Here is a 115,343-nt window from a genome sequence, read left to right on the forward strand (position 1 = left end):
GCCCGGACGGGTAGTCGTCGATGCCGCTGCCGGCGCGGAGATCCGTATCGAGGGAATGGACTGGGTGTTTTCGCCCGGCGAGGAGATTTCACTGGACCCGGGCACTTACGCTCTCACCGTAAGCGCCCCCCGCTACAAGGACCTGAACGTGCCGCTGGTCGTGGAGGGCGGCGGCGACCTGGAACCGTTCACGGCGGACCTGGAGCCCGACTGGGCGGAGATTACGGCCAGCAGCGATCCGCCAGGAGCCGAATTGCGCTCGGAAGGGCAGGTCCTGGGGACAACCCCGGCAACGGTGGAATTGCTGTCCGGCGAGCGCGTACTGTCGTTCTCCCGGCCCGGATTCGCCACGCATCGCGAACGGCTGACCGTGGTTGCGGGTTCGCCGCAGGCCCTGCCGACCATCCGCCTGCAGCCTGCCGCCGGCGTGCTTCGGGTGCAGACCGACCCGCCCGGCGCCAGCATTACCGTCGATGGGAACTTTCGCGGAGGATCGCCCGCGACCGTGGAAGTGAGCCCGGACCGGGCGCACCGGGTCGTGGTGTCGCGGGCGGGCTACGAGTCGCAGGAACGCACGGTGACGCTGGGGCGGGGCGCTGAGCAGTCCCTGAACATTCGACTTGAGCCGCGTCTGGGAACGATTCGCGTATTGAGCCGCCCGGCCGGAGCGCAGGTCAGCGTCAACGGGCAGTTCGCGGGACGGACCCCGCTGGAGCTGCAATTGCCTTCAGCCGAACAGCAGCTTGAATTCAGCCTGGAAGGCTACGTGGCGCAGTCGCGCGAGGTGGTGCCCCAGCCTGCCTATCCCCAGGAGGTGCAAGTCGAGCTCCTGACGCCGCAGCAGCAGATGCTGGCCTCCCAGCCCACCGAAATCGAAACGTCGCAGGGCGCGACCATGATCATGCTGTACCCCGGCGAGTTCGAGATGGGGTCGCAGCGCGGTTCGCAGGGATGGCGCAGCAACGAGGTGCGCCGCATGATCAGGCTCACGAAACGCTATTACCTGGGCGTAAACGAAGTCACCAATCGGGAATTTCGCGCTTTCATTCCCAATCACACCTCCGGAGCGGAGCGCTTCCGGTCGCTGGCGGCCGACGGCGGTCCCGCGGTGAACGTTGAATGGCAGGCCGCCGCGGCCTTCTGCAACTGGCTTAGCTCGCAGGAGAACCTGCCGCTTCAGTATCAGAGCCGGGCCGGCCGGCTGATTCCGGTGGACGAGCCGGGGACCGGCTACCGCCTGCCGACCGAGGCGGAGTGGGTCTGGGCGGCCCGCTACCGGGGCGGTGCCGGGAACTCGCGGTACCCCTGGGGCGAACGTATGCCTCCTCCGGAGCGCTCGGGCAACTATGCGGACCAGTCGGCCGGCAGCCTCGTTACCAACGTGCTGAGCGCCTACAACGACTTCTTTCCCTTCACGGCCCCAGTCGGTTCGTTTCCGGCCAATTCGCTGGGCTTCCATGATCTCGGCGGCAACGCGGCCGAATGGACAGGCGATTACTACGGCACCGATACGCTCTATCCCAACTTCGAGGTGGACCCGCGCGGTCCGCAGGAAGGACGCTTTCACGTGATCCGCGGCTCGGGTTGGCTGCACGGCACGTTGCGCGAACTGCGCTGGGCCTTCCGCGATTTTGGCGCCGAAGAGCGGCTCGATGTAGGATTTCGCCTGGCGCGCTACGCCGAATTGCAGGAACCGGAATGAAGAAGGTCATCGCAGTCGCCGCCGTCATCGGCCTGGCCGTGGGCCTGACCTGGGCCGCCGAACAGGTGGGCGGTTGGCTGGGCTTCGCCCAACAGGACACGGCGAGCGCCGAAAACCAACCCGCCGATAACGAGGATGTCACCCCCGGGATCGAGGGCGTCCCGCCCTCAAATGTGGCCGCCATCGAAACCGAAGCCCAGGCCGAAGGCGACGTCCCCGCTCCCCCCGTGCTGTCCGAAGAGGTCGCCTCCATCGAAGAGGACCTGGCGCGAATCGAGGAAGCCCTTCAGAGCGAAGAGATCCTGGAAGAGTTCACGCCCTCCGAACCGCTCTCCGCCGACAACCCCATCGCGATGCCCACCGACATCTGAACCTCGGGATCAGTCCGTCCTTCATTGCGATACGGAGGACGGACTTTCCGCCAGCCAAAAAAAGAGGCGCTCCGCGACTTCTGCGGAACGCCTCTTTTCTTTCGGCCGCCTGGTGTGGTACGTCAGAAGTCGTAGGTCACTTCAGCAAACCAGACCTGCCCGCGCACATCAACCCTGGACGCATCGAAAGGCCGGCCCTGGCCGTTGAGCGCAAACGGAAAATCCGAGTCGAATATATTCCTGCCGCCCAGCCGCACAAGGAGGCCGTTGTCCCACTGATAGGTGCCGGACAGGTCCACCGTGTAGCGGCTGTCCACCTGCATGTCCGGCACGCGGGGCTCGCCAAATGCGTTGGACGAATAGTGATTGTTCAGGTAGCCCGGCGTGTAATTGAAGAACATGCTCGCCGATAGCCGACCCTTGAACCAATCCAGTTGCGCCTGGATTTTGCGCTTGTCTATGCCCACGAACTCGCCCAGGAAACGGGCTTTCGGCGCGTCCGCCGTTACCTGATCGAACATGTCAATGACGTAGTGGTAGTAGAGAATGGGAGTGAAGGTACCCCAGTCTTGCGTTTCGATGTTCCATTTCAACTGAAAGTCCAGGGATGTGTGCTCGCGGCTGCTGATGTTCACGACTCTGCTGATCGATCGGATCAACGCCCCTGTGGCCGGGTCACGTTCAAAGAACTGCGGAAGATTGCCGTAAATTTCAGCCGGAAGAAGATTACGCAACTCACTACTGCTGGCGATGCGATTCTGGAAATCGATCAGAGAATAGTCCACGTTGATGGTAAGGCCTTGCGCCCAGCCTGGCTGCCAACCGAAACCGATGCTCAGGTTGTCCGACTGCTCCGGCTTCACATCGGGATTGGGGCCGAAGGCCTGGCAAGCTCCGGGCACGAAACCGTTAATAAGCGGATCATATGCGCCGAAGGCGGAGCAGAACTCGCTTTGCGTGCCGCCGAACAGATCATAGACGGTGGGCGCACGAAAAGCTTCTTCTGACCTCAGGCGGATCGCGAAGGTATCGGTAATCGTCAGTCGTGCGCCGAGGCCCAGGGAGGTGTTGGCGAAATTGGACTTGGAAAGCACCGGGTTGCCGTCGGCATCGCTTTCAAGGGAGCCTTCCACCGTATAGTCGTCTCTCCGCACGGCGACCCTGAAGGTAAGCGCCTGAATACCGGGCATGTTGTTCCCGGCGCCCAAAACGGGAATGTTTAGCTCGGCGAAATAGGCATCCAAATCGCGGTAAGGCCGCTCAAGGCCGATGTAGCCCTCCTGGAAATCGTCCAAGGACGCAAGTTCTTCCTTGCGTTGTTGCCCGCCCAGCACGAAGCGCACTTCACCGGCAGGCAGCTCGAGCACCTTGCCGTTCAGGAAGGCGTCAATCTCCGTTGTTTCGGTGCCTTCGCTCGAAGTGCTGAGAGGTCCGTACAGTTCCGCGATAGTAGCATTCTGTCCGGTTCCATCCCCGAAAAAGTTGACTGCCTCGCTGGGGTCCGGGCTGGCGATCAATTCCGCCGCCCGTCCATTGAATTGCATCTCATTGGAAAGAGGCCCGCGAGCCCGGTTGGTGAGCATGTATTGGTAGCTGTCCTTGTCTGAACCTGATCGCAGCCAGTCGATCGTGAGCCTGAAGTTGTCGAGGAAGTCGAGGTCTATGCCACCCGAGATGCGATCGCTCACATTGGTCGAAGACCGCTCCGGGGTAGGCAAAAGGCCTAGATCAACTTCGGTTTGCGGATCGTACGTCACATACACCGTAGTCCCGAAATTATTGAAGGCGTTGGAGGCCGGGACCGCAATTGAGCCGGTGCCGAAGCGCGTCAGGCGCGTATTGGTCTGAGCTTCCGTCCGATAGTACTCGCCACGCACCCGCAGCATGTCGGCAAAGTACTGCTCGAAGCTGAGCAGGACGGAATCGTCCTTGGTCGATCCGCCTGCGTCAACATCCAGGACTTCGATGCCGTCCGCCAACGTAACCCTACGAAAATCTCCCGGCTGCGCGTTCCGGCCGTCATTGCCTTCGGGCAGGGTCAGGTTCGCAGGGGCCCAGCGGGAAACGCCAACGCGGGCTGAGCGGGTGTTGAGTGGCTGCCCGCTAAAGGGGTTTACATTGAAGTTGTACGCCTGATCGCCGCCGAACATGGAGCTCCAGTCCTTCGTGTAGTACCCCGCCTTGCGGGCAGAATAGGGCTCACTGTCGGTGCGGCTCACGTTGAGGGACACGTTTCCGGTGTCCCAGCTGTGCCCGTAGTAAGCGCTGAGCTGCGACTGGTCGGCGGCGTTGCTGCTCGATTCGTGGCGCAGCGTGACCTTGCCGCCCTGGAAGTCCTTGCGCGTAATGATATTGATGACGCCCGCCACCCCGTCCGAGCCGTAAACGGATGATCCGCCGTCCAGATTGACTTCAACGCGATCGATGGCTCCAGCAGGCATATTCCGCAGATTGACGAAGAAGTCTTCCTGCCCCGCCGCGCCGGCAATGCGCTTGCCGTTCAGCAGCACCAGGGTATTGGCCGAGCCGAATCCCTTCAGGTTGGCGGTGGAAACGCCTATCGAGAGCGCACCGAGGTTTCTGTCGATGGCCTCGCTGCCGAAGTTCATGTTGGTGGTGCCGTTGATCGACGAGAAAACTTGCGGAATGGTGCGTATCACGTCTTCCACGGAACTGATGCCGCGCTTTGCAATATCCTCCGCTGTAATCGTCAGTACGCGCGCCGTTGGGTCTCCACCAGTCAGGCGCGTGCCGGTGACGGCAGTCGGCTCGAGTTCGAGCGGTACCTCTGCGGTTACAGGGGCTTGCTCCCCCTCTTGCTCGTCCGCGTCCTGCGCCAAACCCAGCATCGGTGTTGCGAAAGCCAGCAGTAAACCGGCCGCCCACGCGCTCTTGATAGTAGTTTGCATTGAAGTAGCCCCCTCAATCTGTATATAAAGTGAGGCTGCTCAATTCGGCGTTTCCCCCAACGCGTCTACTCCCAGCCCCCAATTCAGGGGAGCAAATCTAACACGTTTTAGCTTACGGAAACCTTACGCGCCGGTCGTACCAGTTCACTGCAACGTGTAACCGAGTCTTCTGGCGCGTAGCTGCCTGAAAGCAATGCCGCACCTGATCGCCAATTTCTATCGAAACACGCACCATTTTTCGCACACGCCCAACTCTTGCGTGCGCTATGCTGGCAGCCCTGTCGGTAGCGAATTGCTCTGCCTCGCTCTGCTATGACCTGGCCAATCGCCGCTCTGGTGAACCTGCCCATAAACGCGACCGAAAGGCCTCACACCCCAAACGCCTCTTCCGGATCAGCGCTTGATTCGCTGTAGTCAAATGGCTACAGTACAGATCAAGGTCGCCAGATACATTGGTACCGATGGTTCGGATAGACTCGGTTCATGGCTCAAGAGGCAGAATCCGGAAGTGCGCGCGAGGTAACAGACTCGCCTGGACCGTGTGGAGTTGGGCAACTTTGGCGACCATCGAGCGGTTGGCTCTGGCGTATTTGAGCTTCGTATACACCACGGTTCGGGATACCGTGCGTATTACGGCAGGGATGGCGACGAACTTGTGATCATGCTGGCCGGTGGAGCGAAGAAACGGCAACAGCGCGATATCGACAGGGCGACTGAAAACTGGGATGCCTACAAGCGGGAGAAACGAAATGCCGATCAAGGTCCATAAGGCTAGCGAATTCCTGCAAACGCCGGAAGATATCGCCGCCTACCTGAACGCCACCATCGAGGAGATGGACGACCCGAGACTGCTAATGAAAGCATTCCGTAATATCGCCGAAGCCCAGGGCGGTGTGTCGGAGCTTTCGCGGCGCGCGAACGTGGATCGGGTCGCACTCTCGCGAGCATTGTCAGGCCGCAGGCACCCGCGCCTCGACACCCTCGCAAAGGTGGCGGATGCCTGTGGAGTGAAGCTCCAGTTCTCCGCTTAAGCGGGAAACGAACCGAAATCGCGGTCCGGCACCCCGCCCGGTTTGTGCTCGCGGGGTGGTGCCGTGGTACGCCACCGCGGTTGTTTCCGCGGAAACATCCCGGTCGCGGTCCGCGCTGCTGGAATGCGGCGGCCACTGCAAGTGTTTCCGCGGAAACATTTCCTCAGAGTCGCTTGATCAGGAGTCACGGCTTCTTCGCGGGGGGCCACAAGTCGGCCAGACTGAATTCGATGGTGTCGAAGGGCGGGAGCGACACGGGATCATCGCCGCTGCGCTTGCCGTTCAGGGTGTAGCGCCCGCCGCGCAAGGCGAAAGCGGCCAGCGAACGGGCGCCGGGATCGACGAACCACAAATGCGCCACGCCCTCGCGGGTGTAGATGGCTTGCTTGGGGCCTTCGTCCAGCGCCCGCGTTGACGGCGAGAGCACCTCGCAGGCCCAATCCGGCGCCTGCGAGAAGTAGGCCGCATCAGGAAGCTCCGGCATGCTCTCCCGCCGCCACCCGGCCAGGTCGGGCACCACGATGTCCTCGCCCAGGTGCAGTTCCGGCTCGTCAATGAGCCACCATCCGCCGGGACCGCTGCGGCCGCCCCGTTCCGAATCGAAGGGGGCGCCCAGCCTGACGCCCAGCCTTGATGAAGCGCGCGCGTGCGGCACCGCAGGGCGGGGATGGGTGTAGAGCGCGCCGCCGAGCACCTCCGCCACCATGTTGGGAGGCGCGTCCAGCACATCCTGGTAGGTGGCGCGCTTTTCCTTTTCCGGGGCGTTCGCGCAGCTTTCCTTACGGGGCGGAGCGCCGGAACAATCGCTTGCGTCGCTGGCCATGAACATCTACTCCTTGAAATACAGGCCATTCCATGCGTCGCATCGTAACACGCGACGTGCAAGTGCACGCGGTGCACGCGGGGAAACCGCAGCATCGTTCTCAGGGGTTCAGGCGCAGTGCGTGGTCCAGGCTGAGATGGGCGGCGAGAGCGCGCAGCCTGCGCTGCACCGTGTTTCCGACCAGGATATGCGCGTCTTCCGGTCCGGTGAGCACAAGTCTCTTCTTCGTGCGTTCCAGGCGGAACTGCTCGAGAACGCTGACGGCTCCGCCGGATATCGTGTAGGCAAGGCGCATCGCCAGGCCAATTGCGGTTGCCTGTCTTCTCTCGCCCTTGCTGATCAAACCGCTCAGACCCAGGCGTTTCAGGGTCCCGCGCAAAGCCGCATGGCGCGATGCCACGGCCAGGCCGAGCATGATTCGCTCGCCGTGATCGGCGCCGGTCAGCGGCATGCGCAATATGCGCAGGAACACCTGCTCGGCACGGTAGTCGGGATGTTCGGACCAGCCGATGTCGGACAGGTGGCAGGCGGCCTGCCTGAGCTTGTCCGGCGCGAGTCCTTCCAGCGCCGGCGCGATCCAGCCGGCCAGCAAGTCGCCGCCGGAACCGCCGCGGCCCATGCGCCGGGCGGCGCTCTCGCATAAAGAAAGCAGGGGGTCTATCTGCTGTTCGAGCGGCGTCAGGGCTTCGTACAGGCAGCCTTCGCGCAGGCCGTTGGCGGAGAACACGATCTGCCCGGCGCCGCTGCGCTTAACCAGGCATTCCAGGGCGACCGCCGCAAAGGGCAGCGATTCCAGCCGGTCGGCCCGCAATCCCTTGGCCGACTCGAGGCGCGGGCGGGGCCAGCCGGCCAGCATTGCGCAGAATTCCGAAGCGTCGCGGGCCTCCAGCGCGTAATGATGGATGACGTGCAGCGGGTAACCGGATTCGTCCATGTGAATACGGGCCAATGCCCGCCAGGAGCCGCCTACCAGGTAAAGAGACTGCCCGTGCGCCTGCGGCAACCAGTCCAGTCCTTCAAGCTGGCCCTGAATCGCCTCCCGGCTTTCCCCAATGGACTCCCCGCCGTTTCCGCGCACCGTGCCCAGCGGCAGCGAAATACGCTCGGCCACGCTCCCGTCATCCAGAAGCGTCAGTTCCAGACTGGCGCCGCCGAGATCGGCCACAACGCCGCTAGCCAGGGGGATTGCGCTGAGGACTCCGCCGGCTGAAACTTCAGCTTCCCGCTCCCCCGTCAGCAAGCGGACGTCCAGGCCGCATTCGTTGCGCACAGTCTCCAGGAACTGCGGCCCATTGCTTGCCTCCCGGACGGCCGCGGTCGCCACCGCCTGTACTTCAAGGACCCCCATTTGCGGGCACAGGCGGGCGAACCGGCGCAGGCTTTCCAGGGCCATCCCGATTCCGTCTTCAGACATTCTGCCGGTGCGGTCGAGTCCACGGCCCAGCCCGCACAGGACCTTTTCGTTGAATATCGGCAAGGGCGCCCGTCCGCCGTTCTCGTAGACGACCAGTCGCACCGAGTTCGAGCCGATGTCGATCACAGCTACCGGCGCCTCGCTTGGGGTCGCGGGGCTGGTTCGCAATACGCCCGGCACTGGCTGCTAGACGGCGGCTTTGACCAGTGTCGGGCGGGGTTTGTCTTCCGCGGCAGCAGAATCCCCGGTCTCTGGAAACAGTTCGCCGGGCATGGCCGGCTGCGACTCCCGCAGGGCGCTGCCCCGGCCGGAAAGGCTGGGGTTGGTCATGAACCAGGTATGGGCGCTGAAATCGCCGGATTGATGATCCAGGCGGCGGTAAGCGCCGTCCGGTCCGAGTTGCCAGCTCTGCATCACGTCGAAGCGATTCGCCATCAGGACCTGCTCCACGAGTTGCCGCTTGACCGTCTCGTTCTCGATCGGCACCAGCGTCTCCACGCGATGGTGCAGGTTGCGGGGCATCCAGTCGGCCGACGATACGAAAACCTTGCTGTCGGTGGAGGGAAGCTGGTGGCCGGCGCCGAAACACATGACACGGGAGTGTTCCAGGAACCTGCCGACCATGCTGCGCACCTGGATATTCTCCGACATGCCGGGCACGCCCGGGCGCAGGCAGCAAATGCCCCGGACGTAGAGTTCGATCCGCACGCCGGCCTGGCTCGCCCGATAGAGGCAGTCGATGATATCCGGGTCAACGAGCGAATTGAGTTTGGCCCAGATCTCCGCCGGGCGCCCGGCGCGGGCATGGGCGACTTCATCCTCGATCAGTTCGACCAGACTGCTTTTCATTTGCGCGGGCGCGTACACCAGCTTTTCCATGTCCTCGGGCGTCGCGTAACCTGTCATGTAGTTGAACAGGCGCGCGGTATCGCGCCCCAGGGCCGCGTCGCAGGTGAAGAAGCTCAGGTCCGAATAAACGCGCGCGTTGATCGGATGGTAGTTGCCGGTGCCGAAATGGGTGTAGGTTCGCAATTCTCCCGCTTCCCTTCGCACCACCAGCGATACCTTGGCGTGGGTCTTGAGTTCCATGAAGCCGTAGACCACCTGCACGCCGGCGCGCTCCATCTCCTGCGCCCAGCGGATGTTTGCCGCTTCGTCGAAACGCGCCCGAAGCTCGACCATGGCGGTGACCAGCTTGCCGGCCTCGGCAGCGGCGATCAGCGCCTCGACGATCGGCGAGTCCTCGGACGTGCGGTACAGGGTCTGCTTGATCGCCACCACCGCCGGGTCATCGGTGGCGCGGCGCAGGAACTGCACGACCACGTCGAAACTCTCGTACGGATGCTGCACCACGAAGTCCTTGGCGCGTATGGCGGCGAGGATGTCGCCGCCATATTCGCGGACCCGTTCGGGGAAGCGCACATTGAGCGGCTCGTGCTGCAGGTCGCGGCGCTGGTCCGTGATGATCTGCTTGATGTCCGACAGCCCCAGCATGCCGTCGATGTTGAAAACATGCGCATGCGAGGCGTTGAACGCTTTGAGCACGAACCGGCGGAAGTTCTTCGGCATGCCGGCCGCCACCTCCACCCGGATGACGTTGCCTCTGCGGCGCCGCAGCAGGGCGGTCTCGAAGGTCCGCACCAGGTCCTCGGCTTCCTCGTCGATCTCAAGGTCACTGTCGCGGCTGATACGGAAGATGCCGTGGCCCAGGATCTTCATGCCGGGGAACAGCAGCCTGAAGTTGCGGGCGATGATTTCCTCGACGGCGACGAAGCGCAGGGCCTTGCCGGGCACCCGCACGAACCGCTCGATCTGGGGCGGGACCAGGACCAGGCCGTTGATCTCGTGCTTGTCCGCGGGCCGCATCAGCCGCAGCACGTACACAAGGCAACCGGTCTGTATGAAGGGGAAGGGGTGCGCCGTGTCGACCGCCTGGGGGGTCAGTACCGGAAACAACTGGTTCTCGAACCATCGCGACAGCCACTCCTGGGCCCGATTGCCCAATTCCTCGGGTTTTACCACCGCCACGCCGGCTTCGCGGCATTCGGCCAGCAACTGCGCGCTGCGCGTGGATTGGGCCTTGAGCAGCCTCTTTACCTGTTCGCGTATCGCTTCGAGCTGTTCGCCGGGGGTCAGCCCGTCATCGCTGCTCTTGGTGACGCCCGCCGCCACCTGCGCCATGAGGCCGGCCGCCCGCACCATGTAGAACTCGTCGAGGTTGCTGGCCGAGATGGACAGGAACCGCACGCGCTCCAGCAGCGGGTGGTTCTCGTTGCCGGCTTCCTCCAGTACCCGGGTATTGAATTCCAGCCACGACAGCTCGCGATTGATCAGGCGGCCGGCGACGCGCTCCGCCTCGCTCAGCGCCCGCGGCTTGCCGGACGCAGGCGTCATTCGGGTGTTCCCGGATGGCGTGGAATGTGCCCCATGATCGGAGTAGCATACAGGAGTCATGAGCAATTCCTGGAAAGGAGGGCGTGCCGCCCGTGTTCCGGCATGAAGCGCCTTTGGCTGCTTCGGCATGCCAAGGCCGGGCCGTATTCCGCCGACGATTTCGAGCGGGCGCTGGCCCCCAGAGGCCGGAAGAACGCGCCCGCGATGGGAGAGAAGCTGGCGGCCGTGGGATGCGCTCCCGAGAGAATCCTCTGTTCCGCCGGTCGCCGGGCCGTGGAGACGATGTGCGGCGTCCTGCCCAGCCTTCCCGCCGACCTCAGCATCGAGGTGATGCGGAGGCTCTACACCTTCAGCCCGGGCAACGTGCTGCAGTGCCTGCGCGAACTGCCGGAGGATGCCGGCGACGTCATGGTGGTCGGTCACAACCCGGCTTTGCAGGAATTGGCGCTGTACCTGGCCGGCAGGGGCGAAGAGGAGGCTTTCGCTGTGCTCCACGGAAAGTTTCCCACCTGCGCCGTGGCCGAGCTGGAGTTTCCCGAGTCGCCGCACACGACGGACTGGGACGAAGGCAGCGCATTTCTTCGGCGTGTCATGACGCCCCGCCCGCCGCGATACTTGCGGACACCCCTGGTCGACTAGTGAGCAATCGATGAGAAGACAGTTACCGGTCGAATTCGTTTTTCAGATTTTTTCGCTGTTGCTTTCGGTGATCATCGTGCACGCGATGTACGTCGCCTGGATCCGCCCCCAGGCGAACGCGGTCATCGAAGAGCAGCGGATCATGCTGGAGCAGGACGCCGACTACGTACCCGAACGCTCCCTGTACGTGATCGTGCGCGATTTCGAGCAGGAGGCCTGCCTGATCCTGGCGCTCTGGGCGCTTGCGATCATGGGCTACAAGGCCCGCGGGGCGCTGCGCGAGCGCTCACTGCTGCAGCGTGACCTCCTGCCACTGGCGGAAGGGGTGCGCATCCTGCCGGAGGACACGCGCGAGCACGCGCGCCAGTTGCGTGCGCTGCCCGAATCACAGCAGCGCTTGCTGTTGCCGCGGGTGCTACTTAGCGCGCTGCAGCGGTTCGGCGCCACCGGCAATGTGCAGGACGTTTCGTCCGCTACCCAGACGCTGGTCAATGCCGAAGCCGAGCGGCTGGAGTCGGAACTGTCGATGATCCGGTATATCGCCTGGGCGATACCCTCGATCGGCTTTATCGGCACCGTGCGCGGAATCGGCCAGGCGCTGACGCTGGCCTACAGGGCCGTGGAGGGCGACATCAGCGGCGTGACCGAGAGCCTCGGCGTGGCCTTCAATTCCACCTTCTTCGCCCTGCTGGTCAGCATCATCATCATGTTCCTGGTCCACCAGCTTCAATTGTTGCAGGAGCGACTGGTCTTCGAGACCTCGGATTACTGCGACGAACGGCTGATCCGCCGCCTGCAGGGCGACTGAGCCGGGGGGCGTCAACAAATGGCGCTGGTCGCGCTGGAAATCAATGGAGCGGCACTGGTAGGCGCTACCTCCGCCGGAGTGCTGTTCAACGAGCCGGGCGTGGCGCTGGTGCAAAAGCGCCGCGTGGCGTTCGGGCGCGAAGCGGTCGAAGAGGCGCGGCGCGATCCCGCAAACAGTTACCGGAATTACTGGGAATTGCTGTCGGACGAATCGCTACCCAGGCCGGCGCGGGGGTTTCGCAGTTATGCCGACCTGGCCCACGGTCAAATGCAGGGGCTTTGGAAGCGCTTTCGGGAGTCCGTGGGAGACATTAGCGGTGTGGTCCTGGTCATTCCGGCCGGCGTTGCGGAAGACCGCCTGGCGTTGCTGCTGGGGATCGCCGAGGAAGCCGGACTGCCGGTGTCCGGGCTGGTCGAAAGCGGAGTTGCCGCGGTGCGGGGCGCCGCGTCGGGCCGCGCCTGCCTCCACGTCGAAGCAACGGCCGAGCGTCTGGCGGTGTCCCGGCTCGCGGCGGGTGACGGGCGAATCCGGCGCGAGGAGATCCTGTTCGACGGGCGTCCGGGATTGCGGCATCTGCGAGCGGCCATGATTAGCTACGTTGCCGGCCGGTTCGTGGCGGGTTCCCGCTTTGATCCGCTGGACCTGCCCGTAACCGAACAGGAACTGGCGGGGCGACTGGATGCCTGGCTCCAGGCGGTCCTGTCCGGCGGCGAACTGGGAATCGAGCTTGATGCGGCTCCGGTGACCGCTACCGCGGTCCTCACTCGAGATGACTGTCTTGCTTCGATCGAGCGGCTGCTGGGAGCCGCGGGAAACCGTCTGCGATCGTGGTGCACGGGTCCCGGGGCCGCGGACGTATACCTGTCGGGGACCCTTGCGGAGGCCCCCGGCTGCGCCGAGGTGTTTGCGCGGCTGCTCGCCATGGAGGTCCAGGTCCTGCCGGCCGGCGCCGCGGCATTGGGAGCGCTGGAGCGGTTCACGCCGATGGCGGGCGCGAAGGACCGACACGTGCTGCTAAAGTCCCTGCCGGCAGCTGACTTGGCGGACGGCCCGGGCACGGCGCGCAATGCCCGGCCGGACCCTGCCGCGGCGCCGGTCGCCGGAAACAGGGAAACGGGAGAGCGGACGCCCACCCACGTCGTGTTCGGCGGCCGGGCCTGGCGCATCGGCGCCGAAGGCCTGCATCTCGGTTCGTCGCCGCAACCCGGGGGCCTGTCGATCGTGCTCTCACCGGAAGGCGGGATTTCGAGAAACCACTGCACCGTGGTGCTGGAGAACGGACAGGCGGTATTGCATGATCACAGCCGATACGGAACCAACCTGAACGGCGCCCCGGTGGCCGATTCGGCGCCGTTGCGCGGGGGCGACGTGGTGGGAGTGGGACCGCTGGAGTTCCTGATCGCGCGCGAGGTGGGCGGCGATGGCTCGTAGGCGCTTTCACGTATTCAGCATGTCGTTTCTGGACATCATTTCCTGCGGCTTCGGCGCGGTCGTGCTGTTCTTCGTGATCATCAACGCGCAGGTGCGCCTGCGGGCCGATGCCGAGCGTATCGATCTGCTCAGCGATTCCACGCAGCTTGAAGAGGAGGTCCTGGAAGGGCGCAAGGACCTGCTGCAGTTGCGCGGTGAGCGCGACACGCTCGACGAGCGACGCGCAACGGCAATCGAGGAGTTGAGAAAGCTGCGCGAGCGCCTTGCCGCACTGCTGGCGGAGCTGGCGGAATACGAACGCCTGGGGACCCAGAGCGAGGAGTCGGTCGAGAAGCTGCGGGCCGACGTGGATCGGCTCAGGGAAATGCAGGAGGAACTGGAGGCGCGTGTCGCCGAGGCGGACGAAGGAACGGGGCAGCGCGTGCGCGGCTTCGAGGGCACGGGCGAGCGGCAATACCTGACAGGCATGCAGATGGGTGGCGATCGCGTACTGATCCTGGTGGATGCGTCCGCCAGCATGCTGGGGCGCACCTACATCGACGTGTTGCGTTTTCGCCTGATGGAAGAAGAACTCAAGCCCCGCGCGCCCAAGTGGGTCCAGGTCGTGAACTCGGTCGACTGGATCACGACGCGGCTGGAGCCGCAACAGAGATTTCAGGTCTATATCTTCGGAGTCGAGCACAGGAGCATCCTTGAGGGCACGGACGGCGAGTGGCTCAGCGTGGCCGACGGCGCGCGGGTTTCCGAAGCGATCGAGGCCTTGCGCAAGTTCGCGCCGAACGGCGGAACCAGCCTGCATGCGGCGATGCGCGCCATTCGCGCCATGGAGCCGCTGCCGGACAACGTGTACCTGCTGACCGACGGACTGCCGACGCAGGGCGCCAGTCCTCCCTCGCGGGTCGGATGGGTGGATACGCGGGCGCGTGAGCGGTTCTTTGACCGCGCTCGACGCGATCTGCCCTCGGGGATTCCGGTCAATGTGCTGTTCTACCCGATGGACGGGGACCCGCGCGCGACCGGCTATTTCTGGCTGATGGCCTCGCAGACCCGGGGGTCCTTCGTCAGCGTTTCCCGCGACTGGCCCTGACAAACCCCAGGGACGTCCCAACTCTCCCCCGCCCGTTTGCACCCGCAGCAGACGAAGACAAGTCGGAGGTATTTGGAAGTGTAGTATCGGTAATGGTATCATTTGGCTGTGCAAGGAGGCACCCATGGATCTTGATAGGCTTCGCCGCAACCCACGAGGAGTTTCGTTCCGCGATCTGTGCAAAGTGTGTGATGCCTACTTCGGCAGACCCCGGCAAAGTGGCACGAGTCATCGGATTTACGCAACTCCATGGCGGGGAGATCCCAGGGTCAATATTCAAAACCATCGTGGTATGGCCAAGGCTTATCAGGTTCGGCAAGTTATCAAGGCTATTGAGAGGCTGGAGAAAGAACATGGCTGACCATTACACCTATCGCCTGACCTGGTCTCCAGAAGACCAGGAGCACGTAGCGTTGTGCGTTGAGTTTCCGTCTCTTAGCTGGCTTGCCAATTCGCCCCAGGCAGCCCTGGCGGGGATTCGCAAATTGGTGCACGAAGTGCTCAGTGATATGCAGGCTGCAGGCGAGTCACCGCCGGAGCCGCTCGCAGATCGGGCGTATAGCGGCAGATTCCTGGTTCGAATTCCGCCTGATATGCATCGAGAACTTGCAATCAAGGCAGCAGAGCAAGGGGTTAGCCTGAATCGGCTCGTTAGCTCTCGCTTGACGCGCTGAAGCGCAAACTGCGGGATAATGCGCGCGCCAGGAGAAGGGCGGTATGGACTTGCACTTGAGCGATAAGGTAGCGCTGATTACGGGGGCCACCGGTGGCCTGGGTACGGCCTGCGCGCGGCAAATGGCTGAGGAAGGAGCCGTGGTGTTCCTCACCGCCCGCACGACAACGAACCTGGAGGAACTGGCGCTCCAGCTGCGCCAGGAAACACGCGCCGAAATTGGGTGGTTGGCGGCGGATTTGACGTCCTCTGACGCTGCGGAGACAGTCGTTTCTGCGGCCAGAAAAATATTCCAACGAATCGATATTCTGGTGAACTGCGCCGGGGCGTCGGCAGGCGGACTGTTCTGGGAAATACCGGATTCGGCCTGGGAGGACAGCATGGCGCTCAAGTTCATGGCCACCATCCGGATGATTCGCGCGGTCCTGCCCGGCATGATCGAGCGGCGCTATGGGCGAATCGTGACACTGGTGGGCAATTCGGGCCGCGAACCGGACCCCCGCATGCTGCCGGGCGCCGCGGCGAACGCCGGTTTGCTCGCGGTCACCACCGGACTGGCGCGGGAAGTGGCCGAACACGGCGTGGTCATCAACGCCGTCAATCCCGGTCCCACGAGGACGGGCCGCTGGGAGGGCATGATGGAATCGTTCGCCGCCCGCAGCGGCAAGACGCCCGCGGAGGAGGAACGGAGTTTCCTGGATGCGATTCCCCAGAAGAGGTTGGGAACGACCGGAGAAATCGCCCGGCTGGTTGCGTTTCTGGCGAGCGATGCCGCTCCGCACGTTACCGGGCGTTCCATTACGGCCGACGGCGGGGCGGCCCGCGCAATTCTCTGAACTCCAGCGGTATTGAAGCTCATGGACAAGGAACAACTGGCCGAAATCCGGGAGGCGGTGCAAGCCGTGTGCGCCGACTTTCCGGGGGAGTACTGGCGCGATCTGGATCGCGAGCGGGCCTATCCCACGGAATTCACGCAGGCCATGACCGAGAGCGGTTTTCTGGGCGCGCTGATCCCCGAGGAGTACGGCGGCAGCGGCCTGGGCCTGGTGGCGGCCACGGCGATTCTGGAGGAAATACATCGCTCCGGCTGCAATGCCGGCGCCTGCCACGCGCAGATGTACACGATGGGCACGGTGCTCCGTCACGGCAGCAGCGAACAGAAGCAGCGCTGGCTGCCGGACATCGCCTCGGGCGATCTGCGCCTGCAGGCATTCGGGGTAACCGAACCGGGCAGCGGCACCGACACGCTGGCATTGCGCACGACCGCCCGGCTGGAGAACGGCGATTACGTCGTGAACGGTCAGAAAATCTGGACGTCGCGGGCGGAACACTCCGACCTGATGATCCTGCTGGCGCGGACCACCCCGCGCGAGGAGGTCCAGCGCCGAACGGAAGGCCTGTCCGTATTGATGGTGGACATGCGCGAGGCGCCCGGCCTGAGCATCACCCCGATCCGCACGATGATGAATCACGCCACCACACAGGTCTTCATGGATGACGTGCGCGTCCCGGCGGAGAACCTGATCGGCGAGGAGGGGCAGGGCTTTCGCTACATCCTGGACGGGATGAACGCCGAGCGCACGCTGATCGCGTCGGAATGCATCGGCGACGGACGCTGGTTCATCGACAGGGCCGCCGCCTACGCCGGCGAGCGGGAAGTGTTCGGCCGGCCGATCGGCCGCAACCAGGGGGTGCAGTTCCCGATCGCCCGGGCCTACGCCTCGATTGAAGCGGCCACCCTGATGGTCACTGACGCGGCGGAGAAATTCGACCGGGGGCTATCCGCCGGCAAGGAGGCCAATATGGCCAAGCTACTGGCTTCGGAAGCCGCCTGGGAAGCGGCGGAGGCCTGCGTTCAGACGTTCGGTGGATTCGGTTTCGCGGAGGAGTACGACGTGGAACGCAAGTTTCGCGAGACGCGCCTTTACCTGGTCGCGCCCGTCTCCACCAACATGATCCTGAGCTACATCGGCCAGCACGTCCTCGGCATGCCGCGCTCTTATTGACGCTTTACCGCGCCCTGTGCTCAGGGGGCGGGGCAGGCCGAATCGCCGAGGCGCTGGTCGAGCACGATGAACTGATTGGCCGCGACGTCCGCGCAAACGAGTTCGGCGCCGCCGGGCCATTCAACGCGAACGCTTTCGGCCATCGCCGCCTGCCCCAGCCCGAAATGCAGGTCCGGCGGGTTCTGGCTGTTGTAGTTGCTGTTCGCCTGGCTGAGCCTGAGCTGCGTCTGCGTGCCGAAACCCTGGCCGACGTCGGCCGTGACGGTCACCCGTGCGCCGAGGGCGTCGGTGTTCGGCGCAGCTCCTACCAGGCGGATGTTCAGGAAGGCCCGTCCCGACGCGCTGCCGGACTGGTTTTGGTAGAACTGCAGGCCGGTCGAATGATCGAGCAGCACGATGTCGATGTCGCCGTCGCGATCGTGGTCGAAGCAGGCGAGGCCGCGCCCTTCGGAGGGGGCGTCGATACGCCAGTCGTGCGCCGCCTCGGTAAACGTCCCATCGCCGTCGTTGATGAACAGCCGCGAGGGTTTGGCCTGCAAGATGTCCTTGGTCAGCGTGTCGTATTCGGTTTTCGTGTCGTCGTCAAACGGGAAGTAGCCGAAACCGTTCACATGGAAGATGTCGGCAAAACCGTCGTTATTGAAATCCGCCGCGCAGGCGCCCCAGCCCCAAAGGCCGTTCCGTACGCCGGCCGCGTCGGTGATGTCCTCGAACGCGATCCCTTCCGCCGTGCTCGCGTTGCGGTAAAGGCGATTGCCGGTCCTGCCCCAGAGCCCGCGCGGTATGGTCGCATCGTAAATCGACGTTACGAACCATTCGAGATTGCCGTCGTTATCGATATCGAGCAGCGCGCTGCCCATGCCGTTCTCGTCCGTGATTACGTCACGGTTGGTCTGGTCAACGAAGCTTGGTCCGTCGGACAACGAACCGGCGTTGTGCAGGGTCACGCTGGTCTCGAAATCCGAGGCGACCACGAGGTCGGTAAGCCCGTCGCCGGTGAAATCGGCGAAGGCCGGCGTGAAATTGAACTCCTGATTGATGTCGTTCGCGGTCGTGCCCGCCTGCGCGTCCCAAGGATAAAGCGTCGTGCCGTCGTTCTTCCACAGCGCGGGCGCCGTTCCCGCGGTCCCCAGGCCGGACCAGTGGCCAAGATAGAAATACGGGAAGCCGCTTGCGTCGAGCGGGGCGGCCGAAATGCCGTAGGTCGGGCGCGTCATGGGCAGATCGGCAATCGGTTCGTAGCGCCCCGATGCGTGCTTGGCGAACACCGGCACAGCAACGTCGAAGAGGTTGCCGAATAACAGCTCGCGGCGATAGTCGCCATTGAGATCTACGCTGGCGGCGCCCGTGTAACTCTTCTGGGTAAGGCCGTCAAGCCATTCGACGGCCTGGAACCACGAACCCTCCATGTTCCGATAGGTCCGTATGCCGGTTCGTTGGTCGCCGCCGGCAAAGACGATGTCGGCCCAGCAATCGTCGTCGAGGTAGGTTGCCGTTACGCCGCCGGCAATCATTGCAACCTCCAGATTTTGCAGATCGTCGGTCCAGGTTTCGAACAGGTAACCGTGGCCGTCGATGAGTCCGAAGCCCGTATCGCTTCTGCGCCGGAACGCCAGGTTGCCGGTGTTGCGGGCGCCCGCAAGCCCATTGCCGCAGTTCTCGACGTCAGCGAAGGTCGCGAGCGGTTGGGTCGGCGGGAACGCGAGCGGGACTTGTTCCGGATAGTCCTCCGGGCTGCTCGGGTTGAAGAAGACCGGCGCACCGGAAGAACGGTCGCGCACGAACAGATTGCCGTCCGGGTCGTCGTCCCCGGACGGCGTCCACGCATCGATGCAGTTCTCGTCGGTGACGCAGTCGTCGCTCAGTGTTTCGAGGAAAGCGACCAATTGATCGACTTCGTTGCCCGGCAAGGTCTGCGCGGGAAGAATGTCTTCGCTCGCGGCAAAGCTGGACGCGTCAATCGCAGCGCGCGTGTGCGGTTCGGCGTGATCGTATTCCATCCCGAGCCGGCTGAACTGGTCGAGCTCGAGCAGCATGAAATCGAAGCTGTTTACGCCTGCGCGTGGATCGGCATGGTAGGCGATCGCGTCGGCGAGCGTCGCGAAGCTGCCCGCGTGGCCATATGGCGCGGTTTCCGCCACGTTGAGCAGGCTCGGCGTTCGGAACGCGAAGCGGTCTGACTCCGCCAGCGTTTCAAGCCAGCGGCCAAGGTCGGACCGGTCGGCGCGCACGAATCCCCGGCCGAGCTGCGGAAAACCGACATTGTGGAACTTTTCGTCGGTAAAGCGGTCGCCCGCGTGGCATTGCGCGCATCCGTGTCCGCCGTCGTCCGGATCGCGCAGGAACAGCAGGGCGCCGCGCTTGGCGTCATCCGAAATGGCGCCGTTTTCGCCGCCCAGGAACCGGCGCCACGGCGTATCGACGAAAATCTGCGAGTTCATGTAGGCGCCCAGCGCGCGCTGCAAATTGGGCATGGTGATCACTTCGTCGGCCGCCGCCTCGGGCGTATCGAAGGCGAGCCGGAACTCCGCAAGCCAGTTGGCGGGACCGTTCGGATCCTGATTGAGCGCGGTATCGACTTCGCCGCGCAGCCGGCGGATCACGTGCCCCCGGTATTCGTCCGCCGTGCTGTATTCGGTGTAGCGGAATCCGCGCATCTCGTTGTTGTTGTTGAGCGGCAGCTTGGCCGAGAACTCAAGCAGACCCGACACCGGGCTTGAGTCGCTGCGCTGCCGGGATTCCGGAGTCTGGATGTGCTGTCCACGCCCGCCCGGCAGGGTTTCGTCGTCGAGCACGGCAATTCCGCCGTCGAAGGTCAGCACCCGGTCGAACAGTGCGGCGTTGAATGTCGTGGTCGAGTTCCGGTGCACGTTGGGGCCGCCGTCCGCTCGCGGATCAAGATCCTGCTCCGGATCGACCTGGCGTCCGGGACCCAGCGTGGCGCTGTTTGCCGCCGCCACGCCCACTGCCAGCGACAGTCCGTCGCCGCCGGCGAAGTCGGGATGGTGGCAACTGCCGCAGGACACGTCGAAGCTGGCCGAGAGCGTCTGCGTGAAGAATAGGAGTTGGCCCAGTTTCACGAGCGGATCGTCGTCGGGCCGGGTTTGCACGGCATCCCTGGGCGTCGCCGGATCGCCGTTGAGTTCCAGCTCGGTCACCGCGACGGCGCGAACGTCGTCGTTCAGGGGGTTGACCGGCGGCGGCGGTGGCGGCTGCGTGGGAGGCGGCGGGCTCGGCGGCGTACTGCCGCCACCACCGCCCCCGCAGGCCGCGAGCGTTACCGCCAGCAGCACCCCGAGCGCAGCGCCAGCCGCCTCATGCGGCCGCCTGTTCATTGACTTACTGATCGGAGGGCGAAGGAACACCGTCGATCAGTTCGGCCAGCTTTACGTCGAGTTTTTCGCCGCGCAGGTTCTTTGCCACGATGGTTCCTTCAGTGTCGATCAGAAAGTTCATCGGGATTGCGGTCACGCCGAATTGCGCGGGGACGGGGCTGTCGTAGGCAAGCAGGTCGCTGGTATTGATCCAGGGGATGGCGTCTTCCTCGCTGGCTTCGAACCAGTCATCGCGGTCGTCGTCCAGCGAAAATGCAAAAATCTCGAAACCCTCGGGCCCGTAGTGCTCGTAGCTCGCTATGAGGTTGGGGTTCTCCGCGCGGCAGGGTCCGCACCAGGAAGCCCAGAACTCCACCAGCGTGAAATTGTTCGCCGTCCGCGAGTCCTGCAGGTGATACTCAAGTTCGTCCAGGCCGATGCTCGAAAAGTCCTCGACCTGCGCGCCTTCCTGCATGGCTGCGTAGGCGGCCCGCAATTCGATCCCCTTGTTGACCCGGCTGCGCATGGCCACCAGGGCAGGGTGGGCGCCAAGCTCAGTCTCCAGCGCGTTCAGGCGCGTAAGAGCGTCCTGGCCCCCGAGGCCGCCAAGCTGCACCGCGTAAAGGCTGGCCAGTGGGTCGTCCGGCGATTCCGCAATCGCGCGCAGGGCATCGAAGCGAATCTTGTTCAGGGCCCGGTAGCGTTCCCAGGATTCGTCCTGGAGCTCTTCATAGCCCTCGTCGCCCTCTTCCAATCCCTTGCGCCGATCCATGACGTCCCGGTAGGCATTCAGGGCCTCGTCGTATTCGTCGCTGTCCTGCCAGCTGGAAACAATCTGCTGCTGATACGGCCCGCCCCGGGCCCTCAGCCCAGCCACGTCGCCAGCGTACACAATAGTGATATCCACGGGCTCGAGGATGAACTGCACCGATCCCTTCGATTCTTCGTCGACGTTCATGACCGACAGCCGGACCGCTCCGCCCTGGTCGAATTCGGCTGTCAACTCGAACTCCCCGCCATTGATTTCCGCGCGGACGATCTCGTCGGAACCCCCAAGCACCGAATTTCCGCGGCTCAGCACTGCTTCGCCTTCCTCAAGCAGTTCGATCAAATTGCCGGAAATGGTGTATTGCGGTGTGGTATCGGCGCTCGCCACAGGTTCCCGCGAATTACCGCAACCCCATGCTGTCAGCGCATAGCAGGCGACAATCACGGTCAAGGGAAAGAGCCTCTTCGAGAGGAGAAGCCCAGTGTGATTATGTTTCATACGTGTTCTCCAGCCGAAAACTTGCGCCTTGACGACGGCGCCCGTCGCCACCGGGAGGGCAGCGACGGGCGCAGCATTTTTCGACAGTTCCTTATTCTCAAACGGTCAAGCCATTCCTCACGGTCAGAACGACTTGTGTATGTTCAAGCGGTAGGAGCGTCCCTGGGTCCATTCCGTGAGCGGATTGATCTGATTCGTGGCGCGTTCGCCGGTTGACTCGGTTATCCGCGTGTACTTGGAAAAGGCATTGGTCAGGTTATTCACCGTTAGCGTCAACTCAACGCCCCTCAGCCAGTTCGGGGATGAGAATAGAGTGTTGTCGTCAAATCCGTAACCCAGTACCAGGTCGTAGAGCGTTGCCGGCTCGTCTATATAGGAGAAAAAGCTGCCGATGCGCCGGGTTTCGTCACCTCCCTCTACGTCGAGGCTGAGGAACAGGCTCCCGCGCGACCAGGTGAACTGTGCGGTGGTCTTGTGTTTGGGAACCGGTGGCAAGACGGTGTCTTCCGGCCCGGAATCGTCACGGCTTGTCACCAGGTCATGCACAATGCCGCTGGCGGGGTCCACTTGTACCCTGTGCTTGTTGGTGTAGGTGCGCCGAACGGTGATGTTGTATTCGTTAAGGCCCATCTCCCACTCGTAACGGAACTCGTAGTCAATACCCGAGCGTTCGAGCGCCGAGACGTTGATCCAGCGGTCATCCAACACGTAGATGTCATCCGCTTCGATATACATCACGTTGGACGGCAGGTCATCGAGGTAGATGATCGGCACCGGCAGCTTGTAGATCCGGTCCTTGTAATCCGTGTCGCTCCAGGCCACCTTGAAGAAAACGCCGGGCAGAAAAGCCGGAGAAAATTCGCCCGACAGGCTCAGCGTGTCGGCGGTTTCGGACTTGAGTTGATCATTTCCGCCGCTGTATCCGAATACCTTGTCGCCGGGCAGCGTAGTGATCGAGCCGCTCCCGCCTGGTCGGTAATACCACAATGACCGGGGGTTGCTCTCGTACAGGGACTTTTGCAGCAACTGATTCAGTTGCGGCGCCACAAAGGCAGTCGAAACGTTTGCCTTGAACAGCATGCTGTCGTTCGGGCGATACACCGCCCCCCCGGACCAGGTGAATTCGCTTCCCGGATCCTTGGCTTCGACCGACTCGGCTGTCGCGGATTCCGTTTGCCGGTAATCGACTTCCACGTTCGAGTAGGAGTCGTAGCGCCCGGAAAACGTAAGGTTGAGGCGCTGGATGCCTGACATGGCGTTATCGGCGCCAATCAGCGGTATAAGGCCTTCCACAAAGGCGGCGTGGTTATCGCGGCTGATCTGGGTGTTGAACGGAGAGCTGCCCGTTGCTGTGGCGCTGGCCAGATAGTTGGCCATTTCATTGAATGAATCCAGGGTGTCCTGACGGTAGTCGTAGCCCACCACCAGCGCTATCGTGCCGCCCGGAGCGCTGAACAGTTCGCCCCGCGCCAGGGCCTCGAATTGCAGTTGTTCATTCTTCGCCCCGGAGTACACGTCAGGGATGATGTACGGGGAGATATCGCCGAACGGGTTGATGGGATCAGGCGGGGCGCCGTAAACGGTGCAGTTGCCGCCGAAGAAGGAGCTGTAGCTGTAGCGGGTGCCGCCCAGCTCCGCTACCTTGTCCGCGCACGCCGGTTCCAGGATGCGGCTGAAGCGGCCAATGACGGCCTCGCTTACTCCATCTGAATTGACTCCGAGGCCATACGCCGGATCCCTGACGTTCAGGCGCTGTGTGTCCGTTTCGGAGCTCGAACTGCTGAAATCCGCTTGCCAGGACCAGGTGCCGAACGTTCCTTCCACGCCCAGGCCCACATACAACTCGTCCCTCGTCGAGTCATACGTGGTGGGCGGATAATCGGGCGTCGTGCCGGTCAGCGATACCTGGGTCCCGAAGGGATTGAAGGGGCTGTTGGCGTGCAGCGTTCCGCCAACCTGGATAAGACCGGATTCCTGTTCGGCGTCCTTTCGCGTGGCCCGGATGTTGCCGTGCAGAACCAGCGTGCCGGCCAACTCCTGGTCAACCCCGAGAAAAACCGAGTGGCGCTGGCGTTCCGGCCGCAGGCTGTAGCCCTGCTCGGCAGCCTCGCCCCAGTGCGGCTCGCCGACAATGTCGAGAGAACTCAGGCTGTCGGTGTGCTGGAAGCCGGCCGGCAGCGTGAAGTCATTGACGCAGGTGGCCATGGTTTGCTGCTCGGCATCCAGAGCGGCGTATTCATCCCGGGTGATGACCCGGCCGCCAAGCTCGTACACCACTGCGCGCCGTCGATCCCAGATGGGGGCATCGGAGTTACAGCCATCATCGAAGAAATTGGTCCAGACGCGAATCTGCGGGCCGGCCGCGGTGTTCTTTTGATTGGTGGTCAGCAGGGTGCTTCGGTTCGATACAATGATCGAATCACGGTTGGAAGCGTCCAGGCCGGTATCGCGGAAGTACTCGTAACCGGCGTTCAGGCGCCCGCTTCCCCAGGAAAAGCCGCCGCCGATATTGCCTTGCGTTTCGCTGTAGCCGCTCTTGTGCGGGCGGCCGTAGTTCAAATCCAGTTCCACTCCGGCGTAGTCGCGGCGCGTAATGATGTTCACCACGCCGCCCACTGCGTCCGAGCCGTAGATGGCGGATGCGCCGTCGAGCAGGATTTCAATGCGATCCACCATTGACAGCGGAATCGTGGAAATATCGGTCACTCCACCCAGAATACCGCTGTAACCCACTCGCCTGCCATCGATGAGAATAAGCGTGGATTCGCTGCCCAGACCGCGCAGGTTCACGGTGGACGCGCCGGTCACGTTGCGCGCGCCGTTCAGCGTGGAGCCGTATGTTTCGTTGGTGGAGTTAACGTTTTGCGGAAGTTGCCGCAGAACGCGCGCCAGCGTGAGTTCTCCCGAAGCGCGGATGTCCTCGCGATCCAGCACGACAAGGTTACCGGACAGCTCGGAGGGCGGGCGGTTCAGGCGGCTGCCGGTGACCCGCACGTCGGCCAGTTCCAGAGCTTCCTCGTATTCCGCATCGCCGGCCTCTTCCTGGGCTGTAGCGACGCCAATGCTCAGTGCCAATCCTGCAATGACTGAAAGAAGCCAGGCAAAAGCCGATCCCGATTTTCGCCAGGTAAGGTCTCTGTGTTCGTCAAGTCTGTTCATGTGTGTTGCCCCTAAGTGTGTTGGGAAGCGGAAGAGGCGCTCCCCGCCAATCGACCTACTATACACCTTCGAGACCTACATTTTGGCGGGATTCCCGAACGGCCGGGAAGCCCGCAATGGTGCCAAATTGCGTCGTCCGGCCATAGGGAAAACAGGGCATCGGTGGTAGAATTGACGGCGTAGAAACCGCTATGCGCCGCCTTTGACGCGGCGCGTTTTTTGCATGGCCGGGCCCGCCCCTGAAATCGTACCGGTAAAGCTCGAAGAGGAGATGCGCCGGTCCTATCTGGACTATGCGATGTCCGTCATCGTGGGCCGGGCCCTCCCCGACGTTCGCGACGGCCTCAAACCCGTTCATCGGCGCATCCTCCACGCCATGCGGGAGCTGGGGAACCTGCATGACCGGCCGTACAAGAAGTCGGCCCGGATTGTCGGCGACGTCATAGGCCGCTATCACCCGCATGGCGATACGGCCGTGTACGACGCGATCGTTCGCATGGCGCAGGATTTCTCGCTGCGCTACCCACTGGTGGACGGTCAGGGCAACTTCGGTTCCATGGACGGCGACGCACCCGCGGCGATGCGTTACACCGAGATCCGGATGGCGCCGATCGCCGCGCTCATGCTCACCGACATCGACCGCGAGACGGTGGACTTTGTCGACAACTACGACGGGGCGGAACAGGAGCCGACGGTGCTGCCGGCGCGGCTCCCCAACCTGCTGGTCAACGGCGCATCGGGGATTGCCGTGGGCATGGCCACCAATATTCCCCCGCATAACCTGCGCGAAGTCATCGATGCCGCGCTGGCCCTGAGCCACGAACCCGATATCGGCATTGCTGAATTGATGGAGCACGTGCCGGGACCGGATTTTCCGACCGCGGCCCAGATCGTGGGCGAGGCCGGCATGGCCGAGGCCTACCGGACCGGACGCGGAACAATTCAGCTCCGGGCGCGGGCGGAGATCGAGGAGGGGAAGACGCGCGACTCGATCGTGGTCACGGAACTTCCGTATCGGGTGAACAAGGCGCGCTGCGTGGAGAAGATCGCGCTGCTGGCCCGCAAGAAGGAGATCGCCGGCATCCAGGAAGTCCGGGACGAGTCCGACAAGGACGGCACCCGGGTGGTGGTGGAGTTGCGCCGCGACGTCAGCGCCGAAATCGTCCTCAACAATCTGTATCGACGCACGCCGCTGGAATCCAGCTTCGGCATCAACATGGTCGCGCTATGCGGAGGGCGCCCGCAGTTACTGAATCTCAAGCAGATGCTCGAGCATTTTCTCGACCATCGCCGCGACGTGGTCACGCGGCGCAGCGTCCACGATCTGCGCCGGGCGAAAGCGCGAGCGCATGTGCTGGAAGGCCTGACGGTGGCGCTGGCCAACATCGACGAGGTCGTGGCGCTGATCAGGGCTTCGAGCAACGCGCAGGAGGCGCGCGAAGCGCTCACCGCGAGAATCTGGGCGCCGGGGGCGGTGCGGGGACTGCTGGAGCGGGCCCAGGCTGCGCTAACGGAACTTCCCAACCTCAGCGACCGGGGCTACCGCCTCAGCAACCGACAGGCGCGCGCGATACTGGAACTGCGCCTGCAGCGCCTGACCGGACTCGAGCAGGAAGCGATCCTCGACGAATACGCCGAACTGTTGCGGAAGATGGAGGAGCTTACGGATATCCTGCGCGATCCGGACCGGCTGCTCGAAGTGGTGCGCAACGAACTGATTGAACTGCGCGGCGAGTACGGCGACGAACGCCGCACCGAAATTATCGCCGACTACACGCGCACGGCGGACGAAGACCTGATTCCGCGGCGCGAGGTGCTCGTGACCCTGTCGTGGCGCGGCTATGTGAAGACGCAGGAACTGGAGACCTTCCGGACCCAGGGACGGGGCGGGCGAGGCAAGCGCGGCGCCTCGGTCGGCCAGGAGGACTTCATCGACCAGTTGTTCGTGACCAATTCGCACTCGACGCTGCTGTGTTTTACCGACCGGGCCCGCGTGTTCCAGCTTCGGCCCTTCGAGATACCCACGCAGAGCCGCGCAACGCGCGGACTGCCGATCGCCAACCTGCTGCCGGGGCTCGAGGAGGGCGAGCAGGTCAATTCGGTCCTGCCCGTGGATTCCTTCGATCATGGACGCTTCGTGTTCATGGCCACCCGCAAGGGTCGGGTGAAAAAGACCCGGCTGGACGCGTTTGCGAAAATCCGCCGCACCGGAATCTATGCGCTGAGCCTGAAGAAGAAGGACCGCTTGATGGAGGCGGCGATCACCGATGGCGACAGCGACGTCATCCTGCTGGCGAGCAATGGGCGGGCCGCGCGCTTCTCCGAGTCCAATGTGCGGCCGATGGGGCGTATCGCGGCGGGCGTGATCGGCCAGAGGCTCAAGAAGAAGCACCGGGTCGTGGCGGCGCTGATCGTGGACGGCGACACCGACGATGCCTGGGTCCTGCAGGCCACGACCAAGGGTTTCGGCAAGCGAACGCCCGTGAGCGAGTTCCCGCGCAAGGGCAGGGCGGCCCAGGGCGTGATTTCTATCCGCACCGAGGGGCGCAACGGCAAGCTGATCGGCGCCGCCCTGGTCCGGGAGGGCGACGAGGCGATGTTGATGACCGCCGGCGGCACGCTGCTGCGCACGGCAGCCGGCGACGTTTCCATACAGGGGCGCTATTCGCACGGCGTGCGGCTGATGCGGCCCGACAAGGGCGACCGCGTCGCCGGGTTCTGCACCCTGGCGGGGGAAGAGGAAGAATCCGCTTCCACGCAATAGGCATGGATCGGATCTTCAACTTCAGCGCCGGTCCGGCGAACCTTCCGCTTGCCGTGCTGGAGCAGGCGCGCGAGGAACTGCTGAGCTGGCAGGGCCGCGGCCTGTCGGTCATGGAGGACAGCCACCGGGGCCGTCAGTTCATCGAGCTCGCCGAGCAGTCCGAACGGGACCTGCGCGAGCTGCTCGGGATTTCCGATGAATACGCCGTGCTGTTCATGCAGGGCGGCGCCACGCTTCAGTTTGCAACGATCCCGATGACCCTGGCCCGCGAAGGGCAGGGCGTGGATTACCTGATCACCGGGCACTGGGGCCGGAAGGCTTCGTCCGAGGCCGCCAGACTCCGGCCGCTGCGTGTCGTCGCCGATGGCGAGGCGCTGCAGTACCGCTCGGTGCCGGCGCGCGGCGAATGGGCGCTGGGTGACGACGCGGCCTATTTCCACTACACCGCGAACGAAACGCTGCACGGACTGGAGATCGACCCGCCGCCGGACGTGGACCATGCACCCCTGGTCTGCGACATGTCCTCCACGCTGCTCTCGCGGCCGATTCCGGTGGATCGCTTCGGGCTGATCTACGCCTGCGCGCAGAAGAACCTCGGACCGGCCGGCGTGACCGTGGTCATCATGCGCCGCGACCTGCTGGAGCGCGTGCCCGAGGATACGCCGCTGGCCTTCAATTACCGGAAGATCGCCGCCGCCGGGTCCATGCTCAACACGCCGGCGACGTTTTCCTGGTACGTGGCCTCGCTGGTGTTTCGCTGGGTTGCGGGGCAGGGCGGAGTGGCCGGGATGGCGGAACGCAACCGGCGCAAGGCGATGCGCTTGTACGACTGCATCGACGGCTCCGATTTCTACGCCAATCACGTCGCCCCGGAATGGCGATCGTGGATGAACGTGCCGTTTATGCTCGCCGACCCGGAGTTGAACGGGACCTTCCTCGAAGCTTCAGAGGCCCAGGGCCTGTATGGCCTGAAGGGCCACCGCGCGGTCGGAGGCATGCGGGCCTCGATTTACAACGCCATGCCGGAAGAAGGCGTCGAGGCGCTGGTCGGCTTCATGGAGGAGTTCGAAAGGAGGGCCTGAGGCGGACGCTCGGGCGGGCGCCCATGGGCGCCCCCCTATGGGTGTCGTCCCTACTGGAAACAAGCAATGTTCAATATCCGAATTTACAACAGCATCGCCAACGAGGGCCTCGCGCGCCTGCCCGCGGAGCACTTCAAGGCCCCGTCCGGGTCGGATTCGCCCGACGGAATCCTGCTGCGTTCGCATGACCTGCATTCGGAAACGATCCCCGACAGCGTCGAGGTCGTGGCGCGCGCGGGCGCCGGCGTCAACAATATCCCGGTGGACGTCCTGGCGAAGCGGGGGATCCCGGTGCTGAACGCGCCCGGCGCCAACGCCAACGCCGTCAAGGAACTGGTCGTGGCCGGCATGCTGATGGCGGCCCGCAACCTGTTGCCGGCCTGGGACCACCTGCGCACCATGGACCTGCCCGCCGATGAACTGCGCAAGACCGTGGAGGCGCACAAGAAGCGGTTCGCGGGCCGCGAACTGGCCGGCCGGGTCATGGGCGTGGTGGGCCTGGGCGCGGTAGGCGTGAAAGTGGCCAACGCCGCGATCGGGATGGGGATGAAGGTGTTCGGCTACGACCGCGCCCTTGCGCTGGACCGGGCCTGGGAGCTGTCCTCGCAGGTCGGCAAGGGACAAAGCCTGGAACACGTGTTCGCTGGCGCGGATTTCGTCAGCATCCACGTTCCTCTGATGGACGAGACCCGCGGGCTGGTGGGAAAAGAGCTGATCAGCAGCATGCGCAAGGGTGGAGTCCTGCTCAATTTCGCCCGCGGCGGCATCGTGAAGAGCGGCGCCGTTCTTGAGGCCCTGAATTCGGGCTGGCTGTCGTGCTACGTCTGCGATTTTCCCGAGCCCGAAATGATGGGCCATCCGGGCGCGATCCTGCTCCCGCATCTGGGCGCCTCCACTTCCGAAGCAGAGGTGAACTGCGCCGTGATTGCCGCGGAGAACCTGCGGGCCTACCTGGAAGACGGCAATGTGCGCGGATCGGTGAATTTCCCGGTGATCGACCAGCCGCGCGGCAGCGGTTACCGGCTGACGATCGCCAATGAAAACGTGCCGTGGATCGTGGCGAGAGTCTCCGCCGTGCTGGCGCAGGAGAATCTCAACATCGAGTCGATGATGAATATGTCGCGCGGCCGCCTTGCCTACACCATGCTGGATCTCAACGACCAGGCCCCGGACTCGGTGCTCAAGCGCCTGCGCGGCATGGAGGGTATCCTGCGCGTACGGGATCTGGGTGTGAGATCGTGAAAGGAGTACGCTTCTGAGGTCCTGGCGCGTCAGCCGCATTCCCGCCACGCCGTCGCCCGGACCGCTAACAGTACCGGGAGACAAGTCGATCTCCCACCGCGCCGTGATGCTTGCGGCGCTCGCGGAGGGCGAGAGCGAGATTGTAAATTTCCTTCCCGGACACGACTGCGTCGCCACCGCAAGGGCTCTGGAAGCGCTGGGTGTCCGGATTTCCCGGCTGGCTCAGGACCGTTTGCTGGTGCGTGGCGGGGCGACCCTGAACCCGCCTGACGGCCCACTGGATTGCGGCAACTCCGGAACTTCGATGCGGCTCCTCGCCGGCCTGCTGGCCGGTCAGGGCGTGTCTGCCGAGCTGCACGGCGACGACTCGCTCAACCGCCGGCCCATGCGCCGGATCATCGAACCCCTGGCCCGGATGGGCGCGCGCATTGACGCGCTGGGCGAGGACGGACGGCCGCCGTTGAGCATTGCGGCCAATTCCGGGATCACGGGCGTTTCGTACGAGCTCCCGGTTGCGAGTGCGCAAGTGAAGTCCGCGATATTGCTGGCCGGCCTGGGCGCCCGGGGCGAGACCTGTGTGAGTGAGCCCGTGCCGACGCGCGACCACACGGAGCGGATGCTTCCGAGCTTCGGGATGTCGATCGAGCGGACCAATGGCCGAACCTGCCTGATCGGAAGGCAACCGTTGCGGGCGACGCGGATCGACGTTCCGGGCGACTTTTCCTCGGCGGCATTCCTGATGCTGGCGGGACTGATCGGTCCGCGGGAGCTCCAGGTCGGCGCCGTGGGCGTGAACTCCACCCGCACGGGCTTTCTGCGGATGATGGACGCCATGGGAGGCATATTGCAGATCGCCGCGCGACGCACTTCGGGGGCCGAGCCGGTGGCGGACGTTATGGCGAAGCCCGGAATGCTCCAGGGCGCGCTGATTCCCGCTTCGCTGGTTCCCTCGGCGATCGACGAGATGCCGGCCGTGTTCGCGGCGGCGGCCTGCGCGATGGGGGAAACCGTGATCGAGGGCGCCGGGGAACTGCGGCTCAAGGAAAGCGATCGGATCGCGGCAATGGTGTCGGGCCTGAGGAAACTGGGAGTGGACTGCGAGGAGACTCCCGACGGCGCGCGGATACGCGGCGGCCGCATTCTGGGCGGGGAAATCGACTGCGAGGGCGACCATCGCGTGGCGATGGCCTTTGCGGTCCTGGGGCTTGTGGCGAAGGGCCCGGTGGTCATTCGCGATGTGGATTGCGTTGACACTTCGTTTCCGGGATTCGCCGACACCGCATTGCAGCTGGGCTTGAACCTTGAGCCGATCGAATAACCCTCCCGCCCAGGCGCCGGTGGTCGCCATCGATGGTCCCGCCGCGGCGGGCAAGGGGGTGATCGCGCGCTATCTTGCGGAGAGGCTGGGCTGGCGGAGACTGGACAGCGGCGCCCTGTACCGGGCCGTATCGCTGTCCCTGCTTCGCGCCGGGCTGGTGCACGCCGGGGAGGAGAGGATCGCCGCACACCTGGCGGATTCGCCTCCCGAACTGGAAGCCGCTCACGACGGCGAAATGATCTACCTGAACGGCGAAAACGTCAGCAGCGCGATCCGTGAAGAGGAAACGGGTGTGGCGGCGTCGGTCGTCGCCCCGTTGCCGGCCGTGCGGAACTTTTTGCTCAAGCGGCAGCGCGCCTTTCGCAGGGCGCCCGGACTGGTGGCCGAAGGCCGCGATATGGCGTCGGTGGTTTTTCCGGGCGCAGAGCTGCAGATTTACCTCACGGCGACCCCCGAGGAGCGTGCCAGGCGTCGCCATAAACAATTGAAGCAAAAGGGAATCAATGCTAATATGCGCGACTTGATCCGCGATCTGACCGATCGCGATCTTCGCGATTCGGCCCGTACGCTGGCGCCACTGAAGGTAGTGCCTCATGCGGTGGTGCTGGACACCACGAAGCTGGATATCCGGCAAACCAGGAAAGCGGCGTGGCGTCTGGTAACGGAAGTGTGGCCTGAGAAGGCGGACCGATAGCGGAATTGGCGCCGGCCAGGACGGCAGGCGCGTGGAATGGCAACCGCGAGCGTAGCTGGATTGCACGCCCGCACTACATTGAGGCCCTTAATGGCAGAAAGTTTCGCAGAGTTGGTGGAAGCCAATCTCGCTGACAAGAATTTCCGGCCGGGAGAGATACTCTCGGCGCAGGTGATCGATATATCACCGGAGATCGTAACCGTAAGCGCCGGACTCAAGTCCGAGGCGCTGATCCCCGCCAGCCAGTTCACCGACGAGACCGGCGAACTGGAAGTGGACATAGGAGACGAAGTCGAGGTCGCCCTGGATTCAATGGAAGACGGGTTCGGCGAGACCCGCCTGTCACGCGAGCGCGCCAAGCGAACGCGGGTCTGGGAAAGCCTGGAGTCGGCGTTCGAACAGGAAGAAATCGTACAGGGCGCCATAAGCGGGCGCGTCAAGGGCGGATTCACGGTCGATGTTTCCAATGTTCGGGCTTTCCTGCCCGGTTCCCTGGTGGACATGCATCCGATCCGCGACACCACCTACCTGGAAGGCCGCAAGCTGGACTTCAAGGTCATCAAGCTGGATCGGCGGCGCAACAACGTGGTGGTGTCGCGCCGCGCTGTGATCGAGGAACTGCACAGCGCCGAACGCGCGGCGCTGCTGGCCAGCCTGGAGGAAGGCCAGGTGGTCAAGGGCGTGGTCAAGAACCTCACCGAATACGGCGCTTTCGTCGATCTCGGAGGCATCGACGGCTTGCTGCACGTCACCGACATGGCCTGGCGGCGCGTCAAGCATCCGTCGGAAGTGGTTCGCGTGGGAGAGGAACTGGAAGTCAAGATCCTGCGCTTCGACAGCGAACGCAATCGCGTCTCGCTTGGGCTCAAGCAACTGGGCGACGATCCATGGGTGGACATCGGGCGGCGCTATCCGCCGCACACGCGGCTGTTCGGCAAGGTCACCAACGTGGCGGACTACGGCTGCTTCGTGCAGATCGAGGAAGGCGTGGAAGGCTTGGTTCACGTGTCGGAGATGGACTGGACCAGCAAGAACGTGAATCCGGGCAAGATCGTTCACGTCGGACAGGAGGTCGAAGTGATGGTGCTGGACATCAATGAAGAACGGCGCCGGGTTTCACTGGGGCTGAAGCAATGCCTGGAGAATCCGTGGCAGGACTTCGCCAACAATTACAAGAGGGACGACCGCGTGACCGGCAAGGTCCGCTCGATGACGGATTTCGGAATTTTCATCGGGCTCGAAGGCAATATCGACGGGCTCGTGCATTTGTCGGACCTCTCCTGGGACCTGCCCGGCGACGAGGCGGTGCGAAACTACGAAAAGGGCCAGGAGGTCGAAGCCGTAGTGCTTTCCGTGGACGCCGACCGCGAGCGTATTTCGCTGGGCATCAAGCAGTTGCAGGGCGACCCGCTGGCCAGCTTCCTCAAGGACCATCCAAAGGGCAGCGTCGCGACCGCCGTCGTTACCAACGTCGAGCAGCGCATGATCGAACTGGAGGTCGGCGAAGGCGTGAAGGGACGCATGCGGGTGGCCGAGTTGTCGCGCGAGCATGTCGATGACGCGCGCATGGTGGTCAAGCCCGGACAGTCCATCGAGGCGCGCATCGTCGGCGTGGACCGCAAGTCCAGGACGGTATCGCTGTCCGTGCGGGCGATGGAGGAACAGGCCGAGGCGCAGGCCCTTCGGGACTACGAGGCCGAGGTCGGAGACCGGATCAAGGGAGCGACGCTCGGTGAACTCCTGCGCAGCCAGCAGCAAGAGAACGCCGACGCCGAAGATACATGAGTGCCTCAGCCGCCCGTAATGCAATAACGCGCTCGGAACTGGTGCGGATCGTTACGCGCAGATTGCTTGAGGACGATCGCTTCAGTTATTTCTCGTCCTCCGATCTGGAAGCTTCGGTCAAGCACGTCATAGACCTCATGGGACAGACGCTGGCTTCCGGAGGGGGCATCGAGATCCGGGGCTTCGGCAGTTTCGGCCTCAGTTATCGCCGCGCGCGGATCGGACGCAATCCGCGTACCGGGGAGGCGGTGGCGCTGCCGAGCAAATACGTCCCCAAGTTCCGTCCGGGGAAGCGGCTACGCGAACGAGTCAATGCCGCGCGCCGGTAAGGCCGTGACATGAAAGCCGGGCGCTGGCTGAAACGCGGGATATACATTCTGCTGCTGGCCGGCGTCGTATCGATCGCCGGCATCCTGGCGCTGCTCAACCGGGGTACGGTGGAACTGGATCTCGCTTTTGCCGAGGTCGGTCTGTCCAAGCCGCTTGCGTTTACCGTCGCCTTCGGCCTGGGCTGGCTCTTCGGTTTGCTGTGCGCCGGCGGCGCCGTGCTCAAGCGGCGCACCTCCAATAGGAAATCGCGCCAGGACGCCAAAGGAACCGCCCCGGCCGAAACCTAGTGCACTAATCCGCCATGCCTCCCGATTTTCTAGTGTCGATGGCGGGCGGTCTGATTCTTGCAGCCGCCCTGGGCTACTGGTATGCGCGCTCGGGCGATTCCGGGCGGGGCCTGCACCGGCGGTTCAGGGAATATGCCCAGCAACTTCCGCGGCGCTCGGAAAAGGCCGTAAGCGCCTACCTGGCGCAGGCGGAAGAGGAGAGCAGCGAACCCGGCGCAGCGTTCGAACTGGCCGCCTATTTCCGGTCCGGCGGGGACTGGCGCCGGGCCCTGCAGATTCACGAATCGATCGCGGCGCGGGAGGATCTCGACGCCGCTACACGGGCCCACGCCGGACTGGAAATCGGCGACGACTACCGGGCCGCCGGAATGCTGGACCGGGCGGAGGAAGCCTACGTGCGCACGGCGGAATACCTGCCCCTGCGCCTGAATGCCCTGGAGCGGCAATTGGGTGTCTGCGAGCAATTATCCGACTGGGAGCGCGCTGTCGGCGTGGCCGAACAGGTTCGCAGCGAGGACAGCTCGCTGGGGTCGAGATTGCGTTGCCATTACCTGTGCGAACTGGCGGCGCTGGCCGCGGGAGCAGGGGAAATGCGCCGGGCCCGCAGCTATTGGCGCAAGGCGGCGCGGGGAGCCGACGAAAGCGCCAGGCTGCTGGTTGACCCGGCTGTTCTGGATCCGCGTGATCCGTCCCGAAGCCTGGCTCTCGCAGCTTCCAATCCCGAAGCCGCCGTGCTGATTCTTCTGGGCCTGGCGAGGCAGCATGGTTTTGCCGGGACGACGGTCGACGAACTGCTCGAGGGGCTTGTGGCCGACCATCCGGCGCTGGGTCCCGCCGTCGGCTGCGCCCTTCTGATGGAGCCCGAACTCCTGTGCCCGGCCTCGTCCCGCTGCCTGTTCGCCGCACTGGAGGAACGGCTGCCCGCGTTCGCACGAGCGTATGGAGCGGGCGAGCCCGCGGAGTTCTCCAAGGAGTCGCTTACAGCGCTGATCGACGAACTGGGCGCGGCCAGCGGCGGGCCGCCGCGCTGGCGCTGCACCATCTGCGGACATCAGGATGAAGCGCGTGGGTGGCGATGCAATGAGTGCGGCGCCTGGGAATCGGCCCGCCTAATCTCTGTTCTTGCGCCCTGATCGCCGAAGTAAGGTCTAATTCGCCAAACGCGGCCAATTACCTGCTTTCCCTGCGCTCCCGCGCGAAACAAACTCCTGCGCCGTCTGCGCTCCCCGATGGAGCGGAGCATGGCTTAAGAGGAGACGCAAGCATGAACAAATGGATCGTTATGATCGTCGCGGCCCTGGCGCCGGTCTGGGCATTCGGCGGACCGGTGAACGTCAACGAGGCCGACGCCGATACGATAGCCCGCGAACTGCGGGGCGTCGGGCCCGCCAAGGCCCGGGCCATCGTCACCTACCGTGAGGAAAACGGCCCCTTCGAAACGGTCGAAGACCTGTTGAAGGTTCAAGGTATCGGCCCTAAAGTATTGGAGGATAACAGAAAAGATATCCTCCTCGAAGACAAGAAAGAACCCGACTCGGGTGATTCTTCGTGATTGCCCGATGATCGCAACCTGACTGTATCCCCCCTCCCTGGTAAAGGGCTAGCGGCAGGTTGATCCTGCCGCTTTTTTTATATCTCCCCGCTCTTGATATGCAGGTCACGCTGCGGATACGGAATTTTGATCCCGTGTTCCTGGTACATCCGCCAGACCTCCAGAATGACGGCGCTCTTGATGTTCGACACACCGCTGTCGGCATCCTGGATCCAGAACCGGATCTCCAGATCGATGGCCGACTCGCCGAAGCCCTTGACCAGGCAGCGCGGCGCGGGGTCGCTGAGCACTCGCGACTGGCTCTGCGCCGCTTCGACGCCCAGGCGCGTGGCAAGTTCCAGGTCGGTTTCATAATGCACGCCGATCGGAATCCGCAGGCGCGTATTGGCATCCGAGTGTGTCCAGTTGGACACCGGCTCGGTGATCAGGGTTTCATTGGGAATCAGGTGCTCGATCCCGTCCCGCGTAATGATCGAGACATAGCGGGCGCCCAGCTTGTTGACCCATCCGTAGGTCGCTTCCACCGTAATCACGTCCCCGGGCTTGATCGACTTGTCCATCAGCAGGATGAGCCCGCTGATCAGGTTCGAGAACACCTTCTGCAGCCCGAAACCGATACCGAAGCCGACCGCGCCGCCGATCACCGCCAGCGCCGTGAGGTCGATGCCCACCTGACGGATGGTGATGAGGATGGCGAATACGTACAGTGCAATGCGCAGCGTCTTGTTGAGCAGGACCCGGCCGGCTGGCGTCACCCAGTCGGCATCCCGCAACCGCCGCTCCGTGAGCCGGGATGCGAATGCCGCAAGGCTCAGCAGCACCGCTAGAAGCAGGGCGGTGGTCAAGACCTGGTAGACGCTCAGGCTGAATTCGCCCTGGGTGAACTCGAAGGGCGGACCGTCCAGGATCTCGATCGTGGGACCGAGCAGGTCCCAGATGCTGAGCACGGCCATTCCGTAGGCGATGACCGCAGTGATGCGCGAAAGCATCGGATTGCGAATCGCCCTGGACACAAGGCGAACCACGATCCACGCCATCAGCAGACTGCTGAGAATCTCCAGCAGCCAGGTATCCTGCTGCGCCGCGACGTACAGGCCCAGCAGCAGGCTCAGGAACACCAGCCAGGTCAGTGGCCAGATCAGCGGCTCCAGTATTCGCCGCGCTCTTTCCCAGCGCGGGCGGGTTGCGCACCAATCCACGATTGCGGGGTGCATGCGCCGGCGGATCAGCCATGCGCCAAGGCATAGCAGGGCCGCAAGCGCAAGCTGCAGCAGGCTTTCCTGCAGCGTTACGTCGCTCGGGACAACCGACAGCACGGTGTCCAGTACGGTTTGCAGGAGTCCGCTGAGTTCTTCCACGTAATAGAGCGCGTGCGACCGCGAGTGCCCGCTATCCTAGCGCGAATATGGCTCCCCGGGCCGGACTCGAACCAGCGACCAATTGGTTAACAGCCAACCGCTCTACCTACTGAGCTACCGGGGAAGCGTGGCGCGATTTTAGCCGGATCGGGCGTTTCAGGCGAGCAATTTCCCGATGCGGCTTATGGCTTCCTTGAGGTCGTCCATTCCGCAGGCAAAGGAGAACCGCAGATGGCCTTCGGCGCCGAAGGCCGCGCCGGGCACCAGGGCGACTTCGGCCTCGGAAAGAATCAGTTCGGCCATCTGCGTGTCGTTGTCCAGGCCCTTGGCCCGGATCGCCTCGCGCGCATCGGCAAACACGTAGAAGGCGCCCTGGGCCGGAGGGCAGCGCATTCCCGGAAGTGCGTTGACGGCCTCGTACATGTACTCGTAGCGCTCCCGGAACGCGTCGCGCATCGTGGCGAGAATCGACTGGTCGCCTCCCAGCGCCGCGGCGGCGGCGGCTTGCGAGATACTGCAGGGATTGGACGTGCTCTGGCTGCACAGTTTGCGCATCGCGTTGACCAGGTCCACCTGGGCCGCCGCGTAGCCGATGCGCCAGCCCGTCATCGCGAAGGCCTTGGATACGCCGTTGATCGTGACGATGCGGTCCTGCATGCCGGTCCAGACCTGGGCCGGCGTCAGCCAGGGCTCGTCGCCCCAGTAGATGTGCTCGTAGATGTCGTCGGACACCGCCAGCACCTGCTCGTGCGCGGCGAGGACCTCGCCCAGCGCTTCGAGCTCGGCGCGGGTGTAGCTGACGCCGGTGGGGTTGTTCGGCGTATTGAAGAAGATCAGCCGGGTGCGTTCGGTGATCGCTTCCTCGATCTGTTCCGGCGTGACCTTGTAGCCTGCGTCCAGTCCCGCGGACACGACCACCGGCTCGCCGTCGCACAGCTTGACGATGTCGGGGTAGGACACCCAGTAGGGCGCCAGCACGATGGCCTCGTCGCCAGGGTTCAGCACCGCCGCGCATACGTTGTAGAGGACCTGCTTGGCGCCGGCTCCCACGCTGATCTGGCCGGGTTCGAAGCCGAGCCCGTTATCGCGCTCGAACTTGTTGCAGATGGCCTGCTTGAGCGCCGGCGTGCCGTCGGCCGCCGTGTAGCGCGTGTCGCCCGATTCCATGGCCCGGACCGCCGCGGCGCAAACGTGCTTCGGCGTGTCGAAATCGGGCTCGCCCGCACTCAGGCTGAGCACGTCCCGCCCCGCCGCGCGCATTTCGCGGGCAAGGGACGATACGGCAATGGTGGCTGACGGCTTGACGCGTTGAACACGCTCGGAAAGCTGGACGGTAGTCATGATCGGGCTCGCTTGTTTCTGCGGCCCGTATTTTATCGGCGCGAACCGCCGGAAATGCTACAGTGCCGGCATGAAGACGGACCGCTTCGAACTGCAGGCCGATTTCCAGTTGGCCGGCGACCAGCCGCAGGCCGTGGACGGGCTGTGCGAGGGACTCGAAGCCGGTCTGGCGCGCCAGACGCTGCTGGGCGTGACCGGTTCCGGCAAGACCTATACGCTGGCCAGCGTCGTGGCCCGGCAGCAGCGCCCGGCGCTGGTGCTGGCGCCCAACAAGACGCTGGCTGCCCAGCTCTACGGCGAGTTCCGGGATTTCTTTCCGAAAAACCGGATCGAGTACTTCGTTTCCTATTACGACTACTACCAGCCCGAAGCCTACGTGCCTTCCACCGACACCTACATCGAGAAGGACGCATCGATCAACCAGCACATCGAACAGATGCGGCTGTCGGCGACCAAGGCGCTCATGGAACGCAAGGACACGATCGTGGTGGCCACCGTTTCCGCGATCTACGGCCTAGGCGATCCGGACACCTACTTCCAGATGATCCTGCACCTCGTGCGCGGCGACCGGGTCGATCAGCGCGAGCTGCTGAGGCGCCTGGCGGATTTGCAGTACACCCGCAACGAGGCGGAATTGAGGCAGGGCACGTTCCGGGTGCGAGGCGACGTTCTCGACGTGTTTCCCGCCGAGTCCGAGCGGGAAGCGGTCCGCGTGCAGCTCTTCGACGACGAAGTCGAGGAAATCCGCTACTTCGATCCGCTGACCGGCGAAATGGGCCGCCGCGTCCCACGCGTCACCATCTATCCGAAGACGCACTATGTGACGCCGCGCGAGACTCTGGAGGGCGCGGTGGACAAGATCAGGAGGGAACTCAGGGAGCGCCTGACGCTCCTGCGCTCGGAACAGCGGCTGGTCGAGGCGCAACGGCTGGAGCAGCGCACCCTGTTCGACATCGAAATGATGCTCGAGGTCGGCTATTGCACGGGAATCGAGAACTACAGCCGTTACCTGTCCGGCCGGAACGCGGGCGAGCCGCCGCCGTGCCTGTTCGACTACGTGCCGGCCAACGCGCTGCTGTTCGTGGACGAGAGCCACGTGACGCTGCCGCAACTGGGCGGCATGTTCCGCGGTGACCGTTCACGCAAGGAAACGCTCGTGCAGTATGGCTTCCGGCTGCCGTCGGCGCTCGACAACCGCCCCCTTCGGTTCAGGGAATTCGAACGGATCTCGCCGCAGACCATCTACGTTTCGGCGACGCCCGGCCCGTTCGAGCACGAACATTCCGACGCGCTGGTGGAGCAGGTGGTGCGTCCCACCGGTCTGATCGACCCGGGGGTGGAGGTCCGGCCCGCGTCACGCCAGGTCGATGACGTACTGTCCGAGATCGCGCTGCGCGTCGAGCGCAACGAGCGGGTGCTGATCACAACTTTGACCAAGCGCATGGCGGAGGACCTGACCGAGTTCCTCGAGGAGCACGGCGTGCGGGTCCGCTACCTGCATTCCGACATCGACACGGTGGAACGGGTCGAGATCATCCGCGACCTGCGCCTGGGCGCCTTCGATGTGCTGGTGGGCATCAACCTGCTGCGGGAGGGCCTGGATATGCCCGAGGTCTCGCTGGTCGCGATCTTCGACGCCGACAAGGAGGGCTTTCTGCGCTCCGAACGCTCGCTGATCCAGACCATCGGGCGGGCCGCGCGCAATCTGAACGGCATGGCCATTCTGTACGCGGACAAGCGCACCGGGGCGATCCGGGGGGCGCTGGACGAAACCAACCGCCGGCGCGGCAAGCAGCTTGCGTTCAACGAGGAGCGGGGCATCGAGCCGCGCGGCATCCAGAAGGACGTGCCCGACATCATGGAGGGAGCGGTGGTTCGGGGCCGGAGACGCCGCGGGCCGGCGAGGAGGGTGGCCGAACGGGTGTCCGAATACCGGGCGCTGACGCCGGAGCAGGTGATGAGGAAGATCAAGCAACTCGAAAAGCGCATGTACCGGCACGCCCAGGACCTCGAGTTCGAGGAAGCGGCGTCGCTGCGCGACGAAATCATGCTGCTGCGGCGCGACGGCCTGGGCCTGCCGGACTCCGACCGGGCCCAGGCATCCTGAAACGGCTCGGTTTTGCGGCCTCCTTCAAGGCTGCGATCGCGCTTCAGGCTTCCCCGTTTACCGCCTGCTCGATCGCCTTGGCGGCTGCGTCCAGGTTGTGTCCGCGCGAAAGGATCACGCCGTCCCGGTCGATTACGACATAGGTCGGCAGGCCCTTGATATCCCAGGCCATGTCCATTTCGCTGTTGACGCCGACGTGCCAGTGGGACCAGGGCATGGACCGGTCTTCCATGAAGTCGGTCACCGTCTCCAGTTCGGCGTCGAAACTGATTCCGAGAATCTCAAACTGATCCTCGGGATATTTCCCGGCCAGTCCGCGCATTTGCGGCAGCGCCGCGATGCAGGGCCCGCACCAGGTGGCCCAGAAGTCCATCAGCACCACCTGGCCGGCGTACGCCGACAGCGTGTCCTCGGTCCCGTCCAGGCGATTGCCCGTTTCGTCTGCGACCGTCGCACCCACCACGGTGTGGCGAATCCCATGGACGAGCGCGGCTTCCGCGTCGGCCAGCGTTTGGGCCACCTCCTCACCGTCCACCATGGCCGTCTTTACGAAATCCTGATCCTCGACTCCTGCGCTCAGGCTCAATGCCATTTCCAGAGCCTGTTCGCGGCGCGATTGCCGCTCCGCCGCTTCCATCGAAGGCGTGTTCACGCTGTTGACCAGTCCCTTGGCGCCGAAGTAGCGCGCCGTGGCGCGAACAACGGGGTCCTCGGCACCGGACGCCATCTCCGCCATGAACTCGTCGAAGGGCTCGGACTCGGCGCTTGGCCGGGCGTTGTCCATATTCATCAATAACTCCGGCCATTCGTCGAAATCCGGAAAGTGTTCGGCCAGCGCTTGCGCGGCCATAAGCATCCCGAACGGATTCCGGGTGGCGGGATCGATCAGGAAATCGGCCGCGTCGCGGGCATTCTCGTGATCGGGCCCGGCCTCCAGAATGGCCTGTGCGGCCGCCGAAGCCAGCAGGGACTTCGGAGGCGGAATGAAAATGAAGGGTTTGCCCTTGTTGTCGGGCGACCGGAACGCTTCCCTGCGGGCTTCGTCCTCATCCTTCCATGCCTGGAAATCGTCCTTGTATTTCTCGACGACCGACCAGTCCGCGCCGGCGATTCTTTTCAGGGCGGCGTTGCCGAACTCGATATCGCTTGCCTCGGTGGGCGACAAGCCCCGGGTGCTCTCGATCAGGAAGGTCGCGGCGTCCACCGCGTGCTCTCCGTCACCCCAGGCCAACGCCCGGGCAGCGACCACGGCGAGCACGATGTCCGGATGTTCGCCACGCTCCTCCGTGCGACGCCGCTCCTTCTCTTCATCGGAGGCGTCCGAGCGGCTGATCTCGTTGTCCACCGCATGCCAGGCCCGGTCCAGATCGTTATACGCCTGGATCAGCTTCCAGTTTCTGCTGTCAGCCGATTCCGTCGTTTCCACCGTTTCGGCTTGAGTGCCCTGGTTGCCTTCCCCTGCCTCTTCGCAGGCGGAAAGGAACATCACCAGTGCGGCTGTCAGGCCGAGAAGAACCGCTCCCCTTGGTTGATCTGTGGCTATGCTCATCATGGTGAATTCTCCTCGGCATGTACGTCGCGATCCGATTAGAGACTAACATGCATGGTCGGGTGATTTCGCCGGCGGGAAACGCGCATGGACTACGAAATTGCTATCGACGGACTATGCCGGGAGCCGGCCTATAATTTCTTCATTCTCAATCGGGCAGTAAATAAAATGAAGTTCATGCGACGTGCTGTGCCGCTGTTGTTGTTGCTGGCGCCAGTTGTGCTGTATTCCACGGATTCGGTAGAGGCAGAGGTAGAGGCTGATATCGCCCAACTGAAAGAGAAGTACGCGAACGTGGACGAGGTGCGCCCGACCCCGGTGCCGGGCCTCTACGAGTTACGGTTCGGCTACCGGATCGCCTACGTCGATGCAAGCGGGCAGTTCGGTTTCCTGGGCTCGGGCGATCTCCAGGATGTGTCCAGCGGAGAGAACCTGACCGCATCACGCCGCGCCGAGGTGCGCCGCGAACTATTGGCGAGCCTGGACGAGTGGGACACGCTGGACTTCATGCCGGACAGGACCGAGCACGAATTGCTCGTCTTCACCGACGTGGATTGCGGCTATTGCCGCAGGCTGCACCAGCAGATGGCCGAGTATCACGAACTGGGCATCGGCGTGCGCTACGTGGCATTCCCCCGCTCGGGACCGGACACCGACAGCTGGACCACGATGCAGTCGATCTGGTGCTCCGACAATCGCCCGGCGGCCATGACCAGCGCGAAGGCCGGTGGATTCGTGCCCGAGCGGCAATGCGATTCCGTATCCGTGGAGCGGCACTTCGAACTGGGCCGGGAAATTGGACTGAGCGGCACCCCGGCGCTCCTGACGCCCGGCGGCGAACTGATCCCCGGCTACGTGCCGCCGATACGCCTGGCCGCGATCCTTAGCGAGGAAGCGGTTTCCGAGTAGCCCGGGAGAGAGGCGCTGCGCGAATCGGTCAGCGCTCGAGGTACTGGAGTTTGTCGGGGGTCTCGCGCCAGTCGTCGGCGTCGGGCGGCGGTTCGCCCGCCTCGGTGATGACCGGCCATTCCTGCGACAGTTCGGCGTTCAGTTCCAGGAACTGCTCCTGGCCGGCCGGAATCTCGTCTTCGGAAACGATGGCGTCCACCGGGCATTCCGGCTCGCACAGCGTGCAGTCGATGCATTCCTCGGGATCGATCACGAGCATGTTGGGGCCCTCGTGGAAGCAGTCCACGGGGCAGACTTCCACGCAGTCCATCAGTTTGCACTTGATGCAGCTTTCCAGTACCAGGAAGGTCATTGATCAGTTGTTCCGAGGTTTTTTCGGCGCCAATCCCTAATGATATTCAATCCGGAGCGCCGGGACGAACCGCATCCAGGACCAGACCCTTCTCCGGACCTTCCAGGTAGCGGCGCAACGCAATGACGCCGCTTCGAAACGCTATGGTGTCGAACGGAATCTCGTCAGGCGCGAAGAGGCGGACGTCGAGCGATTCGACGCCGGGTTCGAATTGGCCGTTGACGACCTCCGCCCTGAAGAAGAAGTGGACCTGGCCCGCTCGCGGCACGTCGACAATCGAAAAGAGTTCGCCCAGGCGGACCTCGGCGCAGGCCTCCTCGCGGGTTTCGCGCAGCGCGGCTTCTTCCAGGGTCTCGTCGAGTTCCATGAACCCGGCCGGGACCGTCCAGTAGCCCAAGCGGGGATCGATGGCCCGCCGGCACAACAGAATGCGCCCCTTGTATTCCGGCACGCAGCCGACGACAGGAATTGGATTGCGGTAATGGATGAAGTTGCATACCGGGCACACTTCCCGTTCCCGGTCTTCGCCTGCCGGAATACGGCGTGTCACCGGCGCGCCGCACTGGCTGCAGAACTTGCTGGGAGGCGCAGGCACGGGGATTTCCTGGAAGCTTTGGATCGAGCTGAAGAATCTGAATTCGGACGGTGCCGGGAGAGAGACTCGAACTCTCACGGGTTTCACCCCGCCGGATTTTGAGTCCGGTGCGTCTACCAATTCCGCCACCCCGGCGCCGGAACGGAAGGATACACTAGTGCGTTGCAACGCAGTGCATTGCAACCATCCGTAAGGGAATCGCATCTATCCGAGCATGTCGGGGTTTGCCAACAGGACCATCGATCCGGCATTCGTCCGTGCCGCCCAACGGGGCGACATGAAGGCGCATGAAATTATTTACCGCCAGTTCGCGGACCCGGTCTATACGCTCGCGCTGCGAATGACCGGATCGCCGACGGTGGCGGACGACATTCTGCAGGAGAGTTTCGTGGAAGTGCTGCGGGGCATTGCAAAATTCCGGGGAGAGGCTTCCCTGGCCACCTGGATCCGGCGCATCGCCGTCTCGCGCTGCTTGATGCACATGCGCCAGGCCTGGAACCGCCGGCGCCTGCTGTTTTCCGAGATCGTCGGTGACGAAGGAACGTACGAAATCCGGGCCAGGGAGGAAACGCCGGAGCTGGCCATGGACCTGGAGACGGCCCTCGACGGTCTTTCGCCTACGGCCCGCGCGGTCGTATGGCTGCACGACGTGGAGGGATACACGCACAAGGAAATCGGCGAAATGATGAATCGCACCAGCAGTTTTTCCAAATCGCAACTGGCGCGCGCCCACAAGCGCCTGCGGGAGCGCCTGGCTCCCGCCGCCGATGCATCCGCGGCGCCGGTGCGGCAGGCGATGATCGCCTGAAGGAGATCCGATGACACGCAGTCAGACTCAGAACAGTTCCATGCAGGGCGGCGGCATTGCCGCGGCCCTGAGGGCAATGCCCCCGCAGAAGGCCCCCGAGGGCGGCTGGAAGCGCGTGCTCGAACGGCATGAAGCCCAACAGCAACTCGAATCGCGCCGCCGGCGCTATTGGGGCGGCGGGATGGCCGTCGCGGCAAGTGTCGCGGTTGCCGTAGTCGGCTTGAGGCTGGGCGCAGGCTTCTTTGGGGGTCCGGGGATTGAAACCGACGCCGTCAACCCCGGTCCGGAGGCGGCTGCGTTCGGGGAGGAAGGTTTTGCGTCTTCCCGGAGCGCGGAACGCCCTCCCATCCAGGTCGCATCCGAGACGGAGGGCGGAATCACGGCGGAATTCGGGCAGCAGCTCGAGCAGATGGACATGGACGCTCTGGTCGCCTTTTCCCAGTTCCAGGAGGAGCGCCTGAGGTCGCTGCCAATGATTGACTTTTCCGGGCCGGGCCGGGTAGTGGAAGTGGGTTCCTTCGGACTCACGACCGAACTTGAAGACCAGATTGCGCTGCTGGACGAAGGACTGATACCGGCGACGCTCAATGCCGGCGACCAGGCGGTTCCCCGCCGATTGCTGCAGGAGCGGGCCCTCCTGATGGAAGACCTTTTTGACTTGCGCCGCGCCGAGGCCGCGGAAGCCGGCTTCATTTATGCCGATTTCTAGCGTATCCGATAGACAAGACTGGAGTACCGAATCATGAAAATTCTTGCACTGACGCCATTGTTGACATTGTTGCTTGCCCCTGTCGGGCTTCAGGCGCAGCCGCACGAGGGCGCTTTGCCCGAAGAGCAGTTGGCAGACATGCTCCGCCGGGGATACGTGACGTGGCAGGAACCCGCGAAGGGCGCACGCCTGGGCATAGGCCTGGGCAACTGGGCCGATGGCCCGGTCGAGGGACTGAACGTGATGTCGGTATCGCCGGGCGGACCGGCCGAGCAGGCGGGGTTGCGGGCGGAAGACCTGCTGATTTCGATCAACGGGGAATCGCTGGCCGGCCCAAGCGGCGAGCAGTCCTACGGACACCTTCGCGACATGCTCGCCGAAACCCAGCCGGGCAGTGAAGTCTCCATCGGCTACCGGCGCGACGGTGACGACCGGGAAGTCCGGGTCAAGACCGGTGCGTGGACGCAGATCGTTGCCGGCAGGGACGTCTTGGCGCCCCGTTTCGCTGAGCGTGCCGAAGGTTGGGCCCGTAGGCTGGCAAACAGTTTCAGCGGCGGCGATGTGGACGTGGAAGTTGAACTGGATGACGACGGAGGCCCGGCGCGAAGGGTTGTGCGCGTGCGCCGCGGTGGTCCCGCCGACATCCTGTCTTTCTCCGACATGGCCTGGCGGCTGGGAGGCTTGCAGGTCGCCGAACTGACGCCCGCCCTGGGCGAGTATTTCGGCGTTGAAGAGGGCCTGCTGGTGGTCCGCACACCCGAGCACGTGGACATCGGGCTGGAAGACGGCGACGTGATCCGCAAGATCGGCGGACGGACTTTCAGGGACGCCCGCCAGGCCACGCGCATACTGCGCTCGTATGAGCCCGGCGAGGAGGTGGAGCTGGAAGTGATGCGGCACAAGCGAAGCCGCACGGTCCGTTTCGAGCTCCCGGAGCGGCCCGGCAGGATCACGCGCGGCAATTTGCTTAGCCCGCCCGCAGTACCCGAAGCCCCGCCTGTGCGTTGGCCCGGATCAACATAGCCGAATCTCCCGCAGAGTAGCGCCATGTCCCGCTAGCTTCCGGCAAGGAGGCAGGACACCCGCCGGGGCTTTCCCTACAATGCGCGCGTGGCGGTCGAAGACTTTTCCTACCACGCGCCCGAGGAGCTGATTGCGCAACGGCCCCTTGAGAGCAGGGGCGCCAGCCGGCTGTTGCACCTTCCGGCCGGCGGTGGACTTCGGGACCGGCAGTTCGCGGACCTTCCAAAGCTGCTCAAACCCGGCGACCTGCTGGTGGTCAACGATACGGCCGTCGTTCCGGCGCGCCTGTTCGGGGCCAAAAATAGCGGCGGCAGGGTGGAGATGCTGCTCGAGCGGTTTCTCGGCAGGGATCGCGCGCTGGCGCAATTGCGGGCCAGCCGTTCGCCGCGCACCGGACAGGAACTGGTCTTTGAAGGCGGCGCAACGGCTCGGGTCGCGGGTCGCGAGGACGCATTCTTCGTGCTCGAGTTCGACCGCGACCTCGACGCTCACCTGCGACTCCACGGACACGTGCCGCTTCCACCGTATATCCGCAGGCCCGATCGGTCGGCGGACCGCAAGGACTACCAGACGGTGTTCGCCAGGCACGCCGGAGCGGTGGCAGCCCCCACGGCCGGCCTGCACTTCGACGATCCCATGCTGGGCGAACTGGGCCGCCGCGGAGTGGACACTGCCCGAATCACGCTGCACGTCGGCGCGGGGACCTTCAAGCCGGTCACGACCAGGCAGATGCGCGACGCAGAACTGCATCGGGAGCGCATGCAGGTGTCCGAGGAAGCTTGCCGGAGGATCCGGGCGTGCCGGCGCCGCGGCGGTCGCATCTGCGCGGTCGGCACCACCGTGACACGCGCGCTGGAGACGGCGGCTTCGGACGGAGAAATCAAGCCGTTTCACGGTGAGACCCGGCTATTCATCATGCCCGGATTCGAGTTTCGCGTAGTGGATATGCTGGTCACGAACTTTCACTTGCCGGAGTCCTCGCTGCTGATGCTGGTTTGCGCCTTTTCGGGCCGGGAGCGCGTGCTCGACGCGTACCGGCACGCCGTAGGCGAGCGCTATCGCCTGTTCAGTTACGGCGACGCCATGCTCCTGGAGAAAGCGGGGCGGAGCACATGAAGTTCTCGGTTATCGCAACTTGCGGCGGCGCCCGGCGGGGCCGGTTCGACCTTCCCCGCGGTACGGTCAGCACGCCCGCGTTCATGCCGGTAGGGACCTACGGCGCGGTGCGCGCGGTGTCGGTGGAAGATCTGCGTGAGCTGGGCGCGGACATCATCCTGGCCAACGCCTTTCACCTGATGCTGCGCCCCGGCGCCGAACTGATCGAAGAACTCGGCGGCCTGCACGAGTTCGGCCGCTGGTCGGGACCGATACTGACCGACTCCGGCGGTTTTCAGGCGTTCAGCCTGGCCGGCGGCAAGGGGATCAGCGAGGAGGGGCTGAAACTGCGTTCGCCGATCGACGGCGCGGAGGTGCATCTGGACCCCGAAACCTGCATGCGGGTCCAGGCGCAGCTCGGCAGCGATATTCAGATGGTCCTGGACGAATGCACGCCTTATCCCGCCGGCCACGCCGAGGCGCGTGCGTCCATGTTGCGGTCGATGCGGTGGGCGGCGCGAAGCATGGCTGCCTTCGACTCCGCCGGCGGCGCGGCCGTCTTCGGCATCGTACAGGGCGGCATGCACGACGATCTCCGGCAGGAATCCCTTGAACGACTCGAGGACCTGGATTTCCCCGGCCTCGCCATCGGGGGTTTGTCGGTGGGGGAAAGCGCGGATATGCGCAACGCCGTACTCGCGGAGCTGGCCCGTCACATGCCCGAAGGCAAGCCGCGTTACCTGATGGGCGTGGGCAAACCCGAAGACATCGTCGAATCCGTGCGGCTGGGCGTGGACATGTTCGATTGCGTCATGCCCACGCGCAACGCGCGCAACGGCCAGCTCTTCACCCGCAAGGGACCGATACGCATCCGCAACCGACAATACCGCAACGACACGCGGCCGATCGATCCCGGATGCGAGTGCCTTGCCTGCCGCAATTACAGCCGCGCCTATCTGCGCCACCTGGACGCCTGCGGCGAGACGCTCGGCCTGCGCCTGAATTCGCTGCACAACCTGCACTTCTACCTGGACCTCATGCGCCGCCTACGCGAAGCCATAGACGCCGGCACCCTCGACGCCTTCACCCCCTACGACTCCTGATCGGTGTGCGATAATTTGCGGTCAGGAATGAGCCACAAACGGACCCACCCGTCATGCTTCTCGACATACTGATTTCTCCCGCCTGGGCCCAGGGGGCTGGCGAAGGCCCCAGCATGCTGCCGATGATCTTCACGATGGTGCTGATCTTCGCGGTCATGTACTTCATGGTCATTCGCCCGCAGAGCAAGCGCAACAAGGCGCACCGAGCTCTGGTGGCCGCGTTGTCGGAAGGCGACGAGGTGCTGGCCTCGGGCGGCATGGTGGGCCGCATTACCGGCGTGGCGGAGCAGTTCGTGACGCTGGAAGTGGCCAGGGACGTGCAGGTCAAGGTGCAACGGCAAAGCGTGAGCGCGGTATTGCCCAAGGGCACGATCAAGGGCATTTGACAAGACACTTGGCGGCGCGCCGGCGCCGTTGCGAGCATGAATCGCTATCCCCTCTGGAAAAACCTGCTGGTACTGATCGCCATAGTCGGCGGCGGGCTGATTGCGCTTCCGAACATTTACGGCGACGACCCCGCGGTGCTGATATCGCGCGAAGGCCAGGGCGAGATCAGCGAGATGGAGGCCGATTCCGCCCGCCGGGCGCTTGCCGTGGCCGGTATTGAAATCCTCGGCGCAAGGCAGCGCGGCAACTCTCTGCTGATCCGGTTCGACTCGGTGGAATCGCAGTTGAGCGCCCGGGACCTGCTGATGGAGCAGCTCGGACCGGGTTACATCCTGGCGCTGGACCTGGTCCCCCGAACGCCCGACTGGGTGGCGGCGCTCGGATTGAGGCCGATGAGCCTGGGGCTGGACCTGCAGGGCGGCGTTCATTTCCTGTTCGAGGTCAATACCGACATGGTCGTGGCCACGCGGGTGGAGGGCTACGCCGACGACTTCAGCCGGCGGCTGCGCGAGGCAGGAATCCGCCGCACGGTGCAGCCGCTGGAAGGCGCCGTGCGGGTCGAACTTCGCCGCCGCGAGGACCTGGAGCAGGCGGAAGACCTGCTCGCCGAGATCGAGCCCGACCTTGCGTACGATTCGGGCTTTGACGGCGAAGGCGCCTGGATTACCGCGACACTGGGCGACGCGCGCCTGAGGGAATTGCGCGACAACGCCGTCAGCAAGAACATCACGATACTGCGCAACCGCGTGAACGAACTGGGCGTGGCGGAACCGCTGGTACAGCGCCAGGGCCTGGGACGTATCGTCGTGCAGTTGCCGGGAGTGCAGGACCCGGCGCAGGCCTCGCGGATTCTCGGCTCCACCGCCACCGTGGAGTTTCGGATGACGTGCTACGAGGAGGACGCCCTGCAAGCCGATCGCCTTGGGCGGGCGCCGCTCGGCTGCGAATTGCAGTATCACACGGAAGGATATCCGATCCTCTTGCGGCGCGCCGTGATCGCCGACGGCGGCCAGTTGGTGGACGCCAGGCAGGGCTTCGACGAGAACGGCCAGCCGGCAGTGCACGTCAACCTGGCGGCGCGCGGTGCGGACGCAATGCTGGAGGCCACCCAGGAAAACCTGAACCGGCCGATGGGCGTGCTGTTCATCGAGTTCAAACCCGAACTGGATGAACGCGGCGAGACCGTGCTTCGCGAAGAGAAAACGGTCATCAGCGACGCCATCATCCGCGGCGTATTCTCCAGCCGCTTCCAGATCACCGGACTGAACGTCGTGGACGCGCGCGATCTGGCGCTGCTGTTGCGTGCCGGTGCGCTGGAGGCGCCGATCTTCAAGGTCGAGGAGCGGACCGTGGGGCCGTCGCTCGGCCAGGACAATATCGACCAGGGCATGCGCGCCATTCTCGTGGGCCTCTTTCTCGTGGTGCTGTTCATCAGCGTCTATTACCGGGTGTTCGGCATGATCGCGACGATGGCGCTGGCCGCCAACATGGTGTTGATCGTGGCGCTGCTGTCGCTGCTGCAGGCGTCGCTGACGCTCCCCGGGATCGCCGGCATCGTGCTTACCGTGGGCATGGCGGTGGACGCCAACGTGCTGATCTTCGAGCGCATCCGCGAGGAACTGCGCAACGGCAATTCGCCGCAGGCGAGCATCCGGGCCGGCTACGAGAAAGCGCTGGTGACGATTGCCGACGCCAACATCACCACGCTCATCGCGGCGATCGTGCTGTTTACCTTCGGCACCGGACCGATCAAGGGTTTCGCGATCACGCTGTCGCTGGGCATCCTGATGTCCATGTTCACCGCCATCGTGGGAACCCGGGCGGTGGTCAATCTCGTTTACGGCAGGCGGCGCCTGAGCAGGCTGGCGGTGTAACGATGGAATTGCTGCGCCTCCGCCGCGAAATCGACTTTTTCGGCCAACGCCGGATCGCCACCATCCTGTCCGTGGTCCTGGTGCTCGTTTCGTTGGGTTCCCTGGCTACGCGGCAGCTCAACCTGGGCATCGATTTCACCGGCGGCGTCCTGCTGGAAGTCGGCTACCAGGCGGACGCCGATCTCGGAGACATTCGGTCCGACCTGGCGGCGGCCGGTTACGCCGACGCCCAAGTACAGAACTTCGGCGCGGCCCGCGACGTGCTGATTCGGATTCCGCCGCGCGGGAACGTCGATGAGAAGGGCGTGGGCGAGGAGTTGCTCGGCGTGCTGCGCGCCGGCGGCGAGCAGGTGGACCTGCGACGCGTCGAATTCGTTGGGCCTCAGGTTGGCCAGGAACTGACCGAGCGCGGAGGCCTGGCGGTTCTTTTCGCCCTGCTGATGATCCTGCTTTACGTGATGTTCCGCTTCCAGTGGAAATTCGCCGTCGGTTCGGTGGCGGCGCTGGCGCATGACGTAATCATCATCCTCGGCATCTTCTCCGTGTTCCAGCTGCCGTTCGATCTGACCATCCTGGCGGCGGCGCTGGCCGTGATCGGCTATTCCCTCAACGACACGATCGTGGTGTTCGACCGCATACGCGAAAACTTCCGCAGGATCCGCACGAGCGACGCGCAATCCGTGATGAACACTTCCGTCAACCAGATGCTCGGCCGCACCGTCATCACCAGCCTGACCACGCTGCTGGTTCTCATTGCGTTGTTCCTGTTCGGAGGGGAGGCCCTGAAAGGGTTCTCGTCGGCCCTGATCATCGGCGTCGTGGTGGGAACCTATTCATCCATCTACGTCGCGGGAAATACCGCGCTGGCGCTCAAGGTGAGCACGGTGGACCTGTTGCCGCCGAAGAAGGAAACCGCCAACGACGGCGCCGTGACCTAACTGTTATCCGAAGGATTTGTCGAACAGCTTTCTGAGCTCCGCATAAACCTTGGGCGTGCCCGCCAGCACATGGCCCGTCTCCATGCAGTCGGTGTCCGGTTCCAGTCCCGAAATCCAGCCTCCGGCCTCCTCGATCAGCAGGGCCCCGGCCGCGATGTCCCAGGGCTTGAGCCCGAATTCCCAGAAGCCGTCCAGGCGCCCCGCCGCAACATAGGCCAGGTCCAGCGCCGCCGCGCCGGGACGCCGCACTCCGGACGTGTGGCGCATCACCTGCCGCAGCATGCGCATATAGACGTCCACCCATTGCAGGTTGCGGCGATAGGGGAATCCGGTTCCGATCAGGCTTCCGGACAGGGTCTCCTGGCGGCTGGCCCGGATCCGCCGCTCGTTCATCCGCGCTCCTCCTCCGCGCGTGCAGGTGAACATTTCCTGCCGCATCGGATCGTAAATCACGCCGAGCTGCAGTTCGCTTCTTCGGCGCAATGCCAGGGACACGCAGAAAACCGGGAAGCGATGGATGTAGTTGGTCGTGCCGTCGAGCGGGTCGATGATCCACTCGTACTCGCTGGTACCGCTGGCGCCGCCCTCTTCGCCGAGAAAGGCGTGGTCGGGGTAGCCGGTGCGAATGTGCTCGACGATGATCCGTTCGGCGGCCTCATCGACCTCCGTCACGAGTTCGTTCGGGCTCTTGCTGCGCACCGTCAGCTGCTCGATCCGGTCGGCGTAGCGCAGGGCCATGTCGCCGGCCCGCCGGGCGGCGGCCGTCGCGGTGTTGAGCAGGGGCATCATCGTGCAGTACCGGGAACGGTCAGGAGGGATTGTCGTTCAGCGACACGAAGCCGCGCCGGGCGGAATCGGCGGGTGCGGCTGAACGGCGGTTCGGGCGTGTCAGGCGGTAGCGGCAATCGGTGGGCCGGCCAGGGGAGCGTGCAGGTCGTTCGAGGCAATAGCCGACAGTTCCTGGTAATGGTCCAGCTCCATCGGGAATTCCTCCAGCGAATGCGGATGCCACATACGCCGCGGAAGGTTGTCCAGGTCACCGCCATATACGTGCAGCGCGATGGCCGGCTCATCCGTCGCACATTCCGCCACGTGGATCGTATCCTCCTGCATCCGGAAGATAGAACCGGGCTTGAGCAGGACTTCTCCGGTCTTTTCCAGCCCATGCCGGCCGCATCGGCGGTACACAATGTTGCGCTCGCTTCCGCTGAGCATCAGTATCGCCGCCCAGGTCGAGTGATCGTGCGGCGGGGTGCGGAGGCCGGGGCAGAAACAGATGCGCATCATCAGCAGGTCGGGGGACCGGTAGAAGATCTGCCGGTCGGGTGTGTCGTCGGCTTCGCTGCAGCCGCAGAAATCCAGCGCATCGTAAACGTCGTCGAGCCGGTCACGCAGTCCCGTCAGCATGCCGTGCATGGCGGCGCCGGGATTTGGTTCGCTCGCGGCCCTGGCGCCGCGCTCTACGAGATCAAATACCTGCAAGCTGAATCTCCCCGCGTTTTCCTGTCTCCGTGGCCCTATTCTAATGCGATCCTGTTGGTATCCTACCGCCCCATTAACCGGCCGTATTGAACCGATAAGCCTGATGCCTCCCGCCGCGCCGATCTACATGGACTACGCCGCTTCCGCGCCGGTGGATCCGCGCGTGGCCGAGCGCATGAGCGCGCTGCTCCTGGCCGGGCCTCACGCCAACCCTTCCGCCCGGCACGAGGGCGGAATCGAGGCCGGAAAGCTGATCGCCGAATCGGCGGCGCAAGTGGGCGCCCTGGTGGGGCTGTCGGGCGAGGAGGTCATCTTCACCTCGGGCGCGACCGAGTCCATCGGACTGGGGGTGATCGGTGCGGCCCGCTATCGATCGCGGCAGGGGCGCCACGTCATCACCGGCCTGAGCGAGCATCCGGCAGGACTCAAATCCTGCCTGGCCTTGCGGAACGAAGGTTTCGAGGTGACTTGCCTCGAACCCGATTCGCGGGGGGTGGTGACCAGTGAGGCACTCCGTTCCGCGCTGCGGCCCGACACCGTGCTCGTGTCGCTGATGCACGTGAACAACGAAATCGGCGTCGTTCAGGACGTTGCCGAATTCGGCAGGCTTTGCGCGGAACATGGCGCCTGGCTGCACGTCGACGCGGCGCAGAGCGCCGGCAAGCTTCCCCTGAATATGCGCCGGCAGCGCATCGACCTGCTGTCGCTTACGGCGCACAAGATGTACGGACCGAAAGGCGCGGGGGCCCTGTGCATCAACCGCGATCGGATTCCGCGCATCGAGCCGCTGCTTTTCGGCGGCGGGCAGCAGCGCTCGTTGCGTCCAGGCACCCTGCCGACGCACCAGGTCGCGGGGCTGGGCGCCGCCTGCGAGATAGCCGGCAGGGACATGGAGGCGGAGGGCGTGCGGGTAAGCGCCCTGAGCGAGCGGCTATGGCAGGGCCTGAGTAAAGCCGGAGGCGTAATGCTGAACGGCGCGGGCGCGGATCTGGCGCCCGGGATCCTCAGCGTCAGCGTGGAGGACGTGGAAGGCAGCAGCCTGGTGGACGCGCTTGAGGGCATTGTTTTCTCGTTGGGTTCGGCCTGTTCCAGGGCGCAGGATGAGCCGTCCGCCGTCCTGCGCTGCCTTGGCCGATCCCCGCTTCTGGCCGGCAGCACGATCCGCTTCAGCGTGGGACGCTTCAGCACGGAACAGGAAATCGACCGGGTGAGCGGGATATTTCAAAGAGCAGTTGCCTCATTGCGCGCCCTGTCGGACGAGCAACCAGCCTTGGGAGAAGGTCCGGGATGCATCACCCGGGGTGAAGCCGGGCGGCGCAACGCCGGCGACTGGATACGCCTGGAAGCGCGCTGGAACCGTGACGAGGTGGTCGAGACCGCATTTCGCGTGTTGGGCCCTCCGATACTGGCGGCCGCCGCGCGTAACGGCGCCGCGGCGCTGAAATCGTCCGGCCGGCGATTGGCTGTGGACGAATGGACCGCGCGGCTGAACGAGGAGCTCAAGCCGCCGCCCGAGGCGCGCTCGCTGCTGCTATGCGCCCGCGACGCCTTGCAAGCCTGCCTGCGGGGCGAGGATAATTGATAGCCTGGATTGACCGTGAGGTAAACGCATGAGTTTGCGCCTTACATCCCGCGCCGAAGCCAGGGTGCTGGAATACCTGCAACGCCGCGGCAGCGGCCTGGGCCTTCGCGTGGGCGTAACGGAGACGGGCTGCTCCGGCTATTCATATGTGCTGGATTACGCCGATGAGGTGGGAAGCGACGACGTGGTGTTGCGCCAGAACGACCTGAACATCGTCGTGTCGCGCGAGAGCCTGCCGCTGCTGGAAGGGACCGAGGTGGACTTCGTGCAGAAGGACCTGAACGAGCAGTTCGTCTTTACCAACCCGAACGCGACCGGCGAATGCGGCTGCGGAGAAAGCTTCACCGTATGAGCCAGCGAACCCTTTCGATCATCAAGCCGGACGGCGTTGCGCGCGGCCTGGTCGGAGAGATATACAAGCGGTTCGCGGACGCGGGGCTCAAGATCATAGCCGCGCGAATGCTGCACCTGGACGACCAGCAGGCCCGCGATTTCTACCGCGTGCATTGCGAACGCCCGTTCTACGACGACCTGGTGGCCTACATGACCTCCGGCCCGATCATGGTCCAGGTCCTGGAAGGCGAAGATGCGATTGACCGCAACCGCGAATTGATGGGCGCCACCAATCCGGCCGATGCCGACCGGGGCACGGTGCGCGCGGACTTCGGCGAGAGCGTGGAGCGCAACGTGGTTCACGGGTCGGACGGCCCCGGGACGGCCGGCGAAGAAATCGATTTCTTCTTCCGGCGCGCCGAACTGCATCCGCACTGACGTCGGGCTACCTGGTGACCAGGGAAGCGGGCGCCGTTTCACTGCTGGGTTTGCCGCGAGGCGAACTGGAAGAGTGGTTCGTGTCGCGGGGCGAGGCGGCGTTCCGCGCCCGCCAGCTCATGCGGTGGCTCTACCACCGCGGCGAACTGGAGCCGCGCAGGATGACGGACATGACGCTGTCGCTGCGCGAATCGCTGGGGCGGACCGCCGGCCTCGTCCTTCCGGACGTGCTGCGGCATGAGCGCTCGGCTGACGGCACGCGCAAATGGCTGCTGGACGCGGGTGGCGGGCAGGTCATTGAGACGGTCTTCATTCCCGAGCGCACCCGCGGCTCGCTCTGCGTGTCCTCGCAGGTCGGCTGCGCGGTCAACTGCCCGTTCTGCGCAACCGGCCAGATGGGATTCAATCGGAACCTGAGCGCCGCCGAAATCGTTGCCCAGGTCCTGGTCGCGCGCCGGGAAATCGGTGCCGGTGAAAGGGACATCACCAATATCGTGTTCATGGGGATGGGGGAGCCGCTGGCGAATTTCCGCGAAGTGGTCCGCGCCGCGTCGGTGTTCGTCGACCACCTGGGCCTGGGACTCTCGCGACGGCGGGTGACCTTGAGCACCAGCGGCATAACGCCGCGTATCCGCAAGCTTGCACAGCTGTCCCGCGTTGCCCTGGCCCTGTCGCTGCATGCGCCGGACGATGAACTGCGCAACTTCCTGGTTCCGCTCAACAAGCGCTATCCCCTGGGGCCATTGCTCGATGCCTGCTGGAACTATGCCCGGGAGACGGAGAGCCGTGAAATCACGTTCGAGTACGTGATGCTGGACGGCGTCAATGACCAGCCCCACCAGGCCAGGGCCTTGGCGAAACTGCTTCGGGACCGGCCGGCCAAACTGAATCTCATCCCCTATAACCGGGTGGAAGGCGCCCCGTTCAAGTGCTCGCCGCGCGACGTGATCGACCGCTTCCGCCAGGTTTTACTCGACGCCGGCATCATGACCATCACGCGCAAGACCCGCGGCGACGACATCGACGCGGCCTGCGGCCAGTTGCGGGGAACGGTGCTGAACGGCAGGAGCGTTCCGGACGGAATGAGCGCGCGGGCATGAGGGCAGGGGGCTCCCGCCACGGGCTGCTGGGGGCAATGGCCGCGGCCTTGCTGACGGCCGGATGCCAGGCGGGCCTGAATGCCGGTCCGGACGCGGCGGCCTTGAACCTGGAACTGGGTGCGGCGTACCTGGCCCAGGGTCGCCTGGAACTGGCTCGCGACAAGCTGCTTCGGGCCACGCGGCAGGATTCCCGTTCGTCGGAGGCCCACCGCTTGGTGGGCATGGCCTACGAGCGCCTGGAAGACCTGGAACGGGCCGAGCGGCATTACCGGCGGGCGGTCCGGCTGGCGCCGCGCGACGTCGAGGCGCTCAACAGCCTGGGCGTTTTCCAGTGCAGGGCCGGAAAGCCGCAAGAAGGCCTCAAGCTGCTTGAACGGGCAGCCCGGGAAGCCGTCGGAATTCGCCGGGCGTCCGTCTACGCCAATTGTGGCGTGTGCGAACTGCCGCTGGACAGGAACGGCGCGGCGGAGTGGTTTCGACGCGCGCTTGCGGTCGATCCCCAAAATGTCGAGGCACAATTGCTGCTGAAGCGACTAGTAGCGCAGAATTGATCAGGAGATTTGTTGAGATGGCAGAAACGACCCAGAATCCGGCCGGTTCCTACGGCGAGCGGCTGCAATCCGCCCGCCGGGCGCAGATGATCACGGTTGAGGACGTCGCCCAGGAGCTTCGGCTGTCGACCGATGCCGTCAGTGCGCTGGAGGCGGGGCAGATCGAGATGTTCGGCGCCCATGCCCACGTCGTGGGGCATTTGCGCTGTTACTGCAAGCTGCTCAAGATCAACGCGGAAGAGCTGATCTCCGACTACCGGCGCAAGTACCCGGATTGGGACCGCCTTCCCGCAAAAGTCGGCCTGGCGCCGTCCCGGGTCCAGCGCTGGGGACGCCTGAAGCTGGTTACCTGGATCCTGGTCGCTACGGCGCTTTGCCTGATCGCCTATCAATTCTGGAGCGACATGGTGCTTGGCTGGTTCTCGGGCTGATTCCGAACCGGCGCCAGCAGGTTCCAAGCCAGGCCGGAGGCGGCGCGTGCCGGAAAAATCCATTCAATCGGTTCGAGGCGTTCGCGACCTTCTTCCGGAGGACGCCGCCGTCTGGCGCAGTGCCGAGGGGATCGTCATCGGAACGCTGGAGGAGCACGGATACCGTGAATTCCGGGTTCCGCTCCTGGAACACGCCGAACTCTACCTTCGCTCGGTGGGCGAGGACACCGACATCGTGCAGAAGGAAATGTATACGACCCAGGGGAGCAAGGGCCGGACCATCAGCCTGCGTCCGGAAGCGACAGCCGGCATCGTCCGGGCCGCGCTGGAACATGGCCTGCACCGCGGCCGCCATCGCGTCTGGTGCGCGGGGCCGATGTTCCGCCGGGAGCGGCCGCAACGCGGGCGTCTCAGGCAGTTCCACCAGTTCGACGTGGAAGCCATCGGGTTTGCGGGGCCGGACATCGACGCGGAGCTCATCGCGCTGGCCGCGCGCGTCTTCGCCAGGCTGGGTGTGGACGGCATCGCGCTGGAACTCAACAGCCTGGGCGGCCCCCGCTGCCGTGCGGCGTACCGGGAGCGCCTGAGGGAATACTTCGGGGATCACATGCAGTCGCTGGACGCGGACAGCCGCGGCCGGCTGGACCGGAATCCGCTACGCATACTCGACAGCCGCAACCCGGAGATGGCCGATCTGATTGGCGCGGCTCCGGAGGTGTCCGAATTTCTCGGGCCGGAATCCGCCGATCACTTTGCCGAACTGCAAACGCTGCTGACCGCAATCGGGCTGGATTTCCGCGTCAATCCCCGCCTGGTGAGAGGCCTGGACTACTACAGCAGGACCGTGTTCGAGTTTCTGACCGACCGGCTGGGAGCGCAGAATGCGGTGTGCGCCGGGGGGCGCTATGACGGGCTGGTCGAGCAGCTTGGGGGACCGCCGACGCCCGCAATCGGATGGGCGATGGGAGTCGAACGCGTGCTTGAACTCGCGCGCCTTCCTGAATCGGCCGAAGCCGAAGGCGCATACCTGGTCCTGCTGGGCGGCAGCGACGTGCGTGAGGCCGGTCTGAAGCTGGCCGAGAAGTTGAGGAACGAGTGCCCCGGCCTGCCCGTGCAGATGCACTGCGGCGGGGGCGGCGCCCGGGCCCAGATGCGCCACGCAAGCCGTTCCGGAGCGCGCTACGCGCTGGTCGTCGGAGAGCGGGAGCTGGGCGCGGGAACTGTTGGTCTGAAGGACCTGCGCAAGGAAAGCGAACAGAAGGACGTCCCGATCGAGGAACTTTCGCGCGTGCTGCGCGGTCCCGTCGACCGTACAATTCGGGACCATGGATGATTTTCTTACCGATCAGCAGCAAGCGGCGCGCGTGCGGGGCTGGGTGCGCGAGTACGCGCCGTCCGCGATCCTGGCCGTCGCAATAGGAATCGGCGGCTACTTCGGCTATACCCAATGGCAGGTGCGGCAGGACCGTCAGGCCGCCGAAGCTTCCGAACTCTACGAGGATTTCCGGGCCGCGATCGAGTCCGACGATCGAGATTCCGCCGGCACGCTGCTGGAAAGCCTGGTCGCGGAATACGAAGGCAGCGGCTATGCTGATCACGCCCGGCTGCTCATGGCAAAAGAGTATGTCGATACGACGCAGCCCTCCCGGGCGGAGCAGGAGTTGCAGGCCGTGATCGAAACGACTTCGAACGGCGACCTGCGGCAACTGGCGCGCCTGCGGCTGGCGCGGGTGTACCTATACATGGATCGGCCCGAAGATGGTCTGGAAACGCTGGACACGGACGTGTATTCGCCCGCCTGGCGTCAGTTGACGGAAGACATGCGCGGCGACCTGCACCAGGCGCTGGGGCAGACGGAGGCGGCGCGTGCCTCCTACCAGGCGGCGCTGGAACACAGCGGGCAGATCGATGCCGCCTGGATTCGCCTGAAGCTGGACCACCTGGCGGCGGTCGGCGCTGACGAAGCGGAGGCGCCTGCGCCGGACCCGGCGGATGAAAGTACGCCGGCCGGGGAAGGTCAGTGAAGAAGACCCTTGTCCTGCTGGTCCTTGCCGCGGGTTCGCTGGCGGTTGGTGGTTGCGGAATATTCGGCGGCGACGAGGAGAGCGAGGCGCGCGCACCCCGCGAACTCATGGAGTTCAGTGAACAGTTCCGGATTCGGCGAGTCTGGTCCGCCAGGGTCGGCGACGGCGGCGACGAGTTACGCTTGGCATTGCGGCTGGACGGCGACGGCGCCAGGATCTACGCGGCCAACGTGGACGGCGTGGTCCATGCCTTCGACGCCGCTAACGGCAGGCAGCGCTGGCGGCGCGACACGGACCTCAGCCTCTCCGCCGGCCCCGTTGTCGGAGATGGCGTAGTCGCCGTGGGTTCCTCCGGCGGATGGGTCGTCGTGCTCGATGCGGACAGCGGCATCGAGGAATGGCGCGCCTACGTAAGCGGCGAAGTGCTGGCGGCGCCGGCCATTGGCGGAGGCCGACTGTTCGTGCGTACGGTGCACGGTTTTCTGTACGCGTTCAGCCTGGCCACCGGCCAGGAACTCTGGTCGGTTTCGCAAAGCGTGCCCCGGCTCAGCCTGCGGGGAACTTCCGCGCCGATAGTGCAGGCGCAGATGGTGATCTGCGGTTTCGACAACGGACGGCTGACCGCCTATCAGCAGTCCGACGGCGCCAAGACATGGGACGTGCCGCTCGCCGCGCCGGCGGGCCGCAACGAGCTGGAACGCCTGGTGGACCTCAACGGCGACGTGCAGGTGGTGGGCAACGATGTTTACGTCGCAGGCTACAACGGTCTGCTGACCTCGGTGGCGGCGGAGTCGGGGGAATTGCTCTGGTCGCGTGAATTTTCCGGCTACAACGGCCTGGTGGTGGACGCGAACAATGTCTATTCGGTCAGCGAAGACGGGCAGATAAGCGCCCACGCGCGCACAGGCGGCACCCCGCTGTGGAGTTCCGATTCGCTCGGCTATCGGGACCTGTCCCGTCCGGCGCTGTACGCCGCCCACGTGATGGTCGGTGATCTCGAGGGGTATCTGCACGGCTTCAACGTCTTCACCGGAAGGCTGGAGGCGCGCGCCCGCGCGGGGAACAGCCGCATCGGCTCGCAACCGCTGGTGATGGGCGACAGGCTGTTCGCTCTCACCGTATCCGGCGAACTGACCGCCTGGCGCTCCGCGGTAGCGGCCGGCTCGTGATCCTGGTGGAGCAGGGCCATGTTACCGGTCGTGGCCCTCACCGGGCGGCCCAACACAGGGAAATCCACGCTCTTCAACCGGCTTGCCGGTAAACGCGAAGCCCTGGTCGCCGATTTTCCCGGGCTGACGCGCGACCGCCGCCACTGCCTGGCCAGGGTGGCCGGCCGGCGCGTAATCCTGGTCGATACGCCGGGCGTCGGCGAGGGCGGCGATTGGGACGACGCGCTTCGCGGGCAGTTCGAACGGGCGCTGGCCGAGAGCGATCTCGCCGTCCTCCTGACTGACGCCCGCCAGGGACTCTGCCCGGCCGACGAAGCGGCCGCGGGCTGGATGCGCGAGGCTGGCTGTACCGTGATCCTTGCGGTCAACAAGAGCGAAGGGCAGCCGCGGGAAATCAGCGTCGCGGAGTTTCATGCACTGGGCATCCCCGATCCTTTTGCCATATCGGCGCTTCGCGGTGACGGGGTGGCGTCGCTTGCGGACGCGGTGGCGCGCGCTCTGCCCGCCGACGCGGCAACTCCCGAGGCGGACGAGGGACGCACCCGGATCGCGATCATCGGCCGCCCGAACGTTGGCAAATCGACCCTGGTGAACCGCTACCTGGGCGAGGAGCGCATGCTGGTGCGCGACCAGGCCGGCACCACGCGCGACAGCGTGCCGCTGGACTTCGAGTACGGCGGCGAACCCTGCACGCTGGTCGATACGGCAGGCATCCGGCGGCGCACGCGTGTCGATCCGGGTCCCGAGCGGCTGTCGGTGACGCAGGCGTTGCAGGCGATAGAGCAGGCGGACGCCGTCATCGTTCTTCTCGACGCCAGGGAAGGCGCGACGGAGCAGGACCTGAGATTGATCTCCCTGGCGCTGGACCGCGGCAGGGCGCTGGTCATCGGCGCCAATCAGTGGGACCGGGTCCCGGCTTCCGGTCGGGCCCGCGTGAACGACGGTTTGGCGCGGCAACTGAACTTCCTGGACTTCGTCGATCTGCACCGGGTATCGGCATTGCGCGGATGGAGCGTGACGAAGCTGCTCGACAGCGCGTTGGCGGGCGTGGAATCGGCCAGCCGGGACCTGCCTACCGGGCAACTCAACGCGTTGCTGCGAAGGGCCGTGGAAGAACACGCGACGCCCAGGCGAGGCGGACGCAGGATTCGGCTCAATTACGCACACCAGGGGGGCAAACGGCCGCCGCTGATCGTCATTCACGGGCGACAGACGGAACACCTGCCGGCCAGTTTCCGCCGCTACCTGGCGCGCCGGGTTCGTACGAAATTCGGTCTGCGGGGCACACCGGTGCGCATCGAACTGCGTACGGGCTCCAATCCCTACGCGGATTCTTCAGTCTGAGTCTTTCTTCTTTCGCACTCTGGCATGCAGGATTCCGCGCGCGAGCCGCGCCTGGATGTCGCTCCCCGGATCCGCCTGAGAGGCATCGGTGAGCACCTGGCCTTCGGGACCGGTCACGATGGCGTAGCCCCGATTCAGCGTGTTCTGCGGGCCCAGCCCGCGCAGCGCCGAGCGGGCCACGTCCACCCGGCGGCTGGAGACGGCAAGCAGGTTTTGCGCGGCTGAACCGAGACGCGGGACCAGCCACTCAAGCCGGGTTCGATGGCGGCCGGCCACGGTCAGGGGCGAACCGGCCAGAAGGCGGGTCCGCAGCGTCGCCAACGTCTGCGCGGCGGGCCGCGGCAGCCGCACGGCCGCGCTGCGCAATCGGTCGTGCAGTTCGTCGAGACGCTGTCCGCATTGCATCAGCCGCGCGGGCGGTCCGGCGCGGGTCAGCCTGCCCGACAGTTGATTCAGCGACCCGCCCCGGCCCGACAGCAGGGATGCCGTCGCCTGCTCGATGCTGCTCCGGCCTCGCTCGACCCGCCGCAGCCAGTCGGCCGCGTCCGGCGTGGCGATTTCGGCCGCCTGCGACGGGGTGGCCGCCCGGCGGTCGGCAACGAAGTCCGCGATCGTGTAATCCGTTTCGTGCCCGACACCACTGATCAGCGCAATCGGAAAGGCTGCGATGAATCGCGCCAGGTGTTCGTCGTTGAACGTGGCCAGGTCTTCGAGATCGCCGCCCCCGCGCGCCAGTATCACCAGGTCGCAGGCCTTTTGCTCCGCCGCGGCGCGCAACGCCGCGACAACCTGTTCGGCAGCCCCCACGCCCTGCACCTGTGTGTGGTACAGCACCACGGGCAATGCCGGAAAGCGGTTGCGCAGTACCGTAACGACATCGCGCGCCGCCGCGCTCTCCCGCGAACTGACCAGCCCGATACGGTTCGGCAGCAGGGGGATCGCCCGCTTGCGCTCCTCGTCGAACAGTCCCTCTTCCCTGAGCTGGCGCTTGAGCGCCTCGAATTGTTGCAGCAGCTTGCCGACGCCGGTCTCGCGCATGTCCGAGACGATCAGCTGATAGCTGCTGCGCGGCGTATAGGCCTGGACCTGGCCGGTGGCGATGACGCGCTGGCCATCGGCCGGTTTGAACATGAGCCGCCGGTTGGCGGTAGCGAACATCGCGCATTGGATGAGCGCGTCTTCGTCCTTCAGCTTGAAGTACATGTGGCGCCCGCGGTAGTGGCTGAAATCGGCGATTTCGCCTTCCACCCTTACTGCCGCAAACTCGTCCCTGAGGCGGGCCGCAATGAGCTGGACCAATTGCCCGACTTGCAGCAATGGCGCGTCTTTGGTCCGCTCGCCTGCGCCGAGATTTACCACTTCGCCACGCATTTGTAAAATGATAGCTTGTTGCGCAATTGGTTCGGTCCATGCGAATCATCCAGGAAGCCCTGACTTTCGATGATGTCCTTCTGGCGCCCGCCTATTCGGAGGTCCTGCCCAGGGAAGTGAGCCTGGCGACAGCGGCGGCGCGGGGCATTGAACTCAATATTCCCGTGATGTCGGCGGCAATGGACACCGTCACGGAATCGGTGCTGGCGATCGCGCTGGCGCAGGAGGGCGGGCTGGGGGTCATCCACAAGAACATGACGCCCCAACGCCAGGCGGAACACGTGGCTGCGGTCAAGAAATACGCATCGGGCGTGGTGTCTCATCCAATTACCGTGAGCCCGGACAAGAGCGTGCGCGAGGTGCTGGAAATCACGCGCCGGAACAATATTTCAGGCCTCCCTGTGGAAGACAAGGGCCGCCTGGCGGGAATCGTCACGAACCGGGACCTGCGCTTTGAAACTCGCCTGGACCGCCCGGTGCGCGAAGTCATGACGCCGGAGGACCGCCTGGTCACGGTGCGGGAAAATCCCGACGAGGATGAGGTCCTGTCGCTGCTTCACAAGCACCGCATCGAGAAGGTGCTGGTAGTGGACGAGAACTTTCAGCTCAAGGGGCTGATTACCGCCAAGGACTTCCAGAAGGCCAGCGATTTCCCGAATGCCTGCAAGGACGACCGGGGCGCCTTGCGGGTGGGTGCGGCGGTGGGCGCGGGAGCCGATACGGAGGAGCGGGCGGCGCTGCTGAGCGAAGCGGGCGTTGATGTCCTGGTCGTGGATACCGCGCACGGACACAGTCGCGGGGTCATCGAACGGGTCGAATGGCTGCGGGCCAATTACCCGGACATGCGCCTGATCGCCGGCAACGTGATCAGCGGCGAAGGCGCGGAAGCGTTGATCAAGGCCGGCGTGGACGGGGTGAAGGCCGGCGTCGGTCCGGGGTCGATCTGCACGACCCGCATCGTGGCCGGGGTGGGCGTCCCGCAGATCACGGCTGTGGCCGACGTGTCGGCGGCGGCGGCGAAGCACGATGTTCCGGTGATCGCCGACGGCGGTGTGCGTTATTCCGGCGACATTGCCAAGGCGCTGGCCGCCGGCGCCCACTGCGCGATGATCGGCAGCCTGTTCGCGGGAACGGAGGAGGCTCCGGGCGAGGTTGAGCTCTACCAGGGGCGCTCCTACAAGTCCTACCGGGGCATGGGCTCGCTGGGCGCCATGTCCCAGCAGCACGGATCGTCGGACCGCTACCAGCAGGACTCGACCGAGCAACTCGAGAAGCTGGTCCCGGAAGGCATCGAGGGCAGGGTGCCGTACAAAGGCAGCCTCGTGACCATCGTCCAGCAGTTGACCGGCGGACTGCGCGCGGCCATGGGCTACACCGGCTGCGCATCGATCGACGAACTGCGTTCCAGGGCGCAATTCGTCCGGATCACCGGGGCCGGCATGAAGGAAAGCCACGTGCACGACGTCGCCATCACCAAGGAGGCCCCCAATTACCGGGGTCGCGTGTGACACAGGGACGTATCCTGATCCTTGATTTCGGGTCGCAAACGACGCAACTGATCGCCCGCCGTATCCGCGAGGCGGGCGTGTATTCCGAAATCCTGCCGTGGGACATTGGCGACGATGCCGTGCGGGAATTCGCGCCGGCGGGCGTCGTTCTGTCGGGCGGACCTCTTTCGGTTACGGGCGGGCGCACGCCGCGCGCGCCGCAAAGCGTATTCGACCTGGGCAAGCCGGTGCTGGGCATCTGCTACGGAATGCAGACCATCGCCCATCAGCTCGGCGGCATCGTGGAACTGGCCGACCGGTCCGAGTTCGGTCCGGCCGAAGTGCGCGTGACGTCCGAGAACGCCTTGCTGTCCGGACTGTCCGACGAGCCGCTGGAAGTATGGATGAGCCACGGCGACCACGTAAACGGTCTGCCGCAGGGGTTCGAGAGCATCGGCGCCAGCGACAACGCGCCGCTGGCCGCGATTGCCGACCGGGAACGCGGCCTGTTCGGCGTGCAGTTCCACCCGGAGGTGACCCACACCCGGCACGGGCAGCAGATGATCGAGCGCTTCGTGCACGAAATCTGCGGACTGGGCAGCGACTGGGCGCCGGCCGCCATTACCCACAGCGCCATAGACGAGATTCGCCGGACCGCAACCGAAGGCAATGTCCTGCTGGGCTTGTCGGGGGGCGTCGACTCCTCCGTGCTGTCGGTGCTGTTGCAGAAAGCCGTTGGCGACCGCCTGCATTGCGTATTGGTGGATCACGGCTTGCTGCGGCTGAACGAGGCCGCGCAGGTCGTGGATACGCTGGGCCGGCTGGGCGTGCGTGTGAACGTCGTGGACGCGCGCAAGCGGATGTTTGCGGCGCTTGACGGCTTGAGCGACCCGGAGGATAAGCGCAAGGCCATCGGGCGCTGCTTTATCGAGGTGTTCGAGGAGGAGGCGGCCGGGATCCCGGGCGTGGAGTGGCTGGCGCAGGGCACGATTTATCCCGACGTCATCGAGTCCGCGGCCGCCCACACCGGCAAGGCGCACCTGATCAAGTCGCACCACAACGTGGGCGGCCTTCCGGAGAGGATGAAACTCAAGCTGCTTGAACCGCTGCGCCTGCTGTTCAAGGACGAAGTGCGCAAGGTCGGGCTGGAGCTTGGCCTGCCGGCGGACTTGATCGGCCGGCATCCCTTTCCGGGTCCCGGGCTGGCCGTACGGGTGCTGGGGCAAGTGGAGGTGGAGGCGGTTGAGCTATTGCGGCGCGCCGACGACATCTTCATTTCGGAGTTGCGCAGCTCGGGCTGGTACGACCGTGTGGCACAGGCCTTCGCCGTGTTCATTCCTTCACGTAGCGTCGCGGTGAAAGGCGACGGCCGCCGCTACGAGCCGGTCATTGCCCTGCGTTGCGTCAACACGACCGATTTCATGACCGCCAGTCCGAGCCGGCTCCCGATGGAATTGCTTGAACGGGTCGCGGGACGCATCGTCAACGAGGTGTCCGGCATTTCCCGCGTGACCTACGACATTTCCTCCAAACCGCCGGCGACCATCGAGTGGGAGTGAACGCGGAGCCGCAGTTTGCGGGCGATGACAAGCGTTACATGCGGCGAGCGCTGGCGCTTGCCGAGCAGGCGGGCGAAGAGGGCGAGGTGCCGGTGGGCGCCGTGCTGGTCCTCGACGGCCGCATCGCGGGCCAGGGCAGGAACCGAATGATCGGGGCCGCGGACCCCACCGCCCATGCGGAGATGGAAGCTATTCGCGCAGCCTGCGGGACGGCCGGCAACTACCGCCTCCCGGGCGCCGAATTGTTCGTCACGCTGGAGCCCTGCGCGATGTGCGCCGGCGCAATCGTTCTGGCGCGCGTGTCACGCGTGGTTTTCTCGGCGCGCGATCCCAGGTCGGGCGCCGCCGGCAGCGTTTTCGACGTCTTGGACAGCGCCGCCCTCAACCATCGATGCGAAGTGCAGGCGGGCCTGCTGGAGCAGCAGTCGGCCGAGCTGCTGCGCGCCTTCTTCCGCGCGCGCCGCTAGGAGACCTTTCGTTATCATTGGTTTCGAAAACCATCGGTAACAAGAGTGAGCTCTGAAATGCCCCACACCGCGCTGCAAAAGGCAGCGTTCGCCGGGGTGATCGCGTGCGCCCTGCTCGCCGCAGGCTGTACGGGCGACTCGTCGCCGCTTCCCCTGGTCGGCACGCTCGAGCGCGAACGCATGGAACTGGTGGCGGAGTTCCACGAGACCATCGTGGAACTGAACGTCACCGAAGGAGAGCGGGTGCAGGCCGGGCAGCTGTTGATGCGACAGGACAGCGCCCGGGTCGACCAGGACCTCAAGGCAGCGGAAGCGGCCGTTACCCGAACACGCCAGCGCCTGGCGGAACTCGTTCGCGGCCCGCGGGAGGAGGCGATTCGCGCTGCCCGCGCGCGCCTTGACGGGGCAAGGGAAATTCTCGAGGTCAGCACCCGCGAACACCTGCGTATCACGGACCTGGCGGAACAGAACATCGCCAGCCAGACCGACGTCGATCGCGCGTTGCGGGCCGTGGAAATCGCCCGCACCGACGTGGAGGCGCTGGGCGCAGTTCTGGAGGACCTGCTGGACGGGGCCACGGTGGAAGAGCTGGGACAGGCCGAGGCCGCCGTGGACGAAGCGCAGGCCCGGCTCGAGCGCCTGCGGATCAGCGCCGAGCGCCTGGAAATCGTGGCGCCCCGAAACGGCCGGGTCGAGGCGCTGCCGTACGAGTTGGGAGAACGGCCTCCGCCGGGGGCGACGCTGGCCGTCATGCTGGCCGGCGACACCCTGCATGCGCGGATCTACGTGCCGGAACCGTTGCGGGCCCGGGTGCAGCCGGGACTGGCCGCCAGAATAAGGGTGGACGGCCTTGTAAACGAAATCGAGGGCACGGTGACCTTTGTTTCCTCGGAAGCCGCGTTTACGCCCTATTTCTCGCTGACCCAGCGCGACCGCAGCCGCCTCGCCTACCTGGCGAAGGTATCGGTCAGGGAAGACTCCTACGGCGACCTGCCGGTCGGACAGCCGGTGGAGGTCGATTTCCCGTCGCTCAGGTGAACGAAAACGACTTTGCCATATCCTGCCGCGGCCTGACGCGCCGCTTCGGTCCAGTTACCGCGGTCAGCAATCTCGATCTCGACGTTCCAAGAGGCCGCATTTTCGGATTCCTCGGGCCCAACGGTTCCGGCAAGTCCACAACGATGCGGCTTTTGTGCGGATTGCTGGTTCCGTCCGCTGGGCGGGCCACCGTTCTCGGCTGCCGCGTGCCCGAGGAAGCCGAGAAACTGCGCCTGCAGATGGGCTATATGACCCAGAAGTTTTCGCTCTACGAGGACCTGACCGTCCTGGAAAACCTGCGTTTCGTCGCCCGCGTATTCGACCTGGGCCTGCGGCGCATGCGGGAACGCATCAGGGTCAACAGCGGATTGTACGAACTGAACGACCTGCATTCACGCCTCGCCGGGACCTTGAGCGGCGGCCAGAAACAGCGGCTGGCCCTGGCGGCCGTCACGCTGCACGAGCCCCGGCTGCTGTTGCTGGACGAACCCACCAGCGCGGTGGATCCCCAGAGCCGGCGGGATTTCTGGGACCGGCTGTTCGAGCTGGCCGACCAGGGCACGACGATCCTCGTCTCCACCCACTTCATGGACGAAGCGGAACGATGTCACCGCCTCACATTTCTCGATCGGGGCGCGATGGTGCGGGAAGGCCCGCCGCAGGAACTGATGGACAAGCTCGAGGCGATCACGGTCGAAGTGGCGACCCGGATGCCCAGGCGCACCCGTGCATTGCTGGACCCGAACGATTGGGTCCTGGCCGTGACCCAGCTCGGCAACCGACTGCGCGTCATGCTCGATCCGGACACGGAGTCGCCGGTGGAACGTATCGACGCCCTGCTGAAACACGCGTCGCTGCAGGGTGCGGTGCGGCGAACGGGCGCCACGCTGGAAGACGTATTCGTGGCCGCCACGAACTTTCAAAGGCCGTCCCGGTGAACCTCCGCAGCCCGCGGGAAGCAGCCGGCGCCATCGCCGGGATCGCGAGAGGACTATGGCGAGCTTTCGCTTTCCTCGTGGTGGGCCTGTGGCGGGCCTTCGTGTTCAGTCTTTCCTGGATACCACCATTGCTGGCGCTGGTGCGGTTCTGGTTCCGGCGGACCTCGGCGATCGTCGACAAGGAAATGCGCCAGCTGTTTCGCGAGCGGCTGACGCTGGGAATGATCGTGGGACTGCCGCTCATCCAGATCATCCTGTTCGGCTACGCCATCAACACCGACGTGCGGCACATGGCCGCCGGGCTGGTGGACCACGCGGACACCTCGATGTCGCGGCAACTCACGGGCTCCCTGGAAGCAAGCCAGGTGCTGGATTTCGTCAGCCGGTCGGGCGACGTGGCGGAAATGCTGGGCGAGATGCGCCGCGGCGACCTCCGTGTCGTGCTCTACATCCCGGCGGATTTCGAGCGCCGCCTGAGCGACGGCGACCGTCCGCTGGCGCAACTCATGGTCGATGCCGGCGATCCGACCATCATCAGCGCGGTCGAGCGGCTGGTGCAGTTTCTTCCGTCGCCGCGCGCCGAAGCCGGACAGCCGGACATGCCCCTGGCTCTCCGCTTCTACTTCAACCCCGAACGGCGCTCGGCCGTGCAGATCGTGCCCGCACTGGTCGGCCTGATTCTCAACTTCACGATGATCGTGTTCACGGCGGTCGCAGTGGTGCGCGAGCGCGAGCGCGGCAACCTCGAGTTCCTGATCACTACGCCGGTGCGCAACTACGAGCTGATGCTGGGCAAGATCGCCCCCTACATCCTGATCGGCTTGATCCAGGTGTCGATCGTCTATTTCGCCGGAACCTGGCTGTTCCGCGTGCCGACCATGGGGTCATTGCTTGATCTCTATATCGCCAGCCTTGTTTTCGTTGCCGCCACGCTGGGCATCGGACTGTCCATATCCACCTTCGCCAAATCGCAGTTCCAGGCGATCCAGGGCGCGATCTTCTTCATGCTGCCCATGCTGCTGCTTTCCGGCTTCATGTTCCCCTTCGACGGAATGCCCAAAGTGGCCCAGTGGGTGGGACTGCTTTTCCCGATCACGCACTTCGTGGAAGTGGTCCGGGGAATCATCCTTCGCGGCGCGACCCTGGCCGACCTGGCGCCGCAGATGTACGCCATCTCGGGCCTGTTCCTGGTGTCGATTGCGATACCGGTGCTGCGATTCACGAAGCGCCTGGATTAGCGGGTCGCGACAGCGGATCAACGGTCCGCGCAATATAATCCGGCCCCGGAGGGATGCCGGAGAGGCCTAACGGCGCTGATTCGAAATCAGATGGGGGCGATCCGCCCCACGTGGGTTCGAATCCCACTCCCTCCGCCGCTGATTCCCGGGCAAGCGCCTCGCTTATAATCGTTTTGACTGCGGGGGGCTTGTCATGAGCACATTTCGCCCTGCGCGCGCTCGACAAAAGGGTAAAAGCACTTCATGGCACTTCAGCGAACCCCTCCGGCCCGCAGGGCGCCGCAAGACGCAGGGATCACCGCCGGCATCAGCGGCATGGCGATGGACCTGCCGCCGTACCGGGTCAGCCTTGAGGACTGGTGCGGATGGACGGGCGCCTCCTGGGACAAGATTTCCGCCGTGGTCGGCCATGCCTTTCGGGTTCCAGGTCCCGCGCAAAGCGTCTACACGATGGCCGCTAATGCGGCGCTGAAGCTGCTTCGCCAGAATGATGTGGATCCGGCCCGCATCGGGCTGCTGGCGCTGGGGACCGAATCCAGCAACGACAACTCCGCAGGGTCCATCATCATCAAGGGCATGCTCGACCAGGCACTGGACGACCATGGATTGCCGCGCCTTTCGCAGCATTGCGAAGTTCCGGAAATCAAGCACGCCTGCCTGGGCGGCGTCTACGCGCTCAAGAACGCCGTGCGTCACTGTCTGCTCGAGGATTCCGCGGCGATCGTCATCTGTTCTGATCTGGCCCTCTACGCGCGGGGCAGCTCCGGCGAGCCCACTCAGGGCGCCGGCGCCGTGGCGCTGCTGGTGGAACGCAATCCGGCCCTGGCCAGCCTGGAGCTGGGGCACGCGGGACGCGCTTCGGACTACCGGATCTCCGATTTCCGCAAGCCTCTCATGGACGCGGACCGGCGGCCCCGCTCCAACCTTCACTACCCTGTTTTCAACGGCCGATTCTCGACGTACTGTTATCTGGACCAGGTACGCAACGCGCTGTCGCACCTGTACCAGCGCCGGCGGGTGTCGCCGGCGGAGTGGCTGCAGCAACTGCGCGCCGTGTTCTTTCACCGTCCTTACCGGCGCATGCCGCAAAGCGCCTTTGCGCTGGTGCGCTTGTGCGCGGAGGCGCTCAGTCATGGCAACCGTTCCGGCCTTCTGCAACGGCTTTGCCCTGAATCCGGAAGCGCGCTCGACGAAGCTCTCGGTGAAATGCGCGGGCGGCACGACTTGCCGGAACACGATGCGGACGGACCCGGCGCCTGGAACCCGTTTACGAGGACGAACGAACTCATGAAAGGGCTGCGCGCGATGCCGGAATTCGAGGAACTGGTGTTGCATCCCCTCCGCTGGGGCGACGACAGCATGATGCAACTGGGGAACATTTATTCGGGCGCGCTGTTCGCCTGGCTGGCGGCCGGACTCGAGGAGGCCGCCCGGGCCGGAGAGAACTGGGCGGGCGATGAGATCCTGCTGATCGGTTACGGCAGCGGAGATGCCGCCGAAGCGCTGCCCATGCGCGTATGCGAGGGCTGGCGGGAAGCAGCGGGGCGTATTCATTTCAACAAGGCCCTGGAGCCGGCCTACGACCTTGACCGCAGTCAATACGAGGCGCTGCACGCCGGGCTTGCGGTGGATGATCTGCCGAAACCGCCGGGTTTCCGCGTGGAGAGCATCGGAACGAAGACCGGACAGGATTTTCAGGACGAAGGGATCGAATACTACGCGTATTCGGCCTGATCCGGCGCCACGCGGGGTCGATGCTCCGGGGGCGCGTTGACAACCATCGGGCTGCTAGAATTGCGCGAACAGGCGCGTCCTGGGAGAAGAGTTTGATGTTGCGACCTCGACCTGTCACGTTGGCCTTGCTCGTGGTTATAGCGGTGGGCTTTCGGCTGATGCCGTATCTGCTGAATACGCTCGGTGTTCCCATCGATCCGGAAAACACCGTTTACCCCTGGAATTTCTCGCCCATACTGCCGCTTTGCATATTCGGCGCCGCCTGTTTCGCGAAGCGCACCGTCGCCTACCTGGCGCCCCTGGCGATCTACCTGGCGGGCGACCTGGGCATATGGGCGATTTCGGGCCGGGCCGACTGGGCCTTTTACGCCGATCAGCCGGTAACGTATCTCTCCGTAATCCTGGTCGTCAGTTGCGGTTTCATCGCCCGCTCGCAGCGTTCCTTGGGGAGGATCGCCGTGGCCGGGCTGGGTTCGGCCGTCGTTTTCTTCGTCGTCTCGAATTTCGGCACCTGGGCGCTGGGCGCGACCTACCCGAAGACCTGGGCCGGACTGGTGGAGTGTTACGTGATGGCGATTCCGTTCTTCCGCAACACCCTGATCAGCATGGGGGTATTCCTGCCGCTGCTTTTCAGCAGGCTGGCCTTGCGCAGTCCCGCACCGGCCGCGGCCGTCCGCATCGCATAAGCAAGAGATTCGATGGGCGAACAACGGATCGTTTCGCTTATCGCCAGCGCCACGGAGATCGTGGCCGCGCTTGGGTTCGAGAAGCAGCTGGTCGGCCGCTCTCATGAGTGCGATTATCCGCCGGCCATTGCCGGCGTTCCGGTCTGCTCCGCATCGAAGATAGACGCACAGGCGTCAAGCCGGCAAATCGACGCGCAGGTCAAGGCGCTGGTGGACCAGGCGCTGTCGGTCTACCGGGTGGACGCCGAACTCCTGGACCGTCTGGCGCCCGACCTGATCATCACGCAGTCGCAGTGCGAGGTCTGCGCCGTCAGCCTGGCCGACGTGCAGCAGGCGGTGGGCGAACTGGTTTCCTCCAGGCCGGAGGTCGTGTCGCTGGAGCCGATGGACCTGGATGACGTCTGGGAGGACATCCGCCGGGTGGCCGGGGCGCTCGAAGACGACGGGAGCGGCGAACAGCTCGTGGACAGACTGACGGCGAGGCTTGGCGACGTCGCCACGCGGGCAAAGCGGCGTGCGGAGCAGCCAAGCATTGCCTGTATCGAGTGGATCGACCCGCTCATGTTCGCCGCCAACTGGGTGCCTGCTCTGGTGGAAATCGCGGGCGGCCGGATCATGAAGGGCGAGGCCGGCCGGCATTCCGGTTACTTCGACTTCGACGAACTGGCTTCCAGCGATCCCGACGTCCTGGCCGTAATGCCCTGCGGCTTCGATATCGAGCAATCGCTGAAGGAGATGCCGGCACTTACCGGCCGTTCCGGATGGTCACGGCTTTCAGCGGTGCGAAACGGGCGGGTGTTCGTGACCGACGGGAACCAGTATTTCAATCGTCCGGGGCCGCGGCTGGTCGAGTCGGCGGAAATCCTGGCGGAACTCCTGCACCCCGGAGCCTTTGATTTCGGCCACCAAGGAACCGGCTGGATGCGCTGGTCCGAGTCGGCAGCCTGACGGCGGCGCTGCCGTCCGCGCGGAGGCCTAACCCGCCGAACGAACCCCCAGGAGTTCGATTTCGAAAATCAGGGTCGCGCCGGGACCGATGAGCGGTCCCGCCCCGCGGTCGCCGTAAGCAAGCTCCGGCGGGATGTAGAGCATCCACTTGTCGCCGACCCGCATGAGCTGCAGGGCTTCCACCCAGCCCGCGATCAGGCGGTTGGCCGGGAATTCCGCCGGCTGCCCGCGCTGCACGGAACTGTCGAAGACGGTCCCGTCAATCAGCGTGCCGGTGTAATGCACCGTCACCAGGTCGGCGGGAGCGGGACTCGCTCCGTCACCGGAAACCAGCACTTCGTATTGGAGGCCGGAGTCGGTCGTGATTACTTCTTCGCGGGCGCCGTTGCGCCCCAGAAAGTCTTGTCCTGATTCGGTCATTACAACGTTCTCCTCACTCCGCGGAGCAGTTTGCGGCGTTTGCGCCTCTTCCGGCGCCTCGCGCGGCGACTCGCAGCCCCAGAAGAGGAGCATGCCGCACAGGCACAGGACTTGCGCCAATGGCGCCCGTATTCGATTCATATGGAAACTTACGTGCTGACTTGCTGGAAAAGGTACGGCATTTCCCGGCTTATCTGCCGGCGGCGCTCATCATACGTGCATTAGACTTTGAACGAAACTCGACACTGTCCGGGACTGTGGGGGAACATGAATTGTTGGATCCGAACAGCGGGATTTACCGCGACAGCCGTTTTGCATTCACTGGGCACGCAACTGTCGGCAGTGGCTCAGGAAACCGACGAAGCATCCGGAGCGATCGACGAGATCGTGGTGGTCGGCACCGCGATCCGTGGCACGCCGATCGACGCGCCGCACGCGGTAAGCGTGGTTGACCGCGAAGCCCTGGAGCAGCAGGGCGCCCCGCTGATGGTGGACCTGTTCAAGCACCTGGGCGCCAGCAACGGCGTCGTGGGGGAGCGCTCGGGCTGGTACAACACCAGTTTGCCGGCAGCGGTCCTGGAAAGCGTTTCCAACGTCAACCTGCGGGGCCTGGGCGCATCGCGGTCGCTGGTCCTGTTCAACGGGCGCCGGCAGACCTATCTGCCCGCGCGGCTGATCGGCGGGCGGTTCGTGGACCTGGGCGTTCTCCCGGCCATCGCCATCGGGCGTATCGAAGTGCTGAAGGAGGGCGCCAGCGCCATCTATGGCTCGGACGCGGTGGGCGGCATCGCCAATTTCGTTACCCGCGGCGACTTCGTGGGGCTGGAAGTCATTGCTTCCCACGACAGCTACGAGAGCGCCAGCGACCAGATGGCGGGAGTGATCTGGGGCGCCGCGGTGGGCGAAGCCAACCTCGTAATTTCCGTCGAACATGAGCGGCGGGGCGAGCTGGAAGCGGAGGACCGCGACTGGGCGCTGCGTCCACTGGTGGATCCCTGGAGGGCCGGCTGGTCCAGTGTCGGCAATCCCGGTTATTTCTGGTTTCCTGAAGGCATCGACACCGCGACCACGCCCAGGGAACAGGTCATCGACACGCTCAAGGCGGTCCAGTGGAGCGGCAGGACCGATCCCATGTGCAACGAATTGAACGGTTACCCGGAAAACCCGGCGGTCGATCCCTACTACTGCATTTTCAATTACCAGCCATTCGACAACCTGATCGAGGAAATGACGCTCACGCGAGTATTTGCTGAACTGAACGGTCCCGTGGGGACAGGTGCCAACTACCACCTCGAAGCGTTGTGGGCGGACGCGGTCATGCCGAAGTGGCAGACGCAGCCCTCCCATCCCCCGTTTCCCCTGTTGCATCGCGGCGTCATGCAAATCGCTCCCGACCATCCCAACCGGGTGGCCTTCTGTGCCAACGAGGAATTCAGCCGCGACTTTCGCGCCGAGTGCCTGGGCAGCGAAAACTGGTACTGGCGGGGCCGGCCCTTCGGCAACGGCGATCCGGCGCGAACGGACCGGCGCGATACGAGCACCTGGCGGGTGGCCGGAAGCCTGGAGGGATCGTTCGCCGGCCTTGGCGGCCGCGAAACTTTCTACGACCTGGGCCTTTCCTGGTCCGGCAGCAGGGGAAATGTCTCGATACCCGCCATTCTCACCGAGCGCCTGTTTCTGGCGTTTCGCGGCTACGGCGGCCCGGACTGCGGCGTCGGGGTCGTTCCCGACACGACGCTGGGGCCCGGAATGCGGGTGGCAGACACGGCCGAGGCGCCGGGCACGGGCGGCTGCCAGTATTACAACCCGTTCAGCAGTGCGAGTCAGTATTCCGCCTTGCCGGGAGCGCCGTTCTACGACACGCCCAACCCGCACTACGATCCCGCCCAGGCAAACTCCCCCGAACTGTTCGCATGGATGAACAGCGTTTCCGATCTGGAGAGCGAGACCACGATGCTGGTTGCCGATGCGACCGTCAGCGGTAACTGGCTGAGCGATGTGCTGGGATACGCCACGGGCTATCAGTTCCGGCGATTCAACGCGCAGGGCAATCCCAATCCGCACGGGAACCTGAGCATCAATCCCTGCGCGGCGCTGGGTGACAGGAGCTGCCTGACCAGCAATTTCGGGCCGTTCACCTTCATCAACGCCTACAACCCGTACGACGAAGACCAGACCGTGCATCGAGTCTTCGCCGAATTCGCGGTCAACTTCAGCGACCAACTGGACGTCCAGGTCGCGGCGAACTACGAGAAGTACGACGAGGCCGACAGCATCGACCCGAAGCTTGCGGTGCGCTGGCGACTGAGCGACACGGTGATGTTGCGGGGCTCGGTCCAGACCACGTTCCGGACGCCCTCGGTTGACGACCTCCTCCAGGAAGTGCCTCTTACCGTTACCAATTACATCAGTCAGGTCGGCGCCTGGATCCCGGTGGACATCTACGGCGACCCTTCTCTGGAGCCCGAGAGCGCGTTTACCTGGAACCTGGGGTTCATATTCTTGCTCGACTCCGGCATCGAGATGACCCTGGATTACTGGAACTACGACTTCAAGGACGTCATCGGCAGCCTGCCGCACGACACGATCGACGAGCTGTACGCGGACCCGGCCACCGCCCACCAGGTGCTGCACTACATCTACTGCGCCGACGGCCGGGCGGACACGCTGTCGCAACCCTGCGGCTCCAGGTCCATAACGCGCGTGGAGGTGCCACTGGTCAACTGGCCCGGCGTCAAGACTTCGGGCATCGACTGGGAGGCACGCGGCTCCTTCGATGTCGGCCCCGGAGTGCTGGATGCCGGACTTAACGGAACCTATACGCTGGATTACGACATTCGTGCGCTGTACCTGGACGAGTTCCTGATCCAGGACTTCGTCGCGGCAGCGGGCAAGCTGAACTTCGGCAATCCGCTGACGGTGCCCATTCCCGACTGGAAGGGCCAGGCGTACGCCGCCTACCACTGGAACGACTACAGCCTTTCCGCGTACCTGAACCACGTGTCTTCCTACAAGGACGACGGGGCTCACGACGGCTACGGCGGCGTGCCGGTGGAGAGTTTCACGGTGGACGGTTTCACGACCCTGGACCTGAGTTTCCAGTGGCGCCTGCCGCGCTACGGCTTGAACCTGACGCTTTCGGCCTTGAATCTCACCGACGAGGATCCACCCTTCGCCAATGTGGAGCACGCCTACGACGGCATGACCCATAACCCCAAGGGCCGGCGCCTGAAGCTGATCCTGCGATACAGCCCCGGCGGTTAGCTAGCGCCGTCGGCCGATCTCGTCCGGCGAGACGCTGGCTTCCCTGGAATTTTTTCTGCGCCGCCGGGCGCGTATCCTCCGGAATATGAAGGCGCCTGCTATCAGCGCCACGATCAACAGCGCCAGCGCTTCCTGCAGGCCCACGCTCACGCCGCCAACCGGTAGGTAAGCATGCCGGCCAACCAGGCAAAGCCGGACATGTAAATCCAGGCTCCCGCCGCCCATCGCCAGCTGTTCGTTTCCCTGCCTATGACCGCGACAGTCGAAACGCATTGCAGGGCAAAGGCGTAGAAGACCAAGAGCCCCAGTGCCATGGCCAGGGTAAACACGGGGCGTCCGTCCGGCCATCGCGACGCCCGCAATCGCTCCCTCAGGCCGACGCTGCCTTCGGCCTCGGAGCCGAGCGCATAGACGGTTCCCATCACGCCGATCACGACCTCGCGCGCCGGAAATCCCGCCACCACGGAGGCCGATACCCGCCAGTCCCATCCCAGCGGCCTGAAGACCGGTTCAATGGTCTTGCCCATGCGGCCCAGGAGGCTGTATTCCAGTTGGGCCGCGCGCTCTTCCGCGTCTAGACGGCGAAGCCGGGCTTGCAGCTCAGCCGGCTCTTGCGCCAACTCGGAAACTTCGGCGCGCCGGTCTGCGAAGTCGTTCGCAATAAGGTCCGAACGCGGGAAGTATCCGAGCGCCCAGATCATTACGCAGGCCGCCGCAATAACGGTTCCCGCCCGGGTGAGGAACACCCGCACCTTTGCCGTCAGCTTGAGTGCGAGAACCCGTGCGTTCGGCCACCGGAACGGCGGCATTTCCATGAAAAACGAAGCGCCCGCGCCACGCAATGCAATGCGCCGCGTAAGAAACGCGCTTACGGCTCCGCCGACAATTCCCAGCAGGTACAGACCCAGCAGGATCAGGCCGTGGCGATTGATCCATCCGTTCAGATAGTAGGCGGGCGGCACGAAGCCGGATATGAGCAGCGCATAGACTGGCAGGCGGGCCGAACAGGTCATCAGGGGAATCGCCACGATGGTCGCGAGCCGTGCCCGGCGATCTCCAACCACCCGCGTGGCCATGATGGCGGGCACCGCGCAGGCGAAGCCGGAGAGAAGCGGGATGAACGATTGTCCCGACAGCCCGCAGATTCTCAGCAGCCGGTCCATCAGAAACGAAGCCCGCGCCATGTAGCCGCAGTCTTCGAGGAAAAGAACCAGGGCAAACAGGAACACGATCTGCGGAACGAAGACGACTACCGCACCCACGCCGGACCACAAGCCGTCGATCAGCAGGCTGGAGAGGGCGCCTGCCGGCAGTGTCGCGAGGGCCAGGGCGCCCACCCTTTCGAAGAAATCGCTTATAGCGTCCATCAGCGGCGTAGCCCATGCGAATACGGCCTGAAATACCGCGCTCATCACCACAAGAAACACGATGGGCCCGGAAACGGGATGACTGACCGCGCGCTCCACCAAGCCGGTCGGAGCCAAACCCGCTTGGGAACTGGTCGCTCCGGCCTGTGCCAGCCACTGGTCCACCTCGCGGTAGCGGCGGCGCGCTTCGCAGCTTTGCAAGCTTGCTTCGCCGATTTGCGTGCGCAGCCGGCGGCGGGCGGTTTCGAGCAGGCGCCCGGATTGGTTCCCGCCTGCCAGGATCAGGCGCCGTTCGAACTCGCCCCCGGTGTCGATGATCGCGCGTTCCAGGCACGGAGCTTCAGGCGCCGGCGTAGCCAGTTCTGTCCGCAATTGCTCCGCCGCCTCCCGCACCTCGGGCATGACGGGAACTGCCGTGGAGTGCGTTCCGGCAATCAGGCGTTCAAGGATCGAACGAAGTCCCCGGATTCCCTTTCCACGGTTGGCCGTGATTGGCGCGACCGGGGCGGCAAGCTGTCGCGCGAGCGCCGCCGGGTCCAGCATTTCCCCCTGGCGCTCGGCCACGTCCTGCATGTTCAGCGCGAGCGCTACCGGCAGTCCGAGTTCCCGGGCCTGGGAAAAGAGATACAGGCTCCTACGCAGATTGGTGGCGTCGGCCACCAGCAGAAGGGCATCCGGCCGCGGGATTCCCTCGGCCATTCCAAGCACTACATCCAGCGTGATTCCGGATTCCGGTCCGTCCGCGGCAAGAGAGTAGGTGCCTGGCAAATCGACCAGTTCCACGTCGCGCTTTTCGAGGCGCGCGATACCCGTGATCTTCTCGACGGTTACGCCGGGGTAGTTTCCGGTCCGTTGCCTGAGACCGGTCAGGCGGTTGAAAACGGTGCTCTTGCCGGTATTGGGGCAACCCAGGACCGCGATCAGCGGGCGGCGGGGCATGGCGGAACTCAGGATTCGTCTGTGGCGGCCAAGACGCGGATCATGCGGGACTGATCCCGCCGCAGGCAGACAGGATGGCCGCCGGCGACGATTTCCAGGGGATCGCCGCCTATGCCGCGGCGAAGAACCCGTACGCGAACTCCCGGCACCAGCCCCAGCGTCAGGAGCTCGCGGGAAACCCGTCCTTCGCCCTGGACGGTGCGGATTACACTGCCGCAGCCGTTGGGCAATTCGTCAAGACCGATTTCTCTCGCCAAAGTGATTTGCTTGCGGGACAGAGCGTGTTGCGAGTCTAACATAAATGAGAATCATTATTATTCGTCTTGAATTACCATCTTCAATCGCCAGGGTTCGAACCGGTATAATTGCCTCCGATCATGGCGGCCAAGCCCCTTTATCGCATCAGTTTCCTGAACCAGGGCAAGGTCTATGAAATGTACGCGCGCGGGGTTTCCCAGGGCGGCATGTTCGGGTTTGTCGAAGTGGACGGACTGGAGTTCGGGAAGCGGACGTCGCTGGTCGTGGACCCGGGCGAGGAGAAGATCAAATCCGAATTCTCCGGAGTGCGCCGCACCTATATTCCCATGCATTGCGTTTTGCGCATCGACGAAGTGGAGAAGCGCGGGGTGAGCAAGATTTCGTCCGCCGAAGAGGGCAACGTGACCCAGTTTCCGGCGCCCGTATATGCCCCTGGCGGGGCTGGTTCCGATTAGGCACACTGGCAGGCCATAGGGGATGCTGGCGCTTCCAGGATCCGGCGCACTCTCCCCGTTCCGACGCAAGCAACTTCTCGGCCGTCTGCAGGCCCTGGACCCGCGCGTCCGGGAAGTAGGCGCCAGTTTTCTTCACCTTGTCAGCATCGATCCGCAGCCCGAAGGCGCCGAGCTCGATCGCCTGCGCGATCTGCTGAACTACGGACCGGACTGGCCGCAGCCGGAATTCGACGGCGCCGGGGAGGTGCTCCTGGTGCTGCCCCGGCGCGGCAGCATCTCGCCATGGTCCACCAAGGCCAGCGAGATCGCACGCCTGTGCGGCTTTCCGAACACGTATCGAATTGAACGCGCCGTGCGTTACCAGATCGCCGCCCCGGGACCCCTGGGACGGGCTTCCAGGGCCGAACTGTTCGACCGCATGACCCAGGACCTGGTGCCGGAGGGCGTTCCGCTGAAGGAGCTGTTTGCGCCGGAGACTCCCCGGGTGCAGGAAGCCGTGCCGCTGCTGTCGGAAGGCCGCAAGGCGCTGGAGCGGGCCAACCGGCAAATGGCCCTGGCCTTGTCGCCGGAAGAGATTGCGTACCTGGAAGCGGGTTTCGGGAAGCTGGGACGCGACCCGACCGACACCGAACTGATGATGTTCGCGCAGGTCAACTCCGAGCACTGCCGGCACAAGATTTTCAATGCCGACTGGTGGGACGGAGAGCAACGGCTCGAACATTCGCTCTTCGACCTTATCCGACAGACTTCGGTATGCAGCCCGGAGGGATTACTTTCGGCCTACGTCGACAACGCCGCGGTCATTTCGGGCGGACCGGCCAGCCGGCTCTACGTGAGCGGTCCCGGGCACGAATACACCGTGGTGGAGGAGCCCGCGCATACCTGCATCAAGGTCGAAACGCACAACCACCCCACGGCCATCTCACCCTTCCCCGGCGCCGCAACGGGGTCCGGCGGCGAAATCCGGGATGGCGCCGCCACCGGCCGCGGCGCCCGGCCCAAGGCCGGAATTACCGGGTTCACGGTTTCCGATCTCAGGGTTCCCGGCGCCGACCGGCCCTGGGAGAACAAACTTGAGCGCCCCGAACGCCTTGCCTCGCCTCTGCAGATCATGCTGGAGGCGCCCATCGGTGCGGCATCCTTCAATAACGAGTTCGGCCGCCCCGCAGTGTCCGGATACTTCCGTTGCTTCGAACAGGGGGGCGCGCGCCACTGGGGTTATCACAAGCCGATCATGATCGCCGGCGGCGTCAGCGCCGTTCGGGATCCGGACGTACACAAGCTCAAGTCGCCGCCGGGCACGCTGGTGGTGGTGCTGGGAGGACCGGCCATGCGGATCGGCGTGGGAGGTGGTTCCGCGTCATCCAGGGGCAGCGGCGCCGACCACGAAGAACTCGACTACGCCTCGGTGCAGCGCGGCAACGCCGAGATGCAGAGACGCGCGCAGGAGGTTATCGACCGCTGCTGCGAACTGGGCCTGGCCGGAGACGGCGGGAACCCGATCCTCGGCATCCACGACGTAGGCGCCGGTGGGCTGTGCAACGCGATCCCGGAGTTGCTGCACGACAGCGAAAGGGGTGCGGACCTCGCCTATGACGCCATTCCCAGCGCCGACCCGGGAATGTCGCCGCTGGAGACCTGGTGCAACGAAGCGCAGGAGCGTTACATGCTGGCGGTGGACGAGGCGAGGCTGAAGGAATTCGAGGCCGTGTGCCTGCGTGAACGCTGTCCCTGGTCGCTGCTCGGCAGGATGGACAACGACGGCCGCATAAGGCTGCTGCGCGATTCCGGGCCGCCGCCCGTGGACATGCCGCTGGACCTGCTCTTCGGCGGCGCTTCGGCCGTGACAATGCGCGTGTCCGGCCGCCGGCCTCGGACGGGCGTCCTGGGACTGCACGGCATTGAACCTGGAGAAGCCGTTGGTCGCGTTCTGTCGATGCCCGCGGTAGCCGACAAGTCCTTCCTGATTCACATCGGCGATCGAACCGTCGGAGGGCTGGTCGCGCGCGATCAACTGATCGGACCCTGGCAGGTTCCGGTCAGCGACGTGGCCGTGACGGCTCGGGATTTCTACGGCCACGCCGGGGAAGCGATGGCGGTCGGCGAACGCACGCCCGTGGCGGTCATCGATCCGGCCGCGGCCAGTCGTCTTGCCCTGGCCGAAGCATTGACGAACGTCGCAGCCGCCGACGTCGGACAGGTATCCCGCGTTCGCATTTCGGCCAACTGGATGGCGGCGCCGGCCGAGCCGGGCCAGGCGGCGGCACTGCGCACGGCCGTCGAAGCGCTTTCGGCCTGTTGCCGGGAACTGAAGGTTGCCGCGCCGGTCGGCAAGGATTCGCTTTCGATGCGGACGTCCTGGAACAACGCTGACGGCCGGGAGCACGTAGTTACCGCGCCAGTCTCGCTGGTGGTGACCGCGTTTGCCCCGGTTGGGGACGTGCGACGCACGCTGACACCGGAACCCGCGGACGTTTCCGGGACCCGTCTGCTTCTGTTCGACCTGTCGCGGGGCCGCAACCGCCTGGGCGGGAGCTGCCTGGCCCAGGCATACGGCCGGACCGGTGGCGAGCCCCCCGACCTGGATGATCCGCGACTGCTGGCCGCGCTGGTCAGGACCTTGCGTGAACTGGCCGCCGAAGGCATTGCGTTGGCGTGGCACGACCGGTCCGACGGGGGACTCTTTGTTACATTGTGCGAAATGGCCTTCGCCGGCCGTCTGGGCATGCGACTGGAAATGCCCGGGGTGGGAGGCAGCGGGCTCCTGGAGCGGCTGTTTGCCGAGGAGCCCGGTGGCGTGCTGCAGGTCCATGCGGACCAGGTGGAGAGAGTCCGGTCCCTGTGCCGGGAAAGCGGCCTGGACAAATGCCTTCAGGACCTGGGCGAGATCACGGCCTCGCAGGAAGGATCGTCCCGGCCCCGTGAAATCCGGATTCGGCACCGCGACGGCGTCCTGGAATTCGATCGCGTGGAATTGCACCGGCTCTGGTCGGAGCTGAGTTACCGACTGCAGTCGCTGCGGGACAATCCGGAGACGGCCGATGAGCAGTACCGAAGCGTGCTGGACGAGAACGATCCCGGGTTGACCGTCGTGGCCGCTTACCCTCCGCGTGTGCCGGGCAGTGCCCGCAAGGCGCCCGGCGGCGGCGCCAGACCGCGGGTGGCCATATTGCGGGAGCAGGGCGTGAACGGCCAGGCAGAAATGGCCGCGGCCTTCACGCAAGCCGGTTTTCTCGCCGTGGACGTGCACATGTCGGACATCCTCGGCGGCGCGGAGGACCTGAGCGGGTTCCAGGGCCTGGCGGCCTGCGGCGGGTTCTCCTACGGCGACGTGCTTGGCGCCGGGGGCGGCTGGGCGCGCTCGATCCTGATGAACGAACGGGCGCGCGAAGTCTTTGCGCGGTATTTCGAGACGCCGGACCGGTTCACACTGGGCGTTTGCAACGGTTGCCAGATGCTCAGCCTTATTTCGGAACTGATTCCCGGATGCGAACACTGGCCCCGCTTCACCCGCAACCGTTCCGAGCAGTTCGAGGCGCGGCTCAGCATCGTCCGGGTCGAGCCCAGTCCGTCCTTGTTGCTGGCGGGCATGGAGGGCTCTCTGCTGATGATCGCGACGTCGCATGGAGAAGGACGGGCCGAATTTGCCACGCCCCGGCAGCGCAGGGAATGCGAAGAGTCAAGTCTGGCCGCCTGTCGGTTCGTGGACGGGCGCGGGGCGTCCACCGAGACCTACCCGGCCAATCCCAACGGGTCGCCGGGTGGACTGGCCGGACTGACATCCAGGGATGGGCGTGTGACCGCCCTGATGCCGCACCCTGAACGGCTGTTCCGGTCCGTACAGCACTCCTGGCATCCGCCGGGCTGGGGGGAGCACGGTCCGTGGATGCAGATGTTCCTTAACGCGCGTTCCGCCATCGACTGAGGCGCATCGTATGCTTCCCACACTGGTCATGGGCGGCGAACAGTTGTCCGGTTATGGCTGGTCCGGCGATCATCCCTTCGGACTGGACCGGCACGGGGCCTTCGAGCAGGCCATGGCGAAACTCGATTTCGGGGAGGCGATCCGAATCGAGCCGGCGCCGCCCGCCGGCCCGGAAGAACTGGAACGCTTCCACAGCCGGGACTACCTTGAGTTCGCCAGGCGGCGTTGCGAGGAAGACCGCGGGTTCCTGGACGGGGGCGACACGCCGGCCCGAAGCGGGTTGTTCGATGCCGCCCGCTGCGTCGTGGGCGCCGCGCTCCACGCCGCCGATGCGATCATGCAGGGCAGGGTCAGCAATGCCTTTCTGCCCATAGGCGGCCTCCACCACGCCGGGAGGGAGCACGCCGCGGGCTTCTGCGTGCTCAACGACATCGGCGTGGTCATCGAGACCCTGCGATCGGTCCATGGTGTGCAGCGCATCGCCTACGTCGATATCGACGTACATCATGGCGACGGTGTCTACTATGCCTACGAAGACGATCCGCTCCTGTTCTTCGCGGACATTCACGAGGACGGACGCTTGCAGTATCCCGGTACGGGCAGCGAGAACGAGCGGGGCAGGGGGCCGGCCCTCGGCAGCAAGATCAACCTGTGCCTGCAGCCGGGAGACGGCGATTCGCAATTTCTCGCCGCGTTCGAAAAAGTCGAGGCGCATGTTCGCGAATGCGTGCCCGAGTTCATACTGCTGCAGTGCGGCGCCGACGGATTGCGGGGAGACCCGCTGGGCAGGCTGAATTACAGCGCCGGGGCGCACGCCCATGCGGCGCAAAGCCTCTGCGCGCTCGCGCGGTCCGCCTGTCGGGGGCGGATCCTGGCCATGGGCGGGGGCGGCTACTCGCGCGAAAACCTGGCTTCCGCCTGGACCGCGGTAGTCAGGAGCCTGGTGGAAGACCGATAGCGGCCCGATTCGGCGCCGTTGCCGGTACACTTGCCCTAGATGGAATCCCCCGCTTTTCATTGCGACGAAACTTCCCGAAAAACGACGTACGCGACGGAGACCTATGGCCACTGAATACCCCGAAATCGCCCGATTCGATCCGCGGCTTGCCGACGCCCTGCAGTCCGAAGTGAGGCGCCAGGAAGACTTTGTCGAGCTCATCGCTTCGGAAAACTATGCCAGCCGCCGGGTGATGGAAGCGCAGGGCTCGGTGCTTACCAACAAGTACGCCGAGGGCTATCCGGGCCGCCGCTACTACGGCGGTTGCGAGCATGTGGATGTGGCAGAGTCGCTGGCCATAGAGCGGGCGTTGCAGCTTTTCGGGGCGGACTACGCGAACGTGCAGCCGCACTCGGGAACGCAGGCCAACACGGCCGCGTACCTGGCGCTGCTGAAGCCCGGCGACGGGATTCTCGGCATGGACCTGAGTCACGGCGGTCATCTCACGCACGGATCGCCGGTGAACATCTCGGGCAAGCTGTTCAAGGTGTCGAGCTACGGACTCGATCCGAAGACGGAGTTGATCGATTACGACCAGCTGCGCGATCAGGCGCTCAAGAACCGGCCGCGCATGATCGTTGGGGGGTTTTCGGCTTATTCCCGGGTCGCCGACTGGAAGATTTTCCGCGAGGTCGCCGATGAAGTGGGCGCCTACCTCATGGTGGACATGGCGCATGTGGCGGGGCTGGTAGCGGTGGATGAATATCCCAATCCGACACCATTGGCGGACGTCGTCACCAGCACCACGCACAAGACCCTCCGCGGGCCTCGCGGCGGGCTGATTCTGGCTCGTGATAACCCGGAAATCACCAAGCGCCTGCGCTCGCTGGTATTTCCAGGCACCCAGGGCGGCCCGCTCATGCACGCCATCGCGGCCAAGGCGGTGGCCTTCGAGGAAGCTCTGCAGCCGGAATTCCGCGATTACCAGCGGCAGGTCAAGCGCAACGCCGCGGCCCTCGCCGATGGCTTGAGCGAGCGAGGATTGCGCATTGTTTCCGGCAAGACCGAAAACCACCTGTTCCTCGTGGACCTGGCCGCGGCGGGAGTGACCGGCGCCCAGGCGGAGGAAGCGCTGGACCGGGCCAACATCACGGTCAACAAGAACACCGTTCCGAACGATGCCCGCTCGCCCATGGTCACCAGCGGCCTGCGTCTCGGGACACCGGCTTGCACCACGCGCGGTTTCGGCGAACCGGAGATCGCGATGCTGGTGGATTCGATTGCCTCGGTGGTGGGCAGCCCCGATGATGAAGCCCTGATTGCGCGCGTGCGGGAGCGGGTGCTGGAGACCTGCCGGCGATTTCCGGTGTATTCGTAGTGCCGTGTCTCGCTCATGTCGTCGCAACGCGCCAAACCCGCTCAATCCGCCGATCCCCGCATCGACCGGCGCTGGATGAAGGAGGCCCTGGAGCTTGCCGCAAGGGGACTGAACACTACCGACCCCAACCCCCGCGTCGGCTGCGTCCTGATAAAGGACGGCAAGTTCGTTGGCGGCGGCTGGCATCGCCGCGCAGGCGAAGATCACGCCGAAACGCTTGCCCTGAAGGAAGCCGGCGGGGCGGCGAAGGGCGCCACCTGCTATGTAACCCTCGAGCCGTGCTCGCACACCGGACGTACCGGCCCCTGCGCGGACGCCCTGGCGGCCGCCGGCGTGACTCGCGTGCTATTCGCCGTAACGGACCCGAACACGAGCGTTCGGGGCGCCGGAGTACAGCGGCTGCGCGAAGCCGGTGTGGAGGTCGAGGGCGGATTGCTGGAAGCGCAGGCCCGCGAACTGAATCCCGGCTACCTGTCACGGTGGGAACGCGGCCGGCCGTGGGTACGCGTAAAGCTGGCCGCCAGCCTCGATGGCCGGACCGCGCTGGCGAACCGCGTGAGCCAGTGGATTACTTCTTCCGAAGCGCGCCGCGACGGACACGGCTGGCGCGCCCGCAGTTCGGCAGTGCTCACAGGTATCGGGACGCTGCTGGCGGACGACCCCCGCCTTGACGCGCGACGCGATGACCTTGGCGAGATCAAGCCGCCGGCCCGCATTGTCCTGGACTCGCAACTTCGAACGCCGCCGGGCGCACGCATGTTCGAGCGTCCCGGCGATATTCATTTGTTGCACTGCGCTGCGGATGACGAGGCCGCGAGAAACCGGGCATCGGATCTGTCGAAAGCCGGGGCGTCCGTACGCCGTCTGCCCGAGGGAAGTGACGGGCGGGTTTCGCTTCCGGCCGCGATGGGACTGCTGGCGGACATGGAATTCAACGAGATTCACGTGGAGGCCGGCGCCATTCTGTGCGGAGCGCTGCTGGCCGGGAAGCTCATCGACGAGGTGGTGCTGTATACCGCGCCGGTCCTGCTGGGCGACGGCGCCGCCGGGCTGTTCCGGCTGGCGCCGCTGGAGGACATGAGCCAGCGGCCGTCGTTTCGGGTGATCGAGGCGGGCAGGGTAGGGCCCGACGTCCGGCTGATACTGGCGCCGGTGGAGGACTGAAGTGTTCACCGGCATCGTTCAGGGCGTCGGCACGGTTGTCGGAGTGGATACCTTCGACAGCGGCGACCGGCGGCTGCGTATCGACACCCGGGGTATCGCGGCCCAGGCGCTGGAAATCGGCGCCAGCCTTTGCGTCAGCGGCGTCTGTCTGACGATCGTGGAAACCGCAAGGGACACCGTGGCCATGGACGTTTCGGCGAGAACGCTTGCCGACACGGTGCTGGGGGAATGGACTGTCGGGCAAAGCGTCAATCTCGAGCCGGCCCTGGCGGCCGGAGACGCATTGGGCGGGCATTTCGTGATGGGCCACGTGGACGGCTCCGCCGAGGTGGTTCAGGTCCGCGACGACGGGCGCTCCGTCGAGTTGATACTGTCCGTTGCCCGGGAATTGAACAGGTTCATCGCACCCAAGGGATCAATTGCCCTCGACGGCGTGAGTCTGACGGTCAACGACGTTTCGAAGGACTCGTTTTCGGTCAACCTGGTGCCCCATACACTCACCGAGACCACGTTGTCCGATTGCCGCGTCGGAAGCCGGCTGAACGTGGAAATCGATATCATTGCCCGTTACGTCGCACGATTGCCGGCGACCTTCTGAAGGGCTGAACCCACAATGTTTTCCAGTACCGAAGAAATCATCGCCGACATCGGCGCCGGCCGCATGGTCATCATCGTCGACGACGAGGACCGCGAGAACGAGGGCGACCTGGTGATGGCCGCGTCCAGTGTTACCGCCCCGGACATCAACTACATGAGCCTGCATGGCCGAGGCCTGATCTGCCTCACCCTCACGCCCGAGCACTGCCGCCGACTGCGTCTGCCACTGATGGTGGCGGACACCAATGTGCAGCGCAGCACCAATTTCACGGTTTCCATCGAGGCGGCGGAGGGCGTTACCACCGGAATATCCGCGCACGACCGGTCCCATACCATACGTGTCGCGGCGGCGCCGGACGCGCGGCCGGAGGACCTGCGCCAGCCGGGTCACGTTTTTCCGGTCATGGCCCAGCCGGGCGGCGTGCTCAGCCGCGCGGGCCACACCGAGGCGGGATGCGATCTTGCGCGCCTGGCCGGATTGCCGCCCTCCTCGGCGATCGTCGAGATCCTCAACGAGGACGGCAGCATGGCGAGGCGGCCACAGTTGCAGAAATTCGCAGAAGAACGGGGCCTGAAGATCGGCAGTATCGCCGACCTTATCCGCTATCGCCTTGAAAAGGACAAGTTTGTCGAACGCCTGGAAGAACGAAACGCCCGGACGCGCTTCGGCCCCTGCCGGCTGATTGCCTACGAAGACCAGGTTGCCCGCACGGTGCACCTGGCGCTCGTGCACGGCGATCTCCGCAAGGACGATGCGCCGCTGGTCCGGGTTCACGTGCACAATACGCTGCGCGATGCGGCAGGGGTGCAGGCCGAACTGGGCTGGCCGTTCGACGCCGCATTGAATCAGATCTATGCGTCCGAGACGGGCGTGGCCGTGCTGTTGTGCTACGAGGAATCGCCGCGAAGCATGATGGCAGCCATGTCATCGCTGAATGGCCCGCCCAGGGCCGGCGGCGATGAAGTCACCGACTTGCGCACGATCGGCGCCGGCGCGCAGATCCTTCGCGACCTCGGGGTGACGCGCATGCGCGTACTGGGCGCGCCGCGCAATATTCATGCGCTGTCGGGCTTCGGCCTGGAAGTCGTCAAGTTCGTCGATGCGGGGGACTAGTACCGTGGCTGCCGGGGCGTCGAATCCGAAGATCCTGATCGTTACGGCGGATTACTACGAGGATCTCGGCGAACTTCTGGAGAATGGCGCCCGCGAACGCTTCCTTGAAGCGGGCGTGGCGGAAGAACGGATCCTGCTGCGGCGAGTGCCGGGCTGCTGGGAGCTGCCGCTGGAGGTGCGCCGCCTGATACGCCGTCATGCGCCGGACGCCGTGGCTGCTCTCGGCGTGCTTATCCGCGGTGAAACCGACCACTATGATCACATCGCGCGCGAGTGCTGCGCCGGGCTGATGCGCGTAGGCCTTGAGGAGGACATTCACGTCGCCCTGGGCGTGCTGACCTGCCGGAACCGGACCCAGGCCGAAGACCGTTGCGGCGTGCGGAGTCCGGAGCGCAACAAGGGGCGCGAGGCCGCCAACGCAATCCTTCGCATCCTGCCCGCGGATTCGGGCTAGCCGGTGCGCTGGGAACGCCGCCGCCGGGCCCGCCGGCTGCTGGTGCAGGCTCTGTACCAGCAGCAGCTTGCCGGTTCCGATGCGGACGAAATTCTGGCTCAGTTCCGCCTGCGCGAGGACTATGGTCGTGCCGATACGGAGTTTTTCACCGACCTCCTGCGCGCCGCAATGGAGCGTCGCGACGAGCTTGACCGGCAGATCTCGGCCGCCAGCGATATCCCCGTCGAACGAATCGATCCGGTCGAACGCGCGGTTCTCTGGACTGCGCTGGCCGAAATGCAGGGCCGCGGCACGGGCCGTGCAGTAGCCATCAACGAGGCGATCGAACTGGCGCGGCAGTTCGGCGCCGACCACGGTTACCGCTTCGTCAACGCAGTGCTGGACCGCTGGTCCAGGGCCACTCCCGAAGCCCGGAGCGATCCGGTTGCCGATCATGCCGACTGAGCGGGAAGACCGGCTGATCGAGACCCTGTTTGCCCGTCATTCGGCGGATGGAGACGACGTGCTGATCGGACCGGGCGATGACGCCGCCCTGCTGCGTTGCCCTCCAGGGGAGCAGTTGCTGATCACGATCGACACGCTTAACGAGGGAATGCATTTTCCTGCGGGCACGCCCGCCCATTCCGTCGGTTACCGCGCCCTGGCGGTCAGCCTCAGCGACCTGGCCGCGATGGCCGCCCGCCCGCTATGGGCGGTCGTTACGCTTTCGGTACCGGTAGCCGACGAGGATTGGCTGGGCGGTTTCGCCGACGGGCTCTACGCGCTTGCGGATGAACATGGCTTGAGGGTGGTGGGCGGCGACTTCGTTCGGGGTCCGCTCAGCATCACGGTCACCGCGCATGGCTTTGCCCGGGAAGACGCGGTGTTGCGCCGCGGCGGCGCCGGCGCCGGCGATGGCATCTGGGTGTCCGGCTTCCTCGGCGATGCCGCCGCCGGCCTGGAGGTCCTGAAGCAAAACCTGGCAAGAAATGTGTCCTCCCCAAGGGACCACCGCGATTCTTCGGAAGAGAGGCTTGTGCGCCGCTTCTGCTATCCACAACCTCGGATCGAACTGGGCAGGCGGCTCAGCGGGATCGCGACCGCCTGCATGGACCTGTCGGACGGTCTGTTGATGGATTTGCCGCGGCTGCTTCGCATGAGCGGACTACAAGGGCGCGTAGAGACCGAAAGCCTGCCGATTTCAGGCGCGTTGCGGGACTATGCCGGCCCGGACGACTCCCGTCGGCTGGCTCTTGCGGGCGGCGACGATTACGAACTCTGTTTTGCTGTCCCAGAAGAGGAAGAAGCCCGGCTGGAGGCCCTCCCGGACGAACTGCAATTCACCCGCATCGGCAACCTGTACGAAGGGGAGGGACTGGTACTGACGCGCGACGGACAGCCCTGGGAGCCACCCGACTCCGGTTTTCGGCATTTTTCGTGAAGGCGCGGCTTGTTCGACTTGCCGGATCCGGCCTCGGCCTGGGCTATCTGCCCGTCGCGCCCGGAACCTGGGGATCGGCCGGAGGCCTGCTGGTCTGGTGGCTGACGCTGCCGATGGGCCGGGGACTGCAGGCGCTGTTGCTGATCCTGGCCGCCGTTCCGGCCGCGCTGGCCTGCGGCGCCTGTGCCCGCGAGTCCGGGCGCAAAGATCCGTCCTTCGTCGTCCTCGACGAAGTGCTGGGCATGTACCTGGCGCTGTTGTTCCTGAGTCCGTCGCTGGCGTGGGTCGCAACGGCCTTCGTGCTGTTCCGGCTGCTCGATATCCTCAAGCCCTGGCCGGTGAGCCTGATGGAGAAGCGCTTCGCCGGAGGCGCCGCGATACTGCTTGACGATCTTCTGGCAGGGGCGATAACAGGATTAATAATGATTATTATACAGATACTTATAACCGTTATTTAATGTCAGAAATGAATAAAGCGCGCACCGGAACGATTATCGTCATCGTTACGGTGATTCATGCGCTGAGCCCCCTTGCGATGCAGATCTTCGTGCCGGCGCTCCCAAGTATCCGGGAGAGTTTTTCCGCAACGGTCGCGGACACGCAGTGGGTCATATCCGGTTTTTCCGCGGCGCTTGCGTTCGCAATGCTGGCGTATGGGCCGGTTTCCGACCGCTTCGGGCGAAGGCGGGTCGTCCTGCTGGGACTAACGGTGTTCTGCATCGGTTCCGCCATCAGTTACTGGGCGGATTCCCTTGCGATGCTGGTCCTGGGACGGGTGGTGCAGGCGGTCGGTGTGGCGGCGGGTTCCACGATGGGACGCGCGGTGGCGGCCGACGTGATACCGCCGGAAAAGCTGGCCCGGGCGGTGAGCTTCATGACCATGGCGCTGGTCATGGGCCCGATGCTGGCGCCGGTAATCGCCGGCTACCTCGTAACCGCGGTCGGCTGGCGCAGCATTCCATTGCTGCTGGGCGCATGCTCGGCGCTACTGCTGCTCATGGCGATCAAGTGGATGCCGGAAACCCACAAGCCCCAAAGAGGCAAGCCGTCCGTCGCAGACGGGAACGGCGGCAGCACAGCCGGCAACTCACCCTTCCTGACCACCCGCTTTATCGGCCACCTGACGATCCTGATCGCCGTTCAGGTGGGGGTATACGGTTATCTGTCCGCCTCTCCCTATCTCGTCATAGATATGCTGGGCTATGAGCCGTTCCACTTCGGCTACGTGTTCATCTACCTGACGCTCGGATACCTGCTGGGTACCGCATTTTCCGGCTGGGGCGTGCTGGCCAGTCGCGGGCTGTTGGCTTGCGGGATCCTGTCCTATGCGATCGGCGGCAGCCTGATGCTGGGACTTGTCATGAATGGTGTGGTTAACCTCTACTCCATCGTCGGCCCGGCCGTGATGCTCAGTTTCGCCAACGGCATATCCCAGCCGCAATGCATGGCCGCCGCGCTGTCCGCTGCACCCACGAGGCGGGGCGCGGCCTCCAGCATTGTCGGCTTTTCGCAGATCATGGCGGGCGGCGTGGGGTTCCAGTTGATGGGCTGGCTGCCGAACGGCTCCCCGGCGCCGATGACCCTGCTCATTTGCGCCTGCGCCCTGACCGGCGGCATCGGCCTGCTGATGATCTACCGCCGCCCCTAAGCGCGGTAGGTGAGCTCCCTTTGGCTCATGCGACGTCCGGGAGTGTGTGAGCCAGGGATGGCGGAACCAAGCTCCATGGATGGATTTATGCGTCTCCCGGACGGCGCATGAGCCAAAGGGAGCGGAGGCTACTCACCGACGATGGGATTTACGAGGCTGCCAATGCCCTCAATGCGAACTTCGACCGTGTCGCCCGGCCCGACGTCGGACAGTCCGTGCGGGGTGCCAGTGGAGATGATCGAACCGGGCGCCAGGGTCATGAATTCGGAAAACCACTCGATCAGCGTCGGAACGTCGAAAATCAGGTCGCGCGTGTTGCCGTCCTGGCGCAACTCCCCGTTGACCCGTGTCTGAATGGACATCTCGTGCGGATTGGCGATGTCGGCCGCATCCACGATCCAGGGACCGACCGGACCGAAGGTATCGAAGCCCTTGGCCTTGATGGGCGGCCGATAGAAATTGCCGACAAAATCGCGCACCGTGAAATCATTGCAGATCGTGTAGCCGGACACGTAGTCCATCGCTTCCTGACGGCTCACGCGCCTGGCCGCGCGGCCGATCACGACGCCCAGCTCGCCTTCGTAGTGCATGTACCCGACCCCCGCCGGCCGGACGACCTCCGCCAGGTGGCCCACGACCGAGGACGGATTCTTGATGAACGGTATGGGTTCCTTGGGCAATTCCGCGAATTTCAGTTCGCGCGCATGGTCGGCGAAATTCAGCGCCAGGCCGTAGATGATCGTGTGCGCCGGCGGAAGCCAGCGCCAGGCCCGGGGCTCAAACGGTTCCCCGCCGGCCTGGCGGAAGCTCCCGTCCCCGGCCACGCTAACGTTCAGCGCTTGCCCGTCCACTTCGATGCGCGCCTTCTTCATGCCAGTTCCTTCTCCAGTCCAGCGAAAAACTCCAGGGATTCGGGGTTCGCCAGGGCCTTGCGGTTTGCGACCTTCCGGCCGTGTATGACTTCCCGTACCGCCAGTTCGCTGATTTTCCCACTGATGGTACGCGGAAGATCGGGGGCAATGATGATTTTTGAGGGCACGTGACGGGGGCTGGCGTCGAGGCGCAACGCTTCCCGCACCCGCTTCTTCAGCAATGCCCGATCGACGGCTTCATCGGCCAGCCGCAGGAACAGGACGATGCGAACATCGCCGTCGTATTCCTGGCCGACGGCCAGCGCCTCCGCGACTTCGTCCAGCGCCTCAACCACCCGATAGATTTCCGCAGTGCCGATCCGGATCCCGCGCGGATTCAGCACCGCGTCGGACCGCCCGTGTATCACCATGCCGCCGGTGCCGGTAATCTCTGCGTAATCGCCATGGGCCCACACGCCGGGAAACCTCGCGAAATAGGCCTGGTGATACTTCCTGCCGCCGGGATCGTCGAGGAAACCCAGCGGCATGGAAGGGAACGGGCGCGTGCAGACCAGTTCGCCGGTCCGTTCGCGAACCGGCCGGCCATCGGCATCGAAGACGTCTACGGCCATTCCCAGCGCCCGGCACTGCATTTCCCCCCGGTAAACGCTGAGCATGGGGTTGCCGGAGATAAAGCAGCCGAGCAGATCCGTACCGCCGGCAATGGATGCCAGCATGAGGTCGCTTTTCACTTCACGGTAAACGTAATCGAAACTACCGGGCGCGAGCGGCGAACCGGTCGAAAGAAGCGTCCGCAAGCGGGACAGATCCGAAACGGCTCCCGGCCTCACTGCCGCGTTTTCCATGGCCTTCAGGTAGGCGGCGCTGGCGCCGAACACGGTCACCTTCTCCTCCGCGGCAATCTTCCAGAGTGCGTCCGGCGACGGGTGAAGGGGCGAACCCTCGTACAGAAGCAGTGTGCATCCCGACGCCAGTCCGCTGACCAGCCAGTTCCACATCATCCAGCCGCTGTTGGTCAGGTAGAACATTCGATCATTGGGGCCGACGTCGGCGTGCAGGCGATGCTCCTTCACATGCTGAAGCAGCGCACCGCCGGCACGATGCACGATGCACTTGGGCGCTCCGGTCGTGCCGGAGGAAAACACCACGTAAAGGGGGTGGTCGAAGGGGAGCTGTTCGTAGGAAGGGGCTTCCGGGCTGCCGAGATCCTCGTAAGGAACGATCCCGGCATCCCGGGGAAGATCCCCGACGCCGCCGAGATTGGGCGCCATCACCGTCGTCCGCAGTCCCGGCAGTCCCTTGCGTATTTCCTGAAGTTCCGTCATGCGATCGACGGGCCGCCCGCGCCAGTAATAGCCGTCCGCAGCGAGCAGCACCCTGGGCGCCAGGCGCCCGAACCGCTCAAGCACCGCGGGCACGCCGAACTCCTGCGAACAGGAGCTGAATGCGGCCCCGATGCTTGCGGCGGCCAGCATGAATACGATGGTCTCCGGAACGTGCGGCATCCAGGCCGCAACGCTGTGGCCGCGCTGCACTCCCAGGCTGCGCAGACCCGCGGCGATGCGTCCCACCTCTTCGCGCAGCCGCCCGTAGTTCATTTCCCGCCGCCGGCCGGTTTCGTCACGGTAGATCAGCGCGGGCCGGCTGTCTTCCTGCCACAGAAGGTTCTCGGCGAAATTCAGTCGGGCGCCCGAAAACCATTCGGCGTCCTGAAGCCGCTCTCCCTCGCGGAGGACTTTCTCGAAATCCCGGCTGCCGCGAATCGCGCAAAATCGCCAGAGCCTTGCCCAGAACGCCTCGGGATCGTCAATCGACCAGCGATGCAGGGCAGCGTAGTCCGAGAACCCCGCTTCGCGCATGAACCGCGCCATCGCGCTGGCGCGCGCCCTTTCCGGCGGCGGGGTCCAGAGGCGTGCGCTCACGGCGCAATCATTACCGGGAGGGCAAACACGCCCTCCCGGTAACGGGCATCAGAAGCTCCAGTCCACCTGTATACCGGCGGACCGCAGGTCCTGCGGCGCCACCATGACGCCGTGAATGTTGAACCGGAAACCCGTGAATTGCGTGAAATTTGTATTTCTTACTGCAGCGACCCAGGTGTCCTGCTCCAGAACATTGTTGATGAAGAATTCCACGCGCAGGTTGTCCCGCTCGACTCCGGCCCGGATATTGGTCAGCCAATAGCCGTCCAGCCTGGCCAGGTTGCCGCCGTTGCCCGCCCAGCTCTTGCCGTAGTACATGAAGTCTCCGCGGGCGAAGAAGTCCCAGTCGGCAGTCAGCGTGTCCATGTAGGTCAGGCTGGCGTTGCCCATCAGTTCCGGATAGCGCCCCGACTGATTGCCGGCCAGATTGCGGCTGCCGGTGATGTCCTGCACGAAGGTAGCGGCGAAGGTGGTGTACTCGTTGTCCTGCCACGCGGCATTGGCGCCGATCATCCAGTTTTCGGTCAGCGCCCAGGAACTCTCCACTTCAATTCCCCAGAGGTTCGAGTCCCCCGGGAAGTTGAATTCCAGCGTACGTGGCTGCTGCTGGGGACCGGCTACGCCGTCACGATTGGCGGGGTTTTCGTCATCCTGGTAATAGACCACAAAGTTGGTAAACAACTGCGCTACCCATTCGTAGTAGTAGGCTGCCGCGCTGACCTGGCCGCGTCCGTCCATCAGGGACGCCTTGATACCGATTTCGATGGCGTCCAGTTCCTGGGTCGGGGTGGACTCTCCCGCTTCCGGGGCCTTGCGCCGGATCTGGTCGTACTCCGATTCCGTGCTGGGCATTCCGGTTTCGCGATCCACGTAGGGCTCTACGAACGGATCGCGCGAGGCATTGATCAGGTTGGTGTTCAGAACGCCGGGAAGCACTCCGCGCGAATAACTGGCATAAACATTGACGTTGTCATTGGGGTGCCAGCGAAGAATGACCCGCGGCACGATTTCGTTGTAGTCCTCGGCGAGACCGCCGGTCGTTCGCTGGTCCGCCATGTAGCGGGCCTCTACGTCAACCGCAAACTGGTCTCCCAGCGGAATGGTCGTGGCCGCAAAAATGCCGCGCGTCTTGGCGGTTTCGCCCTGGGTGGGGGGTAGCGACACGAACAGAGGCCCAAAGCAACCGATGGCTTCGGGCAGGAAGCATGCCACCACCACGTCTCCGCCGACGCCGGACAGCGCGATTTCCTGTTCGGTGTAGCTCGCTCCCACCATCCAGCTGATCCGGCTGTCCGGTGAGGAGGTCAGGCGCAACTCGGCGCCCTTGTCTTCATTCCTCTGCGGGTCGGAAGTCCAGAAGGACTCGAAGTCGGTCATGTCGAAGTCGCGAATCCAGTTCACGCCATGGTCGTTGTAGGAGGCCTTGAACGACAGGTCCATGCCATTGGCGAACCCGTAGTCCAGTTCAAGGCTGGAGCGGAAAACCTCCCGGCTCATGCCCATCGTGGTGCGGGAGGGCACGCCGTCCAGCGTCGTGTTGTTGACGAGGTTTTGCACCAGCCAGTTCGAGCAATCCTCCGGACAGCGCGTCGGGTGCGTTATCCGCGTGAAGATTTGAGGGAACAGCGTGGTGTTTACGGAAATATCGGGCGCACCCGGCTCCCCGGGTAAGGGAACGCGGCCGCATATGTACTGCGTAGGATTAAGCGTCGTGATGTTGCCGTCATTGTCCGGACGCCGGATGGTCGTGCCGGTGCAGGTGTCCCAGTCGGAACCGGGCAGGTAGGCAACCGCGGGCGGTCCATCGTCGTCCTCGTGATAGAAGAGGCGAACGCGTGCGGTGAAATTGTCGCTCGGCGCGGCAAGGAGCGTAAGGCTCATGGAATCGGAGGACTCCTTGCCCAGCTCGCCGCCGTCATTGGCCGTGTACATCGAGCCCTTGTTGTAGTCGCTGAAACCGACCTGGAAGGCCAGCCTGTCCTGGATGATCGGCCCGCCGTAACTGGCGGCGATGTTGTACTGGCTGTATTGCCCCGCGGTAGCCCGCACCTTGCCTTCAAATTCCGTCAGGCTCGGATTGCGGGTCACGTAGTTGATGGCGCCCGAAAACGTGTTGCGCCCGAAAAACGCGGACTGCGGGCCCTTGATGACTTCCACCCGCTCCACGTCCAGCATCGGAATGGACTGCGAGCCGCCCGTGACGAACACGCCGTCCACGAACAGGCCGGCAAGCTGCTGGTGGGGCGATCCCCTGGGCGGTGACATTCCGCGAAAGCGAATCACCGTGTTCTGCCGCCCGGGCCGATTGCTGGCGATGTTGTCCTGGAAGGACAGCCCGGTGGTTTGCAGGGCAATGTCTCCCAGGGTCTCCAGGCCCGCCCGGCTGAGATCCTCGGCCGAGAAAACGGTGATCGACAGCGGCGCCTCCAACAGCGACTCGTCGCGCTTACGGGCGGTAACGATGATTTCCTCAAGTTCCTGTGCTGCGGCTCCCAAAGGAATGCACAGGGCAATGGCGGGAATTGCGACGCCGAGCAGGCGCAAGCGGAGTGTGCGGGCCATAGGGTCCCCTCCAGTTCGAGCAGATGACCGCGCCGGATAATAGCACGCGGGCCGAAATCCCGCCTTCATTCGTACCGCGCGGCGTGGCGCCGTGTAAACTGCCCGCGCAATGAACGCGCGGGAAAGTATGGAGTTCGACGTCATCGTCGTCGGGGCAGGGCCCTGCGGCCTGGCGGCTTCGATCCGGCTGGCCCAGATGGCTCGGGAAACGGGGCGCGAGCTGAACATCTGCCTGCTGGAGAAGGGCGCGGAAATCGGCGCGCACATTGTCTCCGGTGCGGTGCTTGAAACTCGGGCACTGGATGAGCTGTTGCCCGGCTGGCGCGATCAGGGCGCGCCGCCTGCAACGCTGGTCGAAACCGACGATTTTCATTTCCTGCTGTCTCCCGGCCGATCCGTGCGCCTGCCGGGAGTGTTCATTCCGCATCCCATGCGCAATCACGGCAATTGCATCGTCAGCCTGGGTGCGCTGTGCCAGTGGATGGGAACGCAGGCGGAGAACCTGGGTGTCAACGTGTTTCCCGGGTATCCGGCGTCCGGCGTCGTGTACGAGAACGGGCGGGTCGCGGGCGTGACCACGGGGGAGATGGGCCGTGCGCGTGACGGGAGTGAAAAACCCGGCTACGACCCCGGGATTGAGCTGCGCGCTCCGTACACGATCTTCGCGGAAGGCTGCCGGGGACATCTCGGCAAGGAATTGATGCAGCGCTTTGATCTGCGCAGGGACAGCGATCCGCAGCATTACGGCATCGGCATCAAGGAAGTCTGGCGGGCGCCCGAGGGCCGGCGCCGCCCGGGCGCCGTCGTGCATACCCTGGGCTGGCCGCTCGGACAGACGACCGAAGGCGGCGGTTTCCTTTATCACGCGCATGACGGCCTTGTCTATCTCGGCTTCATCGTGGCGCTCAACTACCGCAATCCGTACCTCGATCCGTACGAGGAGTTTCAGCGCTGGAAGCACCACCCGCGCATTCGCGAGGTCATCAAGGACGGCGAGAGGATTTCCTGGGGAGCGCGCGCGGTCAACAAGGGCGGACTGCAGTCGCTTCCCAAGCTCTCCTTCCCCGGGGGACTCCTGGCCGGATGCGATGCCGGCTTCCTGAACGGAGCGAAGATCAAGGGCAGCCATACGGCGATGAAGACCGGCATGCTCGCCGCCGAAGCCGTATTCGACGCGCTTTCCGGCGATTCACCGCCGGCGGTACTGGACGACTACCAGGACCGGATCAGCGGCTCCTGGGTGCACGAGGAACTGTTCCGGGCGCGAAATTTCGGTCCGGCCCAGCACCGCTTCGGTCTGCTCGCCGGGTCGGCGTTCACCTGGCTGGAACTCAACGTCTTCCGGGGGCGGCTGCCGTTCACGCTGCATAACCGCACGCCGGACCACGAGGATCTGCTGCCGGCATCGAAGGCGCGCCGAATCGATTATCCGAAACCGGACGGCAAAATCAGCTTCGATCGGCTTTCTTCGGTCTACCTCTCGGCCACAAATCACGAAGAGGACCAACCCTGCCACCTGGTCCTGGAGGACGAGGACCTGCCGATACGGGACAACCTGCCGGGCTTCGCTGAGCCCGCGCAACGCTACTGTCCGGCGGCCGTTTACGAAGTGGCCTGGGAAGGCGACACGCCGCGTTTCGTCATCAACGCGCCGAACTGCATTCATTGCAAGACCTGCGACATCAAGGACCCGGCGCAGAACATCAACTGGGTTGCGCCGGAAGGGGGCGGAGGCCCCAACTACGCCGGAATGTAGGCCGGCTTCAGGGGACTTCGACGGCGACGGCGACCGCTTCGCCGCCGCCGATGCACAGGGCGGCGACGCCGCGGCCTCCGCCGCGGTCGCGCAGGGCGTGAATCAGCGTTACCAGGATGCGAGCGCCGCTGGCGCCGATCGGGTGGCCCAGCGCGCAGGCGCCGCCGCGCACGTTCACCTTCTCGTGCGGCAGGCCCAGGTCGCGCATTGCGGCCATCGTGACGCAGGCGAAGGCCTCGTTGATCTCGAACAGGTCCACGTCTCCGACGGCCCATCCCGCTCGTGCCAGGACCTTCTCGATCGCCGGGCCGGGCGCGGTCGTAAACCACTCCGGCTCGTGCGCGTGTGTGGCGTGACCGGCCACCCTCGCCAGGGGCTCGACGCCCAATTCGTCCGCACGGCTTCCGCTCAGCATGACCAGCGCCGCGGCACCGTCCGAGATCGAGGAACTGGAAGCTGCCGTGACCGTGCCGTCCCGTGCAAAGGCCGGCCGCATGGCGGGTATCTTTCCCGGATCGCACCGACCCGGCTCCTCGTCCTCGCTTACCGATAGCGTTTTGCCGCGATACATGTAATTCACTTCAATGATTTCGGCTTCGAAGGCCTCGCGAGAGGCCAGCGCGCGCGTCACCGACTCCACCGCGAACTCGTCCTGCTCCCGGCGGCTGAACTGGTAGCGGCGGGCGGTCTCCTCGGCGAAAAAGCCCATCATCTGTCCGTCATACGGGTTCTGCAAACCGTCAAGGAACATGTGATCGCGCAGTTCCTTGTGGCCCATCCTCAGGCCGTCCCGCGCCTTCTCGACCAGGTACGGAGCGTTGGACATGGATTCCATGCCACCGGCCACGATGGCCATGCCGGGATCGGCCAGAATCCGGTCGTGCGCCAGCATCACCGAGAACAGTCCGGACCCGCACACCTTGCTGATCGTCGCGCAGGGGGTGGCGCTGGCCAGGCCAGCTCCGAGGGCAGCCTGGCGCGCCGGCGCCTGACCGAGCCCGGCGGGAAGCACGCAGCCCATCAGCACTTCATCGATTTCGCCTGGCGGCAGGCCGCTGTCGCCCAGGCAGGAACGGATGGCGGTCGCCCCCAGATCCGTAGCGGAAATACGGGACAGCGCACCCAGCATGGCGCCGATGGGAGTCCGCCGCGCGGCGGCGATGACGGCTTTTTCTGTGCTCATAATCGATCAGTCGGCAATATTGTGCGTAAAACCGAAGCGGATATGTTATTTTGGCTGTCCGAAAAAGGGTAGGTAGGGGACAACAAAATGAGTTATTCCGCTTTCAGGACAGGTTACGCGCCCCGGCTCGCAGTCGTTGCATGCGGCCTTTGCCTGGTCGCCGGCACCGCTGCCGGGGACCAGCGCGTCAACGAGATGCTGGCGTTGCAGCAGAGCGCGACGGCCGACGACCGGCAGGCGCAGGCCGAGGTGGACGCCCTGGCCGACGAGACACAGGAGGCGGTCAGCGAGTACCGCGTGCGGCTGCAGGAGTTGGACCGCATTCGCCGCTACAACGACAACCTGCAGCGCACCATAGACGACCAGGAGCGTGAGAAGACCTCTCTCAACAGGCAGATCAATGAATTCGGCGATCTGGAACAGGGCATCGTTCCGCTGCTCATGGACATGATCGAGGACCTGGACCGGTTCATTTCGCTGGACGTTCCGTTCCTGCCGGAGGTGCGCAGAAGTATGCTGACGCAAATGCGCGACGTGATGGACCGCTCCGACGTCAGCATCGCCGAAAAATACCGGCGCGTGATGGGCGCCTACCAGATGGAGGCGGGAATGGGGCGCAACATGGAGTCCTACCCCGGCGAGCTGGAAATCGGAGGCGTCAACCGCCAGGTGGAATTTCTTCGAGTCGGCCGTGTGCTTTTGGCGTATCAGACGCCCGACCGCGAGGAAACCGGCTATTGGGACACGCGCACGCAGGAGTGGCGTTCGCTGGATGACAGTTATCGCAGCCCGATAACGACCGGGATACGCATGGCGCGCCGGCTGGCGCCGCCTGACATACTGACCCTTCCGATCGCCGCGCCCGAAGGAGGTGGGTCATGAACCGCTTGCTTGCATTATCGGGATTGGCGGTCATCCTGGCCGCTCCCGTCGCAGCCCAGGAAGAGCCGCAGCCGGCCGTCCCTCTGGAACAGGCCGACTCCGTACTTGAACTTCTCGAACTGGTCCGCCTGGAGGCCCGGGAGGGTTCCCGCCTCAACCGCGAGCGGGTGGAACGCTTCCGCCAGACCCGCGACGAGCGTCAGCGCATGCTGGAGGAGGTTTCGCGCGAGCTGGCCGCGGAGGAGCGCCGCAGCAACACGCTGAACCGGCGCTACGAGCAGAACGAGTCCGAACTTGCGGACCTGGAGGAACGGCTGCAGATCCGGATCGGAAATTTTGGTGAACTGTTCGGCGTCGTGCGCGACGTGGCCGGTGAAACCTACGGCCAGGTTCTGACGTCGCTGGTTTCGGCGCAGTATCCGGACCGCCTGGATCTGGTCCGCGAAATGGCCGAGGCAGAGGAGCTGCCCAGCCTGGAGGACCTGCGCGGCCTGCAGCTGATGCTGCTGGAGGAAATGGCGCAGTCCGGCCAGGTCGTTCGCTTTGACGCGGAAATTACCGACCCTTCCGGCCAGACCGGCGCAGGCAACGTGATCCGCGTCGGCGCCTTCAACCTGGTCCACGACGGCAAGTTTCTGACCCACGATGCCGGTACCGGCGCGCTGCAGATACTGCCCCGCCAGCCTGCCGGGCGCTATCTCAATATGGCCGAGGACCTGGTCGAAGCCACGTCGGGCACCGTGGAAATGGCCGTCGATCCGACCCGCGGGCAATTGCTGGGAATGCTGATTCAGGCTCCAGATCTCGGCGAGCGCCTGCAGCAGGGCGGCTACGTGGGCTACACGATTATCGGCATGGGGGCCATCGGCCTGCTGATCGCGCTTTGGCGGCTGGTCGTGCTGCAGGGCGCCGGCCGACGGATCCGCGCGCAGCTCAAGAGTTCCAGCGCAAGCAAGAACAACGCCCTGGGCCGGATCCTGGCCGTCTACGAGGAGCACCAGACCGGCAACCTGGACGCCCTGGCGCTCAAGCTCGATGAAGCGATCATGCGGGAAGCGCCGATACTCGAACGCTACCAGGGGATACTCAAGGTGTTTGCCGCGGTCGCCCCGCTGCTGGGCCTGCTGGGCACGGTGGTCGGCATGATCATCACCTTCCAGCAGTTGACGCTGTTCGGAACCGGCGATCCGAAACTGATGGCCGGAGGCATTTCGCAGGCACTGATCACGACCGTTCTGGGCCTGATCGTGGCCATCCCGCTGGTGCTGCTGCACAGCGTGGTTTCCAGCTCCAGCCAAGCGCTGGTGGAAATCCTGGAGGAGCAGAGCGCCGGTCTGATCGCACGCAGGGCCGAAGGCGATGCCGCCACGGCGGAGGCTTGAGGAGGGCCAGGCAGGAGACCGGTAGATGACTTTCCTGTTCGAAGCCTGGGTTTCCATCCGCGGCTTTTTCGAGCTGGGCGGCCCGGTGCTTTACGGCATCCTGGTGGTCACCATGCTGATGTGGACGCTGATCGTGGAGCGGCTCTGGTACTTCTTCGGCGTACTCCCCGGCGAAATGCGCGGCGCGCGGCAGTTGTGGGAAAGCGGACGCCGGGACGGCTCCTGGTTTGCAGCGAACCTTCGGCGCCTGATTCTCTCGGAGGTGGGCCTGAGCGCCCGGCGCAACCTGGGGCTGATACAGACGCTGATGCAGATACTTCCGCTGCTGGGCCTGTTGGGCACGGTTTGGGGCATGGTCCAGGTATTCGAGATCATGACGGTGTTCGGCACCGGCAATGCGCGTCTGATGGCCGGCGGCGTTTCGCAGGCCACGATCCCCACGATGTCGGGACTGGTGGCCGCGCTGTCCGGGTTGTACCTGTCGGCCTGGCTGAGGCAGCGGGCCAAGCTGAAGATGGAGGAGCTGGAGGACGTGCTGGAAATGAAATTTGAGGAATCCGGCGAGGCAACCGCATGATTCAACGCAAGCACCGCAAGCGGTCGCAGGAAGAGGCCGAGATCAACATCACGCCGATGCTCGACATCGTGTTCATCATGCTGATCTTCTTCATCGTCACTACTTCCTTCGTAAAGGAACTGGGCGTGGACCTGGACCGGCCCTCGAACGCGCCGGTCCAGGAGAAGAAGCGTTCCGAGGTGATCCCGGTGCGGATAGATTCCAACGGACAGGTGTTCGTTGAAGACCGGCTTGTGCATGAGGGCGCGATACGGGCCAACATCGTCTCGGGGCTGGCCGGAAAGCCGGACGCGACGGTGGTCGTGATCGCGGACCGGAACGCGGATTCCCGCTTCATCGTGACGGTGGTGGACCAGGCCCGGGTGGCGGGCGCCGAAAAGGTTTCCCTCGCTGCCGCAGCAAATTAGGAGCAAGGCGCAATGCCGCAGATACGAAGACGAAAACCGGAAGAAGAGGGCGAGATCAACATCACGCCCATGCTGGACATCGTGTTCATCATGCTGATCTTCTTCATCGTGACCACGTCGTTCGTGAAGGAGCCGGGCATTGATCCAATCCGTCCCTATGCGATCACGGCGGCCACCAAGGAACGGGGCAACATCATGATCGCGGTTTCGCACGAAGATCATATCTGGATGAACAAGAATCGCGTGGAATTGGCGGGAGTCCGCCAGTTGGTTGAAGCGGCTCGGGCGGAAAACCCTGAAAGCAGCGTTATCATCGTGGCAGATGAATCCGCGTCCACAGGCGTAGTGATCGACCTGATGGACCAGGTCCGGGCTGCCGGCGTGACCAGCGTTGCATTGGCCGCGGAAGGAGTGGGGTAATGATGAACCAAACAAGATGGCGTATGGTCGGCTCGATAGCCGGCGGCATATTCATTGCGCTGGTGCTATTTCTTTTCATGAACACCCTGATAACGGGCGGCCGCGGACAGCAGGGCGCGGCCACGGCCGGACAGATCGTGGACCTGATACGCGTGCAGGAGGACGAGGTCATCCAGACCAAGAAACGGGTCAGGCCCAAGAAGCCGCCTCCACCCAAGGATCCACCGCCGCCGCCCAAACTGAAGGTGTCCAACGAGGAAAAACCGCAAAAGAATCCAATGCGCCTCGATCTTCCAAAGATCGACGTTTCCGGAGCTGCCGGGGGCGGTCCCTTCATCGGCAGTTGGAGCCCGGGCGACCCGGCGGCCGAGGGAGATGCGGTACCGATCGTGCGCATCGACCCGCAGTGGCCCCGCGAGGCCCTTATGGACGGAACCGAGGGCTACGTCAGGTGCGAAGTGCTGATCGGCCCCGACGGCAGCGTGCTGGACGTCAAGGTGCTGGAAGCCGCTCCGGGCCGCCTTTTCGTGCGCAACGCGCTGCGGGCCGTGCGGCGATGGAAATTCAAGCCGCGAATAGTGGATGGCGTCGCCGTGGAACGGTGGGCCACGACGAGCATCGTTTTCCAGCTAGACGACTGAATGGGTAAACGCCTCGCTCTGTTGTCGGCCTTGCTGATGCTGGCGCCGCAGGCGCCGGCGCAGATCGATCCCGGCAATCTGCCGCAGTGGCACCCGCTGCGGCCGGATCGCGTGGCGGAAGAACGCGAGGAGCCGCCCGCATCCATGAGCGAGAGCTTCTACCGTCGGCTTTCCCGCACGCATGAACTGCTGGACGAGGACAATCTTACCGAAGCGCTGGACCTGATGGACCGAATCCGGCCCGATCGGATCAGTGACTACGAGGCGGCCCAGCTTTATCAGACCTATGGCTTCGTTTACTCGCAACTGGAAAGGGAAGACGAGGCCTTTGTAGCGTTCGAGCAGTGCCTGGAGCTGGACGCCCTGCCGACCCTGGTGCAACAGGGCATCGTGTACTCGGTCGCGGGCTACTATTCGGGCGAGGAACGCTTCGAGGATTCCAACAACACCATGCTGCGCTGGTTCCGTTACGAAGCGGAACCCCGATCCGAGGCCTACATACTGATGGGCGCCAATTTCGCCCAGCAGGAAATGATGCGGGAAGCATTGCCCTACGTGATTCGCGCCAATGAGCTGGCCGAAGAGCCCAACGAGAGTTGGCGAAACCTGCAATTGGCCATCCATGTTGAATTAAGTCAGGTTCCCGAAGCCATCGAGCTGTTGAAGGAGAACATCGGAATCTGGCCGGACAAGCTGCGCTTCTACCAGGTGCTGTCCGGTCTTTACATGGAGGTTGACAACGACGAAGGCGCACTCTCCGCACTGACCATTCCCTGGCATCGCGGCATGCTGCAAGCCGAATCGGACATTCTGAGCCTTACGCGGCTCAACCTCTTTCTGGAGAACCCGGCCCGCGCGGGTGAGATCCTGCACCTGGCGATGGAGCGGGGCCATGTCGAAGAGAATTTCGAGAACCTCCGCCTGCTGCTGAATTCATGGACCATGGCGCGCGAAATGGCCCGTGCCGTGGGCGCCATCGACAAACTCGCCGAACTCGCGGACGACGGCGAGTTCTACCATCGCAAGGCCATGCTTCTGAACGAGACGGGCGACTGGGACGGCGTGGTGGACTCCTGCCGCCGTGCGCTGGAAAAAGGCGGACTGGAGAACCCCGGCGAGGTATGGATACTGATGGGCGTTGCCCTGGCGGAATTGCGGCGCTTCGAGGAGGCCATAGAGGCTTTCGAAAGCGCAAAAACTGACGGGTCCGACAACATTCGCCGCAACGCCAACGCCTGGATCGGCTACGTCAGGGATCGGACCGGAGATACTTCCTAGCGTCGATCCTGCGCCAGCGCGGCCTGCATGGCCCTCCTGCATTCCTGCGCGAGCTGTTCGGCCTGGTGGGATCGGCGCCCGCCTCCCGTGACCCTGATCGGCTCCAGAAAGCGCACCTCGATTGTCGAAGGCGTGAACAGCCAGGAGCCCGACGGCAACAAGCGGCGGCAGCCGCGAATGGCCACGGGAACGACCGGCAATTCACCGGCGGCGGCGGCGGCAAAGGCTCCGGGCCGGAAGGGCAGCAGCCCGGGTTCCGGAAGAAAGGTTCCCTCCGGGAAAATCGCCAGCGATTGTCCGGAGCGGGCGGCCTTGAGCACGGTCCGCACATCGGCGATACGCTCCTTGCCCTGCTCGCGTTCCACAAACACGGCGCCGATACGGCTCAGCATTCGTCCGGCCAGCAGAACCGTGCGCATCTCCCGCTTGATGACCAGTCGGAAGCCGGAAGGCAGCAGGGCGCAGAGCAGGATACCGTCGGCGAAGCTCTCATGGTTGGCGGCAACCACGCAGGGCTCCGCCGGCAGGTTCTCAAGCCCGTGCACCCGAGGCCATGCGCCGCCAAGTCGGAATATGATCCGCGAGGCCTTGCGGGCCAACCTGCTGCATCGTTCCACTCCCGGAAGCACCAGGATCACCAGCGAAGTGGTCAGCGCAATCGTGCAGAACACGGTCCAACCCCAAAGCGTGTAGGGGATTTTCCGCAGCCGCGTCATAATTGGAATTTTATGGCCAGCCCCGAACTTCTTGATCGCTTTCTTGACGCGATGTGGTCGGAGCAAGGGCTTGCCCGCAACACGCTGGCCGCCTACGGTTCCGATCTACGGCTGCTGGAACGGTGGCTGGGCAGGCGCGGCAAGGAATTGACGGAAGCCGGCAAACCGGACTTGCTGGCCTTCATCGGAGAACGGACCGCGGAAGGCGTCAATGCCCGCACGCTGTCGCGGCAACTGTCCACCGCCCGGCGCTTCTACGGCTACCTGGTGCGGGAGGGCCTGATCGATCGTGATCCTTCGGCGCGGATCGCGACTCCGCGCGTTGGACGCCCGCTGCCGCACTCCCTGACGGAAGACGAAGTGGAGGACCTGCTGGCCGCGCCCTCGTTGTCGGACCCGCTGGGAGTGCGCGACCGGTGCATGCTGGAGGTGCTGTACGCTACCGGGCTGCGGGTCAGCGAGCTGATCAACCTGACCGTGGCCCAATTGAACCTGGCCAACGGGGTCCTTCGGGTCGAGGGCAAGGGGTCGAAAGAGAGACTGGTCCCGCTCGGAGACGAGGCGGCCGATTGGGTGCGGAAATTTCTGGATGGCGCCCGTCGCGACATCCTCGGAGAGCGGGTGAGCGACGCGCTGTTTCCCACTCGCAGGGGCTCGGCCATGACCCGACAGGCGTTCTGGCAGCGCTTGCGCAAGCACGGCGCCGCCGCGGGCATCACGGAAGGCCTGACGCCGCACACCTTGCGGCACGCGTTCGCCACGCATTTGCTGGATCATGGCGCCGACCTGAGGGTCGTTCAACTGCTGCTCGGTCACAGCAGCCTGTCAACGACGCAAATCTACACGCAGGTCGCACGTAAGCGCCTGCGCGACCTCCACCGCCGCCACCACCCCCGAGCGTAGCGTGGAGTGCCTGTGCCACTACCTGCCGGGATACGCCGGCAAGCACATCCCTGTGGGCTCGGCTTCGGCATCCCTGCCTCAGACGCTCCCTGCAGGTAGTGGCACAGGCACTCCACGCGGGAAAGCTAGGGGATGGTGAGGACGAGTTTGCCGCGGGTGAGGTTGGCTTCCATCAGGGTGTGTGCGGCTTCGGCCTGCTCCAGCGGAAATGAGCGTTGCACGACGGGGCGAAGTTTGCCGGATTCCAACAACGGCCAAAGGTGCTGCCGCACCGCGGCGGCGATTTCCGCCTTCTCTTCGTTCGACCGCGGCCGCAGCGTAGAGCCGGTAATCCACAAGCGCGACATCATCACCCGCCGGATATCGAGTTCCGTCTTCGGCCCGCCCAGCGCCGCAATGAGCACCAGCCGGCCGCCGGGCCTGAGGCTGCGGAGATTGTCGCGAAGATAGGGCGCGCCCACCATGCACAGAACGATATCCACGCCTTTGCCGCCGGTCGCGGTCTTAAGTGCCGCGGGCCAGTCTTCGGTCCGATAGCACGCGCCGCCCCAGGCGCCCAGGTCCCGGCAGAAGCGCACTTTCTCGTCACTGCCGGCCGTTACAAAGACACGCGCGCCGAGGGCATTGCCGATCCCGATGGCCGCGGTCCCGATTCCGCTGGCGCCCCCGTGCACGAGGACCGTGTCGCCCACCCGCAACCGGCCGCCGTCCACGAGGTTGGTCCAGACGGTGAACCAGGTTTCCGGGATGGCCGCGGCCTCCTCCATGGACACGCCATTCGGGACCGGAAGGCAGAGCGCCGCAGCCGCCACGCAATATTCGGCGTACCCTCCGCCCGCAACCAGCGCGCAGACGGGCTCGCCCACGGCCGGGCTTTCCACCCCATCGCCAACCGCGTCGACATGACCCGCCACTTCCAGCCCCGGCCATTCCGGCGCGCCCGCGGGTGGCGGATAAACGCCCTGGCGCTGCATGCAATCGGGCCGGTTTACGCCGGCGGCAGCCACCCGGATCAATACCTCCCCCGGGCCGGGTACGGGCCGAGGCCGCCGTTCGACACTCAGGACTTCGGGGCCCCCTGGCCTGGAAATGGCAACTACGCGCATGTCTTAAGATTAGCGGATGCGGAATACTTCGGCGAGCGATACGGGCATCGTTGAGTTGCGTTCGGGCGTGCGCGACACGCTGGGGCGCCCTTTGCGGGACCTGCGTATTTCGGTAATGGACCGGTGCAATTTCCGCTGCCCCTATTGCATGCCGGAAGACATCTACGATCGTAATTTCCGCTTTCTTTCCAGCCGCGAACGCCTGTCGTTCTCCGAAATCGTGCGGCTGACCCGGCTGTTCGCCCGCATAGGCGCCTGCAAGCTGCGTGTCACCGGCGGGGAGCCGCTGTTGCGCGCGGGCCTCGCCGACCTGATCGGCGATCTTTCCCGGCTCGAAGGCGTCGAGGACATCGCGCTCACCACCAACGGCGTGCTGCTCGCGCAGCAGGCGGCGGCGCTCACTGCCGCCGGACTGGACCGCGTGACGGTCAGCCTGGATGCCGTGGACGAAGAACTGTTCCGGCGTATGAGCGGGGGCCGGGGACGCCTCGAGGCCGTGCTGGACGGAATCTCCGAGGCGCGCGCGGCCGGATTGAACCCGATAAAGATCAACGCCGTAATCCAGCGCGGCGTCAACGACGGCCATGTGCCCGAGCTGGTCGACTACTTCCGGGGGACCGGAATGATCCTCCGGTTCATCGAGTACATGGACGTCGGCACGATCAACAACTGGAGCGAAACGCAGACCGTGCCGGCCGCGGAGATCGTGGAAACGATTCATCGGCGCTGGCCCCTGCGGCCACTGGGGGCCAACTACCACGGCGAAGTGGCCCGGCGCTACGAATTCGTGGACGGGCAGGGGGAGCTTGGATTCATTACTTCCGTCTCCCAGCCGTTCTGCGGCTCCTGCAACCGCGCCCGCCTGTCCTCAGACGGTCGTCTCTTTACCTGCCTGTTTGCCTCCGAGGGGCTGGATCTGCGCGGGCCGATGCGCGACGGCGCATCGGACGATGCGCTGCTGGACCTCATGAGGGGCCGCTGGTCGAGACGCGCGGACCGCTACAGTGAATTGCGCAGTTCGGGCCGCGCCGGAGCGGGGACGGACAGAAAAGTGGAAATGTATTACATCGGGGGTTAGTATGCGCGCGGGGGAACTCATTTGAGTTTGCACTATCATTCACGCTGAAGCGCTAAGGGGGGAAGGAAGACATGGCGCTAAGTAAACGAATTCTTTCGGCAGCCGTGCTGATTGCATGGCTTGGTTCCTCGGGCACGGCCGGCGCGCAGGAGGAGTCCTCGATATCGGCAAACCTGGCCGTAACGACGGACTACGTTTTCCGCGGCTATACGCAAACAGGCGAGGATCCCGCCGTGCAGGGCGGTCTGGACTGGGCGGATTCCAGCGGCTGGTACGTGGGCACCTGGGCGTCCAATATCGACTTCGGTCCGGGCGATGACGCCTCCATCGAAGTGGACATTTACGCCGGATATGGCTGGGAAGCGAACGACGTGAGTTATGACGTCGGTTTGCTGTATTACGCGTACCCGGGCGCCGACAGCAGTTCCGGCTACGACTTCGTCGAGGCATATGCCGGCCTGGGATTCGACCTGGATGCGGTTTCGCTGTCCGGGGCCGTGCATTACACGCCGGACAATTTCGGCGAAACCGGCACCGGCTGGTATGTGACCGGCGGTCTTTCGACCGGGCTGACCGACGCCCTGAGCGTGGATGCGAACGTGGGCTTCTCGCAGGTGACGGAAGATTTCGGCGAAGACTACCTGGACTGGAACCTCGGTCTGAGCTATTCGTTCTTCCGGCTTGCCCTCGATCTCAGGTATCACGATACGGACGCGCCCGACTGTGCCGGTTCCTGCGACGCGCGGGTGGTCCTCAGCCTTTCGGCGGAGTTCTGATTCATGAACACTGACTTTGTCCTGAATACCTTTGCGTTTCTCGTCTGGGGAGCGCTGATCATGTGGATGTGCGCCGGCTTCACGATGCTGGAAGCCGGCTCGGTGCGGACCAAGAACGCATCGGTCATTTGCCTCAAGAACATCGGACTCTATTCCATTGCCGGGCTGACCTTCTACCTGGTCGGCTACAACCTGATGTACCTGGACGTGGGCAGCGTCATCGGAACGCTAAGTCTGGGCTACGGGCCGTCCGCCGAAGAACTTGCGCTGCTCGAGGCGGTGGGCGCGGAGGCCCCCGCGGCGGAAATTGCGGCGGCGGCGGAAGCGGCGGCCGCAAACCAGTATTCCGTCATGTCGGACTGGTTCTTCCAGATGGTCTTCGTCGCGACTACCGCATCGATCGTTTCCGGCACACTGGCGGAACGCGTGAAACTCTGGTCCTTCTTCGTTTTCACCGCGGTGCTGACCGCAATCATCTACCCCGTGGTGGGAGCCTGGACCTGGGGCGGCGGCTGGCTGAGTCAGATGGGCTTCAGCGATTTCGCCGGCTCGACCATCGTGCACTCGACGGGAGGCTGGGCCGCGCTGGCTGGCGCCATCGTCGTGGGCCCGCGTCTCGGCAAGTTCCGCGCCGCCGGGGGCGTAAAGCCGACTCCGCCTTCCAACGTGCCCGCAGTCACGCTGGGCGTCTTCATACTCTGGCTGGGCTGGTTCGGATTCAACGGCGGCTCGCAACTGGCGCTGGGCGGCGTGGAAAACGCCGTGGCGATGAGCATCGTGCTGGTCAATACGAACCTGGCCGCAGCCGGGGGGGTGCTGGCCGCGCTGATCGTATCGCGCCCGCTCCTCAAGCGGGTGGACCTGCTGGCGGTACTGAACGGCGCCATCGCCGGCCTGGTGTCGATTACCGCCGGCCCTGACATTCTGCCGCACGGGCTGGCCATCCTGATCGGCGCCGTGGGGGGCGTGATCTGTACCGCCGGAATAATGCTGTTGGAGCGCTTGCGTATCGACGACGTGGTCGGGGCCGTTCCCGCCCACCTGTTCGCCGGCATATGGGGCACGCTCGCGGTCTGCATTGCCGGAGGCTACAGCTTCGGAGTACAATTGCTCGGCGTCGTGGCCATCGGAGTGTTCGTTTTCGGCACTTCGTGGGTCACTTGGACGCTGATTGCGAAAGCCATGGGAGCTCGGGTGTCCGAGACGGTAGAGGAACTGGGCCAGGATGTTGCCGAACTGGGCATAGAGGCCTATCCCGAATTCGTACTGATGCCCGATAGTGATTGATTGGCCTGCTTTAGGAGCAAGAATGGATATCCCAATTGAGCGCAACAACGGAACGCTGATCGCCGCGCCCTCCGGGCGCATAGACGGCTTTAACGCCCAGGATTTTCACCAGACCCTGACCGGCGCCATCAGCGGCGACGACACGGCGGTGCTGGTCGATATGAGCGGTCTGAACTACATAAGCAGTGCGGGTTTGCGGGCCGTTCTCATGATCGCCAAGGCGCTCTGGCAACGCAAGGCCAAGTTCATGTTGTGCTCACTGTCGGGCTCCATCGGCGAAGTGTTCAAGATGAGCGGCTTCGACAAGATCATCGAGATCCACGACAGCAAGGACGACGCACTGGCAAAACTGGGCTAGACCCGCGCGGCCCCTAGTCAGGAGTCTTCAACCTCCAGCGAGAGCGGGAGCCGCACTACCATCCGGGTCGATTCCCCCGGTTCGGTATCGACCGCGATTTCGCCCCCGTGCTGGCGCACGATGTCGTTCGACAGCGCCAGTCCCAGGCCGGTGCCCTGGTCGGTCGGCTTGGTCGTGAAGAACGGATTGAAAATCTTCCCGATTATGTCGTCCGGAATGCCGCCGCCGTTGTCCTGAATCGCAACCTCGACACCGTCCGAAGTCCGGCGTGTCGACAGCTTTAAAAGCGGCTCGTAGGCGCCGTTGCCGCCCGCGGCGTTTTCCCGGACCCGGCGATCGTGCGTGGCGTGGCAGGCGTTGGTCACCATGTTCAGGAAGACACGCCCCAGGTCCTGCGGCACCACGTTCAGTTCCCTCATTTCGGGACTGTATTCTTCCTCGATCGTGAGGTTGAAGTCGGTGTCGGAGGCGCGGGCGCTGTGGTAGGCAAGCCTCGCGTGCTCTTCCAGCAGGGCATTGATATCGGTTGGCTGCGAATCGCCGGAACCGCGCCCCATCTTGAGCATGTCGCGCACGATCCGGTTGGCGCGCAGGCCATGATGGGTGATCCGCTCCAGGTTGGAACCGAGATCGCCGCAGATTTCATCGACCAGGCCCCTGTCGTCCTCGCTCAGGCTCCCGTCGCCTTCGTCAAAGACTTCCTTTAGCTCCACTACCAGCTCCGACGACACTTCGGAGAAGTTCTTGACGAAATTCAGCGGGTTCTGAATCTCGTGCGCCACGCCCGCCGTCAATTCTCCGAGTTCCGCCAGCTTCTCGCGCATGACAATCTGGTCCTGGGCCCGCTTCAGGTCCTCGAGGACCTGCTCCAGCTCCTCGTTCTTGTCCCGCAATTCCTGCGCCATGCGCTCCACCAGGTCCAGTCTCTGCGCCTTGAGCGAGGCTTCGCGGAACACCTCCAGCGCCGCGGCCATGTCCGCCACCTCGTCCCGTCCGCTCACATCCACCCTGGTCTTGAGGTCGCCGGCGGCCATGCGGCGCATGCGGCTCGAGAGCCCCTCAAGCCGGCGCAACAGGCTGCCGATAAAGATCGAGCCCATGAGCAGGGCGGCGACAATCGCCACTCCGGTCACACTCAGCAACAGGACCTGGCCGGTGTCGATGGCCTCGTTGGCGATGTCGGTCGATTCGCGGGCGCTGTCGCGCGCGCCGCTCACCATGCTTTCGGCTTCGGCGCCGAGTTCGATTTCCAGGGTGCGGTTGTCCGCCAACAGACGTCTTTCCTGGGCGGCCAGGTCGAGTTCGCGGCGTCGCAGCGCAAAGGCCGCTTCGCGGCCGCTACCCAGTTCATGCAGGCGCTCGGTAGCGGACATCAACTCCGCCGGCTCAGGCGGATCGCGCAGCGCCGCCAGGTTTCTGGTAATGGCCTCGGATGCCGATTCAAAACTCTCAAGCAGCGGTTCGAGCAATTGCGGATCGCCGACTATGAAAGCCCGATCCAGCAATTGCACCGCGTTGTCCACGTTCACCTTGAGATCCGCCAGGCGCCTATAACGGGCCAGTTCGCCCTCGGAGATGTGCTGCTCCCGGGGGACCGGTTCGGAATCCAAGTCCCGATAGCCGGTCACGGTGAAGAAATACTGATCGTCGATGGCGGGTCCCAACAGCCGTTGCAGACGTTCGTGCAGCACCGGAATTTCCTGCTGCAGCCTGCCGGCCTGATCGGCGATCAGAAATCGCTCCTCCA

102 protein-coding genes and 3 tRNA genes (1 of these 105 running past the window's edge) are annotated in these 115,343 nt (G+C 64.6%); 78 read left to right on the forward strand and 27 right to left on the reverse strand.

What is annotated here, in order from left to right; translation table 11 throughout:
* Positions 1-1,702, forward strand: a 1,702-nt coding sequence (locus tag F4Y72_00065) for an SUMF1/EgtB/PvdO family nonheme iron enzyme (GenBank protein MXZ26682.1), incomplete at its 5' end; no start/stop codon positions are given.
* Positions 1,699-2,073 carry a hypothetical protein gene (locus tag F4Y72_00070; GenBank protein MXZ26683.1) on the forward strand — a complete coding sequence of 125 codons (375 nt, stop codon included), beginning with the start codon at positions 1,699-1,701 and terminating at the stop codon, positions 2,071-2,073. The genes F4Y72_00065 and F4Y72_00070, both read left to right, overlap by 4 nt.
* 122 nt (positions 2,074-2,195) lie before the next feature.
* Here F4Y72_00070 and F4Y72_00075 read toward each other — a convergent pair whose 3' ends face one another.
* The gene (locus F4Y72_00075; protein ID MXZ26684.1) at positions 2,196-4,982 is read right to left on the reverse strand and encodes a TonB-dependent receptor plug domain-containing protein; all 2,787 of its coding nucleotides are present in this window, start codon (positions 4,980-4,982) and stop codon (positions 2,196-2,198) included.
* Between the two features lie 532 nt (positions 4,983-5,514).
* Here F4Y72_00075 and F4Y72_00080 point away from each other — a divergent pair.
* Together F4Y72_00080 and F4Y72_00085 are read left to right on the forward strand one after the other, a co-directional pair.
* Positions 5,515-5,751: a hypothetical protein gene (locus F4Y72_00080; GenBank protein ID MXZ26685.1), complete on the forward strand. Its 237-nt coding sequence runs from the start codon at positions 5,515-5,517 to the stop codon at positions 5,749-5,751.
* Positions 5,732-6,013, forward strand: coding sequence for a putative addiction module antidote protein (locus F4Y72_00085; protein ID MXZ26686.1), 282 nt, complete (start codon positions 5,732-5,734; stop codon positions 6,011-6,013). Before F4Y72_00080 ends, F4Y72_00085 begins: the two co-directional genes overlap by 20 nt.
* 184 nt (positions 6,014-6,197) lie before the next feature.
* On the opposite strand, the gene F4Y72_00090 is transcribed toward F4Y72_00085, so the two are convergent.
* From F4Y72_00090 to F4Y72_00100, 3 genes are all read right to left on the reverse strand, one after another.
* Entirely contained in the window at positions 6,198-6,836 is a 639-nt protein-coding gene (locus tag F4Y72_00090) for a Uma2 family endonuclease (protein ID MXZ26687.1), read from the reverse strand.
* Positions 6,837-6,936: 100 nt separating this feature from the next.
* Complete coding sequence (locus tag F4Y72_00095) at positions 6,937-8,430, reverse strand: Ppx/GppA family phosphatase (GenBank protein ID MXZ26688.1); 1,494 nt, start codon at positions 8,428-8,430, stop codon at positions 6,937-6,939.
* A gap of 6 nt (positions 8,431-8,436) precedes the next feature.
* Positions 8,437-10,644: an RNA degradosome polyphosphate kinase gene (locus tag F4Y72_00100; GenBank protein MXZ26689.1), complete on the reverse strand. Its 2,208-nt coding sequence runs from the start codon at positions 10,642-10,644 to the stop codon at positions 8,437-8,439.
* A 102-nt stretch (positions 10,645-10,746) separates the two neighbouring features.
* Between F4Y72_00100 and F4Y72_00105 the strand changes: the two genes are divergently transcribed.
* The 8 genes from F4Y72_00105 to F4Y72_00140 all read left to right on the forward strand — a co-directional run bounded on the left by F4Y72_00105 (position 10,747) and on the right by F4Y72_00140 (position 17,288).
* Positions 10,747-11,283 carry a histidine phosphatase family protein gene (locus F4Y72_00105; protein ID MXZ26690.1) on the forward strand — a complete coding sequence of 179 codons (537 nt, stop codon included), beginning with the start codon at positions 10,747-10,749 and terminating at the stop codon, positions 11,281-11,283.
* A gap of 10 nt (positions 11,284-11,293) precedes the next feature.
* Complete coding sequence (locus F4Y72_00110; GenBank protein ID MXZ26691.1) at positions 11,294-12,091, forward strand: MotA/TolQ/ExbB proton channel family protein; 798 nt, start codon at positions 11,294-11,296, stop codon at positions 12,089-12,091.
* Positions 12,092-12,109: 18 nt separating this feature from the next.
* The gene (locus F4Y72_00115) at positions 12,110-13,522 is read left to right on the forward strand and encodes an FHA domain-containing protein (protein ID MXZ26692.1); all 1,413 of its coding nucleotides are present in this window, start codon (positions 12,110-12,112) and stop codon (positions 13,520-13,522) included.
* Complete coding sequence (locus F4Y72_00120) at positions 13,512-14,609, forward strand: VWA domain-containing protein (GenBank protein MXZ26693.1); 1,098 nt, start codon at positions 13,512-13,514, stop codon at positions 14,607-14,609. The genes F4Y72_00115 and F4Y72_00120 overlap by 11 nt, the downstream gene beginning before the upstream one ends.
* A 124-nt stretch (positions 14,610-14,733) precedes the next feature.
* Entirely contained in the window at positions 14,734-14,970 is a 237-nt protein-coding gene (locus tag F4Y72_00125; protein ID MXZ26694.1) for a toxin HicA, read from the forward strand.
* Positions 14,963-15,283, forward strand: a complete 321-nt coding sequence (locus F4Y72_00130) for a type II toxin-antitoxin system HicB family antitoxin (GenBank protein ID MXZ26695.1) — start codon at positions 14,963-14,965, stop codon at positions 15,281-15,283. Before F4Y72_00125 ends, F4Y72_00130 begins: the two co-directional genes overlap by 8 nt.
* A gap of 43 nt (positions 15,284-15,326) precedes the next feature.
* The gene (locus tag F4Y72_00135; GenBank protein MXZ26696.1) at positions 15,327-16,118 is read left to right on the forward strand and encodes an SDR family oxidoreductase; all 792 of its coding nucleotides are present in this window, start codon (positions 15,327-15,329) and stop codon (positions 16,116-16,118) included.
* A 21-nt stretch (positions 16,119-16,139) separates the two neighbouring features.
* Positions 16,140-17,288: an acyl-CoA dehydrogenase gene (locus F4Y72_00140; protein MXZ26697.1), complete on the forward strand. Its 1,149-nt coding sequence runs from the start codon at positions 16,140-16,142 to the stop codon at positions 17,286-17,288.
* 20 nt (positions 17,289-17,308) lie between these two features.
* Here F4Y72_00140 and F4Y72_00145 read toward each other — a convergent pair whose 3' ends face one another.
* From F4Y72_00145 to F4Y72_00155, 3 genes are all read right to left on the reverse strand, one after another.
* Positions 17,309-20,623, reverse strand: a complete 3,315-nt coding sequence (locus F4Y72_00145) for a hypothetical protein (protein ID MXZ26698.1) — start codon at positions 20,621-20,623, stop codon at positions 17,309-17,311.
* Between the two features lie 4 nt (positions 20,624-20,627).
* Positions 20,628-21,869, reverse strand: a complete 1,242-nt coding sequence (locus F4Y72_00150; protein ID MXZ26699.1) for an AhpC/TSA family protein — start codon at positions 21,867-21,869, stop codon at positions 20,628-20,630.
* Positions 21,870-21,992: 123 nt separating this feature from the next.
* On the reverse strand, positions 21,993-25,028 hold the full coding sequence (locus tag F4Y72_00155; GenBank protein ID MXZ26700.1) for a TonB-dependent receptor plug domain-containing protein: 3,036 nt from the start codon (positions 25,026-25,028) through the stop codon (positions 21,993-21,995).
* A 223-nt stretch (positions 25,029-25,251) separates the two neighbouring features.
* On the opposite strand from F4Y72_00155, the gene gyrA reads away from it, so the two are divergent.
* The 10 genes from gyrA to F4Y72_00205 all read left to right on the forward strand — a co-directional run bounded on the left by gyrA (position 25,252) and on the right by F4Y72_00205 (position 36,082).
* Positions 25,252-27,792, forward strand: a complete 2,541-nt coding sequence (gyrA, locus tag F4Y72_00160; protein MXZ26701.1) for a DNA gyrase subunit A — start codon at positions 25,252-25,254, stop codon at positions 27,790-27,792.
* Between the two features lie 2 nt (positions 27,793-27,794).
* Complete coding sequence (serC, locus tag F4Y72_00165) at positions 27,795-28,874, forward strand: 3-phosphoserine/phosphohydroxythreonine transaminase (GenBank protein ID MXZ26702.1); 1,080 nt, start codon at positions 27,795-27,797, stop codon at positions 28,872-28,874.
* A gap of 66 nt (positions 28,875-28,940) precedes the next feature.
* Positions 28,941-30,116, forward strand: a complete 1,176-nt coding sequence (locus tag F4Y72_00170; GenBank protein ID MXZ26703.1) for a phosphoglycerate dehydrogenase — start codon at positions 28,941-28,943, stop codon at positions 30,114-30,116.
* A gap of 37 nt (positions 30,117-30,153) precedes the next feature.
* Complete coding sequence (gene aroA, locus F4Y72_00175; protein MXZ26704.1) at positions 30,154-31,434, forward strand: 3-phosphoshikimate 1-carboxyvinyltransferase; 1,281 nt, start codon at positions 30,154-30,156, stop codon at positions 31,432-31,434.
* On the forward strand, positions 31,418-32,128 hold the full coding sequence (locus tag F4Y72_00180) for a (d)CMP kinase (protein MXZ26705.1): 711 nt from the start codon (positions 31,418-31,420) through the stop codon (positions 32,126-32,128). Before aroA ends, F4Y72_00180 begins: the two co-directional genes overlap by 17 nt.
* A 90-nt stretch (positions 32,129-32,218) precedes the next feature.
* The gene (locus tag F4Y72_00185) at positions 32,219-33,913 is read left to right on the forward strand and encodes a 30S ribosomal protein S1 (GenBank protein ID MXZ26706.1); all 1,695 of its coding nucleotides are present in this window, start codon (positions 32,219-32,221) and stop codon (positions 33,911-33,913) included.
* A gap of 23 nt (positions 33,914-33,936) precedes the next feature.
* Positions 33,937-34,242: an integration host factor subunit beta gene (locus F4Y72_00190; protein MXZ26707.1), complete on the forward strand. Its 306-nt coding sequence runs from the start codon at positions 33,937-33,939 to the stop codon at positions 34,240-34,242.
* A gap of 9 nt (positions 34,243-34,251) precedes the next feature.
* The gene (locus tag F4Y72_00195; protein MXZ26708.1) at positions 34,252-34,530 is read left to right on the forward strand and encodes a DUF1049 domain-containing protein; all 279 of its coding nucleotides are present in this window, start codon (positions 34,252-34,254) and stop codon (positions 34,528-34,530) included.
* 14 nt (positions 34,531-34,544) lie between these two features.
* A complete protein-coding gene (locus tag F4Y72_00200; GenBank protein MXZ26709.1) occupies positions 34,545-35,663 on the forward strand; it encodes a hypothetical protein in 1,119 nt (372 codons plus the stop codon).
* 131 nt (positions 35,664-35,794) lie between these two features.
* Entirely contained in the window at positions 35,795-36,082 is a 288-nt protein-coding gene (locus F4Y72_00205) for a helix-hairpin-helix domain-containing protein (protein MXZ26710.1), read from the forward strand.
* Between the two features lie 77 nt (positions 36,083-36,159).
* On the opposite strand, the gene F4Y72_00210 is transcribed toward F4Y72_00205, so the two are convergent.
* The 3 genes from F4Y72_00210 to F4Y72_00220 form a co-directional block, all read right to left on the reverse strand.
* Positions 36,160-37,440 carry a mechanosensitive ion channel gene (locus F4Y72_00210; protein ID MXZ26711.1) on the reverse strand — a complete coding sequence of 427 codons (1,281 nt, stop codon included), beginning with the start codon at positions 37,438-37,440 and terminating at the stop codon, positions 36,160-36,162.
* Positions 37,441-37,488: 48 nt separating this feature from the next.
* Positions 37,489-37,564 (reverse strand) — tRNA-Asn (locus F4Y72_00215).
* Positions 37,565-37,596: 32 nt separating this feature from the next.
* On the reverse strand, positions 37,597-38,781 hold the full coding sequence (locus F4Y72_00220; GenBank protein MXZ26712.1) for a pyridoxal phosphate-dependent aminotransferase: 1,185 nt from the start codon (positions 38,779-38,781) through the stop codon (positions 37,597-37,599).
* A gap of 70 nt (positions 38,782-38,851) precedes the next feature.
* Between F4Y72_00220 and uvrB the strand changes: the two genes are divergently transcribed.
* Entirely contained in the window at positions 38,852-40,888 is a 2,037-nt protein-coding gene (gene uvrB, locus F4Y72_00225) for an excinuclease ABC subunit UvrB (protein MXZ26713.1), read from the forward strand.
* Between the two features lie 43 nt (positions 40,889-40,931).
* Here the strand turns inward: uvrB and F4Y72_00230 are convergent, their stop codons facing one another.
* Positions 40,932-42,440, reverse strand: coding sequence for a TlpA family protein disulfide reductase (locus tag F4Y72_00230; protein MXZ26714.1), 1,509 nt, complete (start codon positions 42,438-42,440; stop codon positions 40,932-40,934).
* Between the two features lie 84 nt (positions 42,441-42,524).
* Here F4Y72_00230 and F4Y72_00235 point away from each other — a divergent pair, with 84 nt between their 5' ends.
* Positions 42,525-43,346 (forward strand): DsbC family protein, encoded by an 822-nt coding sequence (locus tag F4Y72_00235; GenBank protein MXZ26715.1) that lies wholly within the window; start codon positions 42,525-42,527, stop codon positions 43,344-43,346.
* A gap of 28 nt (positions 43,347-43,374) precedes the next feature.
* Here the strand turns inward: F4Y72_00235 and F4Y72_00240 are convergent, their stop codons facing one another.
* From F4Y72_00240 to F4Y72_00250, 3 genes are all read right to left on the reverse strand, one after another.
* Positions 43,375-43,698 (reverse strand): ferredoxin family protein, encoded by a 324-nt coding sequence (locus tag F4Y72_00240; GenBank protein ID MXZ26716.1) that lies wholly within the window; start codon positions 43,696-43,698, stop codon positions 43,375-43,377.
* A gap of 46 nt (positions 43,699-43,744) precedes the next feature.
* Positions 43,745-44,380, reverse strand: coding sequence for an NUDIX hydrolase (locus F4Y72_00245; protein ID MXZ26717.1), 636 nt, complete (start codon positions 44,378-44,380; stop codon positions 43,745-43,747).
* Positions 44,345-44,428: transfer RNA gene (locus F4Y72_00250), tRNA-Leu, on the reverse strand. The genes F4Y72_00245 and F4Y72_00250 overlap by 36 nt, the downstream gene beginning before the upstream one ends.
* Before the next feature lie 79 nt (positions 44,429-44,507).
* Here F4Y72_00250 and F4Y72_00255 point away from each other — a divergent pair.
* From F4Y72_00255 to secF, 8 genes are all read left to right on the forward strand, one after another.
* Positions 44,508-45,101 carry a sigma-70 family RNA polymerase sigma factor gene (locus F4Y72_00255; protein ID MXZ26718.1) on the forward strand — a complete coding sequence of 198 codons (594 nt, stop codon included), beginning with the start codon at positions 44,508-44,510 and terminating at the stop codon, positions 45,099-45,101.
* Between the two features lie 10 nt (positions 45,102-45,111).
* Complete coding sequence (locus F4Y72_00260) at positions 45,112-45,810, forward strand: hypothetical protein (protein ID MXZ26719.1); 699 nt, start codon at positions 45,112-45,114, stop codon at positions 45,808-45,810.
* Positions 45,811-45,843: 33 nt separating this feature from the next.
* Positions 45,844-46,833 (forward strand): PDZ domain-containing protein, encoded by a 990-nt coding sequence (locus tag F4Y72_00265; protein MXZ26720.1) that lies wholly within the window; start codon positions 45,844-45,846, stop codon positions 46,831-46,833.
* Positions 46,834-46,920: 87 nt separating this feature from the next.
* Positions 46,921-47,949 carry a tRNA preQ1(34) S-adenosylmethionine ribosyltransferase-isomerase QueA gene (queA, locus tag F4Y72_00270; GenBank protein ID MXZ26721.1) on the forward strand — a complete coding sequence of 343 codons (1,029 nt, stop codon included), beginning with the start codon at positions 46,921-46,923 and terminating at the stop codon, positions 47,947-47,949.
* Complete coding sequence (tgt, locus tag F4Y72_00275) at positions 47,946-49,031, forward strand: tRNA guanosine(34) transglycosylase Tgt (protein ID MXZ26722.1); 1,086 nt, start codon at positions 47,946-47,948, stop codon at positions 49,029-49,031. Before queA ends, tgt begins: the two co-directional genes overlap by 4 nt.
* Before the next feature lie 53 nt (positions 49,032-49,084).
* Complete coding sequence (yajC, locus tag F4Y72_00280) at positions 49,085-49,417, forward strand: preprotein translocase subunit YajC (GenBank protein ID MXZ26723.1); 333 nt, start codon at positions 49,085-49,087, stop codon at positions 49,415-49,417.
* A gap of 36 nt (positions 49,418-49,453) precedes the next feature.
* Complete coding sequence (gene secD, locus F4Y72_00285) at positions 49,454-51,292, forward strand: protein translocase subunit SecD (GenBank protein ID MXZ26724.1); 1,839 nt, start codon at positions 49,454-49,456, stop codon at positions 51,290-51,292.
* 2 nt (positions 51,293-51,294) lie between these two features.
* Positions 51,295-52,230 carry a protein translocase subunit SecF gene (gene secF, locus F4Y72_00290; GenBank protein MXZ26725.1) on the forward strand — a complete coding sequence of 312 codons (936 nt, stop codon included), beginning with the start codon at positions 51,295-51,297 and terminating at the stop codon, positions 52,228-52,230.
* Between the two features lie 3 nt (positions 52,231-52,233).
* Here the strand turns inward: secF and F4Y72_00295 are convergent, their stop codons facing one another.
* Both F4Y72_00295 and F4Y72_00300 read right to left on the reverse strand, forming a co-directional pair.
* A complete protein-coding gene (locus F4Y72_00295; GenBank protein MXZ26726.1) occupies positions 52,234-53,019 on the reverse strand; it encodes an inositol monophosphatase in 786 nt (261 codons plus the stop codon).
* 99 nt (positions 53,020-53,118) lie between these two features.
* Positions 53,119-53,712, reverse strand: coding sequence for a hypothetical protein (locus F4Y72_00300; GenBank protein ID MXZ26727.1), 594 nt, complete (start codon positions 53,710-53,712; stop codon positions 53,119-53,121).
* Between the two features lie 103 nt (positions 53,713-53,815).
* On the opposite strand from F4Y72_00300, the gene F4Y72_00305 reads away from it, so the two are divergent.
* The 10 genes from F4Y72_00305 to der are packed head-to-tail and all read left to right on the forward strand — an operon-like array spanning position 53,816 to position 62,684.
* A complete protein-coding gene (locus F4Y72_00305; GenBank protein ID MXZ26728.1) occupies positions 53,816-55,294 on the forward strand; it encodes a cysteine desulfurase in 1,479 nt (492 codons plus the stop codon).
* 28 nt (positions 55,295-55,322) lie between these two features.
* Entirely contained in the window at positions 55,323-55,646 is a 324-nt protein-coding gene (locus tag F4Y72_00310; protein ID MXZ26729.1) for an iron-sulfur cluster assembly accessory protein, read from the forward strand.
* A complete protein-coding gene (locus tag F4Y72_00315; protein MXZ26730.1) occupies positions 55,643-56,065 on the forward strand; it encodes a nucleoside-diphosphate kinase in 423 nt (140 codons plus the stop codon). The genes F4Y72_00310 and F4Y72_00315 overlap by 4 nt, the downstream gene beginning before the upstream one ends.
* Before the next feature lie 14 nt (positions 56,066-56,079).
* The gene (gene rlmN / locus F4Y72_00320) at positions 56,080-57,165 is read left to right on the forward strand and encodes a 23S rRNA (adenine(2503)-C(2))-methyltransferase RlmN (protein MXZ26731.1); all 1,086 of its coding nucleotides are present in this window, start codon (positions 56,080-56,082) and stop codon (positions 57,163-57,165) included.
* Entirely contained in the window at positions 57,162-57,716 is a 555-nt protein-coding gene (locus F4Y72_00325) for a tetratricopeptide repeat protein (GenBank protein ID MXZ26732.1), read from the forward strand. Before rlmN ends, F4Y72_00325 begins: the two co-directional genes overlap by 4 nt.
* 17 nt (positions 57,717-57,733) lie before the next feature.
* Positions 57,734-58,147 (forward strand): helix-turn-helix domain-containing protein, encoded by a 414-nt coding sequence (locus F4Y72_00330; protein MXZ26733.1) that lies wholly within the window; start codon positions 57,734-57,736, stop codon positions 58,145-58,147.
* Positions 58,148-58,193: 46 nt separating this feature from the next.
* Positions 58,194-59,480 carry a histidine--tRNA ligase gene (hisS, locus tag F4Y72_00335; protein MXZ26734.1) on the forward strand — a complete coding sequence of 429 codons (1,287 nt, stop codon included), beginning with the start codon at positions 58,194-58,196 and terminating at the stop codon, positions 59,478-59,480.
* On the forward strand, positions 59,473-60,171 hold the full coding sequence (locus tag F4Y72_00340; GenBank protein MXZ26735.1) for a tetratricopeptide repeat protein: 699 nt from the start codon (positions 59,473-59,475) through the stop codon (positions 60,169-60,171). Before hisS ends, F4Y72_00340 begins: the two co-directional genes overlap by 8 nt.
* Positions 60,168-61,340 carry an outer membrane protein assembly factor BamB gene (bamB, locus tag F4Y72_00345; GenBank protein ID MXZ26736.1) on the forward strand — a complete coding sequence of 391 codons (1,173 nt, stop codon included), beginning with the start codon at positions 60,168-60,170 and terminating at the stop codon, positions 61,338-61,340. The genes F4Y72_00340 and bamB overlap by 4 nt, the downstream gene beginning before the upstream one ends.
* An 18-nt stretch (positions 61,341-61,358) precedes the next feature.
* Positions 61,359-62,684 (forward strand): ribosome biogenesis GTPase Der, encoded by a 1,326-nt coding sequence (gene der, locus F4Y72_00350; GenBank protein MXZ26737.1) that lies wholly within the window; start codon positions 61,359-61,361, stop codon positions 62,682-62,684.
* Here der and xseA read toward each other — a convergent pair.
* Complete coding sequence (gene xseA, locus F4Y72_00355; protein MXZ26738.1) at positions 62,676-64,055, reverse strand: exodeoxyribonuclease VII large subunit; 1,380 nt, start codon at positions 64,053-64,055, stop codon at positions 62,676-62,678. The genes der and xseA overlap by 9 nt on opposite strands.
* 38 nt (positions 64,056-64,093) lie before the next feature.
* On the opposite strand from xseA, the gene guaB reads away from it, so the two are divergent.
* The 10 genes from guaB to F4Y72_00405 all read left to right on the forward strand — a co-directional run bounded on the left by guaB (position 64,094) and on the right by F4Y72_00405 (position 74,150).
* A complete protein-coding gene (gene guaB / locus F4Y72_00360; GenBank protein ID MXZ26739.1) occupies positions 64,094-65,563 on the forward strand; it encodes an IMP dehydrogenase in 1,470 nt (489 codons plus the stop codon).
* Positions 65,560-67,101 (forward strand): glutamine-hydrolyzing GMP synthase, encoded by a 1,542-nt coding sequence (gene guaA, locus F4Y72_00365; GenBank protein ID MXZ26740.1) that lies wholly within the window; start codon positions 65,560-65,562, stop codon positions 67,099-67,101. The genes guaB and guaA overlap by 4 nt, the downstream gene beginning before the upstream one ends.
* Positions 67,098-67,568 carry a tRNA adenosine(34) deaminase TadA gene (gene tadA / locus F4Y72_00370; protein MXZ26741.1) on the forward strand — a complete coding sequence of 157 codons (471 nt, stop codon included), beginning with the start codon at positions 67,098-67,100 and terminating at the stop codon, positions 67,566-67,568. Before guaA ends, tadA begins: the two co-directional genes overlap by 4 nt.
* A gap of 57 nt (positions 67,569-67,625) precedes the next feature.
* Positions 67,626-68,606, forward strand: a complete 981-nt coding sequence (locus F4Y72_00375) for an HlyD family efflux transporter periplasmic adaptor subunit (protein MXZ26742.1) — start codon at positions 67,626-67,628, stop codon at positions 68,604-68,606.
* 17 nt (positions 68,607-68,623) lie between these two features.
* Positions 68,624-69,544 carry an ABC transporter ATP-binding protein gene (locus F4Y72_00380; GenBank protein MXZ26743.1) on the forward strand — a complete coding sequence of 307 codons (921 nt, stop codon included), beginning with the start codon at positions 68,624-68,626 and terminating at the stop codon, positions 69,542-69,544.
* A gap of 185 nt (positions 69,545-69,729) precedes the next feature.
* Complete coding sequence (locus tag F4Y72_00385; GenBank protein MXZ26744.1) at positions 69,730-70,782, forward strand: ABC transporter permease; 1,053 nt, start codon at positions 69,730-69,732, stop codon at positions 70,780-70,782.
* Positions 70,783-70,829: 47 nt separating this feature from the next.
* A tRNA-Ser gene (locus F4Y72_00390) sits at positions 70,830-70,917 on the forward strand.
* A gap of 108 nt (positions 70,918-71,025) precedes the next feature.
* Entirely contained in the window at positions 71,026-72,516 is a 1,491-nt protein-coding gene (locus F4Y72_00395) for a hydroxymethylglutaryl-CoA synthase (protein MXZ26745.1), read from the forward strand.
* 95 nt (positions 72,517-72,611) lie between these two features.
* On the forward strand, positions 72,612-73,202 hold the full coding sequence (locus F4Y72_00400) for a hypothetical protein (GenBank protein ID MXZ26746.1): 591 nt from the start codon (positions 72,612-72,614) through the stop codon (positions 73,200-73,202).
* A 12-nt stretch (positions 73,203-73,214) separates the two neighbouring features.
* On the forward strand, positions 73,215-74,150 hold the full coding sequence (locus F4Y72_00405; GenBank protein ID MXZ26747.1) for a cobalamin-binding protein: 936 nt from the start codon (positions 73,215-73,217) through the stop codon (positions 74,148-74,150).
* 27 nt (positions 74,151-74,177) lie between these two features.
* On the opposite strand, the gene F4Y72_00410 is transcribed toward F4Y72_00405, so the two are convergent.
* Positions 74,178-74,711 carry an FKBP-type peptidyl-prolyl cis-trans isomerase gene (locus F4Y72_00410; GenBank protein MXZ26748.1) on the reverse strand — a complete coding sequence of 178 codons (534 nt, stop codon included), beginning with the start codon at positions 74,709-74,711 and terminating at the stop codon, positions 74,178-74,180.
* A gap of 126 nt (positions 74,712-74,837) precedes the next feature.
* Between F4Y72_00410 and F4Y72_00415 the strand changes: the two genes are divergently transcribed.
* Entirely contained in the window at positions 74,838-77,834 is a 2,997-nt protein-coding gene (locus F4Y72_00415; protein MXZ26749.1) for a TonB-dependent receptor plug domain-containing protein, read from the forward strand.
* Between the two features lie 146 nt (positions 77,835-77,980).
* Here F4Y72_00415 and feoB read toward each other — a convergent pair whose 3' ends face one another.
* Positions 77,981-80,140: a ferrous iron transport protein B gene (feoB, locus tag F4Y72_00420; protein ID MXZ26750.1), complete on the reverse strand. Its 2,160-nt coding sequence runs from the start codon at positions 80,138-80,140 to the stop codon at positions 77,981-77,983.
* 8 nt (positions 80,141-80,148) lie between these two features.
* Positions 80,149-80,439 carry a ferrous iron transport protein A gene (locus F4Y72_00425; protein MXZ26751.1) on the reverse strand — a complete coding sequence of 97 codons (291 nt, stop codon included), beginning with the start codon at positions 80,437-80,439 and terminating at the stop codon, positions 80,149-80,151.
* A gap of 78 nt (positions 80,440-80,517) precedes the next feature.
* Between F4Y72_00425 and F4Y72_00430 the strand changes: the two genes are divergently transcribed.
* The 12 genes from F4Y72_00430 to F4Y72_00485 all read left to right on the forward strand — a co-directional run bounded on the left by F4Y72_00430 (position 80,518) and on the right by F4Y72_00485 (position 93,490).
* Entirely contained in the window at positions 80,518-80,853 is a 336-nt protein-coding gene (locus F4Y72_00430) for a DUF1820 family protein (protein ID MXZ26752.1), read from the forward strand.
* A 22-nt stretch (positions 80,854-80,875) separates the two neighbouring features.
* On the forward strand, positions 80,876-84,778 hold the full coding sequence (purL, locus tag F4Y72_00435; GenBank protein ID MXZ26753.1) for a phosphoribosylformylglycinamidine synthase: 3,903 nt from the start codon (positions 80,876-80,878) through the stop codon (positions 84,776-84,778).
* Positions 84,779-84,788: 10 nt separating this feature from the next.
* Positions 84,789-85,736, forward strand: a complete 948-nt coding sequence (locus tag F4Y72_00440; protein MXZ26754.1) for an acetoin utilization protein AcuC — start codon at positions 84,789-84,791, stop codon at positions 85,734-85,736.
* A 103-nt stretch (positions 85,737-85,839) separates the two neighbouring features.
* Positions 85,840-87,093, forward strand: a complete 1,254-nt coding sequence (locus F4Y72_00445) for a serine hydroxymethyltransferase (protein ID MXZ26755.1) — start codon at positions 85,840-85,842, stop codon at positions 87,091-87,093.
* 15 nt (positions 87,094-87,108) lie between these two features.
* Positions 87,109-88,257 (forward strand): bifunctional diaminohydroxyphosphoribosylaminopyrimidine deaminase/5-amino-6-(5-phosphoribosylamino)uracil reductase RibD, encoded by a 1,149-nt coding sequence (ribD, locus tag F4Y72_00450; protein MXZ26756.1) that lies wholly within the window; start codon positions 87,109-87,111, stop codon positions 88,255-88,257.
* Between the two features lies 1 nt (position 88,258).
* Complete coding sequence (locus F4Y72_00455; GenBank protein ID MXZ26757.1) at positions 88,259-88,855, forward strand: riboflavin synthase; 597 nt, start codon at positions 88,259-88,261, stop codon at positions 88,853-88,855.
* 15 nt (positions 88,856-88,870) lie between these two features.
* Positions 88,871-89,968, forward strand: a complete 1,098-nt coding sequence (gene ribB / locus F4Y72_00460) for a 3,4-dihydroxy-2-butanone-4-phosphate synthase (protein MXZ26758.1) — start codon at positions 88,871-88,873, stop codon at positions 89,966-89,968.
* Positions 89,913-90,422, forward strand: coding sequence for a 6,7-dimethyl-8-ribityllumazine synthase (gene ribH, locus F4Y72_00465; protein ID MXZ26759.1), 510 nt, complete (start codon positions 89,913-89,915; stop codon positions 90,420-90,422). Before ribB ends, ribH begins: the two co-directional genes overlap by 56 nt.
* 3 nt (positions 90,423-90,425) lie before the next feature.
* A complete protein-coding gene (gene nusB / locus F4Y72_00470) occupies positions 90,426-90,866 on the forward strand; it encodes a transcription antitermination factor NusB (protein MXZ26760.1) in 441 nt (146 codons plus the stop codon).
* The gene (gene thiL, locus F4Y72_00475; GenBank protein ID MXZ26761.1) at positions 90,856-91,842 is read left to right on the forward strand and encodes a thiamine-phosphate kinase; all 987 of its coding nucleotides are present in this window, start codon (positions 90,856-90,858) and stop codon (positions 91,840-91,842) included. The genes nusB and thiL overlap by 11 nt, the downstream gene beginning before the upstream one ends.
* Entirely contained in the window at positions 91,740-92,300 is a 561-nt protein-coding gene (locus F4Y72_00480) for a phosphatidylglycerophosphatase A (GenBank protein MXZ26762.1), read from the forward strand. The genes thiL and F4Y72_00480 overlap by 103 nt, the downstream gene beginning before the upstream one ends.
* Positions 92,300-93,490 carry a multidrug effflux MFS transporter gene (locus F4Y72_00485; GenBank protein MXZ26763.1) on the forward strand — a complete coding sequence of 397 codons (1,191 nt, stop codon included), beginning with the start codon at positions 92,300-92,302 and terminating at the stop codon, positions 93,488-93,490. The genes F4Y72_00480 and F4Y72_00485 overlap by 1 nt, the downstream gene beginning before the upstream one ends.
* A gap of 128 nt (positions 93,491-93,618) precedes the next feature.
* On the opposite strand, the gene F4Y72_00490 is transcribed toward F4Y72_00485, so the two are convergent.
* Genes F4Y72_00490 through F4Y72_00500 form a run of 3 tightly spaced genes read right to left on the reverse strand, consistent with a single transcriptional unit; the run spans position 93,619 to position 99,074 of the window.
* Complete coding sequence (locus F4Y72_00490; protein MXZ26764.1) at positions 93,619-94,362, reverse strand: 2-hydroxyhepta-2,4-diene-1,7-dioate isomerase; 744 nt, start codon at positions 94,360-94,362, stop codon at positions 93,619-93,621.
* Positions 94,359-96,284, reverse strand: coding sequence for an acetoacetate--CoA ligase (locus F4Y72_00495; protein ID MXZ26765.1), 1,926 nt, complete (start codon positions 96,282-96,284; stop codon positions 94,359-94,361). The genes F4Y72_00490 and F4Y72_00495 overlap by 4 nt, the downstream gene beginning before the upstream one ends.
* A 48-nt stretch (positions 96,285-96,332) precedes the next feature.
* Positions 96,333-99,074, reverse strand: a complete 2,742-nt coding sequence (locus F4Y72_00500; GenBank protein MXZ26766.1) for a TonB-dependent receptor plug domain-containing protein — start codon at positions 99,072-99,074, stop codon at positions 96,333-96,335.
* Between F4Y72_00500 and F4Y72_00505 the strand changes: the two genes are divergently transcribed.
* Complete coding sequence (locus F4Y72_00505) at positions 98,974-100,602, forward strand: electron transfer flavoprotein-ubiquinone oxidoreductase (protein MXZ26767.1); 1,629 nt, start codon at positions 98,974-98,976, stop codon at positions 100,600-100,602. The two genes, F4Y72_00500 and F4Y72_00505, sit on opposite strands and share 101 nt — an antisense overlap.
* A 7-nt stretch (positions 100,603-100,609) precedes the next feature.
* On the opposite strand, the gene F4Y72_00510 is transcribed toward F4Y72_00505, so the two are convergent.
* Entirely contained in the window at positions 100,610-101,785 is a 1,176-nt protein-coding gene (locus F4Y72_00510; protein ID MXZ26768.1) for an acetyl-CoA C-acyltransferase, read from the reverse strand.
* An 87-nt stretch (positions 101,786-101,872) separates the two neighbouring features.
* Here F4Y72_00510 and F4Y72_00515 point away from each other — a divergent pair, with 87 nt between their 5' ends.
* Genes F4Y72_00515 through F4Y72_00545 form a run of 7 tightly spaced genes read left to right on the forward strand, consistent with a single transcriptional unit; the run spans position 101,873 to position 107,372 of the window.
* Complete coding sequence (locus F4Y72_00515) at positions 101,873-102,667, forward strand: DUF3450 domain-containing protein (GenBank protein MXZ26769.1); 795 nt, start codon at positions 101,873-101,875, stop codon at positions 102,665-102,667.
* Entirely contained in the window at positions 102,664-104,049 is a 1,386-nt protein-coding gene (locus tag F4Y72_00520) for a MotA/TolQ/ExbB proton channel family protein (protein ID MXZ26770.1), read from the forward strand. Before F4Y72_00515 ends, F4Y72_00520 begins: the two co-directional genes overlap by 4 nt.
* A 25-nt stretch (positions 104,050-104,074) precedes the next feature.
* On the forward strand, positions 104,075-104,626 hold the full coding sequence (locus F4Y72_00525) for a MotA/TolQ/ExbB proton channel family protein (GenBank protein ID MXZ26771.1): 552 nt from the start codon (positions 104,075-104,077) through the stop codon (positions 104,624-104,626).
* Positions 104,623-105,033: a biopolymer transporter ExbD gene (locus tag F4Y72_00530; protein MXZ26772.1), complete on the forward strand. Its 411-nt coding sequence runs from the start codon at positions 104,623-104,625 to the stop codon at positions 105,031-105,033. Before F4Y72_00525 ends, F4Y72_00530 begins: the two co-directional genes overlap by 4 nt.
* 12 nt (positions 105,034-105,045) lie before the next feature.
* Positions 105,046-105,453, forward strand: a complete 408-nt coding sequence (locus tag F4Y72_00535; GenBank protein ID MXZ26773.1) for a biopolymer transporter ExbD — start codon at positions 105,046-105,048, stop codon at positions 105,451-105,453.
* On the forward strand, positions 105,453-106,094 hold the full coding sequence (locus tag F4Y72_00540) for an energy transducer TonB (GenBank protein MXZ26774.1): 642 nt from the start codon (positions 105,453-105,455) through the stop codon (positions 106,092-106,094). The genes F4Y72_00535 and F4Y72_00540 overlap by 1 nt, the downstream gene beginning before the upstream one ends.
* Positions 106,095-107,372 carry a hypothetical protein gene (locus F4Y72_00545; GenBank protein ID MXZ26775.1) on the forward strand — a complete coding sequence of 426 codons (1,278 nt, stop codon included), beginning with the start codon at positions 106,095-106,097 and terminating at the stop codon, positions 107,370-107,372. It abuts the gene before it with no gap.
* Here the strand turns inward: F4Y72_00545 and F4Y72_00550 are convergent.
* A complete protein-coding gene (locus F4Y72_00550) occupies positions 107,369-108,088 on the reverse strand; it encodes a 1-acyl-sn-glycerol-3-phosphate acyltransferase (GenBank protein MXZ26776.1) in 720 nt (239 codons plus the stop codon). The two genes, F4Y72_00545 and F4Y72_00550, sit on opposite strands and share 4 nt — an antisense overlap.
* A 12-nt stretch (positions 108,089-108,100) precedes the next feature.
* Between F4Y72_00550 and xerD the strand changes: the two genes are divergently transcribed.
* On the forward strand, positions 108,101-108,991 hold the full coding sequence (gene xerD / locus F4Y72_00555; protein MXZ26777.1) for a site-specific tyrosine recombinase XerD: 891 nt from the start codon (positions 108,101-108,103) through the stop codon (positions 108,989-108,991).
* 125 nt (positions 108,992-109,116) lie between these two features.
* Here xerD and F4Y72_00560 read toward each other — a convergent pair whose 3' ends face one another.
* Entirely contained in the window at positions 109,117-110,097 is a 981-nt protein-coding gene (locus tag F4Y72_00560; protein MXZ26778.1) for an NAD(P)H-quinone oxidoreductase, read from the reverse strand.
* Between the two features lie 16 nt (positions 110,098-110,113).
* Here F4Y72_00560 and moaA point away from each other — a divergent pair, with 16 nt between their 5' ends.
* The 4 genes from moaA to F4Y72_00580 all read left to right on the forward strand — a co-directional run bounded on the left by moaA (position 110,114) and on the right by F4Y72_00580 (position 113,596).
* Positions 110,114-111,175, forward strand: a complete 1,062-nt coding sequence (gene moaA / locus F4Y72_00565) for a GTP 3',8-cyclase MoaA (GenBank protein MXZ26779.1) — start codon at positions 110,114-110,116, stop codon at positions 111,173-111,175.
* A gap of 71 nt (positions 111,176-111,246) precedes the next feature.
* Entirely contained in the window at positions 111,247-111,951 is a 705-nt protein-coding gene (locus tag F4Y72_00570) for a hypothetical protein (GenBank protein ID MXZ26780.1), read from the forward strand.
* 3 nt (positions 111,952-111,954) lie between these two features.
* A complete protein-coding gene (locus F4Y72_00575; protein MXZ26781.1) occupies positions 111,955-113,238 on the forward strand; it encodes an ammonium transporter in 1,284 nt (427 codons plus the stop codon).
* 22 nt (positions 113,239-113,260) lie between these two features.
* Complete coding sequence (locus F4Y72_00580; protein ID MXZ26782.1) at positions 113,261-113,596, forward strand: STAS domain-containing protein; 336 nt, start codon at positions 113,261-113,263, stop codon at positions 113,594-113,596.
* 17 nt (positions 113,597-113,613) lie between these two features.
* Here the strand turns inward: F4Y72_00580 and F4Y72_00585 are convergent, their stop codons facing one another.
* On the reverse strand, positions 113,614-115,343 hold the 3' portion of the coding sequence (locus F4Y72_00585) for a HAMP domain-containing protein (protein ID MXZ26783.1). It continues 451 nt past the right edge of the window; only the last 1,730 of its 2,181 coding nucleotides appear in the window; the start codon falls outside the window, past its right edge — the gene reads right to left on this strand; the stop codon is at positions 113,614-113,616.

It is taken from the genome of Gammaproteobacteria bacterium, assembly GCA_009838035.1.
Taxonomy (GTDB): Bacteria; Pseudomonadota; Gammaproteobacteria; order Steroidobacterales; family Foliamicaceae; genus Foliamicus.

Bases quoted from the DNA above. Each gene is read 5' to 3' on its own strand.
- F4Y72_00440 (MXZ26754.1), top strand. From the start codon at position 84,789: ATGCTTCCCACACTGGTCATGGGCGGCGAACAGTTGTCCGGTTATGGC.
- F4Y72_00485 (MXZ26763.1), top strand. From the start codon at position 92,300: ATGTCAGAAATGAATAAAGCGCGCACCGGAACGATTATCGTCATCGTT.
- F4Y72_00145 (MXZ26698.1), bottom strand. From the start codon at position 20,623: ATGAACAGGCGGCCGCATGAGGCGGCTGGCGCTGCGCTCGGGGTGCTG.
- F4Y72_00265 (MXZ26720.1), top strand. From the start codon at position 45,844: ATGAAAATTCTTGCACTGACGCCATTGTTGACATTGTTGCTTGCCCCT.
- F4Y72_00205 (MXZ26710.1), top strand. From the start codon at position 35,795: ATGAACAAATGGATCGTTATGATCGTCGCGGCCCTGGCGCCGGTCTGG.
- F4Y72_00155 (MXZ26700.1), bottom strand. From the start codon at position 25,028: ATGAACAGACTTGACGAACACAGAGACCTTACCTGGCGAAAATCGGGA.
- xerD (MXZ26777.1), top strand. From the start codon at position 108,101: ATGGCCAGCCCCGAACTTCTTGATCGCTTTCTTGACGCGATGTGGTCG.
- F4Y72_00575 (MXZ26781.1), top strand. From the start codon at position 111,955: ATGAACACTGACTTTGTCCTGAATACCTTTGCGTTTCTCGTCTGGGGA.
- F4Y72_00100 (MXZ26689.1), bottom strand. From the start codon at position 10,644: ATGACGCCTGCGTCCGGCAAGCCGCGGGCGCTGAGCGAGGCGGAGCGC.
- F4Y72_00535 (MXZ26773.1), top strand. From the start codon at position 105,046: ATGCCGCAGATACGAAGACGAAAACCGGAAGAAGAGGGCGAGATCAAC.
- thiL (MXZ26761.1), top strand. From the start codon at position 90,856: ATGCCGACTGAGCGGGAAGACCGGCTGATCGAGACCCTGTTTGCCCGT.
- yajC (MXZ26723.1), top strand. From the start codon at position 49,085: ATGCTTCTCGACATACTGATTTCTCCCGCCTGGGCCCAGGGGGCTGGC.
- F4Y72_00385 (MXZ26744.1), top strand. From the start codon at position 69,730: ATGCGCCAGCTGTTTCGCGAGCGGCTGACGCTGGGAATGATCGTGGGA.
- F4Y72_00085 (MXZ26686.1), top strand. From the start codon at position 5,732: ATGCCGATCAAGGTCCATAAGGCTAGCGAATTCCTGCAAACGCCGGAA.
- F4Y72_00490 (MXZ26764.1), bottom strand. From the start codon at position 94,362: ATGAAGAAGGCGCGCATCGAAGTGGACGGGCAAGCGCTGAACGTTAGC.
- F4Y72_00525 (MXZ26771.1), top strand. From the start codon at position 104,075: ATGACTTTCCTGTTCGAAGCCTGGGTTTCCATCCGCGGCTTTTTCGAG.
- F4Y72_00260 (MXZ26719.1), top strand. From the start codon at position 45,112: ATGACACGCAGTCAGACTCAGAACAGTTCCATGCAGGGCGGCGGCATT.
- F4Y72_00105 (MXZ26690.1), top strand. From the start codon at position 10,747: ATGAAGCGCCTTTGGCTGCTTCGGCATGCCAAGGCCGGGCCGTATTCC.
- ribH (MXZ26759.1), top strand. From the start codon at position 89,913: ATGCGCTGTCGGGCTTCGGCCTGGAAGTCGTCAAGTTCGTCGATGCGG.
- F4Y72_00115 (MXZ26692.1), top strand. From the start codon at position 12,110: ATGGCGCTGGTCGCGCTGGAAATCAATGGAGCGGCACTGGTAGGCGCT.
- F4Y72_00510 (MXZ26768.1), bottom strand. From the start codon at position 101,785: ATGAGCACAGAAAAAGCCGTCATCGCCGCCGCGCGGCGGACTCCCATC.
- F4Y72_00310 (MXZ26729.1), top strand. From the start codon at position 55,323: ATGAGTTTGCGCCTTACATCCCGCGCCGAAGCCAGGGTGCTGGAATAC.
- F4Y72_00500 (MXZ26766.1), bottom strand. From the start codon at position 99,074: ATGTTCAGCTCGCGCCCCGTTTCCCGAGCCATCTGGGCCAGCCGGATC.
- F4Y72_00560 (MXZ26778.1), bottom strand. From the start codon at position 110,097: ATGCGCGTAGTTGCCATTTCCAGGCCAGGGGGCCCCGAAGTCCTGAGT.
- F4Y72_00235 (MXZ26715.1), top strand. From the start codon at position 42,525: ATGGACTACGAAATTGCTATCGACGGACTATGCCGGGAGCCGGCCTAT.
- F4Y72_00195 (MXZ26708.1), top strand. From the start codon at position 34,252: ATGAAAGCCGGGCGCTGGCTGAAACGCGGGATATACATTCTGCTGCTG.
- secD (MXZ26724.1), top strand. From the start codon at position 49,454: ATGAATCGCTATCCCCTCTGGAAAAACCTGCTGGTACTGATCGCCATA.
- F4Y72_00580 (MXZ26782.1), top strand. From the start codon at position 113,261: ATGGATATCCCAATTGAGCGCAACAACGGAACGCTGATCGCCGCGCCC.
- F4Y72_00520 (MXZ26770.1), top strand. From the start codon at position 102,664: ATGAACCGCTTGCTTGCATTATCGGGATTGGCGGTCATCCTGGCCGCT.
- F4Y72_00220 (MXZ26712.1), bottom strand. From the start codon at position 38,781: ATGACTACCGTCCAGCTTTCCGAGCGTGTTCAACGCGTCAAGCCGTCA.
- F4Y72_00185 (MXZ26706.1), top strand. From the start codon at position 32,219: ATGGCAGAAAGTTTCGCAGAGTTGGTGGAAGCCAATCTCGCTGACAAG.
- moaA (MXZ26779.1), top strand. From the start codon at position 110,114: ATGCGGAATACTTCGGCGAGCGATACGGGCATCGTTGAGTTGCGTTCG.
- F4Y72_00405 (MXZ26747.1), top strand. From the start codon at position 73,215: ATGGGCGAACAACGGATCGTTTCGCTTATCGCCAGCGCCACGGAGATC.
- F4Y72_00295 (MXZ26726.1), bottom strand. From the start codon at position 53,019: ATGATGCCCCTGCTCAACACCGCGACGGCCGCCGCCCGGCGGGCCGGC.
- F4Y72_00150 (MXZ26699.1), bottom strand. From the start codon at position 21,869: ATGAAACATAATCACACTGGGCTTCTCCTCTCGAAGAGGCTCTTTCCC.
- F4Y72_00255 (MXZ26718.1), top strand. From the start codon at position 44,508: ATGTCGGGGTTTGCCAACAGGACCATCGATCCGGCATTCGTCCGTGCC.
- F4Y72_00110 (MXZ26691.1), top strand. From the start codon at position 11,294: ATGAGAAGACAGTTACCGGTCGAATTCGTTTTTCAGATTTTTTCGCTG.
- F4Y72_00075 (MXZ26684.1), bottom strand. From the start codon at position 4,982: ATGCAAACTACTATCAAGAGCGCGTGGGCGGCCGGTTTACTGCTGGCT.
- ribB (MXZ26758.1), top strand. From the start codon at position 88,871: ATGTTTTCCAGTACCGAAGAAATCATCGCCGACATCGGCGCCGGCCGC.
- F4Y72_00090 (MXZ26687.1), bottom strand. From the start codon at position 6,836: ATGGCCAGCGACGCAAGCGATTGTTCCGGCGCTCCGCCCCGTAAGGAA.
- F4Y72_00540 (MXZ26774.1), top strand. From the start codon at position 105,453: ATGATGAACCAAACAAGATGGCGTATGGTCGGCTCGATAGCCGGCGGC.
- F4Y72_00305 (MXZ26728.1), top strand. From the start codon at position 53,816: ATGCCTCCCGCCGCGCCGATCTACATGGACTACGCCGCTTCCGCGCCG.
- F4Y72_00570 (MXZ26780.1), top strand. From the start codon at position 111,247: ATGGCGCTAAGTAAACGAATTCTTTCGGCAGCCGTGCTGATTGCATGG.
- ribD (MXZ26756.1), top strand. From the start codon at position 87,109: ATGTCGTCGCAACGCGCCAAACCCGCTCAATCCGCCGATCCCCGCATC.
- guaB (MXZ26739.1), top strand. From the start codon at position 64,094: ATGCGAATCATCCAGGAAGCCCTGACTTTCGATGATGTCCTTCTGGCG.
- tgt (MXZ26722.1), top strand. From the start codon at position 47,946: ATGAAGTTCTCGGTTATCGCAACTTGCGGCGGCGCCCGGCGGGGCCGG.
- der (MXZ26737.1), top strand. From the start codon at position 61,359: ATGTTACCGGTCGTGGCCCTCACCGGGCGGCCCAACACAGGGAAATCC.
- uvrB (MXZ26713.1), top strand. From the start codon at position 38,852: ATGAAGACGGACCGCTTCGAACTGCAGGCCGATTTCCAGTTGGCCGGC.
- F4Y72_00325 (MXZ26732.1), top strand. From the start codon at position 57,162: ATGAGGGCAGGGGGCTCCCGCCACGGGCTGCTGGGGGCAATGGCCGCG.
- F4Y72_00545 (MXZ26775.1), top strand. From the start codon at position 106,095: ATGGGTAAACGCCTCGCTCTGTTGTCGGCCTTGCTGATGCTGGCGCCG.
- gyrA (MXZ26701.1), top strand. From the start codon at position 25,252: ATGGCCGGGCCCGCCCCTGAAATCGTACCGGTAAAGCTCGAAGAGGAG.
- F4Y72_00530 (MXZ26772.1), top strand. From the start codon at position 104,623: ATGATTCAACGCAAGCACCGCAAGCGGTCGCAGGAAGAGGCCGAGATC.
- secF (MXZ26725.1), top strand. From the start codon at position 51,295: ATGGAATTGCTGCGCCTCCGCCGCGAAATCGACTTTTTCGGCCAACGC.
- F4Y72_00410 (MXZ26748.1), bottom strand. From the start codon at position 74,711: ATGAATCGAATACGGGCGCCATTGGCGCAAGTCCTGTGCCTGTGCGGC.
- F4Y72_00445 (MXZ26755.1), top strand. From the start codon at position 85,840: ATGGCCACTGAATACCCCGAAATCGCCCGATTCGATCCGCGGCTTGCC.
- F4Y72_00505 (MXZ26767.1), top strand. From the start codon at position 98,974: ATGGAGTTCGACGTCATCGTCGTCGGGGCAGGGCCCTGCGGCCTGGCG.
- xseA (MXZ26738.1), bottom strand. From the start codon at position 64,055: ATGCGTGGCGAAGTGGTAAATCTCGGCGCAGGCGAGCGGACCAAAGAC.
- F4Y72_00125 (MXZ26694.1), top strand. From the start codon at position 14,734: ATGGATCTTGATAGGCTTCGCCGCAACCCACGAGGAGTTTCGTTCCGC.
- F4Y72_00400 (MXZ26746.1), top strand. From the start codon at position 72,612: ATGTTGCGACCTCGACCTGTCACGTTGGCCTTGCTCGTGGTTATAGCG.
- F4Y72_00430 (MXZ26752.1), top strand. From the start codon at position 80,518: ATGGCGGCCAAGCCCCTTTATCGCATCAGTTTCCTGAACCAGGGCAAG.
- F4Y72_00515 (MXZ26769.1), top strand. From the start codon at position 101,873: ATGAGTTATTCCGCTTTCAGGACAGGTTACGCGCCCCGGCTCGCAGTC.
- F4Y72_00170 (MXZ26703.1), top strand. From the start codon at position 28,941: ATGTTCAATATCCGAATTTACAACAGCATCGCCAACGAGGGCCTCGCG.
- F4Y72_00415 (MXZ26749.1), top strand. From the start codon at position 74,838: ATGAATTGTTGGATCCGAACAGCGGGATTTACCGCGACAGCCGTTTTG.
- F4Y72_00340 (MXZ26735.1), top strand. From the start codon at position 59,473: ATGGATGATTTTCTTACCGATCAGCAGCAAGCGGCGCGCGTGCGGGGC.
- F4Y72_00330 (MXZ26733.1), top strand. From the start codon at position 57,734: ATGGCAGAAACGACCCAGAATCCGGCCGGTTCCTACGGCGAGCGGCTG.
- F4Y72_00120 (MXZ26693.1), top strand. From the start codon at position 13,512: ATGGCTCGTAGGCGCTTTCACGTATTCAGCATGTCGTTTCTGGACATC.
- F4Y72_00130 (MXZ26695.1), top strand. From the start codon at position 14,963: ATGGCTGACCATTACACCTATCGCCTGACCTGGTCTCCAGAAGACCAG.
- F4Y72_00240 (MXZ26716.1), bottom strand. From the start codon at position 43,698: ATGACCTTCCTGGTACTGGAAAGCTGCATCAAGTGCAAACTGATGGAC.
- serC (MXZ26702.1), top strand. From the start codon at position 27,795: ATGGATCGGATCTTCAACTTCAGCGCCGGTCCGGCGAACCTTCCGCTT.
- F4Y72_00375 (MXZ26742.1), top strand. From the start codon at position 67,626: ATGCCCCACACCGCGCTGCAAAAGGCAGCGTTCGCCGGGGTGATCGCG.
- F4Y72_00135 (MXZ26696.1), top strand. From the start codon at position 15,327: ATGGACTTGCACTTGAGCGATAAGGTAGCGCTGATTACGGGGGCCACC.
- purL (MXZ26753.1), top strand. From the start codon at position 80,876: ATGCTGGCGCTTCCAGGATCCGGCGCACTCTCCCCGTTCCGACGCAAG.
- F4Y72_00315 (MXZ26730.1), top strand. From the start codon at position 55,643: ATGAGCCAGCGAACCCTTTCGATCATCAAGCCGGACGGCGTTGCGCGC.
- feoB (MXZ26750.1), bottom strand. From the start codon at position 80,140: ATGCCCCGCCGCCCGCTGATCGCGGTCCTGGGTTGCCCCAATACCGGC.
- F4Y72_00070 (MXZ26683.1), top strand. From the start codon at position 1,699: ATGAAGAAGGTCATCGCAGTCGCCGCCGTCATCGGCCTGGCCGTGGGC.
- F4Y72_00230 (MXZ26714.1), bottom strand. From the start codon at position 42,440: ATGATGAGCATAGCCACAGATCAACCAAGGGGAGCGGTTCTTCTCGGC.
- F4Y72_00550 (MXZ26776.1), bottom strand. From the start codon at position 108,088: ATGACGCGGCTGCGGAAAATCCCCTACACGCTTTGGGGTTGGACCGTG.
- F4Y72_00200 (MXZ26709.1), top strand. From the start codon at position 34,545: ATGCCTCCCGATTTTCTAGTGTCGATGGCGGGCGGTCTGATTCTTGCA.
- F4Y72_00425 (MXZ26751.1), bottom strand. From the start codon at position 80,439: ATGTTAGACTCGCAACACGCTCTGTCCCGCAAGCAAATCACTTTGGCG.
- F4Y72_00140 (MXZ26697.1), top strand. From the start codon at position 16,140: ATGGACAAGGAACAACTGGCCGAAATCCGGGAGGCGGTGCAAGCCGTG.
- F4Y72_00395 (MXZ26745.1), top strand. From the start codon at position 71,026: ATGGCACTTCAGCGAACCCCTCCGGCCCGCAGGGCGCCGCAAGACGCA.